At 43.0% G+C, this 115,343-nt stretch carries 99 protein-coding genes (1 of these 99 running past the window's edge); 51 read left to right on the plus strand and 48 right to left on the minus strand.

Annotation, left to right across the window (positions count from 1 at the left end; genetic code table 11):
- Positions 1–300 precede the first annotated feature (300 nt).
- Positions 301–996 carry a lipoprotein-releasing ABC transporter ATP-binding protein LolD gene (lolD, locus tag ACEN2L_RS09720; RefSeq protein ID WP_306021728.1) on the plus strand — a complete coding sequence of 232 codons (696 nt, stop codon included), beginning with the start codon at positions 301–303 and terminating at the stop codon, positions 994–996.
- Positions 996–2,231: a lipoprotein-releasing ABC transporter permease subunit LolE gene (gene lolE / locus ACEN2L_RS09725; RefSeq protein WP_306021729.1), complete on the plus strand. Its 1,236-nt coding sequence runs from the start codon at positions 996–998 to the stop codon at positions 2,229–2,231. The genes lolD and lolE overlap by 1 nt, the downstream gene beginning before the upstream one ends.
- A gap of 67 nt (positions 2,232–2,298) precedes the next feature.
- Here lolE and ACEN2L_RS09730 read toward each other — a convergent pair whose 3' ends face one another.
- The gene (locus ACEN2L_RS09730) at positions 2,299–3,636 is read right to left on the minus strand and encodes a dicarboxylate/amino acid:cation symporter (RefSeq protein WP_441743452.1); all 1,338 of its coding nucleotides are present in this window, start codon (positions 3,634–3,636) and stop codon (positions 2,299–2,301) included.
- A gap of 138 nt (positions 3,637–3,774) precedes the next feature.
- Between ACEN2L_RS09730 and ACEN2L_RS09735 the strand changes: the two genes are divergently transcribed.
- Positions 3,775–5,970 (plus strand): Ig-like domain-containing protein, encoded by a 2,196-nt coding sequence (locus tag ACEN2L_RS09735; RefSeq protein WP_306021731.1) that lies wholly within the window; start codon positions 3,775–3,777, stop codon positions 5,968–5,970.
- Between the two features lie 51 nt (positions 5,971–6,021).
- Here the strand turns inward: ACEN2L_RS09735 and astB are convergent, their stop codons facing one another.
- A complete protein-coding gene (gene astB / locus ACEN2L_RS09740) occupies positions 6,022–7,362 on the minus strand; it encodes an N-succinylarginine dihydrolase (RefSeq protein ID WP_441743453.1) in 1,341 nt (446 codons plus the stop codon).
- Between the two features lie 334 nt (positions 7,363–7,696).
- Here astB and topA point away from each other — a divergent pair, with 334 nt between their 5' ends.
- The 3 genes from topA (at position 7,697) to ACEN2L_RS09755 (ending at position 13,389) form a co-directional block, all read left to right on the plus strand.
- Positions 7,697–10,336: a type I DNA topoisomerase gene (topA, locus tag ACEN2L_RS09745; RefSeq protein WP_306021733.1), complete on the plus strand. Its 2,640-nt coding sequence runs from the start codon at positions 7,697–7,699 to the stop codon at positions 10,334–10,336.
- Positions 10,337–10,417: 81 nt separating this feature from the next.
- Positions 10,418–10,972 (plus strand): DUF2058 domain-containing protein, encoded by a 555-nt coding sequence (locus ACEN2L_RS09750; protein WP_441743454.1) that lies wholly within the window; start codon positions 10,418–10,420, stop codon positions 10,970–10,972.
- A 260-nt stretch (positions 10,973–11,232) separates the two neighbouring features.
- Positions 11,233–13,389: an exonuclease domain-containing protein gene (locus ACEN2L_RS09755; RefSeq protein WP_441743455.1), complete on the plus strand. Its 2,157-nt coding sequence runs from the start codon at positions 11,233–11,235 to the stop codon at positions 13,387–13,389.
- Here the strand turns inward: ACEN2L_RS09755 and ACEN2L_RS09760 are convergent.
- The 4 genes from ACEN2L_RS09760 to ACEN2L_RS09775 all read right to left on the minus strand — a co-directional run bounded on the left by ACEN2L_RS09760 (position 13,379) and on the right by ACEN2L_RS09775 (position 17,273).
- Positions 13,379–13,810, minus strand: a complete 432-nt coding sequence (locus tag ACEN2L_RS09760) for a hypothetical protein (protein ID WP_306021736.1) — start codon at positions 13,808–13,810, stop codon at positions 13,379–13,381. The genes ACEN2L_RS09755 and ACEN2L_RS09760 overlap by 11 nt on opposite strands.
- 44 nt (positions 13,811–13,854) lie before the next feature.
- Positions 13,855–14,895 (minus strand): DUF1028 domain-containing protein, encoded by a 1,041-nt coding sequence (locus tag ACEN2L_RS09765; RefSeq protein WP_441743456.1) that lies wholly within the window; start codon positions 14,893–14,895, stop codon positions 13,855–13,857.
- Positions 14,896–14,946: 51 nt separating this feature from the next.
- A complete protein-coding gene (locus ACEN2L_RS09770) occupies positions 14,947–16,824 on the minus strand; it encodes a cation:proton antiporter (protein WP_441743457.1) in 1,878 nt (625 codons plus the stop codon).
- A gap of 182 nt (positions 16,825–17,006) precedes the next feature.
- Positions 17,007–17,273, minus strand: a complete 267-nt coding sequence (locus ACEN2L_RS09775) for a hypothetical protein (protein WP_441743458.1) — start codon at positions 17,271–17,273, stop codon at positions 17,007–17,009.
- A gap of 475 nt (positions 17,274–17,748) precedes the next feature.
- Here ACEN2L_RS09775 and ggt point away from each other — a divergent pair, with 475 nt between their 5' ends.
- The gene (gene ggt, locus ACEN2L_RS09780) at positions 17,749–19,515 is read left to right on the plus strand and encodes a gamma-glutamyltransferase (protein ID WP_441743459.1); all 1,767 of its coding nucleotides are present in this window, start codon (positions 17,749–17,751) and stop codon (positions 19,513–19,515) included.
- Positions 19,516–19,634: 119 nt separating this feature from the next.
- Here ggt and ACEN2L_RS09785 read toward each other — a convergent pair whose 3' ends face one another.
- The 4 genes from ACEN2L_RS09785 to ACEN2L_RS09800 are packed head-to-tail and all read right to left on the minus strand — an operon-like array spanning position 19,635 to position 23,913.
- Positions 19,635–20,402, minus strand: coding sequence for a 3-hydroxybutyrate dehydrogenase (locus ACEN2L_RS09785; protein ID WP_441743460.1), 768 nt, complete (start codon positions 20,400–20,402; stop codon positions 19,635–19,637).
- An 8-nt stretch (positions 20,403–20,410) separates the two neighbouring features.
- Entirely contained in the window at positions 20,411–21,409 is a 999-nt protein-coding gene (locus tag ACEN2L_RS09790) for an extracellular catalytic domain type 2 short-chain-length polyhydroxyalkanoate depolymerase (RefSeq protein ID WP_441743461.1), read from the minus strand.
- Positions 21,410–21,418: 9 nt separating this feature from the next.
- Positions 21,419–22,597, minus strand: a complete 1,179-nt coding sequence (locus tag ACEN2L_RS09795) for an E22 family MetX-like putative esterase (RefSeq protein WP_441743462.1) — start codon at positions 22,595–22,597, stop codon at positions 21,419–21,421.
- Positions 22,598–22,617: 20 nt separating this feature from the next.
- Positions 22,618–23,913: a GntP family permease gene (locus ACEN2L_RS09800; RefSeq protein WP_441743463.1), complete on the minus strand. Its 1,296-nt coding sequence runs from the start codon at positions 23,911–23,913 to the stop codon at positions 22,618–22,620.
- Positions 23,914–24,101: 188 nt separating this feature from the next.
- Here ACEN2L_RS09800 and ACEN2L_RS09805 point away from each other — a divergent pair, with 188 nt between their 5' ends.
- Together ACEN2L_RS09805 and ACEN2L_RS09810 are read left to right on the plus strand one after the other, a co-directional pair.
- Positions 24,102–26,417, plus strand: coding sequence for a TonB-dependent receptor (locus tag ACEN2L_RS09805; RefSeq protein WP_441743464.1), 2,316 nt, complete (start codon positions 24,102–24,104; stop codon positions 26,415–26,417).
- A gap of 182 nt (positions 26,418–26,599) precedes the next feature.
- Positions 26,600–27,241 (plus strand): response regulator, encoded by a 642-nt coding sequence (locus tag ACEN2L_RS09810; protein ID WP_306020165.1) that lies wholly within the window; start codon positions 26,600–26,602, stop codon positions 27,239–27,241.
- A gap of 32 nt (positions 27,242–27,273) precedes the next feature.
- Here ACEN2L_RS09810 and ACEN2L_RS09815 read toward each other — a convergent pair whose 3' ends face one another.
- The gene (locus ACEN2L_RS09815; protein ID WP_441743465.1) at positions 27,274–27,471 is read right to left on the minus strand and encodes a YwbE family protein; all 198 of its coding nucleotides are present in this window, start codon (positions 27,469–27,471) and stop codon (positions 27,274–27,276) included.
- A 190-nt stretch (positions 27,472–27,661) separates the two neighbouring features.
- Here ACEN2L_RS09815 and ACEN2L_RS09820 point away from each other — a divergent pair, with 190 nt between their 5' ends.
- Positions 27,662–28,147 carry a DUF6491 family protein gene (locus ACEN2L_RS09820; protein ID WP_441743466.1) on the plus strand — a complete coding sequence of 162 codons (486 nt, stop codon included), beginning with the start codon at positions 27,662–27,664 and terminating at the stop codon, positions 28,145–28,147.
- Positions 28,148–28,223: 76 nt separating this feature from the next.
- Here the strand turns inward: ACEN2L_RS09820 and ACEN2L_RS09825 are convergent, their stop codons facing one another.
- On the minus strand, positions 28,224–31,625 hold the full coding sequence (locus tag ACEN2L_RS09825; RefSeq protein WP_441743467.1) for a PAS domain-containing hybrid sensor histidine kinase/response regulator: 3,402 nt from the start codon (positions 31,623–31,625) through the stop codon (positions 28,224–28,226).
- A 198-nt stretch (positions 31,626–31,823) separates the two neighbouring features.
- Here ACEN2L_RS09825 and grpE point away from each other — a divergent pair, with 198 nt between their 5' ends.
- The 6 genes from grpE to ACEN2L_RS09855 all read left to right on the plus strand — a co-directional run bounded on the left by grpE (position 31,824) and on the right by ACEN2L_RS09855 (position 37,160).
- Positions 31,824–32,435, plus strand: coding sequence for a nucleotide exchange factor GrpE (gene grpE, locus ACEN2L_RS09830; protein WP_306020169.1), 612 nt, complete (start codon positions 31,824–31,826; stop codon positions 32,433–32,435).
- Between the two features lie 118 nt (positions 32,436–32,553).
- Positions 32,554–34,473 carry a molecular chaperone DnaK gene (dnaK, locus tag ACEN2L_RS09835; RefSeq protein WP_306020170.1) on the plus strand — a complete coding sequence of 640 codons (1,920 nt, stop codon included), beginning with the start codon at positions 32,554–32,556 and terminating at the stop codon, positions 34,471–34,473.
- Positions 34,474–34,648: 175 nt separating this feature from the next.
- Positions 34,649–35,785, plus strand: a complete 1,137-nt coding sequence (dnaJ, locus tag ACEN2L_RS09840) for a molecular chaperone DnaJ (protein WP_306020171.1) — start codon at positions 34,649–34,651, stop codon at positions 35,783–35,785.
- 112 nt (positions 35,786–35,897) lie between these two features.
- On the plus strand, positions 35,898–36,338 hold the full coding sequence (locus tag ACEN2L_RS09845; protein ID WP_306020172.1) for a DUF2059 domain-containing protein: 441 nt from the start codon (positions 35,898–35,900) through the stop codon (positions 36,336–36,338).
- 47 nt (positions 36,339–36,385) lie between these two features.
- Positions 36,386–36,769, plus strand: coding sequence for an SMU1112c/YaeR family gloxylase I-like metalloprotein (gene gloA2 / locus ACEN2L_RS09850; RefSeq protein WP_441743468.1), 384 nt, complete (start codon positions 36,386–36,388; stop codon positions 36,767–36,769).
- Positions 36,770–36,869: 100 nt separating this feature from the next.
- Complete coding sequence (locus ACEN2L_RS09855) at positions 36,870–37,160, plus strand: putative quinol monooxygenase (protein ID WP_306020174.1); 291 nt, start codon at positions 36,870–36,872, stop codon at positions 37,158–37,160.
- A gap of 91 nt (positions 37,161–37,251) precedes the next feature.
- On the opposite strand, the gene ACEN2L_RS09860 is transcribed toward ACEN2L_RS09855, so the two are convergent.
- Together ACEN2L_RS09860 and ACEN2L_RS09865 are read right to left on the minus strand one after the other, a co-directional pair.
- Positions 37,252–37,581: a hypothetical protein gene (locus tag ACEN2L_RS09860; RefSeq protein WP_441743469.1), complete on the minus strand. Its 330-nt coding sequence runs from the start codon at positions 37,579–37,581 to the stop codon at positions 37,252–37,254.
- Between the two features lie 743 nt (positions 37,582–38,324).
- On the minus strand, positions 38,325–38,807 hold the full coding sequence (locus tag ACEN2L_RS09865; RefSeq protein WP_441743470.1) for a c-type cytochrome: 483 nt from the start codon (positions 38,805–38,807) through the stop codon (positions 38,325–38,327).
- Positions 38,808–39,069: 262 nt separating this feature from the next.
- On the opposite strand from ACEN2L_RS09865, the gene ACEN2L_RS09870 reads away from it, so the two are divergent.
- Both ACEN2L_RS09870 and ACEN2L_RS09875 read left to right on the plus strand, forming a co-directional pair.
- Entirely contained in the window at positions 39,070–39,726 is a 657-nt protein-coding gene (locus tag ACEN2L_RS09870; RefSeq protein WP_441743471.1) for a cytochrome b/b6 domain-containing protein, read from the plus strand.
- Between the two features lie 159 nt (positions 39,727–39,885).
- On the plus strand, positions 39,886–42,195 hold the full coding sequence (locus ACEN2L_RS09875; RefSeq protein WP_441743472.1) for a TonB-dependent receptor: 2,310 nt from the start codon (positions 39,886–39,888) through the stop codon (positions 42,193–42,195).
- A 57-nt stretch (positions 42,196–42,252) separates the two neighbouring features.
- On the opposite strand, the gene tmpT is transcribed toward ACEN2L_RS09875, so the two are convergent.
- The 3 genes from tmpT to ACEN2L_RS09890 all read right to left on the minus strand — a co-directional run bounded on the left by tmpT (position 42,253) and on the right by ACEN2L_RS09890 (position 45,072).
- Positions 42,253–42,891 (minus strand): thiopurine S-methyltransferase, encoded by a 639-nt coding sequence (gene tmpT / locus ACEN2L_RS09880; protein WP_441743473.1) that lies wholly within the window; start codon positions 42,889–42,891, stop codon positions 42,253–42,255.
- 71 nt (positions 42,892–42,962) lie between these two features.
- Positions 42,963–44,528: a PH domain-containing protein gene (locus tag ACEN2L_RS09885; RefSeq protein ID WP_441743474.1), complete on the minus strand. Its 1,566-nt coding sequence runs from the start codon at positions 44,526–44,528 to the stop codon at positions 42,963–42,965.
- A complete protein-coding gene (locus tag ACEN2L_RS09890) occupies positions 44,521–45,072 on the minus strand; it encodes a PH domain-containing protein (RefSeq protein ID WP_441743475.1) in 552 nt (183 codons plus the stop codon). The genes ACEN2L_RS09885 and ACEN2L_RS09890 overlap by 8 nt, the downstream gene beginning before the upstream one ends.
- A gap of 399 nt (positions 45,073–45,471) precedes the next feature.
- Here ACEN2L_RS09890 and dapB point away from each other — a divergent pair, with 399 nt between their 5' ends.
- The 4 genes from dapB to greA all read left to right on the plus strand — a co-directional run bounded on the left by dapB (position 45,472) and on the right by greA (position 51,639).
- Positions 45,472–46,281, plus strand: a complete 810-nt coding sequence (gene dapB, locus ACEN2L_RS09895; protein ID WP_306020182.1) for a 4-hydroxy-tetrahydrodipicolinate reductase — start codon at positions 45,472–45,474, stop codon at positions 46,279–46,281.
- 352 nt (positions 46,282–46,633) lie between these two features.
- Complete coding sequence (carA, locus tag ACEN2L_RS09900) at positions 46,634–47,779, plus strand: glutamine-hydrolyzing carbamoyl-phosphate synthase small subunit (protein WP_306020183.1); 1,146 nt, start codon at positions 46,634–46,636, stop codon at positions 47,777–47,779.
- 58 nt (positions 47,780–47,837) lie between these two features.
- Positions 47,838–51,056: a carbamoyl-phosphate synthase large subunit gene (carB, locus tag ACEN2L_RS09905; protein WP_441743476.1), complete on the plus strand. Its 3,219-nt coding sequence runs from the start codon at positions 47,838–47,840 to the stop codon at positions 51,054–51,056.
- Positions 51,057–51,162: 106 nt separating this feature from the next.
- Positions 51,163–51,639 carry a transcription elongation factor GreA gene (gene greA, locus ACEN2L_RS09910; RefSeq protein WP_306020185.1) on the plus strand — a complete coding sequence of 159 codons (477 nt, stop codon included), beginning with the start codon at positions 51,163–51,165 and terminating at the stop codon, positions 51,637–51,639.
- Between the two features lie 146 nt (positions 51,640–51,785).
- Here the strand turns inward: greA and ACEN2L_RS09915 are convergent, their stop codons facing one another.
- Positions 51,786–52,022 (minus strand): hypothetical protein, encoded by a 237-nt coding sequence (locus ACEN2L_RS09915; protein WP_441743477.1) that lies wholly within the window; start codon positions 52,020–52,022, stop codon positions 51,786–51,788.
- A 304-nt stretch (positions 52,023–52,326) separates the two neighbouring features.
- Between ACEN2L_RS09915 and hemN the strand changes: the two genes are divergently transcribed.
- Complete coding sequence (hemN, locus tag ACEN2L_RS09920; RefSeq protein ID WP_441743478.1) at positions 52,327–53,691, plus strand: oxygen-independent coproporphyrinogen III oxidase; 1,365 nt, start codon at positions 52,327–52,329, stop codon at positions 53,689–53,691.
- Here the strand turns inward: hemN and ACEN2L_RS09925 are convergent.
- The 4 genes from ACEN2L_RS09925 to ACEN2L_RS09940 all read right to left on the minus strand — a co-directional run bounded on the left by ACEN2L_RS09925 (position 53,688) and on the right by ACEN2L_RS09940 (position 58,297).
- Complete coding sequence (locus ACEN2L_RS09925; protein ID WP_306020188.1) at positions 53,688–54,368, minus strand: Fe2+-dependent dioxygenase; 681 nt, start codon at positions 54,366–54,368, stop codon at positions 53,688–53,690. The two genes, hemN and ACEN2L_RS09925, sit on opposite strands and share 4 nt — an antisense overlap.
- Before the next feature lie 16 nt (positions 54,369–54,384).
- A complete protein-coding gene (locus ACEN2L_RS09930) occupies positions 54,385–56,694 on the minus strand; it encodes a TonB-dependent receptor (RefSeq protein WP_441743479.1) in 2,310 nt (769 codons plus the stop codon).
- 355 nt (positions 56,695–57,049) lie between these two features.
- The gene (locus ACEN2L_RS09935) at positions 57,050–57,448 is read right to left on the minus strand and encodes an OsmC family protein (protein ID WP_306020190.1); all 399 of its coding nucleotides are present in this window, start codon (positions 57,446–57,448) and stop codon (positions 57,050–57,052) included.
- A gap of 6 nt (positions 57,449–57,454) precedes the next feature.
- The gene (locus tag ACEN2L_RS09940; protein WP_306020191.1) at positions 57,455–58,297 is read right to left on the minus strand and encodes a CvfB family protein; all 843 of its coding nucleotides are present in this window, start codon (positions 58,295–58,297) and stop codon (positions 57,455–57,457) included.
- 174 nt (positions 58,298–58,471) lie between these two features.
- Here ACEN2L_RS09940 and ACEN2L_RS09945 point away from each other — a divergent pair, with 174 nt between their 5' ends.
- Together ACEN2L_RS09945 and alr are read left to right on the plus strand one after the other, a co-directional pair.
- On the plus strand, positions 58,472–59,329 hold the full coding sequence (locus ACEN2L_RS09945; protein WP_441743480.1) for a D-amino acid aminotransferase: 858 nt from the start codon (positions 58,472–58,474) through the stop codon (positions 59,327–59,329).
- Between the two features lie 14 nt (positions 59,330–59,343).
- Complete coding sequence (gene alr / locus ACEN2L_RS09950; protein ID WP_441743481.1) at positions 59,344–60,438, plus strand: alanine racemase; 1,095 nt, start codon at positions 59,344–59,346, stop codon at positions 60,436–60,438.
- A 9-nt stretch (positions 60,439–60,447) separates the two neighbouring features.
- On the opposite strand, the gene cmoB is transcribed toward alr, so the two are convergent.
- The 6 genes from cmoB to purM form a co-directional block, all read right to left on the minus strand.
- On the minus strand, positions 60,448–61,419 hold the full coding sequence (gene cmoB / locus ACEN2L_RS09955; protein ID WP_441743482.1) for a tRNA 5-methoxyuridine(34)/uridine 5-oxyacetic acid(34) synthase CmoB: 972 nt from the start codon (positions 61,417–61,419) through the stop codon (positions 60,448–60,450).
- Positions 61,420–61,432: 13 nt separating this feature from the next.
- Positions 61,433–62,161, minus strand: a complete 729-nt coding sequence (cmoA, locus tag ACEN2L_RS09960) for a carboxy-S-adenosyl-L-methionine synthase CmoA (RefSeq protein ID WP_306020195.1) — start codon at positions 62,159–62,161, stop codon at positions 61,433–61,435.
- A 197-nt stretch (positions 62,162–62,358) separates the two neighbouring features.
- Positions 62,359–64,824 carry an acyl-CoA dehydrogenase FadE gene (fadE, locus tag ACEN2L_RS09965; protein WP_441743483.1) on the minus strand — a complete coding sequence of 822 codons (2,466 nt, stop codon included), beginning with the start codon at positions 64,822–64,824 and terminating at the stop codon, positions 62,359–62,361.
- A 224-nt stretch (positions 64,825–65,048) separates the two neighbouring features.
- Entirely contained in the window at positions 65,049–65,735 is a 687-nt protein-coding gene (locus ACEN2L_RS09970) for a DUF3108 domain-containing protein (RefSeq protein ID WP_306020197.1), read from the minus strand.
- Positions 65,736–65,808: 73 nt separating this feature from the next.
- On the minus strand, positions 65,809–66,459 hold the full coding sequence (gene purN, locus ACEN2L_RS09975; protein ID WP_441743484.1) for a phosphoribosylglycinamide formyltransferase: 651 nt from the start codon (positions 66,457–66,459) through the stop codon (positions 65,809–65,811).
- Positions 66,460–67,503, minus strand: coding sequence for a phosphoribosylformylglycinamidine cyclo-ligase (purM, locus tag ACEN2L_RS09980; protein WP_441743485.1), 1,044 nt, complete (start codon positions 67,501–67,503; stop codon positions 66,460–66,462).
- Positions 67,504–67,682: 179 nt separating this feature from the next.
- Here purM and ACEN2L_RS09985 point away from each other — a divergent pair, with 179 nt between their 5' ends.
- Both ACEN2L_RS09985 and hda read left to right on the plus strand, forming a co-directional pair.
- Positions 67,683–68,774 (plus strand): DUF2066 domain-containing protein, encoded by a 1,092-nt coding sequence (locus tag ACEN2L_RS09985; protein ID WP_441743486.1) that lies wholly within the window; start codon positions 67,683–67,685, stop codon positions 68,772–68,774.
- Positions 68,774–69,484 carry a DnaA regulatory inactivator Hda gene (gene hda, locus ACEN2L_RS09990; protein ID WP_441743487.1) on the plus strand — a complete coding sequence of 237 codons (711 nt, stop codon included), beginning with the start codon at positions 68,774–68,776 and terminating at the stop codon, positions 69,482–69,484. The genes ACEN2L_RS09985 and hda overlap by 1 nt, the downstream gene beginning before the upstream one ends.
- Before the next feature lie 88 nt (positions 69,485–69,572).
- Here hda and ACEN2L_RS09995 read toward each other — a convergent pair whose 3' ends face one another.
- The 4 genes from ACEN2L_RS09995 to arsC are packed head-to-tail and all read right to left on the minus strand — an operon-like array spanning position 69,573 to position 72,874.
- Positions 69,573–71,501 carry a hypothetical protein gene (locus ACEN2L_RS09995; RefSeq protein ID WP_441743488.1) on the minus strand — a complete coding sequence of 643 codons (1,929 nt, stop codon included), beginning with the start codon at positions 71,499–71,501 and terminating at the stop codon, positions 69,573–69,575.
- A 3-nt stretch (positions 71,502–71,504) separates the two neighbouring features.
- On the minus strand, positions 71,505–71,930 hold the full coding sequence (locus ACEN2L_RS10000; protein ID WP_306020204.1) for a DUF2069 domain-containing protein: 426 nt from the start codon (positions 71,928–71,930) through the stop codon (positions 71,505–71,507).
- A gap of 3 nt (positions 71,931–71,933) precedes the next feature.
- Positions 71,934–72,524, minus strand: coding sequence for an NAD(P)H:quinone oxidoreductase (gene wrbA / locus ACEN2L_RS10005; RefSeq protein ID WP_306020205.1), 591 nt, complete (start codon positions 72,522–72,524; stop codon positions 71,934–71,936).
- Entirely contained in the window at positions 72,521–72,874 is a 354-nt protein-coding gene (gene arsC / locus ACEN2L_RS10010; RefSeq protein WP_441743489.1) for an arsenate reductase (glutaredoxin), read from the minus strand. Before arsC ends, wrbA begins: the two co-directional genes overlap by 4 nt.
- 79 nt (positions 72,875–72,953) lie before the next feature.
- Between arsC and ACEN2L_RS10015 the strand changes: the two genes are divergently transcribed.
- Entirely contained in the window at positions 72,954–73,418 is a 465-nt protein-coding gene (locus ACEN2L_RS10015) for a TlpA family protein disulfide reductase (protein ID WP_441743490.1), read from the plus strand.
- Here the strand turns inward: ACEN2L_RS10015 and ACEN2L_RS10020 are convergent.
- Positions 73,404–74,858 carry a beta-barrel assembly-enhancing protease gene (locus ACEN2L_RS10020; RefSeq protein ID WP_441743491.1) on the minus strand — a complete coding sequence of 485 codons (1,455 nt, stop codon included), beginning with the start codon at positions 74,856–74,858 and terminating at the stop codon, positions 73,404–73,406. The genes ACEN2L_RS10015 and ACEN2L_RS10020 overlap by 15 nt on opposite strands.
- A gap of 447 nt (positions 74,859–75,305) precedes the next feature.
- On the opposite strand from ACEN2L_RS10020, the gene ACEN2L_RS10025 reads away from it, so the two are divergent.
- Entirely contained in the window at positions 75,306–76,391 is a 1,086-nt protein-coding gene (locus tag ACEN2L_RS10025) for an AI-2E family transporter (protein ID WP_306020208.1), read from the plus strand.
- Positions 76,392–76,443: 52 nt separating this feature from the next.
- On the opposite strand, the gene bcp is transcribed toward ACEN2L_RS10025, so the two are convergent.
- Both bcp and ACEN2L_RS10035 read right to left on the minus strand, forming a co-directional pair.
- Entirely contained in the window at positions 76,444–76,911 is a 468-nt protein-coding gene (gene bcp / locus ACEN2L_RS10030) for a thioredoxin-dependent thiol peroxidase (RefSeq protein WP_306020209.1), read from the minus strand.
- Positions 76,912–76,966: 55 nt separating this feature from the next.
- Positions 76,967–77,503, minus strand: coding sequence for a glycine cleavage system protein R (locus ACEN2L_RS10035; RefSeq protein WP_441743492.1), 537 nt, complete (start codon positions 77,501–77,503; stop codon positions 76,967–76,969).
- Positions 77,504–77,660: 157 nt separating this feature from the next.
- On the opposite strand from ACEN2L_RS10035, the gene dapA reads away from it, so the two are divergent.
- The 3 genes from dapA to ACEN2L_RS10050 all read left to right on the plus strand — a co-directional run bounded on the left by dapA (position 77,661) and on the right by ACEN2L_RS10050 (position 80,919).
- The gene (gene dapA, locus ACEN2L_RS10040; RefSeq protein WP_306020211.1) at positions 77,661–78,542 is read left to right on the plus strand and encodes a 4-hydroxy-tetrahydrodipicolinate synthase; all 882 of its coding nucleotides are present in this window, start codon (positions 77,661–77,663) and stop codon (positions 78,540–78,542) included.
- Between the two features lie 9 nt (positions 78,543–78,551).
- Entirely contained in the window at positions 78,552–79,661 is a 1,110-nt protein-coding gene (gene bamC / locus ACEN2L_RS10045; RefSeq protein ID WP_306020213.1) for an outer membrane protein assembly factor BamC, read from the plus strand.
- Between the two features lie 127 nt (positions 79,662–79,788).
- The gene (locus tag ACEN2L_RS10050) at positions 79,789–80,919 is read left to right on the plus strand and encodes a phosphoribosylaminoimidazolesuccinocarboxamide synthase (protein WP_441743493.1); all 1,131 of its coding nucleotides are present in this window, start codon (positions 79,789–79,791) and stop codon (positions 80,917–80,919) included.
- A 144-nt stretch (positions 80,920–81,063) separates the two neighbouring features.
- Here the strand turns inward: ACEN2L_RS10050 and ACEN2L_RS10055 are convergent, their stop codons facing one another.
- The gene (locus ACEN2L_RS10055) at positions 81,064–82,413 is read right to left on the minus strand and encodes a sensor histidine kinase (protein WP_441743494.1); all 1,350 of its coding nucleotides are present in this window, start codon (positions 82,411–82,413) and stop codon (positions 81,064–81,066) included.
- A gap of 1 nt (position 82,414) precedes the next feature.
- On the minus strand, positions 82,415–83,122 hold the full coding sequence (locus tag ACEN2L_RS10060; RefSeq protein WP_441743495.1) for a response regulator transcription factor: 708 nt from the start codon (positions 83,120–83,122) through the stop codon (positions 82,415–82,417).
- 159 nt (positions 83,123–83,281) lie between these two features.
- Here ACEN2L_RS10060 and ACEN2L_RS10065 point away from each other — a divergent pair, with 159 nt between their 5' ends.
- The 3 genes from ACEN2L_RS10065 (at position 83,282) to ACEN2L_RS10075 (ending at position 85,517) form a co-directional block, all read left to right on the plus strand.
- Entirely contained in the window at positions 83,282–83,737 is a 456-nt protein-coding gene (locus ACEN2L_RS10065; RefSeq protein WP_441743496.1) for a Spy/CpxP family protein refolding chaperone, read from the plus strand.
- Between the two features lie 421 nt (positions 83,738–84,158).
- Positions 84,159–84,530 carry a PA2779 family protein gene (locus ACEN2L_RS10070; protein WP_441743497.1) on the plus strand — a complete coding sequence of 124 codons (372 nt, stop codon included), beginning with the start codon at positions 84,159–84,161 and terminating at the stop codon, positions 84,528–84,530.
- A 39-nt stretch (positions 84,531–84,569) separates the two neighbouring features.
- On the plus strand, positions 84,570–85,517 hold the full coding sequence (locus ACEN2L_RS10075; RefSeq protein ID WP_441743498.1) for a PA2778 family cysteine peptidase: 948 nt from the start codon (positions 84,570–84,572) through the stop codon (positions 85,515–85,517).
- 17 nt (positions 85,518–85,534) lie between these two features.
- Here ACEN2L_RS10075 and ACEN2L_RS10080 read toward each other — a convergent pair whose 3' ends face one another.
- On the minus strand, positions 85,535–86,428 hold the full coding sequence (locus tag ACEN2L_RS10080) for an alpha/beta hydrolase (protein ID WP_441743499.1): 894 nt from the start codon (positions 86,426–86,428) through the stop codon (positions 85,535–85,537).
- 233 nt (positions 86,429–86,661) lie between these two features.
- Positions 86,662–87,681, minus strand: coding sequence for an arginine N-succinyltransferase (gene astA, locus ACEN2L_RS10085; protein WP_441743500.1), 1,020 nt, complete (start codon positions 87,679–87,681; stop codon positions 86,662–86,664).
- 133 nt (positions 87,682–87,814) lie between these two features.
- On the opposite strand from astA, the gene ACEN2L_RS10090 reads away from it, so the two are divergent.
- The 6 genes from ACEN2L_RS10090 (at position 87,815) to ACEN2L_RS10115 (ending at position 94,736) form a co-directional block, all read left to right on the plus strand.
- Complete coding sequence (locus tag ACEN2L_RS10090) at positions 87,815–88,243, plus strand: Lrp/AsnC family transcriptional regulator (RefSeq protein ID WP_306020225.1); 429 nt, start codon at positions 87,815–87,817, stop codon at positions 88,241–88,243.
- 81 nt (positions 88,244–88,324) lie between these two features.
- A complete protein-coding gene (locus ACEN2L_RS10095; protein ID WP_441743501.1) occupies positions 88,325–89,251 on the plus strand; it encodes a DMT family transporter in 927 nt (308 codons plus the stop codon).
- A gap of 361 nt (positions 89,252–89,612) precedes the next feature.
- A complete protein-coding gene (locus tag ACEN2L_RS10100) occupies positions 89,613–90,437 on the plus strand; it encodes a hypothetical protein (RefSeq protein ID WP_441743502.1) in 825 nt (274 codons plus the stop codon).
- A gap of 538 nt (positions 90,438–90,975) precedes the next feature.
- Positions 90,976–93,108: a TonB-dependent receptor plug domain-containing protein gene (locus ACEN2L_RS10105; protein WP_441743503.1), complete on the plus strand. Its 2,133-nt coding sequence runs from the start codon at positions 90,976–90,978 to the stop codon at positions 93,106–93,108.
- Between the two features lie 37 nt (positions 93,109–93,145).
- Positions 93,146–94,222 (plus strand): sensor histidine kinase, encoded by a 1,077-nt coding sequence (locus ACEN2L_RS10110; protein ID WP_441743504.1) that lies wholly within the window; start codon positions 93,146–93,148, stop codon positions 94,220–94,222.
- Positions 94,215–94,736 (plus strand): response regulator transcription factor, encoded by a 522-nt coding sequence (locus tag ACEN2L_RS10115; RefSeq protein ID WP_306020231.1) that lies wholly within the window; start codon positions 94,215–94,217, stop codon positions 94,734–94,736. Before ACEN2L_RS10110 ends, ACEN2L_RS10115 begins: the two co-directional genes overlap by 8 nt.
- 2 nt (positions 94,737–94,738) lie before the next feature.
- Here ACEN2L_RS10115 and ACEN2L_RS10120 read toward each other — a convergent pair whose 3' ends face one another.
- Both ACEN2L_RS10120 and ACEN2L_RS10125 read right to left on the minus strand, forming a co-directional pair.
- Positions 94,739–95,680, minus strand: a complete 942-nt coding sequence (locus ACEN2L_RS10120; protein WP_441743505.1) for a PDR/VanB family oxidoreductase — start codon at positions 95,678–95,680, stop codon at positions 94,739–94,741.
- Between the two features lie 19 nt (positions 95,681–95,699).
- On the minus strand, positions 95,700–96,758 hold the full coding sequence (locus ACEN2L_RS10125) for a Rieske 2Fe-2S domain-containing protein (protein ID WP_441743506.1): 1,059 nt from the start codon (positions 96,756–96,758) through the stop codon (positions 95,700–95,702).
- Positions 96,759–96,997: 239 nt separating this feature from the next.
- Here ACEN2L_RS10125 and ACEN2L_RS10130 point away from each other — a divergent pair, with 239 nt between their 5' ends.
- The 4 genes from ACEN2L_RS10130 to ACEN2L_RS10145 all read left to right on the plus strand — a co-directional run bounded on the left by ACEN2L_RS10130 (position 96,998) and on the right by ACEN2L_RS10145 (position 100,907).
- Complete coding sequence (locus tag ACEN2L_RS10130; RefSeq protein ID WP_441743507.1) at positions 96,998–97,717, plus strand: GntR family transcriptional regulator; 720 nt, start codon at positions 96,998–97,000, stop codon at positions 97,715–97,717.
- A 548-nt stretch (positions 97,718–98,265) separates the two neighbouring features.
- Positions 98,266–98,619, plus strand: coding sequence for a DUF1428 domain-containing protein (locus tag ACEN2L_RS10135; RefSeq protein WP_441743508.1), 354 nt, complete (start codon positions 98,266–98,268; stop codon positions 98,617–98,619).
- A gap of 298 nt (positions 98,620–98,917) precedes the next feature.
- Positions 98,918–100,669, plus strand: coding sequence for a dipeptidase (locus ACEN2L_RS10140; protein WP_441743509.1), 1,752 nt, complete (start codon positions 98,918–98,920; stop codon positions 100,667–100,669).
- Between the two features lie 85 nt (positions 100,670–100,754).
- Entirely contained in the window at positions 100,755–100,907 is a 153-nt protein-coding gene (locus tag ACEN2L_RS10145; protein WP_441743510.1) for a hypothetical protein, read from the plus strand.
- Positions 100,908–101,024: 117 nt separating this feature from the next.
- On the opposite strand, the gene ACEN2L_RS10150 is transcribed toward ACEN2L_RS10145, so the two are convergent.
- Complete coding sequence (locus ACEN2L_RS10150; RefSeq protein ID WP_441743511.1) at positions 101,025–101,636, minus strand: MlaC/ttg2D family ABC transporter substrate-binding protein; 612 nt, start codon at positions 101,634–101,636, stop codon at positions 101,025–101,027.
- 145 nt (positions 101,637–101,781) lie between these two features.
- Positions 101,782–102,537: an MlaA family lipoprotein gene (locus tag ACEN2L_RS10155; protein WP_441743512.1), complete on the minus strand. Its 756-nt coding sequence runs from the start codon at positions 102,535–102,537 to the stop codon at positions 101,782–101,784.
- A 280-nt stretch (positions 102,538–102,817) separates the two neighbouring features.
- Between ACEN2L_RS10155 and ACEN2L_RS10160 the strand changes: the two genes are divergently transcribed.
- Genes ACEN2L_RS10160 through ACEN2L_RS10170 form a run of 3 tightly spaced genes read left to right on the plus strand, consistent with a single transcriptional unit; the run spans position 102,818 to position 105,688 of the window.
- Complete coding sequence (locus ACEN2L_RS10160; RefSeq protein WP_441743513.1) at positions 102,818–103,645, plus strand: MipA/OmpV family protein; 828 nt, start codon at positions 102,818–102,820, stop codon at positions 103,643–103,645.
- The gene (locus tag ACEN2L_RS10165) at positions 103,645–104,313 is read left to right on the plus strand and encodes a response regulator transcription factor (RefSeq protein ID WP_441743514.1); all 669 of its coding nucleotides are present in this window, start codon (positions 103,645–103,647) and stop codon (positions 104,311–104,313) included. Before ACEN2L_RS10160 ends, ACEN2L_RS10165 begins: the two co-directional genes overlap by 1 nt.
- Complete coding sequence (locus ACEN2L_RS10170) at positions 104,300–105,688, plus strand: sensor histidine kinase (RefSeq protein WP_441743515.1); 1,389 nt, start codon at positions 104,300–104,302, stop codon at positions 105,686–105,688. The genes ACEN2L_RS10165 and ACEN2L_RS10170 overlap by 14 nt, the downstream gene beginning before the upstream one ends.
- A 106-nt stretch (positions 105,689–105,794) precedes the next feature.
- Here the strand turns inward: ACEN2L_RS10170 and maiA are convergent, their stop codons facing one another.
- Positions 105,795–106,433, minus strand: coding sequence for a maleylacetoacetate isomerase (gene maiA / locus ACEN2L_RS10175; protein WP_441743516.1), 639 nt, complete (start codon positions 106,431–106,433; stop codon positions 105,795–105,797).
- A gap of 611 nt (positions 106,434–107,044) precedes the next feature.
- On the opposite strand from maiA, the gene ACEN2L_RS10180 reads away from it, so the two are divergent.
- A complete protein-coding gene (locus tag ACEN2L_RS10180; RefSeq protein WP_441743517.1) occupies positions 107,045–109,903 on the plus strand; it encodes a TonB-dependent receptor plug domain-containing protein in 2,859 nt (952 codons plus the stop codon).
- A 94-nt stretch (positions 109,904–109,997) separates the two neighbouring features.
- Positions 109,998–110,975 carry an MBL fold metallo-hydrolase gene (locus ACEN2L_RS10185; protein ID WP_441743518.1) on the plus strand — a complete coding sequence of 326 codons (978 nt, stop codon included), beginning with the start codon at positions 109,998–110,000 and terminating at the stop codon, positions 110,973–110,975.
- Between the two features lie 111 nt (positions 110,976–111,086).
- On the opposite strand, the gene fahA is transcribed toward ACEN2L_RS10185, so the two are convergent.
- The 3 genes from fahA to hppD are packed head-to-tail and all read right to left on the minus strand — an operon-like array spanning position 111,087 to position 114,062.
- Complete coding sequence (gene fahA, locus ACEN2L_RS10190; RefSeq protein ID WP_441743519.1) at positions 111,087–112,403, minus strand: fumarylacetoacetase; 1,317 nt, start codon at positions 112,401–112,403, stop codon at positions 111,087–111,089.
- Positions 112,404–112,417: 14 nt separating this feature from the next.
- The gene (locus ACEN2L_RS10195; protein WP_441743520.1) at positions 112,418–112,960 is read right to left on the minus strand and encodes a VOC family protein; all 543 of its coding nucleotides are present in this window, start codon (positions 112,958–112,960) and stop codon (positions 112,418–112,420) included.
- Positions 112,961–112,973: 13 nt separating this feature from the next.
- Positions 112,974–114,062, minus strand: a complete 1,089-nt coding sequence (gene hppD / locus ACEN2L_RS10200; protein ID WP_441743521.1) for a 4-hydroxyphenylpyruvate dioxygenase — start codon at positions 114,060–114,062, stop codon at positions 112,974–112,976.
- Between the two features lie 165 nt (positions 114,063–114,227).
- On the opposite strand from hppD, the gene ACEN2L_RS10205 reads away from it, so the two are divergent.
- Positions 114,228–114,695 (plus strand): Lrp/AsnC family transcriptional regulator, encoded by a 468-nt coding sequence (locus ACEN2L_RS10205; RefSeq protein ID WP_306020250.1) that lies wholly within the window; start codon positions 114,228–114,230, stop codon positions 114,693–114,695.
- 22 nt (positions 114,696–114,717) lie between these two features.
- Here the strand turns inward: ACEN2L_RS10205 and ACEN2L_RS10210 are convergent, their stop codons facing one another.
- Positions 114,718–115,343 carry the 3' portion of a hypothetical protein gene (locus ACEN2L_RS10210; protein WP_441743522.1) on the minus strand. It continues 310 nt past the right edge of the window, so only the last 626 of its 936 coding nucleotides appear in the window; its start codon lies beyond the right edge, outside the window — the gene reads right to left on this strand; it ends in the stop codon at positions 114,718–114,720.

Genomic DNA, 115,343 nt, shown 5'->3' on the forward strand with positions numbered 1-115,343 from the left:
GAGTGGTAGTTCAGTTGGTTAGAATACCGGCCTGTCACGCCGGGGGTCGCGGGTTCAAGTCCCGTCCACTCCGCCAATAAATAGTCGACTTAGTCAGATTTCGTTTCTATCTCATCGTTCTATTCTTATAGTTTATTCCTTTTATCTTCCTCATAATTTTTTTACTTTAGTTCTCAATAGTTTGTGTTTTTACCGCTCGATAAATTGGTATGATAGGCACAAATACTAACTACGAAGATGGTGTTCGATCGCACCTAGCGAAAACAAAACGCATCTTCGTTTGGGGATACCATCACTGTTATGAGTGAATTACTCAAATGCTCACATTTAAATAAAATATTTAATGAGGGGGCAAATCAAGTTCAAGTGCTTAAAGACGTGAGTTTTACTATCAATAAAGCTGAACAAGTGGCTATTGTTGGCAGTTCTGGCTCCGGAAAGAGTACCTTATTACATTTGTTGGGTGCGCTAGATAAACCTACCAGTGGCCACGTATGGTTTGAACAACAGGATATTTTTAAGTTTACCGCTAACCAACAAGCTCAGTTTCGTAATGAGTCATTGGGCTTTGTTTATCAGTTTCATCATTTATTACCTGAATTTACCGCTTTAGAAAATGTGGCAATGCCACTATTGATTGCAAAACAATCAGTGAAATATGCTGAGCAAGAAGCCATGGCAATTTTGACTAAGGTGGGTTTACACCACCGTGCGAAACATAAACCCGCAGAGTTATCGGGTGGTGAAAGGCAACGCGTAGCCATTGCCCGCGCTTTGGTTAATAAACCCAGTTTGGTACTGGCGGATGAACCCACAGGTAATTTGGATCATAAAACTGGTGAGGGTATTTATCATTTACTTCGTGAACTGCAATCGCAGTTAAAAACCAGTTTTGTGGTGGTGACGCATGATACTGAACTTGCTAGTAAATTAGATCGCTCCATGAGTTTAATTGACGGTGTTTTACAAAATACATTGCCACTGGGATCAGACTAATGCCTTTAGTGTTAAGTTTAGCTTGGCGCTTTAGAAGCAATAAAAGACAAAATGGCTTTATTTCATTTATTTCTGCTTCGTCGACAGTGGGTATTGGTTTAGGTTGTTTTGTACTCATTTTATTGTTATCCGTCATGAACGGCTTTGAACGAGAGTTACAGGACCGTTTATTGTCGATTATTCCTCATGGTGAGTATACCGCTGTAGATGCAGAAGGTCTGGCCAATTGGCCAGAAGAAATTCGCAAGCTGTCCAAGGACTCTCGAATAAGTTTTATTGAGCCTTTTGTTAAAGCGACTGGCATGTTGCAAAAAGGTAATGAACTTAAAGCGGTAGAAATGTCAGCGCTAAGTCCTGATTTTGCCGAGCAAAATAACAAGGTCACCCATGTCACAGATGAGCAGTGGCATGACTTTTTACGCAATGAAAATGCGGTGCTCTTGGGGCAGGGGATTTTGGCTCATCTGAACGTAAAAGTGGGCGATAAAGTCCAACTACTCCTGCCACAAATATCGGAAGATTTAAGCTTAAAGGCGCCAAAGTCTTTGTGGTTAGTTATTGCTGGTAGCCTAAATTTTGCAGGTGAATTAAGCAATCATATTGGTTTAATGCATATGTCCTTGGCGGCCGATACCTTAGGGGTTAAAAATGGCGCGCAAGGAATACGCTTGCGTTTTACCGATCCTTTTGCCGCCCCGCAGATCGTGCCTGAACTTGGCTTCAAAATGGAGCCTGAAGTGTATATGTCGGATTGGACTCGTACCGAAGGTAATTTGTATCAAGATATCCAGTTAGTACGCAGTGTCGTGTATATCGCGCTGATCTTAGTGATTGCGGTCGCCTGTTTTAATATCGTTTCTACCTTAGTGATGGCGGTTAACGAGAAACAAAGTGAAATTGCCATGCTTAAAAGTATGGGCGCGAAAGATTCATTGATTATTCAAACCTTTATGTTGCAAGGTTTATTAAACGGTGCGATTGGCACCCTATGGGGCGTGATTTTAGGGGTGTTGATGGCTTCTAATTTGGCGCAAGTCGCTCATTTTTTTGAAACCTTGTTTACTATTAAATTTTTATCTGGCGACGTATACTTTATTGATTTCTTGCCCTCTGAACTGCATTGGAACGAAGTGTTTATGACGGCCAGCATTGCTTTATTACTTAGTTTTCTAGCCACGCTTTATCCTGCTATAAAAGCAGCAAAAATTAATCCAGCAGAAGTATTGGGGCATTAAAACAAAAAAGAGCGCCTACTAGGCGCTCTCTGTTCAATTTAAAAGACCCGAAATCACGGTTTGCTAACTAGGCAATGTCTTCGTATTTAAGCCCTGCTTTAGGGTTGTTATATACTGCAACATCCAATTCTTTTTCACTTTTTGCAACCACACAAGATACCACACAATCCCCCGTGACATTAACAGCGGTACGGGTCATATCTAACAGGCGGTCAACACCAATAATCAGCGCGATACCTTCAACGGGTAAGTTAACTTGTTGTAGAACCATAGCTAACATCAATAAGCCAACGCCAGGCACGCCTGCGGTGCCGATAGATGCTAAGGTTGCTGTTAAAATAACCATGAGAAAATCAGACACACTCAGGTCCACATTATAGACTTGAGCGATAAATACGGTCGCGACGCCCTGCATGATAGCAGTGCCATCCATATTAATGGTTGAGCCTAAAGATAAGGTAAAAGACGCTACTGAATTTTTAACACCGAGCTTCTTGTTAGCCGTTTCAATGGTCACTGGTAAGGTGGCACTGCTGCTAGCCGTACTAAAGGCAAAGAGTGCGGTATCACGCATTTTTTTCAATAAAATAAGGGGGTTGAGACCGCTTAATAGCTTTAGCAAAATAGGGTAGGTTACCAGCGCATGCACAAATAAAACGAACAACACTAAGAAGAAATATACCGTCAAGCCTTGGAAGGTTTTAAAGTCAGTGGTGGCCGCAAGTTTGGCCATTAAGGCAAATACACCGTAGGGCGCTAGGTTCATTACGATTGTCACAATTCGCATAATGACTTCATTTAAATCATCGAAAAAAGTACGTAACCTTTCGCCACTTGCACCTTTGATCATTGCTAGAGCAACACCAAAAAACGCAGCAAATACAATAATTTGTAGCATGTTGCCCTGAGCCATTGCGTCGATAGGATTAGATGGCATCATGTCAATAATAACTTGACCTAAAGAGGGCGCTTGTTTTGCAGTAAAGTTAGCATCAGTTGCTAAATTAATGCCACTACCAGGTTGGACAATGAGCGCTGCAATTATGGCAAGCGTGATGGCTATCGCGGTGGTTGTGATGTACAAACCGACCGCCTTTCCTCCTAAACGTCCTAATTTACTGGGATCACTTAGACTGGCTGTGCCGCACACCAACGATACAAATACTAAGGGAACAACTAGCATTTTCAGCGCTTTAATAAACAAGGTTCCAACAACGGTAAATATACCCTCTACTAAAAAGGTATACGTAGAAAACTCGGTGTCGAATACACTAAACGAAAAATCTCCGCTATCATCACTTATCCATTGTAAAAAACCACCTATGGCGATTCCGACTAACATGCCGATAAAGATTCGAGCGGTTAGACCTAATTTGTGATGGGGAGTTGTGGGGGCTTTAGTCATAGCATTCCTGATTTTATTATTAGTATTTACAACGATTGAACAGACCGCAGGGCATAGACTAGCAAGTTTGTTGAATAAGCTGAACAATAAAAGTGAGTAGTGGTGTCACTTTACCTAAAATGTGTGCAAGGACTTTATATGATGTTACGAGTAAAAACGCTAATTAGCGCTGTGTTTCTTTTAGGCTTAGTTGCTTGCGGTGGAGGCGCTGGTGGTGGCATAGAACGTGAAAATACCGGCGGTGGAACCGGTACCGGAGGGGGAACCCCTACCTCAGAACTCAGTATCGTTCTTGCTCTTACTGATGCTGCTGGTGAAACGTCTAAGCAACTTGCGAGCGATAATCCGCTTACGCTAACCGCAACGGTTAAAGATAGTAGCGGTAATTTAGTTGGTGATACCCTTGTAACCTTCAGTTTTACGCCCAGCGGTTTAGCTGATTTTAGCAACGATGCAGGTACTGCCACAACCGGCACATCAGGTACCGCGACAATCGGTTTAACGGTTGGCAATAATTCGGGTGCAGGAAGTGTTGTTGCAACCTTAGTAAGTGGTGAGAGTGCATCAATTACGTTTGATTCAACTGGGATAACCCAACAAAACGAACAGCCTGCGTCGTTAGATTTCTTTGCGAGCTCTATTCAATTAGCGTCAAGTGGGTCTGATGTGGTTGAGTTAATCGCTTTAGTAAAAAACGTAGATAACGTTTTAATGGAAGGTATCGAAGTAACGTTTTCTGCTAATCAAGGTGCATCCCTTGCCATTTTACAAGGCACTACCGCTGCTGATGGCTTGGCTCGTGCCACCTTGTCTACACAAAATAACAAAGAAAATCGTGTCATTAATGTCACGGCAAAAACAGCTAATTTACCCACTCAAACGCTAGATATTGCTGTTGTTGGTACACAAATTAATATTAACGGTTCATCTTCAGCCATCATCAATGACCCCGTACCTTTGACCATAAGTGTGGTGGACTCGGATGGTAAGGGTATTGCTAATCAACAGGTTTCATTGACAGCACTTAATGGTGTATTAAGCAACGCAAGTCCAACTACATCCACCTCAGGTCAGGTCACCGTTAATTATTCTGCCAGCAGCGCAGGAGACGATGTTATCACTGCCGTTGCATTAAATGCCCAAGGCACTTTCGACATGACAGTGCAGCAAGATGATTTTTCATTCACCACTGTGCCTGATGCGGAAGTTGAACTAGGCACAATGGCCACTTTAGCCGTGACCTGGTTAAAAAATGGCGCGGTGTATCCTAATGGCAGTGTGACCTTAACGTCATCTAGGGGTAATATCACCAGTAATACGGTGTTAACAAATAATTTAGGTGTCGCTGAGTTTACCATCGAGTCAGATAATGCCGGTTTTGCCTCAGTGTCGGCAACGGGGGTTGATAGCGATAATGCACAAGTGAGTGCGCGTGCTGAGGTTGAGTTTATCGCTACGGACGCAGACAGCATTATTGTGGATGCGACGCCTGATTCAATTGCACCAAGTGGCCAAACTAGCACCATTATCGCGGTGGTTCGCGATCCAAATGGTAATTTAATTAAAGGCAAAACCATTAACTTTTTGGTTGATGATGTCAGCGGAGGCACCATCTCGCCTAATCAAGCTACGACGGATCGCAGCGGCATTGCATCAACGGTTTATACCTCAAACGCAGTGAGTAGTTTTGAAGCGGTAAAAGTGTACGCAACCGTGGATGACGAACAAACCGTATCGAGCTTTACCTTGCTTACCGTTGGCGATAGAGCCTTTGATATCTCGATTGGCACAGGGCGTTTGATTGAGGCCCCAGAGCAATCATCCTATTCAAAAGAGTTTTCGGTATTTGTTACCGATCCGGATTCTAACCCTGTGGCAAACGCTAATATGACCTTTTCAGCACCACCGGTTAAATTTATCGATGGTGGGGTGTATCGCAAAGGCGTGTGGGTATGGGATGCTGATGCAGAAATTTACCGTAATGATATTTTCTTTGTCGACTGTCCAAATGAAGATGTCAATGGTGATGGAATATTAAATAGTGGTGAAGATACCAATGGTGATGGTTTACTGACCCCTGGTAATGTGGCTGCGATTAGCTCAACAGGTACTACAGACGCAAATGGTCAAACTCTGGTCAATGTACTTTACGCCAAGCAATTTGGTGGCTGGACTGAAGTGGATATTAGTGTAAAAGCTGAGTCAGCGGGAAGTGAATCAAAAGAAAGTCAGCGCTTTAATCTACCGGTGTCTACTGAAGACTTAACTAACGAAGGATCACCTCCCCCTCATAGTCCTTATGGTCAGCAGCTCAATTGCAATAACAATTTATAAGGTCATTTAGTTAAGAGCCCAGTCATTGCACTGGGCTTTTTACTCTATAAACTATACAGTTTGAAATGGATAAACCGAGCCTAATTTCAATAACTGACTTAGCTCATCAAGTGCGGTTCTCGATTCAATTAATAACTGAGGATCACGTAAGTCATCGATTAGTAATTGGTCGCGGTAATGTTTATCCACCCAATTATTTAAACGTTCAAACAAAGCATCATTCATGATGGTGCTTTGATTCACCGCAGCACACTCTTGCTCGGTCATCGCCACTCGTAAACGCAGGCAAGCAGGGCCACCGCCATTACGCATACTCTGTTTGACGTCAAAATATTTCACTTCTTGAATAGGGGTGTTCAAGGTAACTAATTTATTCAGATATGCGGCAACTGCCGGGTTTTCTTCACATTCAGATGGGGCAATAATCGCCATTGAGCCATTTGGTAAGGTTATGATTTGGGTATTAAACAAGTAGCTTTTTATCGCGTCTTGTAAACTCACGTCTTGCTCATCAACACGAATAAAATGCAGTTCATTATCGCCAAATTTACGTTTGATTTCATCTAATGCCGACGCGGTCTGATGAAAAGCCAACTCGTGGTAAAACAATACATTTTGGTTACCAACTGAAATCACATCGTTGTGAAATACCCCTTGATCAATTACCTCAGGGTTTTGCAGTACGTAAACTACTTTCTCGTCACGTAAACCATGCAAACGGGCTACCGCTTGGCTGGCTTCAAAGGTTTGCCTGGCAGGATATTTTTTAGGAGCAGGCTTGCTATTATCAAAGGCATGACGTCCATAAACAAAAATTTCAACCCCAGTTTCACCGTATTCAGAACATAAACGCGTATGGTTTGCTGCACCTTCATCACCAAAGTGTTCGTTGTCAGGTAAGTGTTGATGGTGAGCGAAATGTTTTGGATCGTTGAAAATCGCTTTTAATATATTGCCAGTTACTTGAGGCTCAAGTGAGCGATGAAATTTATTGGTCAAATTAGCAGGAGTAAAATGGACTTTTTGATCATGGGTATCAGCACTGGGTGATACCGTTGCTGCATTCGCCGTCCACATGCTTGAAGCAGAACAACAGGCTTGAAAAATAGCAGGCGCCTGTTTGGCGGCGTGACTGAGAACCTGTGCATCTGTTCCACTGAAGCCTAAACGACGCAGTGCATACACGTCAGGACGTTCTTGTGGCGCCAGAACCCCCTGAACCATGCCAAGGTCAGCTAGGGCCTTCATTTTCTTTAAACCTTGCTTAGCGGCTTGTTTAGGGCTACTTACGGCGCTCGCATTATTTAAAGATGCCACATTGCCGTAAGACAAACCTGCATAATTGTGAGTAGGTCCTACTAAGCCATCAAAATTCACTTCAAACTGTTTCATCTTTACCTCTTATTTTTATGCATGCTGGATAACACGGTACTGTCTATTTGAGATTTTTACATTGTTGTTGGCCTAAGAAACAGGACTAAAAACGTAAGATAGGCGCGAATGGCTGGGCATTATACTGCTTTTAAGTGAACTGCCAACTTTGTGCTTGCAAATTTTCGCCGCATTAGTCAGTGTAAAAAAAAGAAAATCAGATAACTATGAAGAAGAACTTGTTTTCTATTCACTTTGTAGATATATGTTAAAAAGCATTTTCCAACGACAAACCCTATTTATGGTATGTTTAGTGGATTTAAACCTATAAAAATCAAAAGGTTAACACCAATATATGGCAAAGTCTCTAGTCATTGTCGAGTCTCCGGCAAAGGCAAAAACAATTAATAAATATCTCGGCAATAATTTTATTGTGACATCCAGCGTCGGCCATGTTCGAGACCTCCCAACCAAGGCTTTGGGTAAAGTTGCGCCTAAAAAACCAGCAAGTGTGCTAAAAACCTTGTCTGAAAAAAAGCGTGAAGAATATTTACGACAATACGAATATCAGAAACTTGTCGACCGCATGGGCGTCGACCCAAAAGATAATTGGCATGCGCATTACGAAGTACTCAGCGGCAAAGAAAAAGTAGTTAATGACCTTAAAAAATTAGCAAAAAATGCTGATACTATTTATCTCGCAACGGATTTGGATAGAGAAGGAGAGGCTATTGCTTGGCACTTGCAGGAAATTATTAATGATCCCAGTAAAGATTTTCAGCGAGTGGTATTCAACGAAATTACCAAAAATGCCATCCAAGATGCATTTTCACACCCAGGAAAAGTCAATATAGAGCGCGTAAACGCGCAACAAGCGAGGCGTTTTTTAGATCGCGTTGTGGGTTTTATGGTCTCGCCATTGTTGTGGAAGAAAGTCGCCCGCGGTTTGTCGGCTGGCCGAGTACAGTCAGTGGCAGTGCGTTTAGTTGTAGAGCGTGAGCGGGAAATAAAAGCATTTGTTCCTGAAGAGTTTTGGGACTTGCATGCTGATCTACTGACTGCAAAAACCACTGACTTGCGCATGCAAGTAGTGAAATATTTAAAAGAAAATTTTAAACCATTGAATAAAGCTCAGGCTGAAAAAGCTCAAAACGATCTGCAAAATGCAGAGTTTAAAGTGGTCAGCCGTGAATCAAAACCTACCCAAAGTCGACCCTCTGCGCCCTTTATTACTTCTACCTTACAGCAGGCCGCCAGTACACGTTTAGGCTTTGGAGTTAAAAAGACCATGATGATGGCTCAGCGCTTATATGAAGCGGGCCACATTACTTATATGCGAACTGATTCAACCAATTTAAGTGCTGAAGCCGTTGAAAGTTGTCGCAGTTATATAAGTGAAAATTTTGGTGAGAAATATTTACCAAAAAGTCCCCTCGGTTATGGCAGTAAAGAAGGTGCTCAAGAGGCACACGAAGCCATTCGGCCATCAAATGTTGTGGTAAAGGCTGAGTCATTAACCACCATGGAGAGAGATGCTCAACGTTTGTATGAATTAATTTGGCGTCAGTTTGTCGCATGTCAAATGGTTGCAGCGCAATACGATGCTAGCACCATTCGAGTTGCAGCAAATGACTATGAATTAACCGCTAAAGGTCGAGTGTTAAAATTTGACGGTTGGACTCGTGTTCAAACGCAAGTACGCAAAAAAGGTGACGAAGATTTACTTTTACCTGATGTAAAAGAAGGTGAGTCGTTGAAACTTAAAGCGCTCGATCCTAAACAACATTTTACCAAGCCTGTAGCGCGCTTCAATGAGGCTTCATTAGTTAAAGAACTTGAAAAGCGTGGCATTGGTCGACCTTCTACTTATGCGAGTATTATTTCTACGATTCAAGATCGTGGCTATGTTCGTCAAGACACCAAACGCTTCTATGCTGAAAAGATGGGGGAAATTGTTAATGATCGACTTATGGAAAATTTTGACGATCTAATCTCCTATGATTTTACCGCCAAGATGGAACAACAACTCGACGATATTGCAACAGGGAAGGCGCCATGGAAAGGCGTGTTAGACGAATTTTATACTGATTTTGAGCAAAAACTGCATCAGGCTGAATTGCCGGTAGAAGAGGGCGGCATGCGCCTTAATCAAGCCGTACCAACGATCATTGAGTGCAAGTTATGTAGCCGCCCGATGAACGTCCGTACAGCCAGTACGGGTGTGTTTTTAGGCTGCTCAGGTTACAACTTACCACCAAAAGAAAAGTGTACGGGTACCATGAACTTGGTATCTGGTGATGACGTAGTTAAAGTGGACGACGAAGAAGAATTAGAAACTGAACTGTTAAGAGCAAAACGCCGCTGTGGTATTTGCGGAACGGCAATGGACAGTTACTTGGTTGATGAAGGCCGCAAGTTGCACGTGTGTGGCAACACGCCTACATGCGAAGGCGTATATGTTGAAGAAGGTACCTTCAAAATCAAAGGCTATGAAGGACCACTGTTAGAGTGTGACAAGTGCGGCGCTAACATGGAATTGAAAAATGGTCGTTTTGGTAAGTACTTTGGCTGTACCAATGAAGAGTGTAAAAATACGCGGAAATTACTGCGAAATGGTGAAGCCGCGCCACCCAAGGAAGATCCTGTTGATTTACCAGAGTTAATTTGCGAAAAATCAGATGCACATTTTGTATTACGTGATGGTGCAGCTGGGATCTTTTTAGCGGCTCATAATTTTCCAAAGTCACGGGAAACCCGTGCGCCTTTTGTTCATGAGTTAGCAAGATTTAGAGACAGACTATCTGAAAAATTCTATTACCTGGCTGACGCGCCAGCAAAAGATCCCGATGGTAATGCAACCTTAGTGCGCTACAGTCGTAAAACGAAACAACAGTATGTCATGTCAGAAAATGCAGAGGGCAAGGCTACCGGGTGGTCTTCATGGTATGACGGTAAAAAATGGAAAGCGGAAGACAAACGTAAAAAGTCATCTTAAGATAATCGAATTAGTTGAGAATCTCACCATGCTCGATAGCTCTGCTATCGGGCTTTTTTATGAATAACGCTGGTAATAAAAATGGCACTATCACTACAAGAACAGTTGCTTAAAGCAGGTTTAACCGATAAAAAAAAGGTTAAACAAGTTAAGCAGCAAAAACACAAACAAGCCAAAGCTCAGCAACGCCACAAAGTTGTCGAAAGTGACGAAGCTAAGTTAGCTGCCGCAGAAGCAATCGAAGCTAAAAAAGCCAAAGATCGTGAACTCAATCAACAAACAAAACTTGAGGCTGAAAAGAAGGCCATTGTCGCGCAAATAAAGCAGTTGATAGAGGTAAACAAACAGCCAAGAGGCAAAGCGGATGTCGTGTGCAATTTTACTGACGGTACGCTCATAAAACGCATGTATGTCGGTACAGAGACTCAAAAACACATCTCACAAGGTAAACTTGCCATCGTAAAATATGAACAAGCTTACGAATTAGTACCCATGCCGGTGGCCGATAAAATAGCGGAACGTGATCCTTTGGTGGTGGTTTATCGCTCCGATATGATCAGTGCTGAAGATCAAAAGAGCAGTGAAGACGATGATTGGTATGCTGATTATCAAATTCCGGATGATCTAAACTGGTAGTCGATTAGGTGCGTCGACTACGTGCTAGGGGTCTTGACCGACATGTATGTGAGTATATGTCGGTTTTTTATTAAGTCCTAAAACATGTCTGAGTTTATTTTCTCGTTTTGTAAGCCCTTTTTAACTTGATCCTGCTGATATTTATACTGTATAAACCACTGTATAAAACGGCTAACTTACCTGCAAAAAAATCGAGTGTTTTTTCAGCAAAGTCAGCTGCCCGTGTTTACCGCAAAACAGATAATTAGCTTGAGATACCTGTGCGCACATTACCTACGAAATATTACCTAGATCATTTCAACGAATTTATTGCCTACATTGAGCAATATTGCCTAGATTTACTGACTGATGTTCATGTCGATTTTATTAAAAAAGTACACGCTTTAGAGCACGACACCTTATGCATGTTAGTTCGAGTTATTAACCGCCGGGGTGCAATCCTTGATCGTTATAAACTCAAGTACGAGGAAATTAATGACAACCAAGGTCAAATTGATCATTTAGTCAACGCAAAATTCTTACGACCTTTAAATCAAGCTGACTATGCAAAGTGGCTCGATACCTTGAGCAAAGTCCAATTAACAAATTGTTTGACTAAGCAACTCAATATGAGTTTTCCTGCCTCGTATACAAAACCGCAATTAATTAAATTAGCGCTTGAAAATCCGCAGCTTGAATCGGTTATTACCTCATCTCTCGCACTGTCGTTTAGGGTGAAATGTTTTACTGAAACTTGGCACTATTTACTTTTTTTATATTTTGGTGAGCTAAGCAGTGGCTTAGATAAGTTTTCAATGCGGGATATGGGCGTGTTAAAAACACGAGACAACAAAGGGGAATTGACCGCCCGTTTCACTCAGCGAGTAGACGCTTTGGATGCGTTTATTTACGCACAAAAATTGCAGGCCAGCAAAAGCGAGCCAATCCAGCAGCCTGATATTATCTTGTGGGCAAAGCGTGCAGTATTGCCACCTCGTGGTGAAATAGCGCAGCGTTTCGCGGACGCTTTATTTTATGAATTGGGGAAGCGTCTATTAAAAGACGATGTGGAATCTGCTCTAGGGTTTTTCAGTCAGTCACAATTGAGTAAAGCACGAGAAAAGTACCTACGAGAAAAGTATAAATTGGGTGCTAAAGAAGAGGTTAAACAGGATTTAGAGCGGATTTTACACGAAAGTAAAGATGCTAAATTGTGCGCTTTTGCCGAGGACTTTTATCAGCGTAAATATCAACAGGCAAAGGTCAGCAAGTTAACCCAGCTGTTACGCGAAAGTACTCAGCAAATCTGGCTTGATGAAATATTTCGCGACAGTCCAGAAAAGGGGGTTAAAGCGTATTATCAGCAACGAAATATGGTAGCAATTCGTACAGAGAATCGACTATTTACGAGTTTGTTTGGCTTGTTTTTTTGGACTGAATTATTTCAAAAAGATGAGCAAGCCATTGCTTGTGAATTCGACCGACGTCCTGCATCGGTGCGTGAAAACCGCATATATGCCACCCTAGGCCCTTTACTTGAGAGCAAGTTACCGTTACTGAATGAACCCCAAAAAGCTCTGAGTTACTTGGCTAAAGTAGCGGCGCAATATTATGGACAACCTAATGGTATGTTTCGCTGGCATAGCAAATTATTAGCGATATTGAGCCAGTTTTTATTCGCTGCTCCGCCTGCTGCTGTGATAGCTCAATTACGTGCCATGGCAAAAGACTATGCCCAGTACAAAGACGGGTATCCGGATATAATGATCATTGATAATGGCCAGTTGCGTTTTGAAGAAGTAAAAGCACAAGGGGATGTTATCAGGCCTAATCAATTGGTGACGATGAAAGCGTTGCAGCAAGCGGGCTTTGATGTGGCTATTTGCCGGGTAAATTGGGCCGTCGATCCTCAGCAAGCTTATGTGGTCATCGATGTTGAAACAACGGGTGGCAAGACTGGTGGTCATCGTATTACTGAGATTGGCGCGGTTAAGGTGGTGGATGGCGAGGTGGTTGATAGCTGGTCTAGCTTAGTTAACCCACAGCGCCATATTCCTAAATTTATTACCCAGCTAACGGGTATCAGTAACGACATGGTAGCGGATGCCCCCTTATTTTGTGAGGTAGTTGATGAACTTGAATGCTTTATGCAAGGCGCTATTTTTGTCGCACATAACGTAAACTTTGATTATGGTTTTTTTAAATTAGAATATGAACGACTTGCTAGACCTTTTAGTATGCCCAAAATGTGCACCGTACGTGAAATGCGAAAGCATTTTCCGGGTAAGGCATCTTATTCATTAGGAAAACTGTGCCGGGAGTTGGATATCGAATTAACCAATCATCATAGGGCATTGGCAGATGCTAGGGCTGCGGCGGAATTATTAATTATGATTAATCAAGCAAAACAGCAGGCGTTTGAATCTCTTACGGAATAGGCCTTGTGGCGAGTGTCAACTGCCGTTCAATATAGTCAAAACATTCTGCTTTAGTGGTGAAGCTTTTTTGCGTCACACTGGTGTTAATAGCAGATGTTTTTCTAACATTATCAACTTGGCTTACTAGTAAAGATGAATTAATTTGGAATGCCGACACGACACAGCCTTTTTGTAAGGCGTACTTGTGAAGTTCTACAGACAAATGTTTTGCTTCAGGTGTAAGCGCTTCGCATAAACGAAAGTCGCCGTAATGGCCCCATTTGTCTTTGCCTAAATTATCGATCAGGGAGCAAAAATCATGGTTATAACGCCGAGAAAAACTTTCACCGATTGCACCTTGGATCACGGCACAAATAATGCCGTTCTCAATACTGAGTTCATAACTGCCATATTTATCTCGATAATGCAGATGAGTGTACATGCTTGATGTTGACCTTTGTTATTTCATTCACCTTAGATAAGGGTTTATTTAACTGCAAGTATTCTGTTAATTATCTTAGGATCATCAGGTAACAATTCAGAAGCCGGTAAGCGCGGAACCAATGTTTTCCATGCTGGGTGTAAAGCAAAAGCCTTTTTAAACAGCGGTAGACTCTCTTCTACTCGGTCAACTGCTGCAAGTGTAGCGGCATGCCAAAAAATCGCTTCGTGGTTGTCAGGCATCATGCTTTCAGCAGTTGCGTAGGCCGCTAGGGCTTCATCTATTTTGCCTAAGGTCATGAAGTCATCGCCCTCAGTCATTTTGCTGTAAGTGCGCGACACGTGTAATAATCGGCTTAGCTCGCTAATAGGATCAGCGTTATCTTCAACTCGTAAATCTACGAGTCTGCCTTGCCAAACAGGCGTGCCTTTTTCTCCTTCTACCACTAGCATCGCTGCTGATTGTTTCCCTCGAATATCACCACCTTCTTGCTGTGCTGCTTGCAAAGCTGCCATCATACGCCCAGCTAGGTCTTCGTTTGCATTAGCGGTAAAGGCCGCCGCCATGGCAGCACACACCGTGTCTTTTTCCATTAAATTAGCCTGCACAGTGAAGTCTTCCCCTACGAGATGACAATGAGCGGTGATGGCAAGCTCGCCCGTATGTACGGCTGTGTTTCCTTTGGCGTCTATCATGCCAATTTGACGAACATTTTTATGTTCATCCTTAGCTAATAAAGATGTAAGAGTTTGTGGGGCGGTGTTGCCTGATTCCATCATTGCTAAACCAAGTGGTCCATAGCTCACCTCAATAAAGCTCTGGGTCGCGACTGCACCGACGCCAGGTTGGGCCCAAATTACATCTGCTCCCACTGAAAACCAATGAGATTGCACCGCCGCACCTAATTGGCCGCTTGCTGGATCGCGGGCGACGATTGAATAGGTATGGGCTGGACGCAAAGGAAGGTTAGGGCGCTGATAAACTTCAGACGCATCCGGCTGGGCCAAGGCCGCATGGTGTGTCATAGCGGCACTTGCTGCTAAGCCAAAAAGGGTAATAACTCGCAAAGTACGACTATGTATCATCAACTTGTTCATCCTATTTTTTAGGGTTAAGCACCATTAATTCTCAGTAATTCACGCTTTACTGGCTGGGGCCTCATCTGCGGAAATTGACTTTTCATCACGCTTTTTAGATTGACGTTCCTCCAAGGTAAGCTCTTCTACTTTTTTCTCCGCCGTAATCAGACTCATAATGCGCCAATCAGCCTTGGGTTTAATTGCACTATTTGTGGTAAACAACTGTACGCGACCTTGAGTATCAATCGCGGCTAATTTAAGTGCGCGTTCACCATACTCTTGCTGATACGCTTCAAAGTTGAACTCTTCAGACAGTCGGGTGGTTTTAATTTTAGCGCCTTTGGTTGCCCAGCTAGCGAGTTTTCCGTAAGTCACACCATCATCAAATAAACCTAAATTTTTAGTGTAGGAGCCTGACACTTGGTGACTGGGTCGTTGTTGTTGTTCATTGTTACTTAATCCCAGCACCGTACCTTTACCCAGTTCATATTCAAAGTGATAAGTGAGCATAGGGTTAAGTTGTTTGTAAGGCGACATGATCAAGACTTTACGGTATGCCGTTAAATCAAGCTTGCGTGAGGCATGATCTGACATTGGATTACCAAAGTAAGTAGTAATGTTATCCATTCTTGCTAAGCGTAATGCATCCCAGTTAGTGTCAGCTAATAACACGGGCACATCATAAGCCCGTAATTCTTTGGCAAACATGCGGCTAAACATGCCAGCGCCAAAAATCAGAAAACCATTTGGTGCAGGTGAGCGCATTTTCAAGTATTTGGCTACTTGCACCGAACTTAAGCTTTGGATGACAACGGTGGTGATGATCACCAAAAAGACCATTGGCACCAACAGGTCAACTTGGCCATAATCGAGTGCTTCAAGTTTCAAAGCAAATAAAGCGGATACGGCTGCCGCAACAATACCTCTGGGGGCAATCCAACTCAGTAAGGCTAATTCTCTAAATTTCAGACCAGTCCCTATCGATGAAACAAATACTGATATGGGGCGTGCGACAAACATAATGGCAATTAATACAAAAATAGAGCCCCAGCCCACGTGAATCAGAGAATCGAGGCTGATACGCGAGGCGAGTAAAATAAACAGCCCTGAAATTAACAGCACACTGAGGGTTTCCTTAAACTCAAGTATATCGTCAACATCAACGTCCCGCATATTAGCCAGAAACATACCCATTATGGTTACTGTTAGTAATCCCGATTCGTGAGCCAGCAAATTAGAACCGGCAAATGCGCCTAACATTAGCGTTAATACCGCGGTATTAATTAAATAATGGGGCAGCCAATTATTCCGTAGCATTTTTCCCATTAAATAACCCATAGAAGCGCCGATGCCAAATCCAACGGCTAAAGTCGCGCCAAAGGCATAGAGGGTATGACTTAAGGGGTCTTGCGTTGCTACTAAAAATTCAAAAACTAATACGGCCAGTAGTGCGCCGATTGGATCGATGACGATGCCTTCCCAGCGTAAGATATTTGAGATTTTACTGCTGGGTCTGACCGTTCTTAACATTGGGATAATAACAGTAGGTCCTGTTACCGTAACAATTGCGCCAAATAAAAAGGCCAGTTCCCACGACATGCCTAGAGCATAGTGAGCCACTGGCGCAACAATACCCCACGTAATAAGTACACCAATGGTGCAGAGGTTGCGCACCATAGAGCCATGCCCGCTCAAATCTTCAAATTTTAAGGTTAGGGCACCTTCGAATAATATAATGGCAACAGAGAGGGAAACGATTGGAAATAAAAGCTCACCAAATAGAGCATCGGCATCTAGCATACCGGTAACAGGTCCAACTATTATGCCGACTACGAGGAGAGGCAATATAGCTGGAAGTTTAATTTTGTATGCAAAAAATTGACATGCTATTGAGATTAAACCAACAGCGACGAGAGGGATAATAGGGTCGTTCAAAACGAAACCTTACATAAAAACCATAGAGGGGTAAATCAGACCACAAGGCCCTTATCGAGATCAATATTTAAAAGATAATTAATGAAAATAAGCCACCACACCTTGGATTTATCCTTAAAGAGTAGGGGCTATTTCATAGGGGCTATCCCATAGGGAATAGCCCATAGTGGCAGTTGAGCCCCTTAATTCATTGATGATTTTTCTGCGCTACGCAAACCTGAAATTTCTTCTGATAACTGATATTTTTTATCCGTTACGATGGCCTCTAATACTTCTAGTCTAGACTTAACTGCTGCTAACTCATTTTTGATATTACTTTTTTCAGAGTCGTTCAAGTTCGCGTTTAGTTTCGCCATGTCCTTTTTGTGGGATGTCCAAGTGCCAATAATCACAATGGGTAATACAAACGCAAATAAAATAATTAGTACAAACAACATGCCTTCATCCATTTTTTTCTCCTTTTATAAATCTAATCAATTAAGTAAACACTCAATAAGCGTAGAAGATAAAGCAGGGATCAGACCAACTATTATTTACCTTTTTAATCAATGTCTTATGTTTTTTAATAGCATGCCAAACTAGAAAAGTTGGTGTAATTGCTCACTCATTGGCGAAAAACATCATGCAATCTGCCCGAGTTATTAAGGGCATGGCAAGGCTTCAAAACAAAGAAGTACGTGCGGAGATCCTGAGGGAATAGTAGCAAAGGAATGTTAGCATTAGAGCATCAGGCACTAATCTAGTGCAGCTACGTGAAGTGGCCGCTAGTTTTGAGCCGTTAAAATAAGCGAATTGTCGCTTTTTCGATAGGTCTGCTGGCTTATTTAAGGTTTCGTCATTTCTACTGAGACTTGGCATATATTTGGCTTTGAGCAATTACTCTCATTGCCTCTGTTTAATTTACGTTTTCAAAAGGTTATATCAATGAAATTACCCTTAATGCTGTTTGTTGCAGTATCGAGCACCTTAGTTGCTTGTTCAAAACCTGAGTTGTTGCAGCCTGAAGGTTCTAATCAACCATTGCCTGAAGCGAAAAAATCCGCACCGGTTATGGTCGTCACAGCAAATCCTTATGCGACTCAAGCCGGATTAGAGGTATTGAAGGCTGGCGGCTCTGCCGTTGACGCCGCAGTAGCAATAGAGGCCGTGCTTAGCTTGGTGGAGCCTCAAAGTTCGGGCTTAGCCGGCGGTGGTTTTATGGTGCATTTTAACAACGAGAGTAAAAAACTATCAGTCTATGATGGCCGCGAAACGGCACCCGCTGGCGCCACTCCCGACATGTTTTTAGATGAAAAAGGCGAGCCAATCGGATTTCTTTTGGCTAAAAATAGCGGCTTATCAACTGGCGCTCCTGGTATGGTGTCTATGCTGTCACTAGCCCATCAAGAACAAGGCCGTTTGCCATGGAAAGAACTTTTTGGTGCTGCGAGTCAACTGGCGACCCATGGTTTTGAAATTTCGCCGCGGCTATTTGGTATGCTAGAACGCTTTGGAAAATATATCCCAAGTACACCTGAAGAAGGTCCAACAGACGCATATCACTACTTTTTTGATGATCAAGGCCAGCCTTTCCCGGTGGGACATTTATTAAAAAATCCAGACTATGCCAAAACATTGGAGATTGTGGCACAGGATCCAAGGGCATTTTACGAGGGCGATATTGCCAAGCAAATAGCTGATATGGTTCAACGCTCGCCAAGAGCTGGCACACTAACCGTAGCCGATATTGCCGCTTATCAAGCCATTAAACGTGAGGCGCTTTGTCAGCCTTACCACCAAACCCAAATATGTGGTGCGCCGCCACCTTCATCATGGGTAGCAGTGGGGATGATCATGGGCTTACTTGAACACAGCCAAGGTTTTAGTGCGGCCGGAATGGATGATCCTAACAATTGGGCTTTGCTGGCGAAAGCACAACAATTAGCGTATGCAGACCGAGACCAATTTATTGCTGATCCAAGTGTTATCGATATGCCGATTTACGGCATGTTAAACAAAGATTACCTAAAAGAGCGTGCCATGTTATTAGCGGGGAACAAGAGCTTGGCGTCGATTTCGGCAGGTGATCCTTGGCTCTTTAATGATCAACTGCAAACTCGTTTAACCGGTCAAGACGGGACTCATGATGTGCACGGCACCACTCACTTTGTAATAGTTGATGCTAAGGGCGATGTGGTATCGATGACCGCAACAGTGGAAAGTATTTTCGGCACCACGCGGATGGCAGGCGGCATGTTTTTAAACAATCAGTTAACCGACTTTTCATTTAGGCCCGTGGATGACGAAGGTTTGCCAATTGTGAATGCGGTGGCACCAGGAAAACGTCCCCGTTCATCGATGTCACCTACGATTGTACTAGACCAAAACGGCGAGTTTTTAATGGCAACTGGCTCACCGGGTGGTAATAACATCATTGCTTATACCGTGAAAACTTTGGTGGGTGTATTTGAATGGGGCCTAAGTGCTCAGGATGCGGTTGATTTGCCCAATATGGTGGCACGAGGTGAAACCGTTAGATTAGAAAAAGAGCTGACCCCTGACATCGTCATAACAACGATGCAAAACCTAGGATTTAACGTCGATGCCTCGCAAGGCGAAAATTCAGGATTAAGTGTTATTTTGCGTAAATCAGACGGCTCCTTAGAAGGGGCGGCTGATAAACGCAGAGAAGGCGTTATCGGCACCTTGTAACGCGTTACAATGTGTATAGAGCATATCAGCAGGACACGCATCCCTCTCATTTAGGGATGAGTGTCCTGTCTTTTTACCTGCTTAATACCACTGTGCTGATGTCCAATGGCAATGTAGTTTTATCTGGCCGTCCAGCCACCATCAATGACCATGGTTTGCGCCGTTATATTGCGGGCAGTATCAGCTATTAAAAAAGCTGCAGTAGCCGCCAATTCATCCATTTCAATAAAGGATTTTTTCGGCATAGGCTCTAACATTATTTTGTTAACAACGTCATTTTCGCTGATCCCGTGTTCAAGGGCTTGGGCAGCGATTTGTTTGTCTACTAATGGCGTTCGAACATAAGCGGGGCAGATAGTATTAATAGTAATGTTACAATCGCCGGTTTCTAAGGCAATGGTTTTAGCAAAGCCTAATAAACCATGTTTGGCGGCTACATAAGCTGATTTAAATGGTGAAGCAACCAACGAATGGACGGAGCCAATATTGATTATCCGACCAAAGTTTTGTTCGCGCATGGATGGCAAGAATGCTTGCGTCATCAAGGCCGGCCCCACCAACATAATATTAATTAATTGCTGCCATTTATCTGCCGGAAAGTCCTCAATTCGAGAAACATGTTGAATACCCGCGTTGTTGATCAGCACATCTATTTTTAGTGGAGACAATCGTCCTGGCAAGGCGGCAACGTGCTCTGCTTGGCTGACATCTACTGCTATGGCTGAGGTCGAATAACCCGCATCGCTGAGTTTGCGTGCCGCCTCTTGCGCGGTGTTAAGCTGCAAATCAGCAATAATGATTTGATGGCCCAAGGTGGCGAGTTGTTGGGCGATACCAAAACCGATACCACTGGCTCCGCCGGTAATGAGGATGTTTTTTGAAAGCATAGTTGGGCCTATTGTTGAATAGAATAATGTTGTAATGAGCGGGCCATACGAATAACCGCTTGGATTTGTTGACCTTGTTGCGTGGCATATTCTGCACCGGTATAACCCCACCAATCCCAGCAACCTTGAGGATTAAGAGGCATGAAGGTTGAGTTTTTAGTTTGGGGGTAGAGCACCACCATTCGATTATTGTCAGCCCAATTATTCAGACCACTGAGCTGGGCATATTGGGTTCCCACGCTTTGTGAATTTTGATTGCAGCCGTGAAAGCTAATGTGTAGCGAACAGCTTTCACCTGCAGCACAGCTTTTGGGTACATAAGCGTAGGCAAGATCAGCCAGCGTGCTTGCCGACTCACCGCCAAGTTGTTGTTGATCAAGTTCTACTATTTGCCCTTGGGGCGTGTCGACCCGAACCGCAAAATCATCAAACAAATAGCCGAACATTTCCCCCGCTGCATCATATTGGCAGTTGCCAATATAGGGCGAAACTGACTGCTGGCAATCGCTGCCCTCACTCAGTGTAGGAAACAGGTGTGAGGCGGCTTGGTCGTTGACGTACTTGACATTTTCTTTGCCTGCTAATTCTACGTATTGCTCATAGAGTGCGTCACTGACTTCTTGTTTTACTTTATTGTCATTGGCTCCGTGAAAAAGCCATACTTTACTTTTTTTAAGGTTAGTAAGGGGAGATATTTTTTCTTCCGTCGCATAGGTGTTTGCCACACTGTTTAAGTGATTTAAGTCAATGGGGCTTAGCACTTGATTTACACACTGCTCGAGAGCAGTTTTGATGCTGCCTTGAGCGCAGTAATAGGGACCTGCGGCAATGATACCGATTTTTGTTACCCAATCAGAATGAGCAAGATGAAACTGATTGGCCATGTAACCGCCACTAGAGAGTCCTGAAACACTGATTTGCTCCAAGGAAAGATCCAGTTTTTGCGGCGCAGCTATGACGCTGCCAGCGCTGATACTTAAAGCTAAACAAATAAGTTTGTAGGTCATGTTGCTTCCTTATTGCGCTAAGAATTGTTTTATTTTGTCGCCTTGCTGGCTAATTAACGACACCCCATTTAAGTGTCCTAAATTTCCCTCTAACTCAATTAGCTCACTCTGTTTTCCTAATGCTAATAAGGTTTGATGGGCTCGTTTAGCTAAATAGGGCATTAACAATAAGTCATTACTAGCGGGTAAAAACAGGCTTTTGGCTTTCACATTTTGCAGTCCCTTGGCAAGCTCACCTTGATGGCCTGCAACAAATAATTGATTTGCCCTGACCAAATACAGTAAGTGATTGGCGTCCATTAATCGCGCACGTTGCTGCGCTCGTTCACGTAACCAACACACAATAGCGGGGGACTGATGGATGTCTTGCAAAATGGCTTGTTGTGACGATTGATGATCTATATCGCTTGTTGACGCCACTTGATTAAAAAATTCTGGGCTTAGCGCCGCTTGAGTAATGAACATCAAAGCTGCTGTAAGGCCCTCTAAGGGGGGGCTTGAAGCATAATAATCACCCTGTCGCCAGTTCGGGTCCAGACGAATAGGAATAGCCCATTGCTCTAATAAACTACTAGACCAATCGTCAGTTTCACCGCTACCTACGACAGAAATCATGCGAGGTACCCAATCCGGATAGGCTGCCGCCCAGTCAATCGCTTGCATGGAGCCCATTGATGCGCCCACGACCCCATATAATTGCTTGATACCTAATGATTCGAGCACGGCTTTTTGTATGTTCACAAAATCTCGAATGGTCACTACCGGAAAGCTTAGCCCGTAGGGTTTGCCGGTATCAGGATTAATTGAAGCAGGCCCGGTGGTAATCGTATTAGGATCATTAGCATTTAAATTAACCAAGCTATCCACACTGATGACAAAATAGTGATCGGTGTCGATGGCTTTGCCCGGACCAATAATTGCGTCCCAATACCCAGCTTGGGGATCATCACTTGCATATTTTCCTGCTGCGTGAGAGTTAGCCGAAAAATAGTGGGTGATTAAAATAGCATTGTCTTTTTGTTTATTAAGTTTTCCGTAACTCTCATAGCCTATTTTGACATCGTTAATGATGCTACCGCCAAAGGTGGTAAAGGTGTCGGCATGAAATTGCTTCTTGGTCACCAGAGTCTCGCCTTGAGGGGCAGCGCTGAGCAGCAGGCAGGCCAGTGCGATTGATTTATACAACATTCTTATTTCTCTTCTCTATATTAAAACACTGAAAATAAGGCCACCGCCAAACTAAGCCCTAATAAAGGCACAACAACTGTTAGCGCCCCGACTGCCCAATAGGCGCGTTGATGAGTTTCATGACAAATCGCTCTGATTGTGGTGACAACATAACCGTTATGAGGCAAGGAGTCTAAAGCTCCAGAGGAAATTGCTACAATGCGGTGAAGTTCTTCTGGGTCAACACCTTGGTCAATGTAATGGGGCGCAATAAGTGGCAAGACAATCGCTTGACCTCCCGATGCAGAGCCTGTCATTCCGGCAATTACACTAATCGCAATAGCTGCACCAATCAGTGGTGAACCCGGAATTTGGGTCATTAATTCCACCGCAGTTTGAAATGCATCAGTGGATTTGGCTATGCTCCCAAAACCCACTACAGCTGCAGTGTTCCCAATAGCAACTAGTGCCCCAGTGGTGCCCACATTAATGGCTTCTTGAATATTGAGAAAATACCGATAGTTAATCGCCACCAAGACTAAAACACCACCACCTAAGGCAACGATTAAGGCCAGTTGTTGTAAGCTGTCGTGCAATAGAAATGACAATACCAGTACCACTAACAAGGGCACAATTCCGGTGATGGGGTGAGGTAGTTTACGCTCAACGATCACTGGGTCATGAGCTTGATGTTCAAAACATTCGCCATTGGCAACGGCTGCATTAATCATGCGCTTGCACCACCAATAACCAAAAGTTGCCATGAATAGGGCTACCACTAAACTCACTTCCCACGCCGCAAAGGGTGAGGTTCCCAAAAATTTAATAGGGATCCAGTTTTGAATTTCTGGTGAGCCTGCTGAGGTCATAGTAAAGGTGACAGAGCCAAAGGCAAGAACAGCAGGAATAAAACGTCTCGGTAAGTTGGCGTCTTTAAATAAACTCACTGCCATAGGGTAAACCGAAAACGCCACCACAAATAAACTAACGCCACCATAGGTTAAAATGGCACAGGCTAAAATAACCGCTATCACTGCGTTTTGTCTGCCCAGTTTTCCCACAATCCAATGAGATACTGCGTCGGCTGCGCCGCAATCCTGCATAAATTTGCCGAATAGCGCGCCAAGCAAAAACATAAAAAACCATGATGCAATAAAACCCGCAAATCCCTGCATATACAGTGTGACAAAATTGCTATCACCCACAAACACTGGAATTGAACTTGTCAGTGCCACTATTAATGCACAAAGGGGGGCGGCAATAAACAAATTGGTACCGCGAATTGTTAACACAATTAGCAGGGCTAATCCGCCTAATAAACCGAGTAAACTGAGCATACAGCTATCCTTTAAAGTTAAGTCAATGATCGTAGACCTACCGTAAAGTCAGCGTATTGTGTGATGAGAAGATTCATTTTCCCATAGTACTATGGTACTAGATACCTTTGATAAGAACTGTTCTAAAGTGCATCCGATCGTAGCCTAAACGTAAAAAAATAATTAAAATCATGTAAACAGGACTCGTTATGAAAAGCACCAGTAACACATTTTTTTCTACCCGCTCATCAATTAAATATCCTCGTTCACTATGCGCTTTAGCCGTCGCTACTGGCTTAGCTGGTTTACCTGCAATGGCGCAAGAACAAAGCGCTGCCGCAGATAAGAAAGGATTGGAACGCATAGAAGTAACCGCACGTAAAACTGTTGAAAGTTTGCAAGAAGTGCCCATTTCTGTGACCTCCATCGGGGGACTTGAACTGGACGAAAAAGGCATTGCGGTATTAACAGAAATACAACAATTTTCTCCCAATACCACATTGCAAAACAGCCGTGGTACAAACTCAACCCTAACCGCTTTTATTCGTGGTGTAGGTCAACAAGATCCACTTTGGGGATACGAGCCTGGCGTTGGTATTTACATTGATGACGTGTATGTCGCACGTCCCCAAGGTGCGGTAATAGATTTACTGGATGTCTCTCGTATAGAAGTATTGCGGGGCCCTCAAGGCACTCTTTATGGTAAAAATACTATTGGTGGCGCCATTAAATACGTGACTAAACCCATGAGCGGTGATGCGGAAATGAATGTGCAAGGCACAATCGGTAGCTACTCACAACGCGATGTAAAGGTAACAGGGCAATACCCCATCATCGAAGACAGGTTATTTGTTGGTTTTGGTTATGCAAATCTAAATCGTGATGGTTTTGGTGAATACTTGATTTCGGCACTCGATAATCAAGATATGGAAAACTACAACAAAGATCTCACGGCAGCCCGTTTGACCCTTGAGTTCACGCCAAGTGATGACGTATTTTTTAGATTAAGCTGGGACAAAACTACTGATGATTCTAATGCCAAAGGTGGCTATCGTTTGTTGCCGAGTTTATTGACCAATGCGCCTGTTCCTGACAGCGTATTTGACTCGTACACCAGTTTGCCCACTGAAAACAAAGTCGAACTAGAAGGCATTAGCTTGACCGCGAATTGGGATATTACTGATGAATTTTCACTAAAGTATATCGGTTCAAGACGCGAAAGTTATTCGCCTACCAATATTGACTTTGATAATACGCCTTTGGATATCTTCGATGTGCCCGCTGTTTATGACGACAACAATACCACTCACGAAATTCAGTTAAATTATCGTGGTGATGGTATGTCAATGGTCGGTGGCGTTTATGCTTACGACGGTGAATCATGTGGTCAATTTGAGGCTATTTTAGGCTTTTTAGGACGCGCGGCCTTTGGTACACCGGGTTTAACTCGTGAAGTATCAGGCTGTAATAACAGTAAAAGTACTGCAGCCTATGTACAGGGTTCGTTTGATTTAACGGCGGCGCTTTCGTTAACGCTGGGTGCGCGCTACACCAATGAAGAAAAAGAAGCAGATGTAAATAACGGATTGGTGTTTGCTGCGGTATATCCTCAGTCTGGTTGGGTGCCAGGCTATGTGCGTCCTGATGGTGATTTAGTGCCACAAGTATTGGGTGAAGATACCAATAATGACGGTATTTTAGATGCACCTAAAACCAAGAGTTGGTCACGTTTTACGCCACGAGTTGGCCTGGAGTATCAAGCAAATCCTGACCTAATGTTTTTTGCTAGTTATTCACAAGGCTTTAAATCTGGCACCTTTAATCCACGTGCAACGGTGAATGAACCCGCGGCTGATCCGGAAATTGTTGACTCAATTGAAGTAGGGATGAAAAGTGATTGGTCAGATAATTTACGTGTTAATTTAACTTACTTTTCATTGGATCATAAAGACCGTCAATACATCGGTGTGATCCCAAGTGATGATGCCTCCGTGTTAAATCAATATTTGGCCAACGTGGCCGCCACTTCTGCTAAAGGTATTGAAGCTGAAGTTACGTATGTGGCGACAGACAATCTGACCTTTGATATTGCGCTGGGGACCTTTGACTCAAAAATTGAAGAAAACAACGCCGTGCCGCCGTTGTTAGGTATTTCGAATACCCCTGACTACACCATGAACTTTGCGGCTAACTATGTATTAGAAAGCAGCGTAGGGGATTTTGTTATTAACGCTAACTACTACTATCGTGATGATTACCGTTTGTTTGAAGACAGCGACTTATTGCAAGAAAAGGGTTACGGAATGTTGAATATGAGTGTCAGTTGGCAACATGAAGAGGGACATTGGTATGCGAGTCTGCATGGTAAAAACCTTACTGATAAAGAGTATTTAGTGGGTGGATATAACTTTGTTGGCGACAACGGCGATGGTACTTATTCTCCTGGTTTAGGCGGAGATAACACCTTAATCGGTTATTACGGTGATCCTCGCACCGTGAGTCTTACCTTGGGTTATCGTTTCTAATTTTATTGATTTAAACCGAGTTTTTTAGTGTGTGTCCAAGCAAAGCGACCTGAGGTTTAGGTCGCTTTTTTGTTATTTGAGCATGTTGACCTTTGATGGAAGGTGTCGCTCGGAGTATGCTGGTTGTTTTCCTCTTATTAGCATTGTATAAAACTCACTTAGTGGCAAGAGAACTGAACAGTATGAATACCAAAGCCATCGTTGCAGATGATCATCCTTTGTTTCGCTTAGCGCTCAAACAAGCGGTTGTGGGCATATTAGGCAGTAATATTCTAGAGTCTTCATCGTTTGATGACACCTTAGGCTTGCTTGAGTCTCATCCTGATGTTGAATTGATCTTTTTAGATCTAAAAATGCCCGGAAATGACGGCCTAACGGGGCTCACCACCTTGCGGAATAAATACCCGGACATTCTCGTGGTGATTGTATCTGCAGAAGAAAATCCCGCATTAGTGCGCAAAGCCATTGATTATGGCTCAAGTGGCTACATTCCCAAATCCACGCCTTTACCTGTCATCGGTGATGCGGTGCGTGACATCCTAGAAGGGCAGTTGTGGGTGCCGCCTGATATGATTAATCAAGTAGCGCAATTGGACAGCCAAGCTGATAAAGACTTTGCTAACAAACTGACCCAACTTACTCCACATCAATTCAAAGTGTTGCAAATGATGGCTGACGGCTTATTAAACAAACAAATTGCTTACGAGTTGGATGTAAGTGAATCAACCATTAAGCAACATGTATCAGCGGTCCTACACAAGCTAGGGTTTAACAATCGCACGCAGGCAGGCGTCATGTTCAAGCAACTGTTGATAGCAGAATAAATCAACGCTAAGTGACTTATGTCGAGAACGGGCTAATTGTCATGAATTTCCTTCACACGGCCCACTTGGCCATCCTCTAATTGCACTTTAATACCATGAGGGTGATGAAGTGAGTTGGTCAATAAACGTCTTACTATCCCTTGGGTTAATTTACCACTTCGTTGGTCCGCTTTAAGTACCACAGAGACTGAGGCACCTAGTTGTATACGTGAGCGTTGAGTAATGCTCATTCTTAACTCCTTGATAATTGGGCTGGTTTCTTGTTTGTGCAGCACTATATTGCTTTTCTGCTGAGGTGGAAAGCGTGTCATAAGCTTGGGTAAAATGTAAGGTATTGTAATCCATCTTATTTCTGGGGAACTAATAGGCAGGCAGGAGGTTCAGAACAATCATGAGCTTAAAGTTAATAATGGATAAATAATGAAAAAGTATATTTTTGTACTGATGAGCCTACTCGTATTAGGTGGATGTGCGACCCGTCAATTATCTGAGGCAGAAAAATCAACCCTCATTGACGGTTACATAACGGCAGAAAATCTTGAACAGCGCAGTTCTATCTCGGCATTTAATTTAGATAGTTGGAGTGCTTTGAGTGATCAGTATGTGATCTTACGCTCATCACCTTTTAGGTCTTACTTAGTTAAACTTGCTAATCGCTGCCACGATTTGGCTTTTTCGCCTACCCTCGTGGTTAACTCTCGTATGTCAGGAAGCTTGAGTACCGGCTTTGACTCAGTTTATACACCGGAAAATGTCAGTTTTAAATGCTTTATAAGTCGCATCTATCCGCTGACAAAAGAGCAAAACAAGAGCTTACTAAGCGCCATAAGTGATAAAGAAGAGGAGGCCTTGCAAACAGGCGCAGCATCACAAGATCAGGTAAAAGCCAATGTTCAGCCAAGGTAGAGTGAGCTTAGAGGCAGTGCGAGATGTCTTTCACTTTGCGGCTCAAACGCTACGACCTATATCCAAAAAGTGATGTTTACACAGCGAGTTGTTTAATAAGGCGTTTTAATGCTGCAGTCTTAATGGGCTTGGGTAAGTAATGAAGCGATGTTTCAATGGCTTCTTTACGAGTTTGTTCACTACGATCTGCACTACTTAATATACCGGGAATGAACAGGTCTGCGTGCTTGTTTTGCCAGTGGTGACGCAGATATCTCGCGGCTTGGACGCCAGTCAGTTCGTTGTCCAAGTGATAGTCTAAAAAAAGCAAATCAGGTCTGTCAGGACAAACCAATATCGCGTGTTCCAAATCACTTGCACCGCAAACTGTGGCACCCCAATTACTGAATAATTGCGTGATGGCATCCAAGGTCTGGGGCTCATTTTCAATTACCAGCACGGTTTTATGCTGGAGCAAAAGGGAATTATCGATACTCGTTTTGGTGTCGGGCTTTTGAGGGCTCCATATTTCAGTGCCCCTTGGCACCGTGACTTCAAAGCAACTGCCCTTTGCGACGATAGAATGCAAGTATACCGAATGCTGTAATAAGCCACTAATCCGCTCAACGATAGTTAAACCAAGGCCAAGTCCTTGCCCATTTTGATGACCATCAAGTTGTTTAAACTCTTTAAACACATCTTGCTGGTGTTCTCTAGGGATGCCTTGCCCCGTATCAATAACACGAATTTTGCATTGCTGACCTTGTCGTTTTACTGCCACCAAGATACGACCCTCTTGGGTATACCTGATCGCGTTAGAAATTAAATTTTGAATAACACGGCGCAGTAATTTTTTATCAGAAATGATACTTAATGAGCTGGGCAGGTAGTGTAGGGTCAGCCCTTTTTGCTGGGCTAATAAAGAAAACTCATTGACGAGCGGGCGTAATAAATCGTCGACGAAAAAGACTTGTCGATTAACACTTAACGCGCCAGAGTCCAGTTTTGTCATATCCAGTAAAGCGGTTAATAGCTCTTCTGCACTATTGAGAGATTGTATTAAGCTTTGACTCATGTCAGCTAATTCTTGGTTAGGGGCCTTCTCTTTTAGCAAGGCCGCAAATAGGCTGGCAGCGTTAAAGGGTTGCATTAAATCATGGCCTGCAGCAGCTAAAAATTTGGTTTTACTCTCGTTGGCTAACTCGGCTTCTTTACGCGCAGCATCGAGTGCCACATTAGCGCCTTGTAATTCTTGGGTACGTTGTTCTACACGGCTTTCTAGCTGCTCTTTGGATTGCTGCAATTGCTGTTGAATACTGATGTAATCAGTAATATCACTGTAGGTTGTAACAAAACCACCGCCGGGTAAAGGGCTACCATTGACTTCAATGACTTGGCCATTTTCTTGTTCACGCACATATTTGTAACGACTGCCTGTGCGCATATAGTCGATGCGTTTTGTAATTTCTTGTTCAATGTCACTACTATCACCAAACAGTCCACGTTTGGCATTAAAGCGCAATAATTCGTCAATGGGTAAGCCCACATGGATAAAACCATTAGGGTAGGCAAATAGTTCGATATACCGTTGATTCCAAGCAAGTAGGGTTAAGTTACTGTCTAGTACACTTATCCCTTGTTGGATATTTTCCACCGAAGATTGCAATACTTCATGATTGAAGTGAAAGGTTTGATTGGCTTCTTCGACCAACTCCACTAATTCGGCTAAGGCCACATCCTTTTTCTCGGCAATCGCTGAAAGTAGAATTCGTGCACTGACATTTCCGATTTGACTGGCTAATTCGCCTTCAATACTGTTGAGTAATTTGGGGCTAGCATAGGCACCATGTTGATTAGGCGGTAACTGTTTTAACAAGGACTGATGACGCTCTTTACCTAATACTTTTTCGGTAATGGCTAATAAGTTGGCAATCTTAGTCGCCTTGTTTAGCGCGGTGAAGGCCGAGGTTTGTGGATCAAGTATTACCGTGTGACGCTGGTTGGGCCAAAACCAAGAAACCAAGCAGAAACACGATAAATTCACCAGCAAGCTTAAGGCAAATCCTTGGGCCAATTGCAGGTCGCTGGGTATCGCATCGAAGTAGTAACTGGCCTTGATACTCGGCCACAATAACCAATAACACCAACAACATGCGCCTACCACTAAGGCAATTTGTGCAGCTATTTTATTGCGTTTTTGCCAATATAAGCCGCCAATGATAATCGGCATGGTTTGCGACAGTAAGGCAATAGCAATGATGCCGCTGTTCACCAATGGCGAAGACTGACTAATATCTTGATGGTAAATAAATGCCACCCCCATGACTACGAGCACCGTAATGCGGCGAATGAGTAAAATAGCCCGCGGCGTTAGATTATGTTGCATCATGGTTTTTAATTGAATTTTGAGCCACAGCGGCGTGGCTAAATTGTTTGAAATCATGATCCCAGTAGCAAGGGTGGCGACAATAACCATGCTGGTGGCGGCCGATAAGCCACCAATAAAAGCAATAAGACTAATGCTGGCATTACCATTAACAAGGGGCAAAGCAAGGGCATAGGCATCGCTACTCATATAATTGGCGTCCCCAGGATTACCACTAAAGATAATATGGCCTGCGATAGCGATGGGTAGCACAAACAAGGACATTGCGCTTAGGTACAAAGGGAACAGCCAGCGTGCGGTGCGTAATTCTTCGCTGCCATTGTTTTCTACAAAATTAATATGAAATTGACGGGGTAAACAAAACATTGAACAAATACCGAGCAATACGTGGCTGGCAAAGACCCAGTACGCTGTATCTGCTTCGACTATTTTTGCACTTCTTGGGTTTAACTTCGCTTGCCCCAGTAGGTCGAGCACGCCATCAAATAATGCATAACATACGTACAAGCCAACCACCGTTAATGCTACTAATTTGACAATTGACTCGAAGGCGATGGTTAACATTAAACCAGGATGTTTTTCCGTTAAGTTTAACGAACGGGTACCAAACAATATTGCAAACAAGGCCATAAGCGCCGCAACATATAAGCCTATATTGGCTGACCAACCTGCATCAAGTCCCGCTACAATACTGATCCCTTGAGTAACAGCGTCTAACTGCAAGGCAATGTAAGGAATAACGCCGATAAAACATAAGATAGTCACCAAGGCAGCCAATAGGTGTGATTTGTCGTAGCGCAGACTGATAAAGTCAGCGAGTGAGCTCACCTGATGTTGATGACACAACAAAGCAATGCGTCTCAAAATAGGATGAGCAAACAAAAACACTAAAATGATGCCTAAGTAGGTAGGCACAAATGCCCAGCCATATTGAGCCGCTTGAGTCGTGGTGCCGAAAAAGGCCCAAGACGTGCAGTGCACACCTAAGGCTAAGCTGTAAATAAAAGGATGTTGTTGCTGATCGCGAAAGCGCCTATCAGCCCAAAAGGCGAGGGCAAACAACAATAATAAATAACAAAAAACAGCAATGGAAACGGTCCACACACTTAGCATAGTTAAACCTAATTTGTTTACTACTCAATACTTTACCTGCTCTACAAGATTGGGCAAAGCGCTGTTTTTTGTCAGTCTTTGCCATATTTAGTGAGAAAAAATCAAAATCAGCGTGTTTTTGCTCTTGAAGCCGTTAAAACAAGCCCCATTAATAGCAGCAATTCATATTGCCTTAGAGAAAAGAAAACGGAGTCACGCATGTCCAAACCCACCCCTGAACAAGAACAAGAGTTGGCACAAGCCGCTGAGCAAGTAGAAATGAGCGGCGACGATGCTGCGGTTGAAGGAGAATTCCAAAGCCCAGAGCAACAACGTATCGCTGAGCTTGAAGAGGCTTTAGCCGCTTCTGAAGCAAAGTTTGCTGAGCAAAAAGATTCTGTGGTTCGTGCCATTGCAGATGCTGACAATGTGCGTAAGCGTGCAGAAGGTGAAATTGACAAAGCGCGTAAGTTTGCACTTGAGCGTTTTGCCGGTGAATTATTGCCTGTTGCAGATAACTTAGAGCGTGCTTTACAAGTAGCTGACCCTGCCAATGAAGCAATAAAAGGTGTGGTTGAAGGTGTTGAATTGACCCTCAAGTCTTTTGTCAACACCATTGAAAAATTTGGCTTAAAAGTAATCGACCCACAAGGTCAGCCTTTTAATCCAGAACAACATCAAGCTATGGGTATGCAAGAAAATGCCGAATTACCACCTAATACGGTAATGGCAGTGATGCAAAAAGGTTATGAAATTAACGGACGTTTATTACGTCCTGCGATGGTTATGGTCACACGTGCACCAGAAAGTGGTGTCGACGTCCAAGCTTAAGCAAACAAACAAAAAAAGTGCGCTAAAAGGATAAGATTTTTATTAACAGATATTGAAAATAAAAATAATAACCCCACAAAGTGTACAGGCTTTTAGAACTATATTTGGAGATTAACTAATGGGTAGAATCATTGGCATAGATTTAGGTACAACTAACTCTTGTATTGCAATACTAGACGGCGGCAAAGCCAAAGTTATCGAAAACGCAGAGGGCGATCGTACTACTCCCTCTATCATCGCTTACACACAAGATGGTGAAATCTTAGTGGGTGCACCTGCCAAACGTCAGGCGGTTACTAACCCTAAAAACACCTTGTTTGCTATCAAGCGTTTGATTGGTCGTCGCTTCGAAGATAAAGAAGTGCAACGTGATATCGACATCATGCCTTACAACATCGTTAAGGCTGACAATGGCGATGCATGGGTAGAAGCGAAAGGCGAGAAAATGGCGCCACCGCAAATTTCTGCTGAAGTATTGAAAAAAATGAAAAAGACCGCCGAAGATTACTTAGGCGAAGAAGTGACTGCAGCGGTTATTACGGTACCTGCATATTTTAACGATTCACAGCGCCAAGCAACTAAAGATGCTGGTCGTATCGCAGGTCTAGACGTAAAACGTATTATTAACGAACCGACTGCTGCCGCACTTGCCTACGGTATGGACAAGAAAAAAGGCGACAGCGTTGTTGCGGTATACGACTTAGGTGGTGGTACCTTTGATATTTCAATTATCGAAATCGATGAAGCTGATGGCGAGCATACCTTCGAAGTATTAGCGACTAACGGTGACACTCACCTAGGTGGTGAAGATTTTGATAACCAAGTTATTAACTATTTGGTTGAAGAATTCAAAAAAGACAGCGGTATTGATTTACGTAAAGATCCTTTGGCAATGCAACGCCTAAAAGAAGCTGGCGAAAAAGCGAAGATCGAATTGTCTTCTGCTCAGCAAACTGAAGTTAACTTACCTTACGTGACTGCAGATGCCTCTGGTCCTAAGCACTTAGCCATCAAATTGACACGTGCTAAGTTAGAATCTTTGGTTGAGAAAATGGTTAAAGCCACGCTTGAGCCACTTAAACAAGCGCTAGCGGATGCTGACTTATCAGTAGGTGATATCAACGATATCATTTTGGTTGGTGGTCAAACACGTATGCCATTGGTACAGAAGTATGTCACTGAGTTTTTTGGTAAAGAGCCACGTAAAGACGTAAACCCTGATGAAGCAGTTGCAGTAGGTGCGGCAATTCAAGGTGGTGTACTGTCTGGTGATGTTAAAGACGTATTGTTACTTGACGTAACACCTCTGTCTTTAGGTATCGAAACGATGGGCGGTGTCATGACTGCGCTTATCGAGAAAAACACCACCGTGCCAACCAAGAAGTCACAAACCTTTTCTACAGCAGAAGATAACCAAGCTGCAGTAACGGTTCACGTGCTACAAGGTGAGCGTAAACAAGCGTCTGGCAATAAGTCGCTAGGTCAATTTAACCTAGAAGGCATTCGTCCTGCGCAGCGTGGTGCACCGCAAATTGAAGTCACGTTTGATATCGATGCTGATGGTATCTTGCATGTATCAGCAAAAGATAAAGATACAAATAAAGAGCAAAAAATCACTATCAAAGCGTCTTCAGGTTTGAGTGATGAAGAAATAGAAAAAATGGTACAAGATGCCGAAGCAAACAAAGATGCGGACAAAAAGTTTGAAGAATTAGTGCAAGCCCGTAACCAAGCTGATGGCATGGTACACGGTACTCGCAAGCAAGTTGAAGAAGCAGGCGATGCACTGAGCGATGCTGATAAAGCGGAAATCGAAACTGCAATTACGGCGCTTGAAACCGCAATTAAAGGTGACGATAAAGCTGAGATTGAAGCTAAAACGCAAGAGTTAATTCAAGCTTCTGGTAAATTGATGGAAGTTGCTCAAGCCAAAGCGGCCTCTGAGGGTGCGGCTGAGCCTACTGATGCAGGCGCTGCTAAGCAAGATGACGATGTTGTTGACGCTGAGTTTGAAGAAGTAAAAGACGATAAGAAGTAATTCTTATTTAATTTGTCTGCCGGGCGACTCATTGACTGTAACCAGCAGTGAGTCTTAGCCTAATGATACAAACTTGGCGCAGCGGCTAAACCGATTTGCGCCTTGTTTGTTTTAGAAAATCTTTAAATAACTGTTTACAACAGTAAGTTTTACCTTATCAGGATACACAAGCGATATGTCGAAGCGAGATTATTATGAAGTGTTGGGTGTCGACAAAGGCGCCGCCGAACGCGATATAAAAAAGGCCTATAAACGCCTTGCGATGAAGTATCACCCCGATCGTAATCAGGGTGATAAAGCCATGGAAGAAAAGTTTAAAGAAATTCAAGAAGCCCATGAGATTTTAACTGATTCGCAAAAGCGCGCGGCATATGATCAATATGGTCATGCTGGTGTTGATCCCAATCGTGGTGGTGGACGTGGTCAAGGCGCCGATTTTGGCGATATTTTTGGCGACGTGTTTGGTGACATTTTCGGTGGTGGCGGTCGAGGAGGCAGACAGTCTCGAGCTCGCCAAGGTTCAGATCTACGTTACAACCTTGAGCTGACTCTCGAAGAAGCTGTTCGTGGCAAAAGCGTTGAAATACGCGTACCAACCCTAGTTGAATGTGACACCTGTGATGGCTCAGGTGCCAAAAAAGGTTCTAGTCCCGTTACATGTTCAACGTGCCACGGCCAAGGTCAAGTGCAAATGCGCCAAGGTTTCTTTGCTGTGCAACAAACCTGTCCTACTTGTTCGGGTAAGGGCAAGATTATCAAAGATCCTTGTGGTTCATGTCGTGGCCACGGACGTGTTGAAAAAACCAAAACCTTATCTGTTAAAGTACCCGCAGGTGTTGATACCGGTGATCGTATTCGCTTAACAGGCGAAGGTGAAGCTGGCGAAATGGGGGCACCAGCAGGTGATTTGTATGTTCAAGTACATGTAAAAGACCACAAAATATTCACCCGTGAAGGTAATAACTTGTACTGCGAAGTTCCTTTGAGCTTTACTCGTGCGGCTTTGGGGGGAGAAATCGAAGTTCCCACCCTAGAAGGCAAAGTAAAATTGAAAGTGACGCCCGAAACGCAAACTGGGAAAATGTTCCGCTTACGTGACAAGGGTGTTAAGTCAGTACGCAGTGGTAATGTGGGTGATTTGATTTGTAAGGTGGTAATTGAAACACCGGTTAATCTTAGTAGCCGCCAAAAAGAGTTGTTAGAAGAGCTTGAAGAGTCTATGGGTAAAGGCAAAGATGTGGCCAAAAACAGACCTAAAGAAAGTGGCTTTTTTGATGGGGTTAAAAAGTTTTTTGACGATTTGACCAATTAAACTTAGATCTTATAGTTTGTTTAAGCCGCTCCATTGAGCGGCTTTTTTTATCGCTATAATTCAGCAATGTTTTGTGAAAGAATAAATTTTTAATGAGCGTTTAAGGATAATAATGAAAAAAATATGTATGGCTTTAGTTGGTTTATCACTAGCCTTTGCCAGTGTTGCACAGCCCGCTAAAAAAGCGAGCATAGAGCAGTTAATGCAACTCACCGGGGCGGGTGATTTGAGTGCGCAAATGATGAATCAAATGTTACCGGCAATGCAACAGATGATACCTGATGCGCCGCCGACTTTTTGGGACACCTTTAAGCAAGAACTCGATGCCAATGAACTTATGAAAATGATCATTCCAGTGTACCAAAAGCATCTAAGTGAAGAAGATATTCAAGCCATACTGGCGTTCTATTCAACACCTGCCGGTAAAAAATTAATCTCTGCTCAGCCTGCCATTATGCAGGAATCGATGATGATAGGTCAGCAATGGGGGCAACAGGTCTTTATGCGTGCCAAACAAAAATTCGATGCTATGTCAGCTGCTCAGCCGCAGTAATTTATCAAACTAGGGGCTTTTTTGTCAGTAATTAAGGGAGCTAAAGCATGTTAAAGCGCATTCATCATGTGGCTATTATTTGTTCTGACTATCCACGCTCGAAACAGTTTTATACTGAGGTGTTGGGTCTTGCGGTGATCGCTGAAAACTATCGAGCAGAGCGGCAATCGTGTAAGTTAGATTTGGCCTTACCGGATGGGGGGCAGCTTGAAATGTTTTCGTTTCCAGACGCCCCGCCCAGGCCTAGTCGACCTGAAGCGCAGGGCTTGCGGCACTTGGCTTTTGTAGTTGATTCGGTCGCGCTGAGCAAGCAGCAATTAGAAAAGCAGGGCATCGAAGTCGAGGCCATAAGAATTGACGAGTATACAGGTAAACCCTTTACTTTTTTCAGCGATCCTGACGGTCTACCCTTAGAGTTATATCAAGCCTAGGGTTTGATACTCGCCGGTGTGAGGTTTGCTCTGAATAAAGTCGAGCCTGATGTTTCAAACTTTTTCATCGCAGCCAGTGAGTTGCGGATAAGGAAAAATAATGTACGGATTAATTGGAAAGATCGATTGTGTCGAAGGTAAGCGTGAAGCGTTAACTGATATATTGTTAACTGGAGTGGCCGATATGCCAGGGTGTCTTAGCTATATTATTGCCAATGATAAATTAGATGAGAATGCCCTTTGGGTGACAGAAGTATGGACAGATGAAACCCATCATAAAGCGTCTATCATGCTGCCGTCGGTGCAAGAAGCAATCAAATTAGGTAAACCCATGATCAAAGGGTTTGCTGAACGTTTTGAAACCTGTCCTACCGGAGGCATTGGCCTTTAATAGCAGTAAAATATTGAACTCAGCTAATTTTGGCATGTAGTTAAAAATGAAGTTGAGCTCAGTCAAGTTGACTGAGCTCAACCTTAGCATTCTATTGACTGATTTTAGCTTGAATAAAGTTTACAACATCAGTTGCTTGACGAGTTGCAGAAAACTCAGCCAATCCTTTACCAGCACAGCTCACATTTTTTTCGTCTAAAACAATGTCAAGGACACGTTGTTTTGAACTTGCTAGCACGCCAACTTGACGTTCAATAGCACGTTTTAAGGTGTTGACATCATTGTTGATAGCGGCTTTACAAAAGCCTGCAAATTCAGTGTCACCAACAAATTTAACTTTCTTAGCACTTTCAAGAGCAGCGTTAGCATTGAATGACAAGCAAGCTGCAGATACTACGATAGAAACAAATAACTTTTTCATATTCAATACCCCAATTAATTTAACCGATTGTGTGAGAGACTTTAGGTAAATCTCGAAACAAATAGTAATTAAATTACAGAAAATTGTTGTTTTTTCTTTGTGCTACTTTAATTAATAGCGTGTAAAAGTAGCAGTTCAAGTATTTAACAATATGATATATTGTTGAAATTTAACGACATTTTGTATTTTAATATATCTTTATAGAATAATAAGCATGTTATTTGGTCTAAATTATTATGTAATTAAATTACAGTTTTGCTTAGTGGAATGTCATAAATACAAAAAATTCACATTTAAGGCTCTTATATTGCTATTTTTTTCAGCTGTCGCGGTAAATATAGTGCGAAACAAGACCGTGGCTTATGCTCGGTCAATCTCGTTAAGAGAGTACACGCCGATGCTTGTCCCTCAAAGAAATCGCGTTTCAGCCTGCAAGTAACGGATGTCGATTCAAGACAGGTATTATTTTTTGTTGTGCAGCCAATCATGAGAAGTAGGGCATCGTTTGAGCTCTTCTGCCACGAGAATACCCTAGGGTTACTTGAGACATAATGAAGCTAATTTGATTTTTTTGATTAAAAATTGAGCGTTAGTGCTCAGTAGTAGCGAGGTTTGTAGATAAACCTCGCTGCTAATGAGCGCGGATCGAGCTTTGCTTTTTCTCGCTCGATAGACCTTGCCGTAGATAAGCGTGCGCTACATGATGCAATAGGCCATAGCGGTGAAGAGTAGATAGTAAACGATTAATCAGCTCTAAAGCTTTTATGACAGGCCGAGCAACTGTCTTTCACCCCGACTAAATCCCCCATTAAGGCAGCAATATCACCTTTTTCAGCCGTATTTAACAGCGCTTGGCTACTTTGCTTAAAGCCTTCGGCTTTGTCCGCAAACTTATCCGCTTGTGACCAAATTTCTGCCAAGGCATCGGTATCTAAACCTGTCTCTTGACCTGTACCTGCGGGAAACCAATCAGGTAGCACCTGGGCTTGGTCAGCCAATACGCCTGCATGTTGCTGGATAACACTTAGGTCTGGAGCGCCACTCTTTAATTGTTGATTGATGGTTTTCATTGCTTTACCCATCTCTTTAAAGTTTTGTTGGCGAGTTTCAATGGTAGAACTGGCGTCTGTTGCATTAGCATTAACAGAGACGTGCAAAGATAAAATTACGGCACTGCTTATGGCTAAAGCTTTAAATGTGGAAAAACTGCGGCATGTTGTTTTCATGTTTGTGATTCTCTGTTTTGATTAAATTAATACCATGTCAGGCTTTGCCCAGTTAAGTTTACGGCTACGCTGAGCCCTTTTCCATTCTACGCGACTTTAATTCTTAATATCAAAGGTTAAACCTTAGCTTTTAGACGCAGAGCAATTAGCTATATCATTTGATTGAATGAATAATGGCGAATATGAAATACTGTAAACAGTATTGTTGGTAAGCCATTTATTTGGCCTTTCTTTTAAGCAACGTTTTTCAGCAGGTAGCAATATGACAAACAGTCAAACTAGCGCCAATCGAGTATGGGATTGGCCCATCAGATTTGTCCATTGGTCCTTCGTCATTTTACTCGCGCTTTTATGGTGGACTGCTGAAAATGGCGAAATGGACATTCATCGCTATGCTGGTTACGCGCTCACGAGTTTGCTGGTTTTTCGTGTATATTGGGGCTTTGCCGGCAGTAATACCGCGAGATTCACTCAATTTGTGCAAGGTCCAACCGAGACATGGCGTTATGCTAAAACCCTCGGCCAGCCTCACACGGCACCTCAATATGGCCACAACCCGCTAGGGGCTTATAGTGTTGTTTTATTATTAAGTCTGATGGGTATTCAAGTGATTTCTGGCTTGTTTGCCATTGATGTGGATGGTTGGGAGGCTGGCCCCTTAAATGACTATGTTTCTTTTGAAACAGGGCGCCTAAGTGCAGCATGGCACGAATATACTTTTAATGTGATCCTCGGTTGGATTATTTTGCATCTGTTTGCTGTGACGTATTATCTGTTTTGGCGCAAACAAAATTTAATTTCAGCCATGCTCAGTGGCAAGACAAAGGAGGGCGGTAGTGGCAAATTTATTGCAGCTCGTCCTACTCACTACTTTGTGGGTTTAGCGTTAATACTGATTACCCTGTGGTTACTTTTATAGCTATTTGATGGTGTGGGTCGGGAATACAAAAACTTATGATAAACATGCGCTTATGTCGATATTTAATAAAAATGTCACTGTTTGTTCATCTAATTATCGCAAAAGGGCTTTAGCTTAGAGGGCTGTGAAATCACTTAATTACTCGGAAGTAAATGTAATATGCTAATTACCCACTCAGCGAAATTCAGTCTTCGTCCACTTACATTAATCGTTAGCGCTTTATTAGCGACGGGCGTAGCAGCGCAAGAGCCTGATAAAGGTGAGATTGAAAAAATCACTGTAACCACTCAGAAACGTGTGCAAGCGATCCAAGATGTGCCGGTTTCTATTAGTGCTTATAATGGTGATTTTTTAGAACGCTTGGGGGTGAATGAGCTTGATGCGTTATCGGATATTACCCCAGGCTTGGTCATTCAAGAGCAAAGCCCTAACAATCCCGGTTTTGTCATTCGCGGTATTACTTCTGATAGCGGTTCATCACAATCATCGCCGCGGGTGTCGATTTATTATAACGGCGCTGATGTGTCTCGTTCACGTGGTTCCTATTTTGAGTTATTTGATATCGAGCGAGTAGAAGTGGTTAAAGGTCCACAGGCTACATTGTTTGGTACTGCCGCATCGGTAGGTGCATTAAGCGTTATCACCAATAAGCCTGAGGAAGATTTTTCTGCCAAAATTAATGCTGCTGTCGGTAACTTTGGCGCTACTTCACTTCATGGCTATGTCACTGGTGGCAATGCAACACTGCAAGGCCGCTTGGCTGTAAGTTATCGTAAGCGCGATGGTTTTATAGAAAATATAGCGGGTGATGCAGATTCTCAAACCTCAAATGGCACCAAGCAAGATGATATGCATGCCATTGATCGTCAAGCCGTTCGTGCTTCGCTGCGTTTTGTTCCGAATGATAAACTGACTGGGGATATCGTCTATACCCACGAGAAAAATGCTGATTCTGGTACATCCTTTAAGAACGCCAACTACGCCCCAACGGGCGGCGATACCAGCCCTTATACTTATGTTGAGATGTCGGGAAGCCCCTATTCAAAAGCGGTTTTAGGCGCTGAAAAACTGGGGGTAGATCGTACAGTGGACGATGTTAACCTGACCCTAAACTACACGCTTTCTGATAGCACAACCTTGACCTCAATATCTGCATTTCGCCGTTTTGATTCCATAGAAGTATTTGACGCCGATGGTACGCAAGCATGGTTTTTAGAGTTTGCAGAAGATGCTCAGGGTGATCAATTCAGCCAAGAATTACGCTTAGTCAATGTGCAAGATAAGCTCACAAGTATCGCAGGTGTGAGTTACTTTACTGAAGATGGTTCACAACGTGTGCCCTTTAGTACCGAAGAATCAATTTTTCTAAATTGTGTTGGCGCTTTGTCAGCTTTAGGTCAGCCTTGTATTAATGCAGACGGCTCAGTAAACGTATTAAGTGCAGTTTTAACAGCAGGTGCTTTTAGTGAAATTCCTTATTCTTCGGAGTTTACCAATTACGGTGACAATAAAAGCTATTCTGCATTTGCTGATTTCACGTATTTAGTCAGTGATGCCTTAGAATTAACGGCGGGTTTACGGTACGTCAAAGAAGATAAAGAAAGTGCTTATATGGCTGTTATTCCTGACTCGGTGTTAACGGGCGGCACATTTTTTGGCAGTAATACCGATGGTGAAACCTTCAGCGCTAATCAAAGTTACCGTGATTGGCTACCTCGTTTTAATGCCTTGTATCGCATCAGCCCTGATCTCAATATTTATGCGACCCTATCCAAAGGCCGTCGCTCTAATGTGCTGGATGTTACAGGTAGCACAGTAAGTGATGTACCAGCAGAAATTATATGGAACTACGAAGCAGGGATAAAAGGCCAAGCATGGCAGCGTAAACTTGATTATTCAGCGTCGGTTTTCTATCAAGATTATACCCATTTTCAAGTAACTTTATTAGGCGATGATGGCATTGCTTATCAGGCCGATGCGGGTTCAGCGACCAATATTGGTGTTGAAGGCGAGCTGCGAACCATCGTAGGGGAAGGACTGCAGTTATTCGCTAACTTTGCCTATATTGATGCCACCATAGATGACGATGCTACCAATGGTAACTTAGCGGGTAATCGCTTCCGTTTGCAGCCTGAGCGGACTTTTAGTCTCGGTGGTTCATACTTTACTGCTGTAAGTAATGACTTCAATTTCACCAGTTCAGCGATTTTTAGTTATCGATCGGATGTGTTTTTTGAAGCTGCGAATCAGCCTAACATCAGTGAAGATGCAGTGAGTTTAGCCAACCTTCGTGTAGGTATTGAAAGGGCAGATGCGAGTTGGTCGGTTAATTTAGTGGCAAGCAATATCTTTGACAAAGAGTACTTGGTAGATGCAGGTAATACGGGTGGTGCTTTTGGTAATCCGACTTTTGTAGCCGGACCACCTCGCTTTTATGGTATTGAGTTCAGTATGAATTTTGGTGGTTAATCATTAACAACCTAAAAAACCGTTAGTAACGGTTTTTTAGGTGCTAAACGTCGAGCACTAGCCCGGAGTCAAGCGCCAAACTTGTTGCAAGGCGGCGACTCTGCCTTTTAACCCGCCAGCCAACGATTCACTGTATAAACTTTCAATCTTATATTTATCAGCGTAATGGCGGGTTACTTCAGCTGCAGTCACACTAAAGGGGGGGCCTTGCATCGAGCTCTGCTCATAATCAAAACAAATTAATAATTGCGTAGCACCATCAGTCACATTTATAAGGTGTTGACTATATCGTATTCTCATTGTCAAGGGTAAAGCCACCAGTGCGGCTCGGTCGTAAACGCCATCTACTTGACCAATAAGCGCCTGAGTTAGTGAAAAAATATCGCCTACAAAAATGTCAATATTGGCTGCTTGGTAGAGTAAAAAACCATCTTTAGCAGTGACCTCGGCTTGAATATGTAATGATTCAAATAAGGCGATGGTTGCCTGCTCACTGAGCTCTGCGCCTACTACGTTATAGCCTTGTGCTAATAACCATGAGATGTCATGGGTTTTACCACATAAAGGCACAAACACCCGTTGGCCTTTTCTGAGAGATAATGTGGGGAAATGGGCTATTAATAAGGGATTGATGTCTTGTTCATGAAAACCAATTTCACCTTTAGCCCAGCGTTCATGCCAAAAATCAGCCTGCATTTGTTACTCCTTAATGAGTGCATTTACTATCTTATCTGGATTGTTCATATAACCATGAGCAACATCTGGTGTTACATCCATGAGCGTTGACTTGACTCTACATGATACAAACAACGATTAATTAAACCAAGTGCAATGGTTTCTGGCATTAACGGTATGGTAATGGCACCTGAAGCCAGTACATATTTCACCGTCGCTAAGTGACGCCTTTTCATCATTATGCTTTGTTTAAATTGGCATTGCTGCACCTTAAAAGCAGGAAAGCAATAATAATCTACGCCCAAAAGTCCCTTACGTAGGTAAACAAAGTTTTCGTCAAAAGCATAGCCCCAACGCCGCCAGCGTAAAAAAACAAGGGTGCTTAATAATGCAAAAAGTACTAGTCCTATTGCTGCCAACGCTATGTTGTGTTTAATAATGGCAATACTTTGAATGAGGCAACACAGCGGAAATAAATAATAGCCAATGTAGCGCAGCATAAAAAATCCACTAATGGCTGAAAAGCTCACGTTGGTCAATTGATTATTGGGGTAGATATCGTCAATGATTGCACGACTTTGTGTAAGCGTAATAGAGGGCACAATAATTTTATTGTTAGCCGCGGAATGATCAGCCTGTTTTAGCCGCGCATTCATTTGCTCCAACTTAAGGTTGACTCGTTTCAACAAGATATCTAACCAGTCTTGTTGTTGCACAAGCATCTGTAAACGACTTAATGGCATGCTAACTTCATGTTTGGTGAACAAGCCGCTGCGGCGAATATAGCGGTTTTCTGTCTTACTCAGGGTATAACCATAATAACTTATGATAGCGCCCGTCACAGAAAACAGCATCAGTAAGAACATGATTACCAGAGTCAAGGATAATGTATAGATCCCCACTTGCCATAAAGAGTGTACTTGTAAGTTAAACATGTCATTAAGATTGATACCCAAATCCATTAGCAAAATGTTGATTTTATTGACAATATTATCGTAAAAAGGAGCTAAACCACCCAATAAAATCCACACTCTGTTATTGGTGATGCCGTGTAAAACTAAGTCAGGTAAGCAGCGTTGATTGATTAACTGTTCGTCTGTGGCAAAGGGTGGGTAGCTATCTTTCGCGTGGGTAGGCGCTGCACTGAATGGCGCAGATGATTCAGGCGAAACCCGCAGTATTTGCTGTTTTAGCTGTTGAGCCAGCACCAAAGGCAAAGCCACTAGTTGGGCTTCTTGTTTAGCAGAGCCTGCTGTATCGAGCTGCAAACAGGCATACCCAGTGAGACGATAATAAAGTGGCTGTTCAATTTTAACATTTTGAATTCGTTCAAAGGGCAGATTCACGTGTTTTTTACGAAAAAGACCAGAACGAATTTCAAGCACATTGTCTGATAAACGAAAGCGATAAACCTGAAAACTCCAAAATGCCCCCAATAGCAATGCGGTAAACGAGATCAACAATATCGGCAGCCAAATATAAGGGTACGCGATGATATTGGAATAGCTGTATGCCAGGGCTGGAATTAAATAAACGATATTGGTAAAGACCCCACGAATAATCTTCATGACAAAATAGACAATTGCAATGGGCGACAGTTTTTGCCAGTCATTAGCTACTGGCTGGTGCTCGTGTGACGATTTATGCACACTATGCATTGTGGATTAAGTCTTTATTTTTAAGGATAAATTGATGAATTTGTTGGGCAGTTGCTAATTCTAAGCCCGGTATTTCAAAGGTGTAATGCGAACCTCCAGCGCTATAAACTTGTAAGGTGGCAAGGTTTTTAAATCGCTCTAAGGGACCCCGCTTCAGTTCAACATGTTGAATTCGTGAGATAGGCTGGCTGACCAGTTTTTTAAACATCAATCCCGAACTGAAATGCAAATCTAGCTGGCGTAAGGCATAACGTTTTTGTTTATCAGCCAAAAAGTTTAGTAAGATAATAAGCAGGCTGGTCACGGCAAAGATACACAATGCATAGGGAATAAAATTGTGTAAAGCAGATGGTAACACTATCCAGTTTTGTACATAAACCAAAGCGCCCAGCATTAAGAATAGTAGGCTCAATACTCCATTTATCATTAGATTAAGCGGGGCGTATTGCTGTGCAAGTACCTGCAAGTTTAGGTATTCAACCTGAGGCACTGTTGTGTTGTTAAGCTCAGCAATGTTTTCATTGTTAAAGTCAGGTTTTAGCATGTGCCCGTTTACCCCCTACAGTTAAAAACCCTGTAATACTATGTGAAAGAGTAAGGATAGTCCTGTGTAAATTACCTTAGGTGTATAAATTGGGCTTGTAAGACTGATTCTTGGTTAACATGCTTGCCTAAAGCGTTAAATTCGTACACCAAAGCTGAGCAGGGTTAGTAAAAAGTTAGCAAGAAAGTATCTAAGGGATATTCGCTGTATCACTTAACGCTCGCATTTTTATCTCGCCAGAAATAAGCACGAAAATACCTTAAAAATAAAAATGCAGTGATTTGTTTGTTAAGGCATTTCTTAAAGCGAATTAGTATCAATACTAGGCTGCAAGTGCCTACTAATTAAGGCACAATCTCCGCATTATTTATATTAGACATTATTCAAAAGAAAAATATCATGAGTAAAATCGCTATTTTCGGAGCAAACGGTCGTATGGGCCGTGTTTTAGTAGAGGCCATTAAACAAGATGCTGAGTCACATTTAAGTGCCGCCACAGTGCGTGCTTCCTCATCTATGCTTGGTACTGATGTGGGTGAACTTTCTGGCATCGGCAAGTTAGGTGTGACTACCCAAGCTGATTTAACAGGGAGTGTCGCTGATATCGATGTGATGATCGATTTTACCTTGCCAGCCGCCTTAACTGACAACCTAGCATTTTGTGTAAAACATAAACTGCCTATCGTAATTGGCACCACCGGATTAAATGCTGAGCAGAAGAATGCCTTAACTCTGGCTGCGCAATCTATACCCATTGTGTTCGCGGCCAATTACAGTGTTGGTGTTAATTTGCTACTCAATTTAGTCCGTCAAACCGCCAAGGTAATGGGACAAACTGCTGATATCGAAATCATTGAAACACACCATCGTTATAAAAAAGATGCGCCCTCAGGGACGGCGGTGGCAATTGGTGAAGCCATTGCAGATGAGTTAGATCGAGATTTAGCCCAATGCGCGGTGTATGGCAGAGAAGGGGATACCGGCGAGCGCGACCAGCAAACAATAGGTTTTGCAACAGTACGGGCAGGCGATGTTATTGGTGATCACACGGTCCTTTTTGCTGATATAGGTGAGCGTTTAGAAATTACCCATAAAGCCTCAAGTAGGCTGACCTTTGCTAAAGGCGCAGTTAAAGCGGCTAACTGGTTAATTAAGCAGCCTGCGGGCTTGTATAATATGGCTGATGTATTAGGCTTTAACGCAAACTAAGGACACCACAAGACAGAGCTGTTGCGAATAGCCGTAGGGTAATAAATTAGATTTTTGCGGCTTAAGCATAAAATTGTAGTTTAAATGCTTATTTATGCATTTTTGGTAATTGTTCGTAGACCCTAAAAGGTGTTTCGTGTATAGTACTGCGAATTTGCCAAAAATTACCGAAGTTATTACAACTTCAACCAGTTATATCTTGCAAATTAAGCTAAATTCCTTGTAAATCAAATATTTATTGGGGTTTTTATATTGGGCTTGGTAACTGAGAAAAACCAAGTTCTAGCGCATTAACCTCGAGTTAGTGCCATATAACCTTACTTTTTATACATTAAGTAACCAGGAGGTTGACTTGGCTATTTCCGCCCTTTTAGTACTAGCAGACGGGTCTGTTTTTAAAGGTACTGCGATTGGAGCGTCTGGTGTGTCAGTAGGGGAAGTGGTTTTTAACACTTCCATGACAGGATATCAGGAAATTTTAACTGATCCTTCGTACGCCGAACAAATCGTTACACTGACTTATCCTCATATCGGTAATACCGGTATCAATGAAGAAGACCAAGAATCCACTAAGATTTGGGCCAAAGGCCTGGTGATCCGTGATCTACCCTTACTGGTCAGTAATTTCCGCAGCCAACAAAGCTTATCTGATTATCTTGAAGCAAATAACATCCTAGGTATTGCCGACATTGATACACGTCGATTAACACGTATCTTACGTGACAAGGGGGCGCAGAACGGTTGTATTATCGCCAGCAATGCCCTTGATGACGTAAGTTTGGACGAAGCTCATGCACTGGCTATGGCGCAAGGTTTTGCAGGTTTAAAAGGCATGGATTTAGCCAAAGAAGTGACTTGTGAAGCCAGTTACGAATGGAATTCGGCCAGTTGGGATTTGGAAGTGGGGTATAAACCTGCTCCTGATTCGATGCCGTTTCACGTTGTGGCTTACGATTATGGGGTTAAACACAACATACTGCGTATGTTAGTTGACCGAGGCTGTCGTTTAACGGTTGTACCAGCAAAAACCTCTGCAGCAGATGTGCTCGCATTGAAGCCAGATGGCGTATTTTTATCAAATGGCCCCGGAGATCCAGAGCCTTGTGATTATGCCATCAGTGCCATTAAAACCTTGTTAGACACTAATATTCCTATATTTGGTATTTGTTTAGGTCATCAGTTATTGGCCCTTGCCAGTGGTGCTCGCACCTTAAAAATGAAGTTTGGTCATCATGGCGCGAATCACCCAGTTAAAGATTTAAAAGCCAATCGAGTGATGATTACAGCACAAAACCATGGTTTTGCCGTCGATGAGTCAAGTCTGCCAGCCAATATTGAAGTGACTCACATATCGTTGTTTGATAAATCGTTGCAGGGCATACACCTAACCGATAAGCCTGCGTTTAGCTTTCAAGGCCATCCTGAAGCCAGTCCTGGCCCTCATGATGCAGCGCCTTTGTTTGACCATTTTATCGAATTGATGCAAGCAACTCGCTAGATTAGCGAGTTTTGCCTGAAACAACCCGAATATTGAGACGAGATTAAAGAAGAGCACCATGCCAAAACGTACCGACATAAAAAGTATCTTAATTTTAGGCGCTGGCCCCATTGTTATAGGTCAGGCCTGTGAGTTTGATTACTCTGGCGCGCAAGCCTGTAAAGCCCTTAAAGAAGAAGGGTTCCGCGTCATATTGGTTAACTCTAATCCAGCCACCATCATGACCGATCCTGAGATGGCTGATGCAACTTACATTGAACCCATTCATTGGGAAGTTGTGCGCAAAATTATCGAAAAAGAACGTCCTGACGCTATTCTTCCTACGATGGGCGGACAAACCGCGCTTAACTGTGCGTTGGACTTAAATAAGCATGGTGTCTTAGAAGAGTTTGGCGTTGAGATGATTGGTGCAACAGCAGATGCCATTGACAAAGCCGAAGATCGTGAACGTTTCGATAAAGCCATGAAATCAATTGGATTGGCTTGTCCGGTAGCAGAGATTGCTCACAGCATGGAACAGGCTTTTGACGTCAGTACACGCATTGGTTTTCCTTGTATTATTCGCCCTTCCTTTACCATGGGCGGCTCAGGTGGTGGTATTGCTTACAACCGTGACGAGTTTGAAGAAATTTGTCGTCGTGGCTTAGATTTATCACCTACAAACGAATTGTTAATCGATGAGTCTCTAATCGGTTGGAAAGAGTACGAAATGGAAGTGGTACGTGATAAAGCAGACAACTGTATTATCGTATGTACTATTGAAAACTTTGATCCAATGGGGGTGCATACCGGTGACTCAATCACCGTTGCTCCGGCACAAACCTTAACGGACAAAGAATTTCAAATTATGCGAAATGCGGCCATCGCCGTATTGCGTGAAATTGGTGTTGAGACTGGCGGTTCAAACGTCCAGTTTGGCGTTGACCCAAAAACCGGTCGTTTAGTGGTTATTGAGATGAATCCGCGCGTATCGCGCTCTTCAGCACTGGCTTCAAAAGCAACGGGTTTCCCTATTGCCAAAGTAGCAGCTAAATTAGCAATTGGTTACACCTTAGATGAACTCGCCAACGATATTACCGGCGGTTTAACTCCGGCATCTTTTGAACCGGCCATTGACTACGTTGTGACTAAGATCCCGCGTTTTAACTTTGAAAAATTTGCGGGTGCTAATGACCGTTTGACGACCCAAATGAAGTCAGTGGGTGAGGTGATGGCAATTGGCCGTAACCAACAAGAATCCTTGCAAAAAGCCCTTCGTGGACTGGAAGTGGGTGTTAACGGTTTAGACCCAATCATCGACATTAAAGATCCAAACGCAAAAGCCACCATTATTCGTGAGCTTCGTGAACCGGGAGCTGAACGTATTTGGTATATTGCCGACGCGATGCGTATGGGCATGTCGGTTGATGAGATATTCACCTTAACCAACATTGACCGTTGGTACTTGATACAAATCGAAGAGTTGATCGTTCTTGAACAACAAATTGCTGAGTTAGGCCTATCTGCTATCGATGAAGATTTGATGAAAATCTTAAAACGCAAAGGTTTTGCTGATGCACGTATCGCCGATTTAACAGGGGTTGACGAAGCCGATGTGCGTGAAGCGCGTCGCAATTTTGACATTCATCCAGTATATAAGCGTGTTGATACTTGCGCCGCTGAATTTGCCAGCAATACCGCTTACATGTATTCAACTTATGACGAAGAGTGTGAATCTAATCCCACAGACAACAAAAAAATCATGGTATTAGGCGGTGGTCCAAACCGTATCGGACAAGGTATTGAATTTGACTATTGTTGTGTGCACGCTGCCTTAGCTTTGCGTGAAGACGGCTACGAAACTATTATGGTTAACTGTAACCCAGAAACGGTTTCAACTGATTATGATACCTCTGATCGTTTGTATTTTGAGTCGGTGACCTTAGAAGATGTGCTTGAAATTGTGCGCATCGAGAAACCAGTCGGCGTGATAGTGCAATACGGTGGGCAAACCCCACTTAAACTTGCTCGTGCACTTGAAGCGGCTGGTGTGCCGATTATTGGTACCTCACCTGATGCAATCGATAAAGCAGAAGACCGTGAACGTTTCCAAAAAATGGTTAACAAGCTTAATCTTAAGCAGCCTGCCAATGCGACGGTGAGTAATCTTGAGCAAGCGCTGGTTGCCGCTGAAAAAATCGGTTTTCCCTTAGTAGTGCGTCCTTCTTACGTGTTAGGCGGCCGCGCGATGGAAATCGTCTATGACATTAAAGATTTAACCCGATACTTGAAGCATGCAGTTAAAGTGTCTAACGACTCGCCAGTATTACTCGACCGTTTCTTAGATGATGCGATTGAAGTGGACGTTGATGCCATTTGTGACGGTAAAGATGTCGTTATTGGTGGCATCATGGAACATATTGAACAAGCGGGTGTGCACTCAGGTGACTCGGCGTGCTCATTGCCGCCCTATTCGCTTAGCCCCGCTATTCAAGACGTAATGCGTGAACAAGTTAAAGCCATGGCCCTCGAACTCGGTGTGGTAGGCTTGATGAATACGCAATTTGCAGTGAAAGATGGCAAAGTATATTTGATTGAAGTTAACCCTCGAGCTGCGCGTACTGTACCTTTTGTATCTAAAGCGACCGGTATGGCTATCGCTAAAATTGGGGCTCGTTGTATGGTTGGCCAATCACTTGCCTCACAGGGAATTACCAAAGAAATTATTCCGCCCTTCTATTCTGTTAAAGAAGTGGTATTGCCCTTCGCTAAGTTCCAAGGTGTTGATCCATTATTGGGCCCCGAAATGCGTTCAACCGGCGAAGTGATGGGAGTGGGCGATACGTTTGTTGAAGCGTATGCAAAAGCCAATTTAGGCGCGAGTCAGCCAATACCCGTGGGTGGTAAAGCGTTATTATCCGTGCGTTTGAATGACAAAAATCGCGTCATTGAATTAGGTCAAAAGATGCTAGCCAAAGGGTTTACGTTGGAGGCCACTAGTGGTACTGCTGATGTATTAAACCAAGCTGGCGTAGCCTGCAGTGTGGTGAATAAACTCAGCGAAGGTCGTCCTAACATTGTGGATGCCATCAAAAACCGTGAATATTGTTATATTATCAATACCACAGAAGGTCGCCAAGCCATCGATGACTCCGTGTATATCCGTCGGGAAGCATTGTTAAACAAAGTGCCTTATACCACCACGATGAACGCCGCCTTTGCTACGGTAAATGCCAATAAAGCAGAAGATCGTGCCCGAGTGACATCAGTGCAAGATTTGCATAAACGTATACTTTAAAAAGTGGGCCAGGAAAATTCCCGGCCCGAGTTGATTTTTATGTTTTTGTACCTATGTTGCTTAATCTAATAAAATCATGACACCAAACAAAGTGAGTTATTGAACTATGAATCAATACCCAATGACAGCCAAAGGCGCAGAGATGTTGCGTGAAGAGCTGCAACATTTAAAGTCAGTTAAACGACCACAAATCATTAAGGCGATTGCCGAAGCCCGAGAGCATGGCGATTTGAAAGAAAACGCTGAATATCATGCAGCCCGTGAACAACAAAGTTTTTGTGAAGGCCGTATTCAGGATATCGAAGGCAAACTGTCTAATATTCAGATTATTGATGTCACAAAAATGGCTAATAACGGCAAAGTTATTTTTGGCGCGACGGTGACGATCCTTAATTTAGACACTGATGAAGAAACCACCTATAAAATAGTAGGTGAAGACGAAGCCGATATTAAGAACAATCTTATTTCATATAGCTCGCCGATAGCTCGTGGTTTAATTGGTAAAGAGTTAGATGACATCGTCAATATTCAAACCCCAAAAGGGGCAATAGAATATGAAATTTCAGCGGTAGAATATATTTAAACCTTATTCAACTAAAGGTTGAATTAAAAGAGACTTCGGTCTCTTTTTTTGTGCCTGTTGGCAAGCACAAGGTAAGCTCACAAAAGGTTTTTTAATATCAACTATGCCCTTAGATGGGCGAATAACAAGTGAGGCTGATCGCGTCACTATTGTTGAGAATGTTGCGCTATGCAGTGCTTTTGCGAGTCAGCACGATGGAGCTGAACATCACACCCACCCGTTGCGGTGGCTTGCTTTACTGGCGCCTCTGTGGTCTCAGTTTCTTCGTTTACATAGTGCCCTTGATTGATAATAATCGGATGTTCTTGCGAAATAGCTAATTGTCCAATTTCGAGCAAGGTTAAGCTGAAAAATACAAAACAAAATATCGCTTTATTTGACATAACAATTCCTTCTAGTGTTTGTCTGGCGGTTCTCGCCAATTACCTAACAGTTTTGCAAATCACAGGCCATTTATTTTTACTCATTATTTCAATGGGTTATGCAATTAACGGGAAAACTACCGTGAGAGAAAAACCAATAGTTAGCAAATTTCACTACTTGTTAGTAAAAGGGACAGAGCTGTCAATACAGTGGGCTAAACAATAATTAGCTCATGACATAAAGAATAAAACTTGAGCTTGATCAAAGTATTTTTATATTGGGTAAGACACACTGTCTATACCCAACTTGCTGTGATAGAAATGAATGTTAACCACTACGGAACTTACCTTACTCAAAAAATATAACTCAGCCGCACCGCGTTATACCTCATATCCCACTGCATTGGGCTTTGATGAACACTTTTCTCGGTTGGACTTTGTAAGGGCAGTGCAGACTAGCCAAAACCGTTTATTGTCGTTGTATGTGCATATTCCTTTTTGCCATAGTCTTTGTTACTACTGTGGCTGCAATAAAATTGTGACTCGCCATCAACATAAAGCAGACATTTATCTTGACTATTTAGAGAGGGAAATAATTGGGCAGTCATCCCTGTTCAAAAAATACAAAGTCAGCCAAGTGCATTTAGGTGGTGGTACGCCAAGCTTTTTAAATGAAAGGCAAATGCAGCGACTCATGACCTTACTAAATCAGCATTTTTCCATCGATGAAGGTGCAGAAATTAGTATCGAGATAGACCCGAGAAAAATACAATTGAGTTACGTTGATCTGTTAAAAAACCACGGTTTTAACCGTATTAGCATCGGGGTACAAGATACGGACCCAAAAGTGCAGTCTGCGATTAATCGCATTCAAGACACGCCATTTATTGCAAAACTGGTTGAGCGAGCACAGCAACTCGGTTTTAGTTCTGTTAACGTTGACTTGATTTACGGCTTGCCCTGGCAAAATGAGCAGACCTTTGCCAATACGCTTGCTAACGTCTTGGCGATGCGGCCTGAAAGAATCTCACTGTTTAGTTACGCACATTTACCCTCACGTTTTGCGTCCCAGCGAAAAATCCTTGATCATTGGCTGCCCAGTACAGAATTAAAATCGAGCTTGATGTGCCAAGCAATTGAAACACTCACACAACATGGCTATGTGTTTATTGGTATGGATCATTTTGCTCTTCCACAAGACGAGTTGAGTAGGGCATATCGTGCCGGACAGTTGCATCGTAATTTCCAAGGTTATACTACTCAGGGCAACACTGATTTATTAGGCTTAGGCTTGACCAGTATCAGCTCAATTAATCATACCTACAGCCAAAATAAAAAAAACTTAATGGCGTATTATGCAAAGCTGGATGAGGAGGAAAACGCTTTAGCAAAAGGCCTAATGCTGACAGATGATGATCGAATACGGGCATTAGTCATTAAAGCCTTAATGTGTAATGGCGTTGTTATAAAATCGGCAATAGAGCAGCAAACACAGATAAACTTTGATGAGTATTTTGCGGAAGAAATGCAGCGCTTAGTACCTTTAGCACAAGATGGCTTGCTTACGCATGACGATGTCGCCATTCAAGTATTGAACAAGGGTCGATTATTAATTAGGTATATTGCCAGTATGTTTGATGCTTATTTACCTCATCAACAGCAAAAAAGTCAGTTGTCAAACGTGGTTTAAACCACCGAATGCTGCCTCACTAAATTATGGTAAACATGATGTAGGCGGTCGAGTTTACTGCGTTCAATATCATCATTTTGGGCAATATCTTGAATGACCCTGTCGAGTTCAAATAAAGACTGACGAGTGGTGGGGTTGGGTATCAAACTTTGCATCCAAGTTATAGCTGCTAAGCGTGTGCCTTTGGTAACAGGCGTAACCTGGTGCAAGGAACTTGAAGGGTACACTACCGCATTACCGGCCCGTAGTTTTACGCGTTGTTCGCCAAAGTCAGTTGAGATTAGCAGTTCGCCACCTTCATAATCCTCCGGTGGACTTAAAAATAGGGTCATGGACATATCGCTGCGCATCACATCTTGGCTATTAGGCAGTCGCATGATGGACGCATCCACATGATAACCATAAGTTTCGTTTGCTTCGTAGCGATTAAAACAGGGGGGAAATATTTTATGGGGTAACACGGCTGAGACTAAACTTGCGTGTTCCCCCATAGTGGCTAATAAATTATTGGCTAAGGCTTGGATTTGAGGATCTCGCGGATTTGCCTGCGAATTACGTTTCACATCTGCAGCCATCCCCATTGCCGTAATCGCGCCGTCTTGCCAATTTACCTTGGTCAATATTTTTCTATAGTCTGCCACTTGTTGTGGGCTAATTAATGCTTCAATAATGACCAAGGTGGTGCTCCTAAACTTAAAATTTCCAGCTAGCAGTGGCTCGAACGTTACGCGCCTCGCCTAAGTACATAAATGTGCCAGAGCGATAGGCTGCCGTCCAATATTCATTGTCTGTTACGTTACCAATATTCAGACGGAAGTTCAGGGTATCCGAATAATAGTAGTTGGCGAACAAATCAATCACGCTATAGCTAGGCACCACAATGCTGTATTGTCCTGTTTCGGCATCGTAGCCAGCAGCGCTGTCTGGTTGACCGCCGTACATTTCACTTTTATAGGTAAACGAAGTACCAAAGGCAACGGTTTCATTAGGCTGATAGCGTAGTTGTAAATACAAAGATTTGTCGGCGAAGTTACTCAGCGCTAAACCTACTGAGGACTCAACATAAGACTCAAGAATTTCAGAGTCCATTACTGCTGCGCTCATTTGTACACTAAGCTCATCGGTGATGGCACCTGATAACGAGAGCTCCACACCTTTAACGCGGTTTTTACCAGTATTTAGTGTACCAAGTGAGGCGTAATCGTCCTCACCGATACTCTCCATTACGTCACTTTTGGTGACTTGGAACCACGCCGCGGTAGCTAATAATTTATCATCAAAGAGCTCCCATTTAGTGCCCAGTTCAATATTTTTGACTTGTTCTGGATCGGAGTTTTGCACTTGGCTTGGGTCGCCACATAATCCGCCGTAACCACAACTGCCACCTACATCAGATTCACCCCCGTTGATATTCGTTGCAGTGCTATAGGTCAAATATATATTGGCTTCTTCGTTAATGTTGTATACAAGACCAAGGTGACCATTGGTTAGGGTGTCGGAGTAATCATATTGGTCAGGCTCTGAACCTGCCCCCACGGTGTTGTCATAATCAAACGAGTCAGCTCGCAAACCAAAAAACACATCAAACTCTTCACTTAAGGCTAAGGTATTCATAACATACAAGGCTTGAGTTTTAACATCCATTTGGGCGTCTTTGGCGCCTCTTGAGAAGGTGCGCTGGGTCATGGTAGTAATGTTACTATCGTCAGCTGTTACGCAATACCCATCACTTACACCACGTCGACCTGCTATCCGGCAGTTAGACTCACCTAGATAGTTGATATCGTAAACGCCATTATCCACAGACTCTTGGCTAAATTCTGCACCAAATACCCATTTGTTTTTTAATCCGAAAAGAGTGTTGTCCCAGAAAAAGTTAAACTGGCTGGCGACATAATCAATTCCTTGCCAGCCCTGATGCGTACTTAAACTTAGGGCTGCTGCGCCCGGTGCAGTGGGATCACTTTCATCTCGTGTGGCTGCGCCTATACCGGTGGTAATATAGCCGTTTGAAGTCTTGCCCCAACGAGTAGCATTGTAAAAGCGCATGTTGTCATTAATTTCATAATTTGTACGCAGGGTGAGGGCTTTAACCTCTGTATCTAAAAAGTCTTCTTGTTGAGCATAAACAGGAATGCCTTCGACGGGTTTGCGTGTGGTTCTATCAAAATAACTACCCATATCTGGCACATCTTCGGCATTTAAATAATACGCATCAGCGACAAAATTTAGCTTACTGGTGGGCTCGATATAACCTGAAAGTAAAAGGCCTTGGCGAGTACTTTCGATGCCTTCACGGTTAGGCGCATCTTCACTTGCTTGTAATACGTTCAAGCGTAGGGCGGTTTCGTTACTGATCGCGATATTAGAGTCAACCACAATACGATAATGTTCATCAGTACCGATACTGCCGTCTAAGCGATTAAAGTTGTAATCAGGTGAAGCTTGTTTAGTGATACTGTTTACCGCACCACCTGATGAACCACGGCCAGCAAAGGTAGAACTGGGCCCTTTAGTGATTTCAACTTGCTCGGTAGCAAAACTCTCACGGGTAGTCATGCCTGGGTCACGTAAACCATCAACAAAGACATCACTACGAGCTTCATGGCCGCGGATAACATAACGGTCACCAAAGGCATTACCGTTTTCGCCGGTACCAATAGTAACGCCTGATTGAGTGGCTAAAATTTCTTTAAGATCCGATTTGCCCGATTCAAGAATTTGTTTTTGAGTTAATACCGATATGGTTTGCGGGGTGTCAGCAAGCTCGGCTAAACGACGCACATCGCCAGATTTAAGGGCGCGATAAGGAGATTGAGCCATACCGAATACTTCGACTATCTCAATTTCTTTGGTCTGAGATTTACATTCTGCGGTTTGCAAAGTGGTGTCTTGTTCACATTCAGTATCATTTGCTTGAACTGCAGCTGATGCGAAGGTAAAGGCTATCGCGAGCGCTTTTGATCCCAATCTTTCATTTTTGTGTTTGTGCGTGTTTTTCAACGTTATCTCCCAATCAAGTGTGTGTTGTTATTAAGTTTCAAAAGCATAATTAAAACTTAAACGCATTGCAAATGATAATGGTTATTATTTAGCTTAACTATTCAAATAAAAATAAATATGTTGGGCGTTTTGTTCGATAATTAGCCTTTTCCTTAACATTCGAAGGCATTTCTGTGTTTCTCGCCCCATTTTCTGTGGGCTAGCTAGGAATTTTTCTGTTTCAAAGCCACAGAGCTAAGTGAGATACGTTTAGCTCTGGATGGAATGACTAAGGCGGTTTCTTGACGTGACGTAAACAATACTAAGGATTTGTGCAACACTCTGATAAAAAGGGCAACAAGTCTTACTACTGTATTTATTCGGATTCGATGGCGTAACTTGTGCTAATTGCTACATTGCCGCTTAACATTAACATGACTGAACAATATTTTTCAGCCGATAACTGCACTGCTCTTGCCATGTGTTTGTCAGTAATATTATGACCTTTGACGACATAATGAGCATGAATTTTTGTGAAAACCTTAGGAGGAGAGTCGGCGCGTTCTGCCGTTAACTCACAATAGCAGTCTTCTATAGTAAGCCGAGATTTTTGCAAAATATCCACCACATCGATTGAAGAGCAGGAGCCTACAGCGAGCAATACACTCTCCATTGGTGAGATCGCTTCAGCATTTCCGTCCATAACTAGGGTTCTGCCGCTGTCGGTTTCACCTAAAAATGATAGCCCTTGTTGCCAACTTACTTTTGCTTTCATCACAACCTACTTTGTTTCATCGATTAGCGTAATTTTATTTTTGTCGAGCAAGATACGTTTTTGCTTGAAGAGTCCGCCTAAGGCTTTTTTGTAGGCACTTTTACTCACATTAAAGCGTTTTGTTATTTCGTCAGCTGGGCTTTTGTCGGTTAAGGTAGACAAACCACCATGGGCGATGAGGTCGTCTATGATTTGCTCTGCTAAACTGCCCCTGGCATCTTTGTCATGAAATTGAAAACACAGATCGATTTTGCCATCTTCACGAACACGTTTAATGAAGCCAGGTAATTTGTAGCCGACTTTTATGGGTTTGAATACTTCATCTTTGAAAATTAAGCCTAAATACGCGCCATTTATGACGGCCTTGTAGCCCATATCAGTACGACCACTGATCAATAAACTCACTTCTTGTTTAGGCTCAAATTCCGAAGCGACTTCAGGTAGAAAATCACGTAGACGAGTGGAGGCAGCAATGCGATTCGTTTCTTCGTCACAAAACACATAGACGACGTATGACATCCCTTCAGACATTGGATAATCCTGTTCGCTGAAGGGAACTAGCAAATCTTTTTCTAAGCCCCAATCTAAAAATGCCCCTACCTTATTTACGCTGACTACTTTTAAATAGGCACACTGATCAACCTGCGCTTTAGGACTTTTAGTGGTGGCGATAATACGATCATCACTGTCGTGATAAATAAATACATCGAGCATATCACCTTGCTTGCAGCCTTGTGGAGCACTATTTGTGGGCAGTAGGATTTGACCTAGTTCACCACCGTCAAGGTAAAAACCAAAGGGAACCTGATTAACGATCTCGAGGTGATTAAACTTTCCAATATGAACCATAAACAATGCTAAACCTAATGTAATAATGACCCAGTATGATAACCGATAATTAGATTAGGCTATATACCCAAATCGATGCAAAAAAAATTATATTGCAGCTAAAAATTGTCGACTAACACGCTATTTTTCGTGGCATAATCACTGCAATAGCCACTTGTTCTAGCTGGAAAATTGATGGGTAGCGTGTTTCTCAATGGTGAGTTTATGCCGATGTCGGAAGCGAAAATATCGCCGATGGATAGAGGTTTTTTATTTGGTGATGGCATTTATGAAGTCATACCAAGCTATGCCGGAAAATTGGTAGGCTTTGAGCCGCACATGCGCCGCTTAGAAACGGGGTTACAGGCTATTGGTATGCCGATGCCAATGGGCATTAGTGCCATCAAAACCGTAGTCGAACGTTTAATTGTTGAAAACGGCGCGGGAAATTTAGGCATTTACTTACATGTTAGCCGCGGGGCTGATGTGAAGCGGTTTCATGCATACCCAACAAATGTGAGTCAGACGGTGTTTGCTTTTGCTTTTGAGATCCCTGCCGAACCGGTGGCGGATAAAAGCAAGTCAAAAGGGTTTAAAGTGGTGACGAGTGAAGACTTACGCTGGAAACGTTGTCACATAAAATCAACCTCACTATTAGGAAATGTCATGCATTTTCAACAAAGTCAAAGCGCAGGGGTAAATGAAACGATTTTGTACGATGACAATGCCTATTTAACTGAAGCCAGTTCTTGTAATGTATTTATTGTCAAAGACGGTGTCATTATAACGCCACCTTTGAGTGAAAAACTCCTGCCAGGTATAACCCGAGGTATGCTACTCGATATACTCAAAAACGATGGCAGTCTGTCGTTTGAAGAGCGAGCAGTGCACATGGATGAAGTGCGTAGTGCCGATGAAATTTGGTTAACTAGCTCATCGAAAGAAATCGCTCCCGTGATTGAAATAGATGGCCTGCCTGTAGGTGATGGCCAAATTGGCGATATATGGTTAAAAGCACAGGGCTTGTTTAGCCAATATAAATATAACGAGTAAATAAGCGCTACACGATGTCACGACCTACTCAAATTATTATTGATCTGCCCGCGATTAGACATAATTGTCAAATAGCAGCACGCCTAGCGCCACATGCTCATGTGGTTGCTATGGTGAAAGCCGATGCCTATGGGCATGGCGCCACACAAGTAGCAAAGGCCCTTGAACCGCAAGTTGCTAAATTTGGTGTGTGCTGTATTGAAGAAGCGCAAACATTGCGTCAGGCTGGTGTTAATAAGCCTATAGTATTGATTGAGGGCTGTTTTAGTGCAGAAGAATATCAGCTTGCTGCGCAGATAAACTGTGAATTGCTTATTCATACCGAACAACAAATTAGTCAGTTGTTAGCCTCAAATAGTGCGTTTAGGTTTACCATTTGGCTCAAACTTGACACGGGTATGCACCGGCTCGGTATTGATATTGAAAAAACAGCCGCGGTGGTACAAGCGCTACAGGCGAGTAACAAAATCGAAAAGCTGATTTTAACAAGCCATTTTGCAAGTGCAGATGAGTTAAACGGTTCTTTTACTTCGCAACAAATGTTCCGTTTTGAACAGGTTGTGAGTAAGTTAAAAGCGCTAAATGCAGGTGCTTTTGATATCAGTTTAGCCAATTCAGCTGCGGTATTGGCTTGGCCTCAAAGTCATCAAGATTGGATTCGCCCAGGTATCATGCTGTACGGAATAAGCCCTTTTAGCGACCAGCAACAGCAAGCCGATGAGCTGGTGCCAGTGATGCACTTTTGTTCAAAGGTTATTGCCCTTAGAGAGGTTAAACAGGGTGAATATGTAGGTTATGGTAATACCTGGCAAGCGAAACGTTCCTCTGTTATTGCAACGATTGCTGCTGGTTACGGCGATGGTTATCCGCGTACTGCGCCATCTGGTACGCCTGTGTTGATAAAGGGGCACAGAGCTGAGCTAGCAGGGCGAGTATCAATGGACATGCTAAGTGTTGATGTGACCGATTTAACAGCGGTTGAAATAGGAGATCATGTTGAACTTTGGGGCGCTGCTCTAGATGTCAATGAAGTCGCCCGTTTTGCCGGTACCAATGGTTATGAGTTGGTCACTAGAATGCCCCCCAGAGCCAAGCGTTTTTATCTATAACTTGAAGGACTAGCTTTCTGCAATAAGCACAGCGCGGAGTGGGGCGGGATGGCCTTCAATGGTGCGGCGTGCATCATTTGGGTCCATAAAATCAGCTAATGATAAACTTTCCATCCACTGGGTTTTGCGTTGTTCTTCAGTTGTAGTCAGTGCGACGTCAACTACCCGAATATTTTTGAAACCAACCCGTTGCATCCATAATGTTAATGCCTTGGTTGAGGGCAAATACCACACATTACGCATTTGCGCATAGCGGTCTTGTGGCATAAATACGGTGTGTTCATCGCCCTCAACCACTAAGGTTTCTAATACAAGCTCACCGCCCTTGCGCAGTTGATTTTTTAGTTGGTACAAAAAGTCGATAGGACTACGACGATGATATAAAACACCCATGGAAAACACAGTATCAAAGGCTTTTAATTCAGGGAGTTGTTCTATGCCTACCGGAATAAGATGGATACGCGGGTCTGGATTAAAGTGTTTAATAGCTTGAAATTGCATTAAAAATAATTGCGAAGGATCAGCGCCCACTACTAGGCTCGGGTCTTGTGCCAACATACGCCACATGTGATATCCACTGCCACAACCCACATCAAGTACATGCCGATTTTTCAAAGAGTGAATATGCGGTGCAACTCTGTCCCACTTCCAATCTGAGCGCCACTCGGTATCAATGTGAATACCATGGATATAAAAAGGTCCCTTGCGCCAAGGCATAAATTGTTTAAACAAACCTAGCAGCTGTTTTTGTGTGTAGTCATTTATGTCTTGCGCTTGGCCAAATTCCACTTTATGAAGTAACTCAACACTCGAAACCTCGGTTTTTGGAAACAGCGCCAATAACTTAAGCCACTTATTAAAGTCGCCATGTAACTGCTCTTGCTGCCACAGAGCTAATTGTGCAGGTAGCACTTCTAACCAATGACTCAATGGTGATTGAGCAATGTGCTGATAAAAATCTTTAAACCAAGGTAAGGTCACTGGCCACTTATCCTTATTTTATCGCGACCATGGACGCAAAATTAAAACACTTAAACCACTGAACAACTTCTGAAAAACCGCTGTTAAGTAAGCGTTGCTGATGACTCTCAAAGCTTTCTATGCGCATCACGTCTTCAAGTGCGCTGCGTTTTTGGCTAATTTCTAAATCGCTGTAACCATTTCGTCGTTTAAATTCATGGTGCAGATCAATGAGTAACTCGTTGGACTGTAGCTGAGTGTCTAATAATTTTTCTGATAAAACTAAAATACCACCGGGTTTTAAGCCAGCAAAAATACGTGCGATAACTGAAGAACGATGTTCTGGATGAATAAATTGCAGGGTAAAGTTCATAATCACCACACTGGCATTATGGATATCGACATGTTGCAATTCGTCACATACCACTTCAATTGGGGTATCAGACTTAAACGCTTTGGTGTGTAAACGACAACGTTCCACCATTGCAGCTGAATTATCTACTGCAATAATTCGACAGTTCTTTGCGCTTAAGTGCTTGCTTGCCGCTAAGCTTGCCGCACCTAATGAACAACCTAAATCATAAATTTGACTTTCATCTTGGGCAAAACGCCCGACCAATTGACCAATAGTATCAATGATCGTCGCATAACCGGGCACTGAACGCTGGATCATATCGGGGAAAACTTCCGCCACAGCTTGGTCAAAACGAAAGGGTTCAATGGCTTGCGGTTGTGAATAAATGGCGTCTTTGCCTGAAAACATGAGCTTGCTTGTCTGACTTTGAAAAATAGGCGGCAATTCTAACGTTCAAGTCCTGTTCAAGCAATTTCCTTTGAAACTTAATCACGGTGTTTAAGGCCTGCTCTTTTGTGACAAGAGATGAATACAGGGAGCTTATATTTATATACACATAAAAAAACAGCCCATATAAAGGGCTGTTTGGTTAGACGTAAAAGCGCTTAAGCCGCTTCTGCTGACTTGGGTTTGCGTTTTGCTTTGGGCTTTTGGCCTTCTTGTGCCAACTCACTTGGGTCAAAATCATCGACGTTAATAGTTCGTAAGCGACCTTGTTCTGTTGTTCTTAATAGTTCAGCTTGTTCCTCGCTAAGAACACCTAGCTCTAGACCTTTATCTGCAATCTTATCCAAGTTGGTAAATGGGTAACGCTCTTTTGCCGCTTTACATACTTTGGTGTATAAGGGCTCACTTGCGATAACATTTTCCAGAGTTTGCTCTAAATCACCCATTAACATCCCAGGTTCACGGGATAGAAACTGGCCTTTACCTAAGCGACTACGAGCCTCACATGGGGTTTGTAGGATGGTGGCAATCGCATGATCTAATTGATCAGAGGGTTTAGTAAAACGTTTACCAAAGGGCATTATTACTAATTTTAGTGCCTTACCTAACCAGTAGTTGGGGAAGTTATCCAGTAACTCTTCTAAAGACACTTCTAACTTATGCAAGGTGTCTTGCATCGCCCAATGCACCAATGGTAAATCTTCTGCTCTGCGGCCTTCATCATCAAAACGTTTCAGAACACAAGAGCCTAGATAAAGGTAACTGAGCAAATCACCTAGACGAGCGGAAATGCGCTCGCGGCGTTTTAATTCACCACCTAACACGCCCATAGCTACATCAGATAAAAAGGCCATGTTTGAACTGTAACGTTGCATTGCACGGTAATATTGGCTTGTTTCGTCCATAAAGGGTGCTCCCGCTAAACGAGCTCCCGTGATGGAAAACCAAAGGCTTCGGAAAAAGTTACTGATGGCAAAACCAATGTGGGCAAAGAGGGCGCTGTCAAATTCTGCTAAGCCCTGTTTTTCATCCGGATTATTGGCAGCAAATAACTCCTTCAATACAAATGGGTGGCAACGCATCGCGCCTTGGCCATAAATCATCATGTTACGGGTTAGTATGTTTGCTCCTTCAACGGTAATTGCAATGGGGGCACCCTGATAGCCTCGGCCCAAGTAATTGTTTGGCCCAAGCATAATGCCCTTGCCGCCATGCACATCCATGGAGTCATTGACTAACTGACGCATTTTTTCAGTTAAATGATATTTACAGATAGCTGAGATGACCGAAGGCTTCTCACCTAGATCAACCCCTTTAGTCGAAAACGAAGTGACCGCGTCCATTAAATAGGTGTTACCACCAATACGACCCAGCATTTCTTCGATGCCTTCCATACTGCCCACAGGGATTTTGAACTGACGACGGATTCGCGCGTACGCGCCTGTGGCTAATGCGATACTTTTTGCGCCACCGGCTGAGTTTGAAGGTAGGGTAATACAACGTCCAACAGACAAACACTCCACTAACATACGCCAACCTTGACCAGCCATTTTTACCCCACCAATAATGTAATCAAGGGGAACAAAAATATCATTGCCACGAATAGGTCCATTTTGGAAAGGCACATTTAAAGGAAAATGGCGATTGCCAATATCTAAGCCTTCTGTTTCTCTGGGCAAAAGCGCGCAGGTGATCCCGTAGTCTTTTTGATCGCCGAGCAAGCCTTCTGGATCAGACATCTTAAAGGCCAAACCGATTACCGTCGCGACAGGTGCTAAGGTAATATATCGTTTATCAAAGGTGAGTTTTAAACCAATGATTTCTTCCCCTTGCCATTGACCTTTGCACACAACACCAGTGTCGGGTAAAGAGCCTGCATCAGAGCCTGCCTCTGGTCCTGTTAAAGCAAAACAGGGGATTTCTTCGCCGGTGGCAAGGCGGGGTAAGTAATGATTTTGTTGTTCGGGCGTGCCGTAATGCTGTAAGAGCTCACCTGGACCAAGCGAGTTAGGTACGCCAACGGTGGTAGCGAGTACCGCACTGACGCCAGATAATTTCTGCAGTACTCTTGATTGTGCATAAGCAGAAAAATCTAAACCACCGTATTCTTTTTTGATGATCATGGCAAAAAACTTATTGTCTTTTAAGTATTGCCATACTTCAGGCGATAAGTCAGCACGGGTATGGGTTACGTCCCAGTCATTACACATGCGACATACTTCTTCCACCGGCCCGTCTAAGAAAGCTTGTTCTTCAGCAGTTAATCGAGCTTGCGGTATGTTGTGCAACACTTGCCAATTTGGATTGCCACTAAAAATTTCTCCATCCCACCAAACCGTACCGGCGTCGATAGCGTCTTTTTCAGTGCTCGACATCTCTGGCATAATCTTTTTATATAATTTTAGGATAGGCGAGGTGAGATATTGCACACGAATAGATTCAATATTTAAGGGGATGGCGATAATAAGATAAAGTAGCCAAGTAAACCCACCTACTATACCCATTACACTACCAAATACTAAAGCTGCAAACATTGCAACCGTAGCGTTGAACATGCTCATGCGATAGTAACTCACCGCACCAAAGGCAATAACGATTAATAATAACCACAATAAAAATTGCATATTTAGCTCCAAATTTACAGGTCAGACCTCGACGCCAAGTTATAATCTTGTCAACAAAAGATCAACCAGAATGCGTCAATATATTTACATCATTTTTGGTCGCTGGCAGGTCATGCGCTGCAACAGATGTGAAATAATGTTAATAGGTACGTTAGATAGTATAGAAAGGATGGGGCATTTGCCTAAGTTTTTGCGCAGGCATGTTTCCCATCCTATTTGCGTCACTAAGAAGTGGAACTTGAATATTTACTGAGCTTGATATCGCCTTGTTCCTCACCGTCTTTAAACTGCTGGAGCCTAACAAGTTGAAAGTTGAGAGCGGGTGAGAACCAAGCAAAGGTACTCCGGCTTGAGTTCTCTCTAACAATGCCTACTTTGATCGCGTCGATATCACCGAAAGGTAATGACAGAGACTCTTTACCTAGAACTTGCATTTGATATTCACGGTATTGCCCTCTGTCATTAATCACGCGGTAGTCAAAACTAGTCTTGCCTCTGGCAAGTTGGGCTTGTAAATCAAGGCGATAGAGCTGATTGTCAAGCTGATTTTCGAGCGGAAAACTAGGGCGATCATTTACTAAAATCTTACCTTTTTCGTGGTCAAATTCAATCCTGGTATGCTTGTCTGAACCAGTGCCTGTACGTTTAAAGACGTAACTTTGCGGAATAATTTGACCATCGTCTACTTCGAAATAGCTGGTTTCTTTGCGTTTATCAGACAAGAAAAAAATCGAAACGCTGGAACTGTAATCGAGACGATATTGATTACCTTCTAATTTGCTTAACGCCAAATTTGCCCGGCCCAATTCTTTGCCAAAGCGATAGGCTTTGAATTCAGCAGCGAAACTACTAAAGGGGTCGATCACGGTCGTACTTTCTACAACCGCAGGTTCGTTTGGTTTATCTTCCATTACAGAGTGCAGCTCAGCTTCCTGAGCGGACAAGGTTAGTGTAAAAACACTACAGCAAATAAAAAGTAGTCTCTTAATCTGCTGCGTAACCTTGCTCTTCGAGTTCAGTACCATCTAAAAACGCCTTATTATTGTGCATGGTAAGTCTATCCTGACAAAACCATTTTACTACTAATGGATACATCTGACGTTCTTGCACGATCACACGTTCGGCTAGTTCTTCTGCATCTTGGTTGTCAAAAATCGGAACTTTTGATTGCAAAATCACCGGGCCATCGTCTAAATCAGCGGTAACAAAATGAACAGATGCACCGTGTTCTTGGTCGTTAGCATCAATTGCGCGTTGATGCGTGTGCAAACCTTTGTACTTCGGCAACAAAGATGGGTGAATGTTCAACATCTTACCTTGAAAATGTTCAACAAAATCACGACTTAAGATCCGCATAAAGCCAGCAAGTACAATAAGATCGGGAGCATACTCAGTAATTTGACTGTACAATTGTTCATCGTAATCTTCTCTGCTGGTATAGGGTTTAGGATCAACAAATACCGCCGGAATGTTCGCGTTTTTAGCTCGCTGTAGACCATAAGCATCAGCTTTGTTAGAAAAAACGGCAGTGATTCTTCCTGGTATTTTGCCTTGCTCACAGGCGTCGATAATAGCCTGTAAGTTAGACCCATTACCCGACACCAATACCACGATGGATTTTGTACTTTTTGTCACTTAGTTAATCTCTACTTGTTGCTCTGTTTCAGCATCGCGGTGAGCGATTTGACCAATTTTCCAAGCAGTTTCGCCTAAGTCGTTGAGGATCGTTAAGGCTTTGTCTACGTTTTCTGCTTTTAAGGCGATGATAAGCCCAACGCCACAATTAAACGTGCGATACATTTCGTGGGTGGTGACATTGCCTTTTTTCTGTAGCCAATTAAATATTTCAGGCCATTGCCAGCTACTTCCGTCAATAATTGCTTTTGCATCGCTGGGCAATACTCGAGGAATGTTTTCCCAAAAGCCACCACCGGTGATGTGAGAAATAGCATTCACTTCGACTTGTTCTAATAGATTCAATACATTTTTTACGTAGATACGGGTCGGCTCTAACAATATGTCACCAATGGTACTACCTTCAAAAACTTCTTCTGTTGAACTACCAGAGACTTCAATTATTTTACGAATCAACGAATAACCATTGGAGTGAGGACCTGAAGAGGCCAGGGCAATTAATGCATCACCGGCTTGGACTTTGCTGCCGTCAATCACATCATCGGCTTCAACGACACCCACACAAAATCCAGCTACGTCATAATCTTCACCGTGATACATGCCAGGCATTTCTGCTGTTTCGCCACCGACTAGGGCACAACCGGCTAGCTCACACCCTTGACCTATGCCTGTTACGACTTCGGCTGCGGTATCGACATTTAACTTACCTGTCGCATAATAGTCGAGAAAGAACAGTGGCTCAGCGCCTTGTACGATGAGGTCATTAACACACATAGCGACTAAATCTATGCCAATGCCTTGGTGTTTTTTCAGATCCATGGCAAGACGTAGTTTGGTGCCAACCCCGTCGGTCCCAGACACCAATAAAGGCTTGCGATATTTTTCAGGCAGTGCACACAAAGCGCCAAAACCACCTAATCCACCTCTCACTTCAGGACGTTGCGTTTTCTTAGCTACCGATTTAATTCTATCAACGAGTTGGTTACCCGCATCAATATCGACACCTGCGTCTTTATAGCTTAATGATGAATTGTTTTCGCTCACGTCTTTACCCCAAAAGTAACCACAGAAAAAAAGAGCCGCGATTTTAGCAGCTTGCTTGATTAATACCAATCACAACAACAGTGATTTTTTGTTGTGAAACAAAAGGTGAATTTTTCGAGCAAATACAGGACAATGACGCCTGAAATTTTTGTCTAGTGGTAAAGGAGAACGGGTACCAGATGTCATCAGTTATATTTTTACGCCAAATTGTGATGTGTACCTTATTGTCAATGCTGTTTTTTGCATCGGCCTCAGCGGTGGTTATTGAGGATCTTTATGACGCCAAAGTGCCAGTGACAGACCAAGCTGAAGCAACCCAGAATAAAGCCATTAAACAAGCACTCAAACAAGTTTTTGTTAAGGTTAGTGGTTCGCAAACCCTGCTTAATGATGAAAAGATTGTGAAACACCTTAGTAGGGCATCTACCTTAATTCGCTCATACAGTTACGAGAGAAAGTTGAATCAACTTTTCTTAGTGGTCAATTTTGACCAAGAAAAAATTCAGAATGCATTAAGAACTGCTGGGTTTGCTGTGTGGGATAAGCGTCGCCCCGATACCTTGCTGTGGTTAGCTATTGAAGATAAACAGCAAGATAAATACATTTTAAATGCTGACAATCAGCCTATGTTTGTGCAGCGTCTAATTGAGCAAGCTCAAATCCGTGGCATTAGAGTGGGCTTCCCTTTGTGGGACTTAAACGATATGCAGTTAGTCGATGTTTATACAATTTGGGGTGGTTTTGCTCAGCAAATAGCCAGTGCAAGTGAACGATACGATCATAAAACGCTGCTATCAGCGCGAATTTATTTTGAGTCAATTGACCCAAGTAATGATAATAGTGGTAAACAACAATGGCTAGCAGATTGGACGATGTCAGATAATGGTCAAGTAACAAATGGCCAAGTGAGTGGGCCTCAGTCTGACTTACTGGCTGACGAAATTATTAATGTGGTGGCGCAGCAATTGTCGGATAAATACGCCATTAGTCAGCAGAATCGTTTACTGAATGCGGTCACAACGAAAATTGTTATTAATAACGTGAACGCTATTAGTCGTTATGCTGCGGTGCTAAAATTTTTGAATGGTTTGAGTGTCGTGTCAAAGGCCACCTTGATTTCTCAGCAAGGTGAAAAGGCGACATTTGAATTAGAATTGTTAGGCAATACTGACGACTTACTCAATACGTTTCGCTTAGATAATATTATTACACCGGTGAGCAGTTCCCTAGAGCAAGAGCAAACTAACTTGGAATTTAAGTGGGCCAACTAATGAGTAAGCAGCTTTCACTGCCGGTATCATTAAAGGATGAGGTAACCTTTGACAACTTTATTGTGGGTGAAAACCAACAGTTAGTCAGTCACTTACAACAACTAATCTTCAATCAAGACAACGCTCAGCCACTGCCGTGGTTAACTTACTTCTTTGCTGAAACGGGACTGGGAAAAAGTCATCTATTGTTTTCTATGTGTTATTTAGCAGAACAGCAAAATAAGAGTTGTGTGTATCTTAGTTTTAAAGATAAAGACTATTTAGCCGTAGAAATGTTGGAAGGTTTGGAGTTATACGATCTAGTTTGTTTTGACGACGTTGAACTCGTCGAAGATGAACTCGAATGGCAAGTGGCCTTGTTTGATCTCATCAACAGAGTAAAAGAGCATGGTCACAGCCGACTGGTTGTTGCTGGTCGTTACGGTTTGCAGGCCTTACCTCTGCAACTACCTGATTTAGTCTCGCGTTTGAGTTGGGGAGTGAGCTTTCGTCTGGCGCCTTTAGAAGACGCCGAGCGCTGCGATGCTATTATCATTCGCGCTGAACAACGGGGGCTGAGTATGTCGATGGAAGTTGCTCGATTTTTAATTAATCACTTGCAACGAGATTTACCTGCTTTGATGCAAAGTTTAGATAAACTCGACGAGTTCTCGCTGCAGCAGCAACGAAAACTCACCATACCTTTTGTGAAATCTACCTTAAAGCTCTAGCTTATTTACGCACTCGTGAAAAAGCCATATCAGTACCCTAACAACATCGCTCAGACAGACTCACCTTAACGATTGAAGGTGATTTCTCTCAAGGTATCGCTGGTGAGTTTGGATAGTGTTGCCAATAATCTTCAACCGCTAAGGGCAAAGGACTGAGAGGCTTAGCCTGTAAATTACTGGCATTGCTATTAGAACTCAAATTGATATTACTAAACCAATCATCCCCTGAGCGCATAGTAACCGGGGCTGGAAGGGTGCTTTGAATATTGGCGACATCCAGCTCAGGAAAGACAGTTTCGACCACCGCTTTGACTCGCTGTTGTATCTGAGGTGCATTATTTCGATCTCTTTGCCCCCAGCTCACCACAAGCTCTTCATTTTCCACCGTGCTTATAATGGCGACATCGGCGCTGACACCTAAGCGATAAGCCATCATAAAATGCCCAAATAAAGTGGCAAAGTCTTCTCGAATTGTGGAGTAGCAATAGTAGTCTGGAGCGAAATCAGGCGTGAATAAAGCCACGACATCCTGTGCTTCTAATGCTAATTGGTTCGGCGTTGCTGTGTTACCGGAAAAGCTGACATCAGCCAACTGTTTTAAATCTTCTGAATTTAAAGGGTAAATCTGGCTAAATCTGCTAGATGATGCAGCATGGTTGCTGGAATAACTTAAAGGGTTATTGTTAGCTGATATTTGATCCCAGCTAGTTGGCGGAAAAAAATCGTTAGCATGGCCTAATTCGTGATACATCAACCAACTAGCATTGGCTTCTAAGGCTGAAAAGGGCTTAGTTAAACGACTCGCAGCTGGATAATCACCGTTGCGAATGTAATATTGATTATTTTTGACATAGCGCCAAGGGATCATAAATTGCAGTGCGTCACCAAAACTACTGCGGTAATCAGCTTGATCGTTTAGGGTGTCACGCTCTTGTGGCGTCAACCAAAAGTTAGCCGCGTCAAGATATATAGCGCCTGTCGCTGACCAATAAAAAGACGGACGAACATCATAGGCAATCACAATAGCGGTGGTTGCTCTGAGTAATTTCAACATATCATCTGCGGTACTCGACTGTTGTAAAAACTGCTTAAATCTGTCGCCCATCCAAGCATGTGACACCACTAAACGCGATAGAACATCGTCTACCGTAGGGCTAAGGGTTTCGCTACCGAGTAAGGGTAAGGTAGCAAAACTACAGGTTGAAGAAAGTTGGTTATTGTAAATACAATCCACTAGTACATCAGCATATTTACCGTCACTGATATAAGGCTTTACTTCACTTGTTACGATGCGGTCTGCATAATTAGGGAAGTAGCCGTCGTCGTTAATACTAGTATTTTTAATCAGTACATAGCTATTATCTGTGGCCACACTGCCATCACTAAAGTTAAGGGTGGCGGAAAATTCTAATACCGTATCTTGGCTAACTTCTGGCGCCTTAAAAAATAAATAATACTGTTCAGGTGTGAAATCGATAACTCGAGGACCCGCTACTTGGCGCCAAGTTATGGAGGTAATGTCGGCCGTATTAGCTGTGCCTGTTTTATCCGCCCTTAACGATACTTTTGCTTGTTCTACCGCTACGTGATCTAATCTGACTGTTGCTTGTTCAGTGTTATTTTGCACTGCACTAAAGTGAATGGTTTTTTGTATTGGGGCTGAGGAAGATAATGTCACGGTAAGTTCGAAGCTATAGTTTGCTGCTTGAGAAATATCAAAAGAAATCACTTGGCTAGTGGGTGCTAAAAACTGCAATTCAGGCCCACTGATTTGCTGCCATTTAACCGTTTTAATAGTGTCATTGCTGGCAATTACTGCGAGGCTTGCTGCTTGGTTAGTTTGGAATGTGTCAGGATAAAAAAGTTGCAAACCATCTTCTACACGCTTTGGGCTAACCGATAACTGCTCATTAGGCTCTTGCACGGGTGTTGATGGCGATATATCCGAATCACCAGAACCACCACATGCTTGCAAAATTAAGCTCAATAAGAGGGAAAGACTAAAGCGTTTTATCATTGTTTAACCTCGTCTGTTTTGCTCAAATGCTTGTTTTTCTTCAGCCAATTCTTCTTTGAGTTTACGAATACCTAAACCTAGTTCACGGCCTCGTAGCCGAGCATAAAAGCTACACCCAGTAAAAAGTGCGCTACACAATACAATTTCAACCAGGGCATAAAGTCTTTCTCCTTCAACGGCATAAACGGCCGTCAAACCATGCAGTAAGTAATACATCACGATAAAATTGGTCCACGCATGCGTATAGGGTTTGCCCTGCACTAAGCCTTTGATGGGTAACAAGATAGGCACTATCCATAATATGACAGTAAACAGAGTCGACGTGGCTTTATCAGGTGTTAAGAAGAAATGCCAAATGACTAACCAAACAAGCAGTAAAAAATAACTACTCAGGGTTAATCGGCGATAGAACAGCGTATCAAATTTCATTAATTATCCTAGTTGACTGGCAATAGAGGCTAAACGTTTACCTTGAGCGATACACAAGGTAATTTCTTCACTACTTAATTTGTTTGGCGCGTGCTTTTCGGCTAAATGGCTTACGCCGTAGGGGCTGCCGCCAGTTTTTGTGGTGTGCAATTCTGGCAGCGAGTAGGGTAATCCACAAATTAGCATACCGTGATGCAGGAGTGGCAACATCATGCTTAACAAGGTTGTTTCTTGACCGCCATGCATGCTGGCAGTTGAGGTAAATACGCAGGCAGGCTTACCTTGCAATACACCAGCTAACCACTCTTTGCTGGTTTCATCTAAAAAATACTTAAGCGGAGCGGCCATATTGCCAAAACGTGTAGGACTGCCCAGCGCAAGACCGCCGCATTCGGCTAAGTCCTCTAAGCTAACATAAGGGTCACCTGTTTCAGGCACACTTGAATGTAAGGCGCCAAGATTATTAGAAACTTCGGGTACCGTGCGTAACCTTGCTTGTAAACCGGCTTGTTCCACCCCTAAAGCAATTTTATTTGCCATGGCCTGAGTCGCACCATGTCGACTGTAATAAAGTACTAATATATCTTTTTTCATACTAGGCTAAGCACGTTTTCGGGTGGACGACCCAGCACTGACTTACCTTGATAGCATACGATTGGCCGTTCAATCAGTTTTGGATTGGCGACCATTGCGTCTATTAATTGTGCTTCGCTTACACTCTCCTCATCTAAGCCCAATTCTTTGTATACTGCTTCCCCTTTACGCATCAGTTGTCTCGCACTACTAAAACCAAGCTGTTGAATAATGGTTTGCAACTCACTATGGTTTGGTGGCGTAATTTGATAGTCAATGACACTAGGGCTCAGCCCTTGTTGTTCTAACAGCTGAAGGGTTTGACGGCTTTTTGAGCAACGATTGTTGTGGTAAATAATAAGTTCAGACATAAGCATTACGATTATTAGTATAAAAACGCCATTGTAACCTGTATTTTCTCAATACAACAAAACGGAGACACAATAAACAATGAAAAAATGGCAGTGGGCAGCTTTAGCTATTTTAGCTCTAGGTACGGGCATATTGGCTAATTGGACCATGAAAAAAGACTTTGTTACCTTAGATGGTGAGGCCTATCAATGGCAGGACTTCAACGGGCAGTGGGTAGTGGTCAACTATTTTGCGCGCTGGTGTGCCCCTTGCCTCAGAGAAATTCCAGAATTAAACCGCTTTCATCGAGAGAACCAAGATATACCCATCTTTGCTATCAGTTTTGACCCACTGAGCAAAGAAGAGCTCTCTGAGCTTCGAGATACTTACCAAATCGCTTTTCCCATTCTAATCAACATTGAAGCTGTGCTTTGGCCACAAGCGCCTACAGTATTACCCCATACCATCATTATTAATCCGCAGGGGCAAGTAGCCATAGAACTTAAAGGGGAGCAAAGCGCCGCTAGCTTAAAACAGCTTATTGACCAACTACAAGGCTCTTAATTTCTCTTGGGCGTCTCTAAATTGTTCGATTCTGGCACGAATTCTTTGTTTTTCGAGTTGTTTAGTATCTGCAAAATTATAGGCACTTTGCAGCTCATCTATGGCTCTAGGGTAAGCCGCTAATTGGGCAAAAATTTCCGCTTTGACTTGATGCATTTCCAGTGGTTGTTGGTTGCCGCGATATGCATCACCGAGCAGTTCGTAAGCCAACAAGTAATTGGGGTTGATTAATAAAAAGTCCTTCAACAGGCTGATGCCTTTGGCATATTGTTTATCTTTAATCAGCGCGTTAGCTAAATTGAGCACCAATACTTGGTTTCTAGGGGCATGGGCTAGCTCATTGGTTAGTCGCGAAATGGCCGCTGAAAATTGCTTAGTTTCAATGGCAATGTCGGTATACACATCTAAGTAAAATAGATTGCTGGGGTCTTTTTCTAGCAACCGTAAGATAATGTCTTGTGCCTGACTATATTGTTCATTGGCTAAATAAGATAAAGCCAAGCCGTACTCAGCGGCTTCTTTAAACACATAAGCTTGCTTGTCTAAACTCGCGGTGAAATATTCGATATTGTATTGGGGTTTAGCATAATAGCGCGCAATGATTCTCGACTTGGCCAAATGAAAGCGCAAACTTTCAGGCACCGGTCCAGTGTTGTAACTTAGCGCTCTGCTGCGCGCATCGGCAACGCGAGACTCAGGTAAGGGGTGAGTTTGTAAAAAGGCTAAACTACTCGATTTTAAACGGTTTTTTTCAGTTAAGGTTGAAAAGAAATCACTCGCGCCATTAGGATCAAATCCGGCTTGCGCCAAAATGCGAATGCCGATTCGGTCAGCTTCTTTCTCATTTTGCCGAGTATAATTTATCGATGCTTGCTGCGATGCTGCACTACTGGCGGAAATAGCCGCCATACCCGCTTCTGGGTTGGCGACGGCCAATAAAATACTGCCGAGCAAAGAGGCGATTTGTAAGGGGGATGACTTCTGTCTTTCTTCAATACTTCTTGCAATGTGCCGTTGTGTAACGTGCGTGACTTCGTGAGCCAAAACTGAGGCTAGCTCAGATTCATTTTTGGCATTAAATATTAATCCGGTGTGAATACCTACATGACCACCAAAAAAGGCAAATGCATTTATCTCTGGGCTATTTAAAATAAAAAATTTAAAACTAAATTTAACGTCATCTGCCTGCGCAACTAAGCGATTGCCTAAATCCTGAATATATTCATCCAACAAGGGGTCACTAATTACCGGTCCTTGACCTCTGAGTTGACGCATCAAAGCATCACCAATAAGCAACTCTTTATCTAAACTGATTGCACTAGAGGCAACTACGCCAATTTCAGGTAACTGATTTTTTTTGTTATCTGCATGGCTAGTAAAGCCAATACCGAGCAAAAAACTGAGCGAGATGAGGTTTAACTTATGTCTTCTTTTTATCATTTAATTGGTCTAGTTATTTTATCCAAAGGATGCGAATTGGTTAACACATCTTGTTTTGCTACTTTTGAACGCTGTAGTCCTGTATTAGTTCATTTCAAGCTGTTACCAAGCGTAACTAAAATAGTGATTTGCCCGCCTTATTTAAGCTTGAATATGATGTTAATCTATTGCATCACGACCTTATACAAAGGAAGTAGTTAGCACAAGGCTAAACCAAGCTGGTATTAATAATTTAGCCATATTTCTGACGATTAGCCGAATTCAGACAGGGCTGTTAAGGGGACTGGATCAAAATCATGTATTGAACTTTGGCTAAATAGTGAATCCATTTTTTAGCAATGTGAATGCTTATGATTTTATTCAGTAGCACGGTAAGATAGTGGTGTTTGTTTATATTTTAACAAGTGTTTTTAATTCAATTTAATCTGCGAACAACAAGGAATATAAATGTTTCACGTTTTTGAGCGTTGGTATAAACGAAAGTTTTCTGATCCTGATTCTGCCATGTTGCTCATCATGTTATTGGTTTCGTCTTTATTGCTATTAGTGTGGGGCGGAATTTTAATGCCTGCCATTGTTGCTGCTGTCATTGCTTATCTGCTTGATTGGCCAGTAACCAAATTAAACCAATTAGGCTTGTCACGCAGTATTTCTACTGGTGTAGTCATGCTCGCTTTTATCAGTATCTCAATCTTAACTTTTATTGGTGTCGTGCCAGTGGTCACTCAGCAGAGTATTAACCTTATCAAAGAGACGCCCCAAATTTGGGCTGGAGGCCAAGATTGGTTGATTCACCTGCCTGATACCTATCCTGATTTTATTCAGGTTACCCATATTCAGCATATGCTAGATGGCGTAAACGAGAAGGTAGTCGTGTTTGGAGAGAAATTGGTTTCTGCCTCTTTTAGTTCTTTGGGCGATTTGGGTATGCTCTTAATATACCTTGTTCTTGTGCCGCTCATGGTGTTTTTCATGTTGAAAGACAAAGATGAACTGGTGAGAAACGTTTCTAGTTTGTTACCTTCAGAGCGTCGATTAATTAAGCAAGTTGGCTCTGAAATGAATGCACAAATTGCCAATTACATTCGTGGCAAAGTCATCGAAATCCTGATTGTTGGCGTAGTTTCAGCCATAACCTTTGCGTTTATGGATTTGCGTTACGCCTTACTCCTTGGCGTTTTGGTAGGCTTCTCGGTTTTGATACCTTATATCGGAGCGGCTGTTGTTACCATCCCGGTTGCTATTGTGGCCCTATTTCAATGGGGCTTAACACCTGACTTTTGGTATCTAATGATTGCCTACGGCATTATTCAAGCCCTAGATGGCAACGCCTTGGTGCCTATTTTGTTTTCTGAAGCGGTCAGTTTGCATCCCATTTATATCATCATTGCTGTGCTATTTTTTGGCGGCTTATGGGGATTCTGGGGCGTGTTTTTTGCTATTCCGTTAGCGACCCTTGTGAAGGCGGTAATTAATGCGTGGTCAGGCCCTAAACCTTTACCTGAGCAAGATACACCTTTGCTCGAGCAATAAAAACACAGTAGGTTAACAGTGAAAGGACAGCCATGGCTGTCCTTTTTTGCAATTACTTATTGCTTAAATAAGTCAATACTACTTCGTGATGATTCTTGGTGGTAAATTTATCGAACACTTTTTCGATAGTGCCTTGCTCATCAATTAAAAAGCTAATGCGGTGTATACCGTCGAACTCTTTGCCCATGAATTTTTTCGGCCCCCATACACCAAAGGCGTCAGCTACACTGTGATCTTCATCTGATAGCAGTGAAAAATTAAGCTGCTCTTTTTCAATAAATTTTGGTAATCGTTTAACGGCGTCAGGGCTTACTCCAAACACCACGACATTGTGTTGTTCAAGTTCACCAATGTTGTCGCGCAAACACTGTGCTTGAATCGTGCAACCCGGCGTCATGGCCTTTGGATAAAAATACATTAATACCTTTTTGCCGGCCAATTCGCGAAGCGATACGGTCTGATTGTTTTCATTTAGAAGTGAAAAAGCGGGGGCGTTATCGCCTGCTTGTAACATTTGCATGATATTTCCTATTTTATAGAATGGTGAATCACTTAGTCGCTTACTTACGCAGCCCTTAGTGATTTTGTTTAATCGAACCCTGTAAATTTAACTCTGTCAATAAACCCTGAAAGGCCAATTCAACTTCTGCTACCGAGATATGATGGGGAATTGATACCACCATTTTACAGGTCATTTGATCCGGACTTACATTTAAGTCATGTGGGTTTTTGGCCGTTTTTAAACGAAATGCACTAACCGAGATGGTAAATTGCGCGAAAAATCCGGTTATTTTTTTAATAACACCGGTGGCGTTCTCACCCATGATGACTACGTCAGCAATATGCTCTAAATTTTGTTTGCAATGGCGTTTAGTGCGTTTCAATAAACACAATAACTCCAGTTTTTGACACGTTTGTGCAATGGAAAACTCGGCATTAGCAATAGCGGCTTGGCTGCCTTCAATTATCATGGTGAGCGAAAAGTCTTGACCAAAAACGGCCTGACGGCTGTCAAGAATATTACATCCCACATCGCAGACGGTATCAGCGATGGCACTTAACATACCGAATTTGTCGGTTCCCAAGATAGTCACTACAAGCTGTTGACTCATTATTTAATCTTTTTGAACAAGCTATTTATGCCTATAACATACCTGAAAATACCTTGATTGATCCAGTTTCAATTATTAAGCAGCGAAAGCCTAATTCATTGCTTGTTTTTAACGGGTTAGGTCTTTACCATTAGGCGCGAAAAATTTAGGAGAAGGCATGTTTACTGGTAGTTATGTAGCACTCGTTACCCCAATGGATGATCATGGACAAATCGATTATTCATCTCTACAAAAATTGGTTAATTTTCATATTGAAAACGGTACGCACGGCATTGTAGCTGTTGGTACGACAGGCGAGTCGGCCACCTTACCTTTTGATGAGCATATTGAAGTAGTTAAACGAGTCGTTGAATTTGCCCAAGGCAAAATTCCAGTGATCGCAGGCAGTGGCGCCAACTCCACTGACGAAGCTATCTTTTTAAGCAAACAGCTGGCTGACAGTGGAATAAGCGGTTTTTTGAGTGTGGTTCCTTATTACAACAAACCCCAGCAGCGTGGTTTAGTTGCACACTTTAACGCCATTGCAGATGCCACCGACTTACCCGTTATTTTGTACAACGTACCAGGTCGTACCGTCACCGATATGTTGCCTGAAACTGTGGCTGAGCTGGCTAAACATCCTAAAATTGTTGGCTTAAAAGATGCCACTGGCGACCTAGTTCGTTTAAAAGAAACCCAAAAGCTTGTACCTGAAGATTTTTTATTGCTCAGTGGCGATGATCAAACGGGTTGTGCTTTTTTAGCGGCCGGTGGTCACGGAGTAATTTCAGTAACAGCGAACCTAGTGCCAAAACAAATGTCACAGATGTGTGAGGCTGCTTTCGCCGGTGATTACTCATTAGCGCAACAAATAGACAACAAGATAGCCTCACTTCACACAGCATTATTTATTGAGCCAAATCCAGTGATGCCCAAATGGGCCCTGTATAAAATGGGACTGATGAAATCTGCTTTTTTACGACTACCTTTGGTTGAGTCAGAACCAGAGAGTCAACAACATATTGAACAAGTCATGCGCAGTTCTGGCGTATTATTTTAAGGAGATAGCATGACACTTAAGTTTTTTGCTGGCAGTGTGGTTTCGTTAGCCATTTTAACTGCTTGCAGCTCAGTAGAAGATAGAGAAGTGGCGAGCGGTGGCTTTGCGTATTTAAAAAATGAACCCGGCCAACAAATTAAAATACCTGCTGATATCGATACACCAAATTTTAATGATACCTATAAGCTACCAGCTTTAGGCAAAGAGGCACCACGCAACATCGTTGGTGAAAAACTCAGTATTTTATCACCAGCCTTAGTACTGCCCTTAGTGACCGGTTCACATGTAGAAGAGGGCTCCAAAGCCGCCACGGTATGGTTCGACAAAATTGACGATAGCCAAGCACTTGATACGACTATTTGGAATTCTTTATTAGCCTTCTTAGAAAGCCAAGGCATTGGCGTTCAGTCATTCGACAAAGAAAAACAACAGCTTATTTCTGACTGGATGATCATTAACGAAGGTGAAGAAGACGATAGCTGGTACAGCTGGTCTAAATCAGAGCGCAGTATCGGGCAGCGTTTTGAGTTTAATTTAGATTTAAAGCCTCATGGGCGTATTGCCTCTTTGAGTGTGGATCTAGTTGATTACAAAGAAAGAAAAACAACAGAGGGTCCAGAGCTTCTCACCTCGGCTGATGAACGTCGCCAAGAAGTTGAAATTCTTAATCAAGTTATCGACCATTATGAACGTGAAATTCGTTTAGCAACGGCACAGCGTATTCAAAAAATACGTCAAGGTTTAGTGATGGAGCTAGGTTTCGATAGCGATGGTGAATCGGCTTATGTGGTTGATGCTGAGTATGATATTGCTTGGCCGCGTTTGTTACTTGTGCTTAGAAAACTTGGTTTTGACGTGAAAGATTACGACAAGTCAAATGGCCTATTATTTGTAAAATATAATGGCTCTGAAGGCGGGTGGTGGAGTAATCTGTGGTCTAAAGACGAATACGCACTTGATTTAAAAACCGAAGATTATCGAATTAAAGTAGAAGATTTGGGTGAGAAAACATCGATCACTTTACTTGATGATGAAAGCAAAGCTTTTCCTGCTAATAAAATGACCGACCTGTTTCCGACAATTTCACGTACCATGGCGGCAGACGACCTAGACATTTAAAACCGGTCACGCCTAGCGAGCAGGTAGATTCATTTAGCTTTTAATGTTTTGTAATAAAGCACCCAGCATCATGCTAGGTGCTTTTTGTTTTTGATTGATTCAGTTTTAACTTGCATAGAAAGACACTATGCCTTCAATAAGAGTGATTTCGGCCATGCCATACAGTGATAGAATTTTAGCGGTTAACAACGATTTACCGATCCGAACAGCGCTACCTGTGCATAGCGGGAAAGTCAGGTCGGTATATTGGTTAACTGAGGCTGATAGCCGGCGTTTAATTCAACAAAAATCATATAATGTGCCCCTCGATACACCCTTAGCAATCATGGTTATTAGTGACCGGATATCTGCTTTTGATTGCATTTGGCACGGTGAAGATGGTTTGGCGGGGGTACCAGGTAAAGGCGCTGCGTTAAACGCAATTTCAAACCATTGGTTCAGCCAATTTAAACAACAGGGTTTGGCTGAAAGCCATATCCTTGATATTCCTCACCCCTTTGTTTGGATCGTGCAAAAAGCGCAACCTGTGCGTATAGAAGCGATTTGTCGCCAGTATATTACCGGCTCAATGTGGCGCGCTTATGAAAAAGGCGAACGTGATTTTTGCGGTATTACCTTACCTGAAGGCCTAGTGAAAGACGGAAAGTTAAATGAGCTATTATTTACGCCTTCAACGAAAGGCATACTAACAGGCATACCCGGTGTGCCTGAAGCTGATGATGTTAATATTACCCGCGACGATATCGTTAAGCATTATGGCGCATTTAATTTCGCTAAAATTGCCGATATCAGCTTGTATGAAAAACTGCTGCGTGAGGGATTTAACCTTATCTCCAGTGCTCTGTCAGACATTGGACAAATCTTTGTTGATACCAAATTCGAATTTGGTTATGTCAAAGATCTGCAAGGCAACGATAAACTTATTTATATGGATGAGGTCGGTACACCGGATTCATCGCGAATTTGGGATGCTGAGCAATACCAACAAGGTAAGATCGTTGAAAACTCAAAAGAAGGGTTTAGGCAGTTACTGTTAAAGCATTTTCCTGATCCAGACATTCTACTGAATAAAGAGCGCATGGCTGAACGTGAAGCTTTGGCCTGTAATAACGCCTTACCTCTAGAAGTGTTAATGGATGTGTCTCGCACTTATATTGACATAGCTGAAAAAATCACCGGTAAAAAAATTGAGTTGAGCACTAATCCAAAAGTCGAAATTATTCAGATTTTACGCGACGACTATCAGTTAGTTGATTAATTGATAATCCACAAAACTCAATGGCAGATCTTATCGCTAGTTCATATCGACAGACCACATCGACAGATCTCATCGCTTTGTCGATGTGATCTGTCATTGGGCATGTTTGTCTTCTTCAATACACAAAGGCTCATTGTCGCAGGCTTACAGTACTGGGACAGTGATAGTCACGAGTAGTCCGCCTTCTCGTTGATTTTCCATCTGTAATTGACCCTGATGTTTGTTAATAGCTCTTGCAGCAATACTTAAGCCTAAACCAAACCCAGGCGTATGCATGTGATTACCTGCGCGGTAAAAAGGGCGTAGCAGCTGGCTTAATTCCGCTTCATCCACTCCTTCACCGTGGTCGCGAATTGACAGAGTCACTTCATTATTTTCTCTAGCAAGGCTGACTTCTACCGGTTTGGCGGTAGGAGAATATTTGCATGCATTGCCGATAATATTGCCTAAGGCTTGATGAAAGGCTTCTGGAAATCCTTTAATTTCACATTCACTCAGGGCTGAATCAAATTTAATGGGCACGTCTGGGTATTGCACAGCCATATTTTCAATAACGTGTAGACAAAGTTGTTGTATATCGAAACGCTGGGCACTTTGTTGATCTTGCTCAAGCTTAGAATAATTGAGGATTTGCTGGATCAATTGATCAATGCGTACACAGTCACTATTTATTTGTAATGCATGCCTATTTTCAGGCATTTTTTGTTCAATTAATGCAGCAGAAACTTGTAAGCGGGCCAGCGGGGCGCGTAACTCGTGAGATACATCATGCAGCAGTTGTTGTTGAGCTAATACGGTTTTCTGCGTCTGTTTTACCATGTAGTCAATATCATGGGCGAGAGCGCCCAATTCATCGCCTCGTTGTAATAACTTACTCGGCAGTTCAGTTACTTGTTGTTGGTTGGCAAAACGACGGCTAAAAATACCCAAGCTTTTCAGCGGGGCCACAATACTCCAACTTAATAAGGCACTGACAAGGGCTGAAGCAAACAAAATAAAAACAAACTGAAGCGATTGAAATCTGAACAGGACTTGTTTAAAAATCCTAGGCGGCTCTGGCTCGGCTACATAAACCTGATATTCAATATTAGAGGGGCCTAAAACGCTCACTTGTTCTAGTTCGTCGATATTCTCCTTTTTTAATCGATATCGGTAAATAGTATGCTGGTTTTTATCGACAATTCGCATGGGGATAAGGCGTTCGCTGCGACCTGATTGTTTTTGCTCCCACTGTTTGATTTTACTTGCCAGCTTGTCCGAACTAAAACCATCGTTTTCGTAGCGCCACACCATTCTTTCGGCTTGGGTCGTGACCTCAGCAATATACCGTTGATGAGCCTCTGCTGATGAAAAGCTATTCACCATAACAAAACCTGTTGCAAACATAACCAACATGCTCGTTAACCAAAACGCAATGAAAATACGCCAGAATAGTCGTTTAAAACCCAAAGTATTGACTAGATCGTTAGTCCAATGATGAAGCGCTTGCAGCATGTTAATCTTCTACACGTTCGGTAAGCATTTGGTATCCCATACCACGAACCGACTTAATCACATCAACCACACCCATTGCAGCTAGTTTTTGCCGTATGCGGCTGAGATGGACGTCCATGCTTCTGTCATATGCGTCTAATTGGCGATTGAGCACTTCTAAGGTCATATCTTGTTTACTGATGGCATGGCCGGCATGCTCCATTAAAAAGCGCAGAGCATTAAATTCTGCACTGGTAAAGACTGCGACTTGGCCATTAACCGACACCGAGCGAGAACCACTATCAAGCACAATACCATGTAACTGATAGTGTTGATTGTTGCTTAGTGGCTCTTGGTGGGTGCGACGTAAAATGGCCCGTATACGTGCTGCCAACTCTCTAGGATTGCAGGGTTTCGCTAAATAGTCATCAGCGCCCATTTCCAGACCAACGATTCGATCGATATCATCCCCTCGGCCGGTTAACATCAAAATGGGAACTTTACTTTTGGCGCGCACAGTTCTAAGTACATCAAGCCCAGAAACCTTGGGCATCATGATATCTAGCACGACCGTATCAAATTCAGTGTGCTGGATTAAACGCGCAATGGCCTCATCGCCAGAATGCAAGCTGGTCACATCAAAACCATCTTCTTGCAGATATTCTTGCAATAAAGCACAAAGGGTTTTGTCGTCATCGACTAATAGTATTTGGGGTTTTTCATTTTTCATGTGGGCAGTGTAATCGTTATTTTGCGTGCAAAAACTGAACTTTACCTAACTTTACACTAGCTTAACCCTACTTATCGATTGTTCGATGCATACTTTGTCTCGCTGATGACCAATTACATAAAATCTTGGTTATCCCTTAACCAGATAGAGGAATTTAAAATGAAGAAATTTATATCAGTTATTTTATTAAGTGCTTGTGTGGCTAGCTCGGCATTTGCCAAAGAGCATGGTGATAGAAATCGAGACCACAGAGGCGATGGCCCAATGCCTTTGCATAAATTAGTTAAGGTGCTTGATTTAAGTGAAGCGCAAATTGAGCAATTTAAATTGCTTAAACAGGAGTCGAAAGAGGGACGTTCGCAAAAGAATCGTGACGATTCTGTGATGATGAAATTGGCAGATCTTGACCCAAACGCCAATGACTACGCCGATAGCCTAAGTCAGCTTGCTGATGCAAGGGCAGAGCAAGCACGAGCTCGGTTTTTAGTCATGGCTGAACGACGAGCTAAAATGCAAGAGATCCTAACACCCGAACAATTGGATAAACTTAAGTTGATGCAAGAGAAGCGTGAAAAACGCGGTAAAAAGCAAAGAGAGCGTCAATCTGAAAGCTAAAGCCAATTGCTACCTTTACCAAGCCGCCTCTTCTTAGGCGGCTTTTTTAATCATTGTTGCGCTAATGTTACCCATGAGTAGGTGTGACCAAACTCACACTTGATATTCATTTGCTGGACTGGCAATTTGAAGAAGCACCCATCAGAGATGTGTCACAACTCTCGTAAATAGCTTGCGTTACGAGGCGATTAACTATGTAATCTTTACATGATCGATAGAACATCTTGCAGATGTGTCCTGTCGATTTATCTTGCTGTTTATGATTAACAGTCAGCCAAACCTTTAATTGCAAGGGCTGTAGCCACTATTACAAACATGGAAACCTTTTTGCTTACTCCTAAGTATCTGCATTCGCGTTTTTTGAGCAGTGTCAGGCCTTACCAACTTGACTTAAAACAACAATTAATAGGATAACTTCATTATGAAAACACGTTTAAAAACCACAATTGCCACCACGTTTTTATTGTTAAGCGCCGGACATGCCAGTGCTGGTGTGTATAGCTCAGACCAAGCGATTTCTAGCCAACAGTACCAATACAATAAACAACAAGTTTTAAATTTAGTAGACAGTGCAGAAGTACAGCAAAAATTAACCACCTTGGGTGTTAGCCCTGCAGAAGCAAAAATGCGTGTTGAAAATATGACCAACGAAGAGCTCATTACTTTCAATCAACAAATGAACGACATGCCCGCTGGTGGCATAATCGGTACTATTGTGACTGTATTAGTCGTGGTAGCGGTACTCGACCTTATGGGGATCACCGACGTCTATCCGTTTATCCGTCCTATTTAATCGCCGATGGTTAAACAACTCAGAATAGTAGCTGGCCTGATGGTCAGCTTTATTTTTTTAGCAGGGTGCCAAACTCCGCCGCAAACTCAGTCTTTATTGCAAAGTCCGCCTGCAATTAACAAGCAACATCTCATTGAAACCATGCCTTTCTATCCTCAACAGCAATATTTTTGTGGACCAACAACCTTGTCGGAAGTCGCTAATTTTTATGGGAGAGAGGTAAGCCCAGAACAAATCGCACCTATGACATTTGTGCCTGGTTTGGATGGAAGTCTACAAATTGAAATGGTGGCAGCGACTCGTCAATTAGGTATGGTTGCCTATGCTCAACAAGGTGACTTAGCTCTACTCCTTAGTTTAGTGGCGAATAACGTGCCGGTTATAGTACTACAAAACAACAGTATCAATTTGTTTCCACAGTGGCACTATGCGGTTGTGATTGGATATGATTTAGATACGCAGCAAGTGACGTTACACAGTGGGGTAACCGCTTTTCATACCCTCAACCTGGCAACCTTCGAGCGCACTTGGCAACGTGGCCAGTATTGGATGTTGGCTATGTTACCTCCTACATCGACGGATCCATTACTCGCCCCCTTTGTCTATACAAAAGCCTGTCAGGATCTACTCGATACAGGTCAAAGTGAGGCAGGGATTGAGGCCCTAAAAAGTGCAATTAAACAATGGCCAGATTATTGGCTATCGTATTTTTTATTGGCCAATCATTATCTAGCTCACGACCCTCAAGAAGCGGTAAAGTGGTTTGCACAGGGTGAAAATTATGGCAAACATGAAGTGTCATATTTAAATAATTATGCTTATGCACTCGGTAAATTGCAGTGTTTTGCACAGGCCGAATCGCTCATCAAACAAGCACTAATTCTCGCGCCCCATGATGAAAATGTCCTCGACACCCAGCAACATCTGCTTACTGATAGGAAGAAAGTGGCCCAGCCAGTTTGTCAGACAGATAAAGCTGACCAATAGAGCAGTGATAGGGGCGCTTACAATAGCCCCATATTGCCTAACCATTCTCCTAAATTAGCAAACCAATCATATTCATTGCGCAAGCCAAAACCATGACCACCGCTAGGGACAATCAGCATTTGAGTAGAGATTTTGCGCTTGTGTAAGGCCCTATAGTAAGAAAGTGAGTTTTCTACCGGCACTGCGACATCATCTCCGGCATGAACAATAAACGCTGGGGGAGCTGAATCACTCACTTGTTTTTCAATTGAATAATGTTGGACTTGCTGAGGATTGGGTTGTGGTCCAATGAGTTTGTCTCTTGAGCCTAGGTGTGTGATTTCTTGCTCGAAGCTGATAACTGGATAGACTAATATTTGAAAATCTGGTCGCAGGTTTTCCCCCTCAAGAGCCGGATTGATTGCTTGCTTATATAATATTGCCGCAGATGCTGCCAAATGCCCGCCGGCAGAAAAGCCCATGATACCTACTTTATGTGGATTTAAATGCCATTTTGGCGCTTGGCTCCTAACCCAATGAATCGCTTGCTGAGCATCCTGTAATGGACCTGTGGTTTTATCCTGCATACTCTGTGCTAAGGGCATACGATACTTTAAGACAAAGGCCGTCACGCCAAGTTCGCGCAAGCGTTCTGCGACTTGATACCCCTCTTTTACAATCGACACACCTGCATAACCCCCTCCAGGTAAAATGATCACTGAGGTTCCATTAGCTATTTGGGGATTAGGGATATAGGCTCGTATGCTGGGATGTGTCACATTCATTATAAATGCGTCAGGATGGGCTGCTTCACGCACGTATTCTAAATTAGCCGTTGAAATGGATCCGGGAATGGTGCCGCTATAAAGGGCAAACTCCTCAAAAGAGGATAGGGGCCTGGGGGAGGCTTCAACGTTTTTTTGTGACTGCATCGTGCAACTCAATAAAAAAAGGGGTAGGAGTAAATAATATCGGCTTCGCATTGCGCTGTCGGCTCTCAATTAATTTTATTGAGCCAATAAAATATAATGCCACCTGAGAGTCAACCAAAGCCTGCTTATTTATTCACTATGTCATCATGTATTTTATGATATTGCACATTGAGTAAGTCATTAGGCAGCCTACTCACTGCTTTGAAAAAGCTGCAATGACCCGAATGAGTCAATTAAAGGGTTAAAAATCGGACTAGATCATTGTTTGCTAGCAGCAAATTTTCTGCGATTTCTGGGCTAATAGTCAAAACAAGGCTTTTATCATCATAACTTACCTGATTGGAGACCGTGGCACGAAAATCGCAAACCTTGGTATTACACAGCATAATATTGTCGTTGCTGCTTACATCAGCGATATTAACGGTAGCGGTGATACTGTCATTGACACTGCGTATTTCATTTAGCTGGGCTTCGACCGTCGGACCTGCATCAAATAAATCAATATACCCCTTATGTGCGAAGCCTTCTTGTTGCAATAAGCGTAAGGCAGGAACCGTATTATCGTGAGCTTGCCCGATGACTGCTTGGGCCGCTTGACTGAGTAAGCTGACATAAATGGGATGTTTTGGCATTAACTCAGAGATAAAGTGTTTTTCGCCTACACCAACTAAGTGCACTGCGTCATTAAATTCAATATCAAAAAAGTGTTCTTGTAACCATTGCCAAAAAGGTGACTTGCCATGCTGGTCGCTGACACCGCGCATCTCTGCAATGACGGTAGATGAAAATCGCTGTGGATGCTGCGCCATAAATAAAAAACGGATCTTTGACAGCAATCGGCCAGCCAAACCCTTACGGTAGGCTTCACGTAAAAACAAGGTGCAGATCTCAGTGGCACCATGATAGTCATTACACACATTAAGGGTACTAACGAGTTTATTTACCCCCAAATTTTTTGAGCATTGTTTGATATTGCTAAGCCGATAGTGATACAGGGGGGAGGTCATGCCAACAGACGCTTCTATGCCCGTGGTGCCGAGAATTTCTTTGCTGTCTGTATCTTCTAGCACAAATAAATAGCTGCCATCGTGATTTACCGGATTCAGATTATTCACGGTATTTTCTACTGCTTGAATTTTTGCGCCAAGCTGCTCGTCACATTGCGGTAAAGACGTAAAACCGTGACCCGACTCAATAGCTATTTGCTGCAAAGCGCTGAAATCATCTGAGCGAATGGGTCTAATTATGTGCATGAAAGTAGCTTACCTATTTAATTATGCTGCGATTGAGCAGTCCCTATTGTTCATGAAACGAAGGTAAATTTGCAGTGTTAAACTGGTTAAATTGACAGTAAAATAAAGCAAATTAACCAAATTAATGTGCAAAATGATAAATGATAAAGACGAACAACTGATTTCGATATTACGGAGTAATGCCAGAGCGACGATCTCTGATCTGGCCAGAGTCCTCAATTTATCCCGTTCAACGGTGCAAAATCGTTTAACTAAATTAGAGCAAACAGGCGTGATCAAAGGGTATTCAGTGGAGTTTGGTAGTCAGTACTTAAGTGAACTCGTTTGTTCACACGTCGCAATTAAAGTCAGGCAAAAGCTCACGGCAAAAACCAATAGCCAATTGCGTTTAATCAGTCAGATAGCCGAGCTATATGCAATAAGTGGTGAGTTTGATCTTATTGCAGTGGTTCAAGCTCAATCTTTGGAACAATTAAGTCAATTATTAGACGATATTGGTAACCTCGAAGGGGTAGAGCGCACCAATTCCTCTGTAATTTTGGAGACGAAGTTTAAACGTTAATTTCGACATGAAGAGGTGGGTGTTTAAGGCCCATCTTATAGTACAATCCCGGTCCAGAATTTTGGTGGTGAGAGCTCATTAATGCGCAGTACCTTGTTATATGTTTTGACAGTTTTAATTTGGGGCTCAACGTGGCTCGCTATCGAATTTCAACTAGGCGTGGTAGCGCCTGAAGCGTCCTTGGTTTACCGTTTTGCCATTGCAGCCGGTTTAATGTGGGCCTACTGCCTTATTAAAAAACTTCCTTTAAAGTACGAAGCCAAAGATCATTTGTTTTTTATATGCCTAGCAGTATGTAACTTTGGTGGTAATTACTTGATGTTGTATTGGGCGCAGGCTCATCTAACTTCCGCCATGACGTCTATCGCTTTTTCAACTTTGTTACTGATGAATATTGTCAATAATCGCTTATTTTTTGGTAAAGCCATTGCTCCGCGAATGTTTGTGGGCGCAGGCCTTGGCTTAGCCGGTATTGTTGCCTTGTTTTGGCAGGACATTAAAGTCTTTGATATGTCTAGCGAAGCCATGATCGGTTTGGGCTTGTCAATTGGAGGCACCATGATCGCGTCACTGGGTAACATGACGAGCGTGCGAAATTCACAACGTAACATCGGCGTATTGCAGGGTAATGCGTGGGGCATGTTATATGCGGCCGGCTTTTTGTCAGTGTATGTGATGTTAAGTGGCGGGCAATTCAGTTTCGATACACGGGCCGCTTATGTGGGCTCCTTATTGTATTTAAGTGTTTTTGGTACTGTATTGGCTTTTGCATTTTATTTTATTTTGATAAAAGACATCGGCCCAGAAAAAGCCAGTTATACCGTGGTGTTATTTCCAGTTGTGGCCGTGGTATTAAGCATCTTATTTGAAGGATTTGTACTACAAGCCAACTCATTTTTAGGTTTTATTTTAGTCTTGAGTGGCAACATCATCGTATTGACTCCCTTTAGAAAACTCAGAGCTTTACTCTTGCCTGTGAAACCGACGACCGATAATCAGCTACGCTAAACTGTTTGCGCATTTCTTGGTAAATTTTGCGCACTGGCTTGGTGCGTATTACAGTCGCTAAGGCATCGTTGCCCAACAATGGCGCCAATACATCCGCTCATTTCCTTTACTTAAGGCTTAAGAACGAGCTTTGTAAGGCAAAGAATAATTTAGTTCCTCATGGCATAAAACCTGCTGCACTAATCAGTCGTAAAGGGGATGATGAATCGAGTTTCGATTTGGCTTTTGTTCTGCCCCTAGCTTTTGCTTAAACCTTTATCTGTACAGGAGATAAGCACCTTGTTGTATCTAGTAAAAGCAGGGTGGTACCCCGGCTAGTTATCGACTGACAAACCTAAACAAACGAGGAGAAAGTGCTGTTATGTTTCACCTATGGATGATGTTAATTGGCCTATTATTCGCGGCTCTGCTGATACTGTTTTATAAACATTACAGAGCCAAAGATAAAGTCACGCTGCAAAGAGAAGGATTGCGTTATCTTCAACAACTGCGTTTGTTGCTAAATTTATTGCAAAAACATCGAAGTATGGTTGCTCATTATGTGCAAAACGAGCCGGAGTTAGACAGTGAAATTAAGCATATTCAACAAGACATTAAGCTTAATATTGATGACATATTGCAAAAAAACAATAAGATCCTCGCTAATGAATTGTGGTTAAGTATCAGCGAACATTGGGCCAAATTAAGCCAAAACTTTCCATCACACTCGGCGGATAACAATGTCTTGCAACACAACTCATTGATCCAGAATGTACTGTATTTAATTGACGATATTGCCCTTGGTCATGGTTTGACTCGTTTAAAATTGAGCGGCATCAAAAATAATCGGGTGCTGTGGTGCGAATGGTTAGTCGCCCTTGAGTGTATCGATCAAGTCAAAACGATGGGCACCACTGTTTTACTGGATGGTGCTTGCAACAATACCGCGCGCATTCGTCTTACGCATTTACAACAAAAAATTACCGAAACCACAGATAGGGCATGGCGCGGTGGTTTGCCCGCTAACGAAGAGCAAAAGGCAAAGGTCAATCAGTTGTTGGCCTGTATTAAAATTGAAATAATTAACGCGTCACAGAATCAATCTATCAACTTACGGAGCAAAGATTATTGCCAACTGTGTGACTCTGTAAGAGACAAGCAATATGAGGTATTTGACCAATTATTGTCGCAAACATCAGTCGGCTAGTGAATCGCTTTGTCACTTCTCACATGCCGGCCTAAACAGATCCATCCCAAGGCGTAAGGGTAAAGCCCGCACGGCGCAGCGCTAGCCAACACTCAGGCTAGCTAACCTGCTGCCAATGGCTTGAATTTACTGTAAAGCATAAGGATGGTCGACCGCACTTAAGGGAATAGCCTTCAAGCACGGTAGCCTTACCCACTGGGTTACACATATTGACAGGGCCATCACACTATTTTGGACTGAAATAGGCGAGTTAAGTCCTGATTATGTGAGAAAAATTAGCATGTCAACACTGCGCATTGTTATCCCCTGTTAGTGTAAAGTGCAATCCTGATACTCAGGTTTTGCTGCTCCATACCGCGCTATTTACTTTTTTATATGCTGAATTCATAAGACTAATACGCTGGGGGGACTGACGGCCCGATAAGATATCAATGGCCAGATGGCTGTCTCTTATTAGGTGCGACAATTTGCCGCATTTCAAGCACTTAAGTGCCTTTGTATACTGCCACCTAATACATTGCAGTTATCAAGGTAATTAATGAAATTTACTGGTTTTGCGCATTTTAATCCCTCTAATTCGCCCGTTTTGTCACCCATTGCCCTTGCTCTTATGGTTTTTTACTGCTCATCCGTGTTCGCTGACGATGAAACGGATATCATTGAAGTCCACGGCAATCATCTCAACACTAACCATTACTTAGGTAGTGTTGACGCGCTATTAAAAGAGCAGGGTGTGGATTTTTCTGCCGCTGGTGGTATGTCGAGTTTACCGATTTTAAATGGGATGATGGGAGATAGGGTTAAGGTTGTAGTCGATGGTGCGGATATTACCGCTGCGTGCGCAAATCATATGAACCCCCCACTGTCGTATATTTCAGCGAACCAGGTGCACGCTCTGGAAGTGGTAGCAGGAATTTCTCCGGTCAGCGCGGGGGGCGATAATATTGCAGGTGTGATCCACGTTAATTCAATCAATCCGCAGTATAATGATGAAGAAAAACTTGCTTGGCGTTCAGCTTATGTGTCAGCTCAGTACCGCAGCAACAATCAAGGAAAATCGATAGGTGTGGGCACAAGCTTCGCTAATACTTGGCTAAGCCTTGAATATCAGGGGGCTTTTGATGATGCCAACAGTTATCAAGATGGTCAGGGGCAGCAGGTACTAGATACGCTTTATCGTGCGCAAAATCACAGCTTAAGCGCAGCAGTGCGCGACGATACGCAGCAGCTTGCCATAAAATTAATGCACCAGTCTATTCCGTTTCAAGGGTTTCCTAACCAATATATGGACATGACCGATAATAATAGTGTTGGCTTAACTGCGCAGTATCAGCGCCAATTAGCACAAGGTGAATTTGAGGCGCAGCTTAATTGGCACCACGTTAAACATGAAATGGGATTTTTCAGTGCAGAAAAAACCGGCATGATGCCTATGAACACGGATGCAAAAGACCTGAGCTATCAACTCCAATGGGGTGTTGATCTTAATGCCAAGCAACGATTGATATTAGGCCATGCCTTCTATGACTATCAGATTGATGATTGGTGGCCCGCAGTTGAAGGTTCAATGATGATGGGGCCTAACGATTATATCAATATTAACGCTGGTCAACGTCGACGTATTACCGCTTTTGCTGAGTTTGAACAACAGTTGCAGGCAAACTGGCGGCTATCTTCAGGCATTCGCCTTGAACACGTTAGCACCAATACGGGGGACGTAGCAGCTTATAGCGACGGCATGAGCATGGGAGGAATGGGCAGCATGATGGATGTTAATGCACGCGCTGCAATGGCCTTTAACGCCCTTGACCGAAAACAAAGTGATACCCTAGTGGATATCAGTATATTATCCCGCTATTCAATATCCCCACATGAATCTTTTGAGTTTGGTCTCGCTCGTAAGAACCGTGCGCCAAATTTATACGAACGCTACAGTTGGGGGCGCAGCACCATGGCCACCACTATGATTGGCTGGTTTGGCGATGGAAATGGGTATGTTGGCAGAATCGATTTACAGCCTGAAACTGCGCACACGGCAAGTGTTCGTTTTGCTAAAAGCGCTCAAAACGATGAGTGGAAATTCAGTGCTAAGCTCTGGTATACCAACGTTTCAGACTATGTAGATGTTGAGCTTATTGGCAGTTTTAACAATGGCGCCAGCGAGCTGACGAAACGAAATATTCTGCAATTTAGTAATGTAGACGCTACCTTGTACGGTGCCCGATTTGAGGGAGCTTATCAGCTAGTCAATAACGCAAGCATGGGGCGAATTGGCCTAAATGCCACGCTTACCACCACTGATGGTGAAAGGGATGGGAGCAACGAGCCCTTATATCAAATCAAGCCCTTACAAACAGAACTCAGCTTGCAACAAGAACGGGGTGATTGGCAGCATGCTCTCGTGTGGCAATGGGTCGCAGAAAAGGATTCCGTAGATGAGAGCCGGCTTGAAAATCCCACGGACAGTTACCATTTGATCAATTTTACAAGTCAAATCGAAGTCGCTAGCGTGAGACTGACTTTTGCCATCACTAACGTGTTTGACGAGTATTACCATATGCCATTAGGCGGTGTTTCAGTCGCAGAATATAAACAAGACACCTCTCAAGGATTTCAACAACTGGTAGGTGAGGGGCGTTCATTTAATTTTGGCCTAAACTACCAATTTTAAGTATTCTGCACCCCACCTATGTTAGGGATAGATCCTTATGTTGTTATTGATTGTGTTGGCACTGCGCCGCCAGATACGTTTTGCACCTTGGCTGATGTTGGCACTATTATTATTCGAAATTTTGGCCATCAATGGGCTTATTGCGGTCAATGGGGCAGCGTCCAATCCCTTCAACGCCATTTTATTAGTGCCTTTGGTGCTGGGCTTTATGTTGTTGCCTTACACCCATGCTACTGTGGTGTTGTTGCTAAGTATCCTTGCCCAATTGACCCAATTAGCCTTGTTGTCTGAACATAGTCATCATGGGCAAATGCTTGGCCATTATTATGCGATGGTTGGTAGCTTTGTTCTCACCGCGGCATTGATGGCGGTGTTAGTCGCGTATTTTAGAGTGTTACTTTTTCGAAGCGAAAAAACAGTCAACACCCTACGCGAAAAACAATTGCGGGATGAGCAATTATTAGCCATTGGTACTGCCGCCGCTCAATTAAGTCATGATGTCGCCACGCCCGTGCAATCAATCCGCTTATTACTCGAGGAAGTACTAGAGCAACAACCTCAGTCTGACCTTATTCTTTGTCTCGAACAGCAATTTCAGCGCATCGAGCAGCATCTGCTGAATTGGCGTGAGGTTGCAGATGATGTACGAGAAAAACGTTTACATGCTTACTCAATACAGGAGTTGTGGTCATCTTTACAACAGTTGATGCACGTCGCTCGGCCGGAATCAGTTATTGATTGGCAGTTAGTAGATGACAACAGAACAGCACTTATCCATGCCGACCGCACTATCTTGCCAGCACTAACCAGCATCATCATCAATGCCTGTGAGGCAGCAAGTTTGGCGCAACACTCAGCGGTGCGCATCAGTGCCTCACAATCAAACAAAAGTTGGTCGATAAAAATTATCAATGAGGGTGAGGCCTTGTCAAAAGAAACACTTGCCGCTTTAGGCAGCCGGGTTACGCCCAGTACCAAGGGGCATGGTATTGGCGCGGTACTGAGTAATGCGACTCTTGAAAAATTTGCCGGTGAAGTGAACTGGCAGCAACAAGGAAAACACATCATTACGACAATTAATTTGCCCGTACAAGAGCCATCACCCGATGCTTAATCTCTTGGTAATTGATGACGATGTGACGTTTATTGAAGTGTTGCAGCGCCGCTTACAACGCACTGAGCAGTTTCAAGTAAGTGTGTATACATCATTAGAGCAAGCCCTAGCTGCACCAGCACAAGTTGTGCATGGCATACTTTTAGACATGATGTTACTTGAAGGTTCAGGCCTTGACGGCATTGCACCGCTTAAAGCTAAATTTGCGCCCAAACATCTGATTATGCTTACTGGCTATGCCAGTATTGCCACTACAGTAGAAGCCATGCGCAGAGGCGCCACCGACTATATTGCCAAACCCGTCGGATTGCAGGAATTGATTGAGCGTTTGCAAGAGACACCTTTAGCGCAGACGGGGGCTGAGCCAAAGCCCATGACCAAAGCGCAAGCTGAGTGGGAGCACATTCAACGGGTATTATTGGCAAACCAAGGAAATGTCACCCTTACTGCCGATGCCTTAGGTATGCATAGGCGCAGTTTACAGCGCAAGTTACAAAAGCACTCGCCTAAATAATATTACAAATCGAGCACTAAACGCTTTGATTTGGCCCGTGAGCAACAGGGCGTGATTTTATTCATTTTGCTATGCTCATCATGGGTCATAAATACATCTTTGTGCTCTGCTTCACCACTGAGTAAACCGGTAATACATGTTCCACATACACCTTGTTCACAGGCAACAGGAATGAAAAATCCCCTATCTTCCAATACTTCAAGCATCGACTCATTGGCGGGGACATTGAACACATCACCTGTACTGTTAATTTCGATTTCAAAGCTGCCGTCGGAACTATGGTCGATTGGCGCTGCACTGAAATACTCACGATGAATATTCGACCCTTGCCAGTTTTTACTGATAGCACATTCAATTACGGCATCATTAAATGCATTCGGCCCACAAACATACACATGCAGATCGTCTTGTGGCGCAGTAATCACTTGGGCGAGATTTACTCTACCGTTTTGGCTGAAGTGAAAATGACTAAATTTAGCTAAACCTGAATGTGTGATCCGTTGCAAATAAGCCGTTTGTTCGGGAGTTTTAGTACAGTAGTGCAAGGTAAAATCTGCGCCAGTTTGAAGCAAATGTTCCGCCATACTCAAAATGGGGGTAATACCCACGCCAGCAGCAATCAGTATGGTACGTCTTGCACTGGAGTCTAAAGGAAATAAATTTTTCGGTTCACTGATTTGCAGACTATCGCCAATAGTTAGATTTTCATGTATGTAAGCAGAGCCACCTCGGCCTTGTGGTTCGTTTAAAACGGCTATTTCGTAGCCATTACGTTTTGCCTCATTACACAATGAATATTGACGCACTAAACCATTAGGCAAATGTACGTCGATATGAGCGCCGGGTGTGGCTTTAGGCAATTCTTGGCCATTAGCTGCACAAAGCAATAAACGACAAATGCGGTCGCTGAGGACGGATTTTTCACTTACAGTAACGTGAATCATAAGGGACATTAACCTAAGGTTACTTTGCTAAAGCAGCAGAGTTTTGTTCTTGTTTAATCGCACGCTCAATCAAACGGCGAGCCATGACACCACCGGCGTCAATATCGAGTTTAAGCACTTGGCGGTCTGGGTAGAAAAGCAAATTCTGCTGTTGCTTTTCTAACACCTCTTGATCTTCCGCAAAAATTTTACCCTGACCATCACGAATTGAGTCGGTCAGGCTTTGGTCTTGAGGTTTAAAATTACGCGCCATGCCCCAAAAATACCAAATGGAAGTGTCAGACTCGGGAGTAATAAAATCAACCACTACACTACTGGCTTTGACTTCAGCCGGAGCGTTGTAGCCACCGTGACCAGCATGCGCTACGCCCACTTCAATCATGATATGGCTAGGTAAATCAAATCGACAAACTTGCCAGCGGTCAACTAAAACATCATCTGCTAAGTCGTTGGCCTTGAGTGCATTTTTCCAAAATGGCGGCGCAAAAACCCCATCCATAAAACGACTTGTCACCACTTGCTTGCCTTCCATTTTGGTCGCAACCGGGGATTCATCAATTTCTTTTTGCCCGATGCTACTGGCATGGACATAGGTTTCGTGAGTCAGATCCATGAGGTTGTCAACCATTAAGCGGTAATCACAGTTAATATGATAGAGCCCGCCGCCATAGGCCCAGTTCTCACTAATAGCCCATTCTAATTCTGGGATAAGCTTATCGTCTGCTAAGGCTTGGTCACCGGGCCATAACCACACAAATCCGTAACGCTCGACAGTGGCATACGCTTTAATGCAAGGGAAATTTTCTACTCGTTGATTCGGCATTGAGGCAACTTTGCCGCTATCTTCCATGCGTAAACCATGATAACCACATACTAACTGGCCATTCTCGACAAAACCTAAAGATAAAGCTGCCCCTCTGTGGGGGCAAAAATCTTCTAGCGCTTTGATTTCATTGTCTTGATTACGAAAAAATACCAGAGGAATATTACAAATTTTACGGGCAAAAGGCTGTGTTTCTATTTCGTCTGGAGTACACGCGACATACCACGTGTTGAGAGGGAAAGTTTGTTGAGTCATGGTTTTTACAAATAATTAACTTTGGATCCAATAATACGATTAAATAAGTAAAGATCAAGTTAAAATGCATAAATTGGATCCAGTAAATTGCAGGTGACGAATGCCAATCCTTGATTTACTGAGTTGTGAGCGCTAATTTAACCAGAGCGCTACTGCTGCTTTTTACAATTGGATCCAATACACTGCATACACGAGATTAGACAAAGAATTGTGTATTCATTAAATTAGGGGGCGAAAGTATGGTTCGCGATGGGCAATCGGTTGTTCGAATACTGCGTGACAAAATTATTTCAGGTGAGTTTAGTGCCGGTGAACGTTTAGCAGAAATACCTACCGCCGACCGATTAGGCATTTCACGTACACCAGTTCGGATTGCTTTTCGTGCGTTGGCACAAGAAGGTTTACTTGAAAAACTGCCTCGCCGAGGTTATCAAGTCAGAAATCTTAGTGCTGCGCAAATAGGCGACTCTATCGAGGTACGTGGCGTACTTGAAGGCTTAGCAGCAAGACAGGCCGCAGAAAAAAGCCTCGATCAACGCTGTCGGGAAGCAATGCAGACTTGCTTAGCTGCTGGCGACCTCCTGTTTGAAAATGGCGCATTAGTAGAAGACGATATTGAAAAATACCACAACATGAATATGCGTTTTCATGACTTAATCATTACCGCTAGTGGCAACGATGCGGTGAAAGCGGCGCTGGCCTTAAGCGAACATTTGCCCTTTGCTTCGGTGAGTGCGTTAGCGTTTAACCCTCAGCAATTAGGCAGAGAATATCGCCGTTTACACTATGCGCATATGCAACACCATGCGATTTACCATGCCTTGATTAATGGTCAAGGTGCACGAGCCGAAGCCTTGATGAAAGAACACGCCCATGCCACGTTGGCCTATTCAGATTTATTTGATAAAAACACGAGTAATACGGTATTGCAAAAAGCCGAGCGTACTGCCCTTGAATGAGTGTGATCGTTTTAAGCTCTGAGCATTGCCAATCATCATGAGCTGACCTTGTAGAAAATAATCCTGTTGTAAATTGACTCCCTTAGGATTGACCCTGAGAGCTTACCTTTTGCTGTTAAATTGCGAAATAGCGCGCGTTTATGTTGTCGAGACGAGGTAAGGGAGCCGTGATTTTGTCTTGTTGGATGGCCAGTCTATCTATATTGGACTTTCGTGTACCTTCTACTTAATGTGAATAGCACCAATTGCCGAACGCTTTCATCAAATTCAATCATCATTAAATACCCTATTTATTAAACTGATAATCGTGTTTGCGTGGGTAATCAGGCAATTAAAGAGCCTTGTTTTATTTGTCTTAGCTTCTAAGCTCTGTTGAAAAGATAAACAGCATCAAGTTTAGGCAGCTAATACGTTTAAAAAAAGCAAAACCTAACGATTGCAGTTTAATAAGCTGAAAAGGACTGAGTTATGCAGTAGGGTGTTTTATTGATGAAACGCGTTGCGTTAAAAATAGGCGATGGTTATTTAATAGATAGGAGAATACGTAAATGTCATATGTAGATGGTTTTGTCGCTGCGGTACCTGATGTAAACAAAGATACGTTTATTGAGCATGCAAAGATAATGGCCCGTGTTTTAAAAGACAATGGGGCTTTGCAAGTGGTTGATACGTGGGGAGACGAGATACCTGAGGGTGAAATTACCTCATTTCCATTCGCGGTGAAAAAAAAGGAGGGCGAAACCGTCGCATTTTCTTGGATAATCTGGCCATCTAAGGCCATCCGTGATGAAGGTTGGCAGGCTTCTATGCAAGACCCTCGAATGGATCCAGAAACCAATCCAATGCCTTTCGATGGTAAACGGTTAATCTACGGTGGTTTTACTATCGTTTCTGAAATTTAACCGACCGGTATAGCGTAATCCTGAATAACGTTATTGAGCATTTAGTGATAGAGCTTTTTGAAAAGCGCACTCTCACTGTGTGTGTCATTGCTATTGATATAGCCTAGGTTGAAGCGGCAAGAGGGAGTCTAGGAGCAAATATCACGGCTTATCAATACCGCTTGTAACAATATAGCCTTTTATTTACTCAACTTTTGCCGCTTTACGCTGTTTTTTCATCTGAAGTTTTGGATTGTCTGTATGTCACGATAAGATAGTCGGCTGTTTACTCTATCCAAACTAAAAGGATAACCTTACTTTGAATATTTTGTTAAAGGCTGGTTTGCTGATCATCACCGGATTGGTAAACGCTGTTTATGCCACTGCATCCCCAGCAAATTTAAACCCTGAGATGTCAACCCAGATTATCGCCAATACAAGGTTACAAACTAGCGATACATTTGATGACTTTTTATCTCAGGTATTGACATTACACAACATAAATCAGCATGAGAGCTTAGGTCTTGCAATAAATAAATATCGCGCAAAAGAGACGTTAAACGAAGGCCAATTACATCAGCTTCAGCGTTTATTGGGTTTGTATACGCGTATTAAACACGGTCAGGACGCAATTGAAACGTTGGCTCAATTGGTTGCCATTCCAACGTTTAGAGTTGAGGGGGTAGCGCAGCACGACAATCCGCAGTTTTATCTTATGGCGGATGCCATTGCCGCTATTGCCAAAAAGTTTAACTTGGCTTTTCGCAATATCGACAACCGCGTATTTGAAGTTTCGCTGAAGGGGAGTTCTGATGAAGTGGTTGGTATTCATGCTCATGCTGATGTTGTGCCTGTGACCCCTTCATTGTGGGTCCTTGAAGACGGTACTCAACTCGATCCTTTTAAGTTAACCTTAATCGGCGACCGCATGTATGGTCGGGGCGCAGAAGACGATAAAAATGGCATTGTTGTAACCATGTATGCCATGAAAGTGATCCAAGAAGAAAATATTCCTTTGTTGCGTCACTTTCACTTATTGATCGATACCACCGAAGAAACCTCTTCAGACGCGATACCTTATTATTTTGCCCGCAATCCTACCCCCAACTATAACTTAGCATTAGACGGCGGTTATCCAGTGGTTATTGCAGAAAAAGGCTCTGGTGGCGTGATGGCAACATTCCCAGTTAGAGCGGGACAAGCGAACAGTAAAGCCAGTGCTGAGATTGTGGCAATTACGGGGGGACTTGCCATGAATCAAATTCCTGGAGCCAGTGTTGCTCAAATCAATAGCGCTGATGCTGCTAGCTTAATGACGCAATTACACAAGCTTGCAAGTCAATTTATACAAGCCAATGGCGGTAATTTTACGATTACCGCATCTAAGGCTTCTTATGGTGTTGAGTTAACAGTAAAAGGTATCTCTGCCCATTCCTCTGAACCCGAATCCGGGGTTAATCCAGTTTCAAGAATGTTAGCGTTCATCGCATTTGCACAGCAGCAAACCCCTATGTTTAGCTCGAACCATATTACCGACGCAGCCAGTTACGTGGCAGCCAATTGGGGCATAAGTTATCTAGGGCAGAACCTGGGGATAGGTTTTGCTGATGACTTTATGGGCCCCTTAACCCATTCAGTAACTTTAATAAACCTCAATGAAACGAGTTTGCAAGTGGGCGTGAACTTACGCGTGCCAGTGGGCCGAGAAGTCGACGACATCAAGCAGGATATCCTTGCGAAGCTGGCATTGTGGAAACAAAAGTCGGGTATCAATGTTGAACTCAGTGCCGGCATCCGTGCACCCATGTACCGTAATCCCGAAGGGTATTGGGTCAATGCGTTGTTGGATGTGGCTACTGAGAATTTAGCGATGCCACGCGTTTTTGGTTCATCAAATGGCGGCACGTCAGTGCATAATTTGCCCAATGGCGTACAGTTTGGCTTGGCAATGCCGAATGAAAAATACACCGGCCATAATGCCAACGAATTTAAACGGGTTGAACAGTTTCTACTGGACTTACAAATTATTACTGAAATGATTGCCCGGGTGGGACAAATTCCTCAGCTTTAAAGGATATTGAAACAATTAAAAGCTCGTTGTTATACGAGCTTTTAAGTTTTTGCACTGATCAAGCATCAAGAACAGGTGGCAAGTCATGAGAAAATCAGCCGTTTTATGTCGCCAGCAAAAAGAAGAGAAAGCCCTAGCTATGTTAAGGTCGTCATCCCGATTTGCTCTGACACAAGACCATGCGGGTTTTAAGCGTGAGAAGGGCATCTCATCAGTTATTTCAGCGTTTGTGTTATAAGTCATTAGTCTTAAAACTAGAATTGTGTGCCCCATATGCTTCTATGCCCATAAACCTAAATATGCTTCTGAGGCTTAAGTTAAAAAGAGTGTTTTATTTTAATGACGGGCTCGGGCCTCAATCTTTTGTATTACGCATAGTTTTCATTACCGCTTCAATGCCTTCTTTTCTTAATATGGGTTCGAACTGACTTTGTAAACTAGACAACATACTGATGCCTTCTGCTACCACATCATACACACGCCATTGTTCGGTTTTTGTATCTTTTCTCACCACAAAAGCCAAGTTAATACTATTGCTACCCTGATTGATATTAAGGCGTACGGTGGTTTGTTTTTGATTGTTAAATTCTCGGGCTGGCTCAAATTCAACCGCTTGGTCTTGGTAATAATGAAGGGCATTGGCGAAAACAGAGGCAGAGTAGGTCTTAAAAACTTCAGTATATTGGTTAATTTTATCGAGAGGATACTGACGATAGTATTTGCCTAAAATTTTAAGCGCAGCAAAGCGATAGTCTAGATAAGGGATAAGTTCTTGCTCAACCACTTGATTGATAAGCAAGGGGTCTTGCTTAATTTGCTCGCGCTCACTTGTTAAACGTGAAAAAGTATTGCGGGCCACTTGTTCTACCATGGAGTAGGGGTTGCTTGAATCGACTTCAGCGGCCAAGCCCCATGCCGAATTAAATAGCAAAAAAATACTGATTAAGGTGATGATTATTCTATACATGTTGATTTCTCTTTTTTAAGTGAACATAGGTTCACTGCCTCTTGATAATATAAGCACTTTACCGCTTTATATTTACTGACAACTTACTGGTCCTGTGTTTAGCAAAATAGGCTTTTTTAGGTCAATTGAGTGTCTTTAGAGCGTGTTAAAGGTTGTTTAAATACGCGTCGATCTCTTCATCTTGCTGCTGTTCTTCTGCACTTTTTTCAATTTTTCCGTCCTTTACCTTAAACTCTAGATTTTGAAAGTAAGCATTTTTAACAAAGCTATAGGGATCGGCTGAGGCATGTAATTGTTGTTCTTGCTGAATCACTGATCCGCGGGCATCAAGGGCTTTTATGCTCATACGGAAAATAGAAAAGTAAATATTAAGAGCGTCTAAGGGGCCATAAAAATTATCAACATAATCACCCACGCCGCTTCTAACATCACTTGGGCCTAAAGCGGGTAGCATAAGGTATGGACCAGTTTCTAGACCCCAACTCCCCAATACTTCGCCAAACGCTTCCTCTTTACGTTCGAGTCCTATTTCGCTGGCCACATCGATCACACCTAATAAACCCACTGTGGAATTCAAGACAAAGCGGCCCAGACTACTGACACTATCAGCAACCTTGCCTTGTAATAAGTTGTTGATTGAATTGCTAGGCTCTTCTAGGTTTTCTGCCATATTCAACAGACCAGTTCGTGCTGCTTGCGGCATGTATTCGACATAGGCAACGGCACTCGGACGCAAAATGAAGGCGTCTAGCACCTCATAGTTGAAATCCCAAATTGAACGATTAACTGTTTCCAGTGGATCTGAGTATTGAATACTTTCCTGATCAATAGCCTTGTTGGAGGCACAGCCGGTTAACATCAGTAGGCTCAGGTGCATCATTAAAAAGAGACTTTTTTTCATTAGGTTACCTTTTGGGGTTTAGACTTAAGTGACCATTGGGGGCACGGTGGCAAAACGTTACACCAGCTAATCTTTCTTAAAACTTACTGGAAATAGGTTTTACGAGCCGGTTGTTTTGAGCACTTTTAGAAGCACCATCGCTAAACACTGGCTGTGGGCTAAAATGCGTTTATGAGAAAGTATATAAACAGAGGGATAAGAAATATTTATCGGTAAGTTTTTGGTAAGTTGCCTCCTTCCATACTGAGTTGAGACATTTTTACCGGCGCAGATACTTATCATGATTTTACCAATATCAAACGCAAAAGAGCGATTCAAGCACGCTCTATTCACCATAAGCCTTGTGTCGGCTACATGGTATTCGACAAGTACGATAGCGCAGACGCCAAAACATTCGATAGTTCAAGGTTCACAATGGGGGGTTGGTGTTGGGATAGTCAGCAATCAAAAAGCCTATAAAGATATTGCTCGAGACACCCTAATAATCCCCATTATAACCTACGAAAATCCTTACATCAGGTGGTTTGGAACCAATCTTGATATTAAGTTGCCAAGCTACGATATGAGTCATTCACAGCAGATTGATTTTAGTTTAAGTGCTGATTATGACTTGGGCAGTGGCTATGATAATAGTGAAGCCCGTGACACGCCGATTTTAAATGACATGGACGAGCGCAAGGGTGTGTTTGCCTTGGGGGCAAAAATGCATTGGGTTAACCCTTGGGTCGATGTTAGCGCCCAGTGGATGTTTGATGTGTCCGGTGATAGGGAAGGTAATCGGGCAAAATTAGGGTTTGAAAAGAAATGGATGTTTGGAAACCACGTTATGTTATCCCCGCGGCTAATGCTAACATGGCAAGATGACCATTTTGTTGATTACCATTATGGCGTTCGTGCTCATGAAGTCCGCAGTGATCGTCCTGCATATAGGGGTGAATCGAGCCTCAATATTGAATATGGTTTAAGAAGTGCCTATATGTTTGATAAGCAAAACGCAATGATGTTGAATGTTGGAGTAAGTCAGCTGGGCAGTGCAATCAAAGATAGCCCGCTGGTAGATAGCTCCACTGAAAACACCCTCTTTTTTATCTATATGCATACTTTCTGATGAACCGTATTTTACTTGTTGAAGACCATGAACGTTTGGCTGCCCTGATCAGCAAGCAGTTAAGTACTGCTGGCATAGCGGTTGATGTATTTGAAAAAATTGACACCGCGTGGTCTGCGTTTCAGCAAATAGACTATCAAGCCATGGTACTCGACCGTGGTTTACCTGATGGAGAAGGGCTGTCATTGTTGAAACGAATTCGTGTGGCCGGAAATACCATCCCTTGTCTTATCCTTACTGCTCGCGATGCCTTGCATGACCGCGTAGAAGGCCTCGATACTGGGGCTGACGACTACTTAACCAAGCCTTTTGCTATGGATGAATTAGTCGCACGTGTTAGAGCCTTACTGCGCAGGCCCGCCGAGAGTATAGTGTTGGCACCGACGTTCAAAGATATCACTATCAAACCAGATATCAGTATGATGTATTGTGGCGCTGAAAGTATTAGTTTGGCGCCTGCAGAGTTACAAATTATGATGTTGTTGGTGCGTAAAGAGGGCAATGTAGTAAGGCGCAGTGCCCTAGAAGGCGCAGGGTGGGGCTTAAGTGAAGCCGTTACCCCAAACGCGTTAGATGTTGCATTACATCGACTTCGGCGCAAATTAAAAGCCATTGATTCACGTTTGGAATTAGTAAACATGAGAAATTCAGGTTATGCGCTTCGTTAAATCAAGCTGGTCAAATAGTCTTAGTTTTAAAGTATTGCTGGCTTACGTAGTGGGCACAGTGCTTACCATTGTATTAGTGAGTGCGTTAACTTTCGGATTTGTTTTTTATAAAAGCGACTGGCTTGCCAGTAAAGATGTTATTAATTTTACGCATAAAATGGCCGATGCTCTGTTATTTGACCTAGATGGACAGCCTATCGGTTTTGGCAAGCATGATGACGAGCTCAATTGGATTTTTGATAGTCTACACCGTGAAGCTGCCTATCGAGTATTAAGCGAAGATGGACGCGTTATGTTAGGTTCAGCCGCAACACTCGGCATTGTGGATACTGTGTTGGTAGCAGCAAAAGACCAATTTCAAAAGGTTGAACGTGAAGGTTTGGCTTATTATAGTGCAGCCAGCACCTACCAGTATCAAGGCCAAAGCTGGATTATCCAGTTTGCGGTCAGTCAACGCTTTTATAATTTAATGCACAAAGGCTTTGCTTTACCCTTTATGGTGTTTGGCGTTGTATTATTCAGTTTAGTCATGCTGTTTGTTTTTGGGGGATGTGCCTACATCACCCTAAGATGTACTTTAAACCCCTTAAGAGATATTTCTGAGTCTGCAGCTAAAATTTCGCCTCGCTCATTAAACGAAAGACTATCAGCGGCAAACATACCAACTGAAATTGTACCTTTGGTGGATAGCTTTAACCGGGTTCTTGCTCGGCTGGAAAATGGCTATCGCATTCAACGTGAGTTTTTGGCTACTGCAGCCCACGAACTTAAAACGCCCCTTGCCTTAATTCGTGCCCAGATTGAAATGCAGGATAAAACGCCAGACAGGCTGATGTTGTTAAATGACATTGCGCACATGTCTCGTCAAGTACAACAATTATTACTACTGGCTGAAGTCAGCGAAGAGCAAAACTTCAAACTAGATAGAGTAGATGTGGTAAAAACAGCCAATGAAGTTCTTATCTACTTGCTGCCAATGGCCAAGGCGGCGGATGTACAAGTGAGAATAAAACCTGAAACGATTGTGATTTGGGAAGCGGACAATGCCGCCTTGTTTATCTTAATAAAAAACTTGTTGGAAAACGCCATTCAACATGCACCAATCGCCAGTGAAATACGCATTGATATTGATGCTACGCAACTAAGTTTACGGGATTGGGGCCCAGGAGTAGAGCAAGATAAGTTAGCAGTAATGTTCGAACGGTTTTGGCGTGGCCCCCATCGACGAGACCACGGTGCAGGCCTAGGTTTAGCCATTTGTAGTGAAATTGCTCAGACTCACGGTTGGCAATTAAGTGCGCACAACCGTATACCTGGTTTATGTTTTACCTTAGTTAATACAAATTTATCAATTTCACGCCCTATTCAATCTTAAAGAAGCGCGGTGGGGACGTCATTGATATCAGTGGGCTATTTTGGCTTTATCTTCATCGATTTAAAATTCATCCCCCCATCTACTATTGATTAGCTTAGTGTGAGTTTTATTCTGCGTCGGCTTGGTTCTCAGGTTTAGCCTTATCAAACTCAGGTAATGCCATTAGTCTATCAATTTTTTCTTTTACTCTTGGGGCCTTACTTAAATCAGCACCAAAACGCTTAGCGTTAACCAACTGAGGGGCGATAGCAATGTCTGCCAAGGTGAGAGTATCCCCATAAAAATATTGTCCCTGCGGAACATCCTTCAACATTTTTTCAAGACTTATAAAACCCAACTCAATCCAATGCACAACCCAACTATTAACTTGTTCCTGACTAAACCCCTGGTATCTTAGTTTTTGTAGCACTCGTAAATTTTGAATCGGGTGGGTGTCTGTTGCAATTATGTTTGCCATGGCGCGCACTTTTGCTCTTGCTAATGGTGCTTGGGGTAATAAGGCAGGGTTTGGGTACATCTCATCTAAATATTCTATGATGGCCATGGACTGAGTAAGAATATTGTCGCCGTCAATCAGTGCAGGTACCAGTTCTTGAGGGTTAATACCTTTGTACAAATCCGAGTGTTGCTCCCCACCATTTCTTACTAAATGAACGGCTGCTTGCTGATAATCAATACCCTTAATATTTAAGGCAATACGCACCCTAAACGAAGCGCTAGAGCGCCAATAACTATATAACGTCATCTGTTAACCCCGCCATCATCCAATTTAAAACCCCATTTCCGCTAACACGCTAAAGGATTGGTGTGACGTACTTTATCGATCGCCAGACGAATATCAATAAACGCGGCGTCATTTGGCGAAGGCCGCTTGGAAAGAACATGTGACAGTAAAAGTTGGGCAAAAACGACTCGTTTATTGCTTTATAAAGCTGTTTAATCGCTTGGATAATATCGCTTGTTGCACTAATGCGGGTGTGCGAGGATTTGGTATTGTTAATGTTTCATTAACAATAATTACAAATAATTAATGAGTGTTATAGGCAGACTGAAGTTAGCACTTGTTAATGAGCAAGTTCTGAAGGCCACTAAAAGCAAGGCAGTTAACGGCTGACCATTTGGTTGCTAAGTATCGCTTGATCGCTGCTTAGCGGGGCAGAGGAAATAAGCACAAGATACAAGCATTGCTTAGATATTTGTATTTGCAGCTCAACAACTTGCATAAAAAATAATATGTCAATAAATGCAAGTTATTTAGTCATTTTGTGCCATGTAAGATTTTTATACATGCTATTACCATCATAGTTGTGAATTTTAAGTTAATAAGCGCAACATGTAATTAACAAGGGTCTACTCATGAAAACAACACATAAACCATTTTTACGCAACCGTTGCTGTGCAAGTGTTCTTCTCGCACTTGGCATTGCCAGCACGATGCCTTTATCTGTGGCTTCTGCACAGGAACAAGCTGATACGAACAAGAGTGACAAGGAAGAAGCTGTAGAATTAATTGTTGTATCTGCATCACGGCTTAAATCTCGTCCTGGGTACGAAGCGCCTACCCCTACCACGGTACTCGATTCTTCTTTTGTAAATGATGTGGGTGTAGTGAATGTGGCTGATGCTTTAAACCGCTTACCATCAATGGGCGCTGCAACTTCACCACGCAGTTCTGCTAATGATGTGGGCTCTGGTGTACAAGGTGCTAATTTTCTTAATTTACGTGGTATTGGCAGTAACCGCACATTAGTATTACTTGATGGACGTCGGGTGGTAAGTGCTGCAGTGACCGGCCAAGTTGATATTAATATGTTGCCCAGTACCTTGTTAAAACGCACGGAAATCGTTTCGGGTGGTGCATCGGCTGCGTGGGGTTCAGACGCTGTGGCAGGTGTAGTTAACTTAGTTTTAGATAAAGAATTCACCGGCGTTAAGGGGTCAGTGCAAGCGGGCCGCTCAGGCTACGATGATGCTGATGAATTTAAAGCAAATTTAGCCGCTGGTTTTGATTTTGCTGATGGAAAAGGGCACGTTATCGGTAGCCTTAATTACACCCAAGCAGATGGTGTTGACCGCGCTGACTCGCGGGATTGGTTTAAAAGTACAAAACTGGTTAATAACCCCGCTTATGCAGAGGGCAATGGTGAGCCTCAGCGTTTAGTGGTCGATAACGTCGGTAATTTTATTGGTTCTGACGCTGGCCATACCTTTTTGAGTGCCGGCCCTTTAGCTGGAATTACGTTTTCACCTGAGGGTGCTTTATTACCTTTTAACTTTGGCACGCGTTATCCAGGGGGGCCACTGGGCAGCAGTATCACCGGAGATGGTCAGTTAAATGACTTTTCGGCCCGCACGCAAATATTGGCAGAATACCAACAGATCACTGGGTTTTTACATGCCACCTACGATGTGACAGATGATTTAACAGTTTACGGAGAGTTTATGAATGGCTCAACGGAAGGAGAATCACTGTCAGTGCCGTATTATCGTTTTGCTGGTGCCCTAACGATTTCAAGAGATAATCCATTCTTACCCGCAGACTTAGCTAACCAGATGGACAGTTTTGGTATGACCTCTCTGCCTATGGGGCGCTCAAACGTAGATTTTGGCCGCGCTAATCCATACAACGAACGAGACATGACACGCTATTTAATTGGCGCGGATTATGAAATAAATGACAAGTGGTCGATGGCGGCTTATTACGAGCGTGGCAGTATTGACGTCGTTAATGAAACCAGAAGTGATGCCAATACCGCAAAATATGCGCTGGCAACGGATGCTGTATCAGATGGTAATGGTAATGTGGTGTGTCGTTCAAGCCTTACCGACCCTAGCAATGGCTGTGTAGCCGCTAATATTTTTGGTTTAGGCGCTCCGAGTCAAGCAGCTATTGATTATGTTGTTGGCACTGCCCGTCAAGATCTAGAGCTGACCCAAGACGTACTTTCAATCACGTTTAGTGGTGATATCACTGAACTTGATGCAGGTGCTGTGTCTACCTCTTTTGGTTACGAATATCGCAAAGAGCAATTTAGTGGTAAGGCCGATCCTATTTCGCAAGTCAGCGGTTGGTGGGTGGGTAACTACAAAGATGCAGAAGGCGAATATGACGTTAATGAAGTCTTTGCTGAAGTATTAGTGCCTATCTTTTTTGATTCAGCGTTAGGCAATTCATTAGATTTTAATGCTGCAGTGAGGTTAACTGATTACAGTACCAGCGGTAAAGTCACTACTTGGAAAGGCGGTTTAACTTATGATATTGGTGCGGGCGTGTCTTTACGAGGTACCCAATCTCGCGATATCAGAGCGCCAAATTTAAACGAATACTACAGTGGTGGACAAACTAACAGTTTGTATTTTAACGACCCCTTCGTCGAAAATCCCCTCGGTGAAGGTGTGGCTAACTACTTGGTCACGCGCACTATTCGCGGCAATCCAGATTTATCACCCGAAGAAGCAGATACCACCACTTTTGGTATTGTGTATGAGCCTGAATTTATTGAAAACCTGTCTTTGTCCTTAGATTACTTTCATATTAACGTGGACGGCGCTATTGATACCGTGCTTGACCAGGACATCGTTGATCGCTGTTATAAAAGCGAGACTTCCTTTTGTAGTTTGATTCAACGTGATTCTGCAACAGGGCTGATGACAAATATCTTTAACTCTCCAGTTAACTTAACCGAAGAAGTGTTGACTGCTTACGACTTTGAAGTCACCTACCAGTTCGAGTTGGCCGGCGGCAATGTGGATATTCGGTCATTTTGGACCCATACCACTGAACATTACACTAAAGATCGAGGCATAAAAGATGAACTCTTAGGTGAATTTGCCGGTGGTAATGGTGCGGTAAATGGTGGCCCGCAAAAATGGGCGAGTTTAACCTCAATCCGGTATACCGATTATGTTAATACTGTTTCTTTGCGTCATCGTTATATTGGTGAGGGCGTAATTGATGCAAGTTGGCAGTCTGGTGTTGATGTTGATAACAATAAAATTGATGCTGTCAGTTATATTGACTTAACTGCCAGTCGTCGCATTGATGTAGACGATGTGAGCTTTGAAGTGTTTGCCAGCATTGATAACGTGTTTGACAAAGAGCCTCCTCGCGTTGGATTTGATGGCGGTACTGCACTAGATGACCTTGGCGTATCGAACACACGTCATGATTTGATTGGTCGGTATTTTCGCCTAGGTGTGAGATTCGACTACTAAGTCTAGATAACGTTACAGCGGGCTAAGTCGAAGTGAGCACTTCACTTAGCCCTTTTAAAATGGCGAATAAAATTCAGTCAAAGGGAATAAGTCAATGATAAACAAAAAGACACTTGCTTTAACGACGGTTAGTTTACTTTGTTTAGGGTGCAGTGCTGTAGCCAATACCGAGCAAAACCTCGCGCAAACTCACGTTGATAAAGCCTATGCGCTAGCGGGCGATACTTTTATGCGCACAACTGCCGAGTTGCAATGCAGTACCGATAATCGGGCAATGGCATTTTTCAAAGACAAAACAGTTCCACCTGCCACCAAGATATTTGACAATCTTTATTATGTTGGCGTAACCCCTGTTGGCGCTTATGCCCTGCAAACCAGTGATGGAATTATTTTAATCGATGCACTAAATAATACCCAAGAAGCTCAAGAGGTTATTGAATCAGGCATGCTGTCTGTGGGTTTAGAGCCCGCTGATATCAAAACTATTATAGTGACTCATGGCCATGGGGATCATTATGGTGGTGCTAAATATTTAGCCGAAAAATATCAGGCCTCGGTCATGATGAGTGAGCTCGATTGGGATATGGCAATTAATCCTGCGCCCAGACCCGCCCGTCCTGGAATGCCAGCACCAAATTGGTCAACTGCGCCAGATAAAGATCTTGTTGCCACTGATGGTCAGGAAGTCACCTTAGGAGACACAACGGTTAAAATCGTATTCACTCCCGGTCATACCCCTGGGACACTCTCTTTGATTTTTCCAGTGACAGAAAATGGAGCAAGGCACACTGCGGCGCTATGGGGAGGGACAGGGATCCCAAAAGATAAGGGATTAGCACAGGCCTACGTTAATTCGGCAAATAAATTCGCTAAATTGGCAAAGGACATGAACGTTGATGTGGCCTTGAGCAATCACGCTTTTGTCGATGACTCCCTCAGGCGTATGGCTGAATTACGTGCCAATCCAGATAAGGCTAATCCTTTTATTATTGGTCAGCAAATGGTGCAAGATTACACTCAGGTTATTGCTGAATGCGCTTCAGCGGCAGTAGCTAGAATGCCAACGGAGTAACAATCGTGCGGCCATCTGAAATGGGCATCTGAGTAAACCAAACACCGACATAAAAATGCCTATCAGTTGAGAGGCATTTTTGTTGAAGCTGGATTCACTACACGGAATTGATTAGGATATTTTTGCAGGCAACAAAGTGCCTGTTACTTCTCCAAACCCAATTCGTTTGGCGCCTTGTTTGGCGCAATGGCCGCGCATAATAACGGTATCTCCATCTTCTAGAAAGCTGCGCGTCTCACCATTTTTCAGGGTAACAGCTTGCTTACCCCCTTGGCTTAACTCAAGTAATGAACCCGCTTCACTGGCATTGGGGCCAGATTGAGTGCCACTACCGAGTAAATCACCTGGGCGCATATTACAGCCATTTACCGTATGGTGAGCAAGCATCTGAGCCACTGACCAGTAAGAATGTTTAAAGTTAGTGGTGGCCAAACATTCAGCTTCTTCATTATTTTTTCGCATTTTTGCTGTACTGATGGCAACTTCTAATACGATGTCTAAACCGCCACGTTGACGGTTTTTATCTGATTCTAAATAAGGCATGGGCTGAGGATGATCTTCGGCTCTGGTCCACGGTGTACTAAAAGCTGCTAAGGCCTCAAAAGTAATTACCCAAGGCGAGACCGTTGAGGCGAAGTTTTTTGACAAAAAGGGTCCTAATGGTTGATATTCCCACGCTTGAATATCACGAGCCGACCAATCATTAAATAGGCATAAGCCAAAAACATGTTGGTCAGCATCATCAATAGCAATTCTGTCTCCTAAAGCGTTGCCACGACCAACAAAAATCCCTAATTCTAACTCATAGTCAATTTTTTGGGCGGGGCCAAATTGTGGTTCACTAGCCGTTGGTGGGCGAGTTTGTCCACAGGGACGGTGGAATTGTTGGCCCGACACTGCAATCGACGAACTGCGGCCATGATAACCAATGGGCACCCATTGATAATTAGGTAGTAAGGGATTGTCGGGGCGAAACTGTTTACCCACATTTGTCGCATGATAAATCGAGCTATAAAAATCAGTGTAGTCACCAATTTGAGCCGGCAGCGCGTATTCAACTTCTGTCATCGACACCAACGTGCTTTCGATTTCACCTCGTAAGGATGAGCCTACTCGTAAGGCTCTTGATAAATCCAAGCGTAAACTGCTCCAATATTCATAACCCAGCGCCATAAGCTCATTCAGCTGAGGTGAGAGACACGTCTTAAGGGCTTGTTCGGTTTTACCCACAAATAAACCTTTAGTCGCGAGTACTGAAAGGTCTATAACCTGATCGCCTATGGCCGTGCCAACGCGAAATGCCTCCTGTGACCCATGACGACGAAACACCGCAAAGGGTAAGTTTTGTATCGGAAAGTCAGTACCTTCTTCATTGGCCGAGCCGAGCCAGCTTTGCAGCGCTGGGTCATGGGTTTCGTTTAATTGCATAGATTGAGTATCCTTTAACTAGAATGAGTGAATTCTTTTTCGTGCAGCCATGCCGCATGTTTTGGGGCTTTTTTCGTTTTGCTCCATTCTTCTAACATGGCAGGGGCAACCTCATGCAAGGTTTGCATTTCTTCATCTGTGCAGCTGTTAGCCACCAATTCAATACGATGACCGTTAGGATCCCTAAAATAAATAGACTGAAAAATACCGTGATTGGTAGGGCCAAGTACATCAAGCCCTTGTGCTTCTAATCTTTTCTTAGCGTCGAGTAATTCATCAAAATTGTCGACTTCCATGGCAAAATGCTGAACCCAATCAGGCGTGTTGCCGTCTCTTCCCATTCTGGGGCTATTGGGTAGTTCAAAGAAGGCCAATACATTGCCCATACCAGCATCTAAAAATACATGCATATACGGATCAGGCGCTCTAGTAGACGGTACGCGGTCTTCGGCAATGGCAAGTACAAAGCCCATGCCCAATACATTTTGATAAAAGTCAACGGTTTCTTTGGCATCGTTGCAGCGATACGCCACATGATGGATGCGTTTAATTTTCATAGATGTGCTCCTTTTACACCGCAATTCGATCATCTGTTGTTAGTACACCACGACGAATTTGGTCTCGTTCAATTGATTCAAACAGAGCTTTGAAATTCCCTTCGCCAAAGCCTTCATCACCCTTGCGTTGAATAAACTCAAAAAAGATGGGGCCGATAGCGTTTTCAGAAAAAATTTGTAGCAACAAACGTGGGGAGCTGCCATCCGTTGTGCCGTCTAGCAAGATGCCACGACGTTTTAATTCCATCACATCTTGGCCATGACCAGGTAGTCGGTCTGCAAGCATTTCATAATAGGTTTCGGGTGGCGCAGTCATAAATTGAGTGCCGCAGGCTTTTAGCTTGTCCCAGCAGGCTAATAAATCGTCGCAAATAAAGGCAATGTGCTGAATTCCTTCACCATTGTATTTCATCAAAAATTCTTCAATCTGCCCGTTACTGCCAGACTCTTCGTTGAGTGGAATGCGAATTTTACCATCAGGAGCCGTCATGGCCTTTGAGGTTAAACCGGTATATTCGCCTTTGATGTCAAAGTAACGAATTTCTCTAAAGTTAAACAATTTTTCGTAGTAGTCAGCCCAAAATTTCATGCGGCCTTTGTATACATTATGAGTGAGATGGTCGATTAATTTAAAGCCGCAGCCCTCAGGGTTACGCTCCACGCCGGGTATAAATTCAAAGTCGATGTCATAAATCGATAAGCCTTCTTGGTAACGGTCAATCAAATAGATTATGGCACCGCCAATACCGCGAATTGCGGGCAATTTAAGTTCCATCGGCCCACATGGGATCTCAATGGGCTGGGCACCTAAATCAAGTGCACGTTTGTAGGCAGCGCGGGCACAGCGCACTCTAAATGCCATACCACATGCCGACGGACCGTGTTCATCCGCGTAATATGCAGCCGGCGATTTTGCAGCATAATTAATGATGATATTGATTTCTCCCTGGCGCCATAAATCAACATCTTTAGAGCGGTGGCTGGCAACATGGATAAACCCCATGGTGATAAATACGGGCTCTAAGACGCCTTTCTCTTTCGCAGCAAATTCGATAAATTCAAAGCCATCGAGTCCCATGGGGTTGTCAAATAAATCTGTCATCGCTAATCCTCTTATTGGTTGTTCGTAAATAGCAGTTATTTGCCTGATTTATATTGGCTACTTTACTCCCTGTTAAAGGCTATTTTCTGTTTATATTTGCTTGATAATGGGTGTTTCGTGGCATAATCTGTTAATAATTTATTATTAGTAGATGGGATCCACCCTATGAAGTTATCTCGAACTGAGTGTGAAATATTGCAGTTATTACAACGAGATGGACGCATGTCTAATGTGGAAATAGCAAACCGGGTGGGCCTGTCAGAATCACCCTGTTTAAGGCGGATTAAGGCATTAGAGAGTGCAGGGGTCATTGACCACTATTCAGCGAATCTGAATCAACGATTAATTGGCCTACAGGTAACCTCTTTTGTGTTAGTTTCCCTTGAGAAACATGATGAATCTAAGCGCATCACGTTCTTAAAAGAGGTTGAAGAGCAAGAATATATAATCGAATGCCATGCCACTACGGGCAGTTACGATTATTTAATGAAGGTGGTGGCGACCAGCATGGATCATTTTTCTGATCTGTGTATGAATAAAATATTAAAATTTGCTGGTGTCATGAATATTGAATCCCAGTTTAGCCTCAAAGTGATTAAAGCCAGCAGTGCTCTGCCAGTAAAAAGCGCTTAATGAAAAATAACATTGCTGTTGCTCATGCCCCAGAAAATTCAACCGGTTTTGCTAATGCCAAAACGCGCTTTCTGGACGACTCATCAATCAGTGTCTCATTCGCATATTGGCTAACAAGCGCGTTAATTTGCTTTAACTGAGGCATCACAAGCTCTTTGTCTTTTGCTGATAAATTAAACTGATTGAGGACCTTAATTAAGCTAATCGACACGTTATTTAAACTAGCATTTTGACGGGGCGTCGGGTTGTCGTGCGCAGTTGCCAACCCCAGTTTTTGACTCACCTGTTGCACTACATCGCCTTCGTATTCGAACACTGACACCTTGGTTTTGCCAAACAAATCTTGGCAATCTGCAACAAAACCTTGGTAATTTAGATGTTGTGCAAACCACTCAATCTCTAACATTTTCGCAAAAGATAAATCTTTGCCATAACAAGGGTTTCCCTCGACTTGTGGGTTTCGAATACATTGCTTGTAATAGCTTTCAATAAAGCCTAATGGTTCACGAAACCACACCCAAATTTTAATATCGAATAATTGATTAAGCTCAGTCAGGATGGTGTGTGCCGACGCGGGTAAATCCCACCAATAATTATAAATGCCCTCCGAAGACAAAATGATGGTGTGGGTGTCGGGTTTTATTTGGG

It is taken from the genome of Flavobacterium sp. W21_SRS_FM6 (assembly GCF_052119645.1).
Classification (GTDB): Bacteria; Pseudomonadota; Gammaproteobacteria; order Enterobacterales; family Alteromonadaceae; genus Paraglaciecola.

Coding starts and splice junctions, on each gene's coding strand:
- ACEN2L_RS09995 (WP_441743488.1), bottom strand. CDS start 71,501: ATGATAAAACGCTTTAGTCTTTCCCTCTTATTGAGCTTAATTTTGCAA.
- wrbA (WP_306020205.1), bottom strand. CDS start 72,524: ATGAAAAAAGATATATTAGTACTTTATTACAGTCGACATGGTGCGACT.
- topA (WP_306021733.1), top strand. CDS start 7,697: ATGGCAAAGTCTCTAGTCATTGTCGAGTCTCCGGCAAAGGCAAAAACA.
- ACEN2L_RS10180 (WP_441743517.1), top strand. CDS start 107,045: ATGAAAACAACACATAAACCATTTTTACGCAACCGTTGCTGTGCAAGT.
- ACEN2L_RS09810 (WP_306020165.1), top strand. CDS start 26,600: ATGAATACCAAAGCCATCGTTGCAGATGATCATCCTTTGTTTCGCTTA.
- ACEN2L_RS10065 (WP_441743496.1), top strand. CDS start 83,282: ATGAAGAAATTTATATCAGTTATTTTATTAAGTGCTTGTGTGGCTAGC.
- ACEN2L_RS09940 (WP_306020191.1), bottom strand. CDS start 58,297: ATGGTTCATATTGGAAAGTTTAATCACCTCGAGATCGTTAATCAGGTT.
- ACEN2L_RS09790 (WP_441743461.1), bottom strand. CDS start 21,409: ATGACCTACAAACTTATTTGTTTAGCTTTAAGTATCAGCGCTGGCAGC.
- dapA (WP_306020211.1), top strand. CDS start 77,661: ATGTTTACTGGTAGTTATGTAGCACTCGTTACCCCAATGGATGATCAT.
- ACEN2L_RS10075 (WP_441743498.1), top strand. CDS start 84,570: ATGGTCAGCTTTATTTTTTTAGCAGGGTGCCAAACTCCGCCGCAAACT.
- ACEN2L_RS09820 (WP_441743466.1), top strand. CDS start 27,662: ATGAAAAAGTATATTTTTGTACTGATGAGCCTACTCGTATTAGGTGGA.
- ACEN2L_RS10185 (WP_441743518.1), top strand. CDS start 109,998: ATGATAAACAAAAAGACACTTGCTTTAACGACGGTTAGTTTACTTTGT.
- ACEN2L_RS10195 (WP_441743520.1), bottom strand. CDS start 112,960: ATGAAAATTAAACGCATCCATCATGTGGCGTATCGCTGCAACGATGCC.
- carB (WP_441743476.1), top strand. CDS start 47,838: ATGCCAAAACGTACCGACATAAAAAGTATCTTAATTTTAGGCGCTGGC.
- ggt (WP_441743459.1), top strand. CDS start 17,749: ATGAAATTACCCTTAATGCTGTTTGTTGCAGTATCGAGCACCTTAGTT.
- ACEN2L_RS09805 (WP_441743464.1), top strand. CDS start 24,102: ATGAAAAGCACCAGTAACACATTTTTTTCTACCCGCTCATCAATTAAA.
- ACEN2L_RS10070 (WP_441743497.1), top strand. CDS start 84,159: ATGAAAACACGTTTAAAAACCACAATTGCCACCACGTTTTTATTGTTA.
- ACEN2L_RS09860 (WP_441743469.1), bottom strand. CDS start 37,581: ATGAAAAAGTTATTTGTTTCTATCGTAGTATCTGCAGCTTGCTTGTCA.
- ACEN2L_RS09825 (WP_441743467.1), bottom strand. CDS start 31,625: ATGCTAAGTGTGTGGACCGTTTCCATTGCTGTTTTTTGTTATTTATTA.
- ACEN2L_RS10155 (WP_441743512.1), bottom strand. CDS start 102,537: ATGAAAAAAAGTCTCTTTTTAATGATGCACCTGAGCCTACTGATGTTA.
- lolE (WP_306021729.1), top strand. CDS start 996: ATGCCTTTAGTGTTAAGTTTAGCTTGGCGCTTTAGAAGCAATAAAAGA.
- maiA (WP_441743516.1), bottom strand. CDS start 106,433: ATGACGTTATATAGTTATTGGCGCTCTAGCGCTTCGTTTAGGGTGCGT.
- ACEN2L_RS10015 (WP_441743490.1), top strand. CDS start 72,954: ATGAAAAAATGGCAGTGGGCAGCTTTAGCTATTTTAGCTCTAGGTACG.
- ACEN2L_RS10125 (WP_441743506.1), bottom strand. CDS start 96,758: ATGACTCAACAAACTTTCCCTCTCAACACGTGGTATGTCGCGTGTACT.
- ACEN2L_RS09855 (WP_306020174.1), top strand. CDS start 36,870: ATGTACGGATTAATTGGAAAGATCGATTGTGTCGAAGGTAAGCGTGAA.
- dnaK (WP_306020170.1), top strand. CDS start 32,554: ATGGGTAGAATCATTGGCATAGATTTAGGTACAACTAACTCTTGTATT.
- ACEN2L_RS10160 (WP_441743513.1), top strand. CDS start 102,818: ATGATTTTACCAATATCAAACGCAAAAGAGCGATTCAAGCACGCTCTA.
- ACEN2L_RS10060 (WP_441743495.1), bottom strand. CDS start 83,122: ATGAAAAATGAAAAACCCCAAATACTATTAGTCGATGACGACAAAACC.
- ACEN2L_RS10170 (WP_441743515.1), top strand. CDS start 104,300: ATGCGCTTCGTTAAATCAAGCTGGTCAAATAGTCTTAGTTTTAAAGTA.
- arsC (WP_441743489.1), bottom strand. CDS start 72,874: ATGTCTGAACTTATTATTTACCACAACAATCGTTGCTCAAAAAGCCGT.
- ACEN2L_RS09815 (WP_441743465.1), bottom strand. CDS start 27,471: ATGAGCATTACTCAACGCTCACGTATACAACTAGGTGCCTCAGTCTCT.
- ACEN2L_RS10100 (WP_441743502.1), top strand. CDS start 89,613: ATGTTTCACCTATGGATGATGTTAATTGGCCTATTATTCGCGGCTCTG.
- ACEN2L_RS09795 (WP_441743462.1), bottom strand. CDS start 22,597: ATGTTGTATAAATCAATCGCACTGGCCTGCCTGCTGCTCAGCGCTGCC.
- grpE (WP_306020169.1), top strand. CDS start 31,824: ATGTCCAAACCCACCCCTGAACAAGAACAAGAGTTGGCACAAGCCGCT.
- ACEN2L_RS09935 (WP_306020190.1), bottom strand. CDS start 57,448: ATGAAAGCAAAAGTAAGTTGGCAACAAGGGCTATCATTTTTAGGTGAA.
- lolD (WP_306021728.1), top strand. CDS start 301: ATGAGTGAATTACTCAAATGCTCACATTTAAATAAAATATTTAATGAG.
- ACEN2L_RS10090 (WP_306020225.1), top strand. CDS start 87,815: ATGATAAATGATAAAGACGAACAACTGATTTCGATATTACGGAGTAAT.
- ACEN2L_RS10020 (WP_441743491.1), bottom strand. CDS start 74,858: ATGATAAAAAGAAGACATAAGTTAAACCTCATCTCGCTCAGTTTTTTG.
- ACEN2L_RS09870 (WP_441743471.1), top strand. CDS start 39,070: ATGACAAACAGTCAAACTAGCGCCAATCGAGTATGGGATTGGCCCATC.
- ACEN2L_RS09865 (WP_441743470.1), bottom strand. CDS start 38,807: ATGAAAACAACATGCCGCAGTTTTTCCACATTTAAAGCTTTAGCCATA.
- ACEN2L_RS10080 (WP_441743499.1), bottom strand. CDS start 86,428: ATGCAGTCACAAAAAAACGTTGAAGCCTCCCCCAGGCCCCTATCCTCT.
- ACEN2L_RS09750 (WP_441743454.1), top strand. CDS start 10,418: ATGGCACTATCACTACAAGAACAGTTGCTTAAAGCAGGTTTAACCGAT.
- astB (WP_441743453.1), bottom strand. CDS start 7,362: ATGAAACAGTTTGAAGTGAATTTTGATGGCTTAGTAGGACCTACTCAC.
- ACEN2L_RS09985 (WP_441743486.1), top strand. CDS start 67,683: ATGTCATCAGTTATATTTTTACGCCAAATTGTGATGTGTACCTTATTG.
- gloA2 (WP_441743468.1), top strand. CDS start 36,386: ATGTTAAAGCGCATTCATCATGTGGCTATTATTTGTTCTGACTATCCA.
- ACEN2L_RS09885 (WP_441743474.1), bottom strand. CDS start 44,528: ATGCATAGTGTGCATAAATCGTCACACGAGCACCAGCCAGTAGCTAAT.
- greA (WP_306020185.1), top strand. CDS start 51,163: ATGAATCAATACCCAATGACAGCCAAAGGCGCAGAGATGTTGCGTGAA.
- ACEN2L_RS10110 (WP_441743504.1), top strand. CDS start 93,146: ATGTTGTTATTGATTGTGTTGGCACTGCGCCGCCAGATACGTTTTGCA.
- ACEN2L_RS09785 (WP_441743460.1), bottom strand. CDS start 20,402: ATGCTTTCAAAAAACATCCTCATTACCGGCGGAGCCAGTGGTATCGGT.
- bcp (WP_306020209.1), bottom strand. CDS start 76,911: ATGCAAATGTTACAAGCAGGCGATAACGCCCCCGCTTTTTCACTTCTA.
- fahA (WP_441743519.1), bottom strand. CDS start 112,403: ATGCAATTAAACGAAACCCATGACCCAGCGCTGCAAAGCTGGCTCGGC.
- fadE (WP_441743483.1), bottom strand. CDS start 64,824: ATGCAATTTTTATTGTGGTTATTATTAATCGTTATTGCCTTTGGTGCG.
- ACEN2L_RS09775 (WP_441743458.1), bottom strand. CDS start 17,273: ATGGATGAAGGCATGTTGTTTGTACTAATTATTTTATTTGCGTTTGTA.
- ACEN2L_RS10150 (WP_441743511.1), bottom strand. CDS start 101,636: ATGTATAGAATAATCATCACCTTAATCAGTATTTTTTTGCTATTTAAT.
- ACEN2L_RS09730 (WP_441743452.1), bottom strand. CDS start 3,636: ATGACTAAAGCCCCCACAACTCCCCATCACAAATTAGGTCTAACCGCT.
- ACEN2L_RS10025 (WP_306020208.1), top strand. CDS start 75,306: ATGTTTCACGTTTTTGAGCGTTGGTATAAACGAAAGTTTTCTGATCCT.
- ACEN2L_RS09915 (WP_441743477.1), bottom strand. CDS start 52,022: ATGTCAAATAAAGCGATATTTTGTTTTGTATTTTTCAGCTTAACCTTG.
- ACEN2L_RS10000 (WP_306020204.1), bottom strand. CDS start 71,930: ATGAAATTTGATACGCTGTTCTATCGCCGATTAACCCTGAGTAGTTAT.
- hda (WP_441743487.1), top strand. CDS start 68,774: ATGAGTAAGCAGCTTTCACTGCCGGTATCATTAAAGGATGAGGTAACC.
- ACEN2L_RS09760 (WP_306021736.1), bottom strand. CDS start 13,810: ATGTACACTCATCTGCATTATCGAGATAAATATGGCAGTTATGAACTC.
- ACEN2L_RS10035 (WP_441743492.1), bottom strand. CDS start 77,503: ATGAGTCAACAGCTTGTAGTGACTATCTTGGGAACCGACAAATTCGGT.
- ACEN2L_RS09970 (WP_306020197.1), bottom strand. CDS start 65,735: ATGGAAGATAAACCAAACGAACCTGCGGTTGTAGAAAGTACGACCGTG.
- tmpT (WP_441743473.1), bottom strand. CDS start 42,891: ATGCAGGCTGATTTTTGGCATGAACGCTGGGCTAAAGGTGAAATTGGT.
- ACEN2L_RS10145 (WP_441743510.1), top strand. CDS start 100,755: ATGAGAAAATCAGCCGTTTTATGTCGCCAGCAAAAAGAAGAGAAAGCC.
- ACEN2L_RS10055 (WP_441743494.1), bottom strand. CDS start 82,413: ATGCTGCAAGCGCTTCATCATTGGACTAACGATCTAGTCAATACTTTG.
- ACEN2L_RS10130 (WP_441743507.1), top strand. CDS start 96,998: ATGGTTCGCGATGGGCAATCGGTTGTTCGAATACTGCGTGACAAAATT.
- ACEN2L_RS10205 (WP_306020250.1), top strand. CDS start 114,228: ATGAAGTTATCTCGAACTGAGTGTGAAATATTGCAGTTATTACAACGA.
- bamC (WP_306020213.1), top strand. CDS start 78,552: ATGACACTTAAGTTTTTTGCTGGCAGTGTGGTTTCGTTAGCCATTTTA.
- astA (WP_441743500.1), bottom strand. CDS start 87,681: ATGCACATAATTAGACCCATTCGCTCAGATGATTTCAGCGCTTTGCAG.
- ACEN2L_RS10095 (WP_441743501.1), top strand. CDS start 88,325: ATGCGCAGTACCTTGTTATATGTTTTGACAGTTTTAATTTGGGGCTCA.
- ACEN2L_RS09735 (WP_306021731.1), top strand. CDS start 3,775: ATGATGTTACGAGTAAAAACGCTAATTAGCGCTGTGTTTCTTTTAGGC.
- ACEN2L_RS10165 (WP_441743514.1), top strand. CDS start 103,645: ATGAACCGTATTTTACTTGTTGAAGACCATGAACGTTTGGCTGCCCTG.
- ACEN2L_RS09890 (WP_441743475.1), bottom strand. CDS start 45,072: ATGCTAAAACCTGACTTTAACAATGAAAACATTGCTGAGCTTAACAAC.
- ACEN2L_RS10050 (WP_441743493.1), top strand. CDS start 79,789: ATGCCTTCAATAAGAGTGATTTCGGCCATGCCATACAGTGATAGAATT.
- cmoA (WP_306020195.1), bottom strand. CDS start 62,161: ATGTTTTCAGGCAAAGACGCCATTTATTCACAACCGCAAGCCATTGAA.
- ACEN2L_RS10115 (WP_306020231.1), top strand. CDS start 94,215: ATGCTTAATCTCTTGGTAATTGATGACGATGTGACGTTTATTGAAGTG.
- ACEN2L_RS10120 (WP_441743505.1), bottom strand. CDS start 95,680: ATGATTCACGTTACTGTAAGTGAAAAATCCGTCCTCAGCGACCGCATT.
- hppD (WP_441743521.1), bottom strand. CDS start 114,062: ATGACAGATTTATTTGACAACCCCATGGGACTCGATGGCTTTGAATTT.
- ACEN2L_RS10135 (WP_441743508.1), top strand. CDS start 98,266: ATGTCATATGTAGATGGTTTTGTCGCTGCGGTACCTGATGTAAACAAA.
- dapB (WP_306020182.1), top strand. CDS start 45,472: ATGAGTAAAATCGCTATTTTCGGAGCAAACGGTCGTATGGGCCGTGTT.
- dnaJ (WP_306020171.1), top strand. CDS start 34,649: ATGTCGAAGCGAGATTATTATGAAGTGTTGGGTGTCGACAAAGGCGCC.
- ACEN2L_RS09800 (WP_441743463.1), bottom strand. CDS start 23,913: ATGCTCAGTTTACTCGGTTTATTAGGCGGATTAGCCCTGCTAATTGTG.
- ACEN2L_RS09765 (WP_441743456.1), bottom strand. CDS start 14,895: ATGATACATAGTCGTACTTTGCGAGTTATTACCCTTTTTGGCTTAGCA.
- ACEN2L_RS10105 (WP_441743503.1), top strand. CDS start 90,976: ATGAAATTTACTGGTTTTGCGCATTTTAATCCCTCTAATTCGCCCGTT.
- alr (WP_441743481.1), top strand. CDS start 59,344: ATGTCACGACCTACTCAAATTATTATTGATCTGCCCGCGATTAGACAT.
- ACEN2L_RS09945 (WP_441743480.1), top strand. CDS start 58,472: ATGGGTAGCGTGTTTCTCAATGGTGAGTTTATGCCGATGTCGGAAGCG.
- ACEN2L_RS09845 (WP_306020172.1), top strand. CDS start 35,898: ATGAAAAAAATATGTATGGCTTTAGTTGGTTTATCACTAGCCTTTGCC.
- hemN (WP_441743478.1), top strand. CDS start 52,327: ATGTTAACCACTACGGAACTTACCTTACTCAAAAAATATAACTCAGCC.
- ACEN2L_RS09875 (WP_441743472.1), top strand. CDS start 39,886: ATGCTAATTACCCACTCAGCGAAATTCAGTCTTCGTCCACTTACATTA.